Origin of the sequence: Rubrivirga marina (genome assembly GCF_002283365.1) — a bacterium.
Taxonomy (GTDB): domain Bacteria; phylum Bacteroidota; class Rhodothermia; order Rhodothermales; family Rubricoccaceae; genus Rubrivirga; species Rubrivirga marina.
Window position 1 is genome coordinate 487,125 of sequence record NZ_MQWD01000001.1, and the last position, 114,002, is coordinate 601,126.

Annotated in this window: 90 protein-coding genes, 1 tRNA gene and 2 pseudogenes (2 of these 93 cut by a window edge); 27 read left to right on the top strand and 66 right to left on the bottom strand. The window is 73.4% G+C overall.

Annotated features, from left to right (window positions below):
* Positions 1–2,148 carry the 5' portion of a class I SAM-dependent DNA methyltransferase gene (locus BSZ37_RS01960; protein ID WP_095508927.1) on the bottom strand. Its footprint begins 1,257 nt before the window's first position, so only the first 2,148 of its 3,405 coding nucleotides appear in the window; it begins with the start codon at positions 2,146–2,148; its stop codon lies off the left edge, out of view.
* A 226-nt stretch (positions 2,149–2,374) separates the two neighbouring features.
* On the opposite strand from BSZ37_RS01960, the gene BSZ37_RS01965 reads away from it, so the two are divergent.
* Entirely contained in the window at positions 2,375–3,298 is a 924-nt protein-coding gene (locus BSZ37_RS01965; protein WP_095508928.1) for a hypothetical protein, read from the top strand.
* A gap of 159 nt (positions 3,299–3,457) precedes the next feature.
* On the opposite strand, the gene BSZ37_RS01970 is transcribed toward BSZ37_RS01965, so the two are convergent.
* Together BSZ37_RS01970 and BSZ37_RS01975 are read right to left on the bottom strand one after the other, a co-directional pair.
* Positions 3,458–3,808: a hypothetical protein gene (locus tag BSZ37_RS01970; protein WP_095508929.1), complete on the bottom strand. Its 351-nt coding sequence runs from the start codon at positions 3,806–3,808 to the stop codon at positions 3,458–3,460.
* Between the two features lie 56 nt (positions 3,809–3,864).
* Positions 3,865–4,107, bottom strand: coding sequence for a hypothetical protein (locus BSZ37_RS01975; RefSeq protein WP_095508930.1), 243 nt, complete (start codon positions 4,105–4,107; stop codon positions 3,865–3,867).
* A 155-nt stretch (positions 4,108–4,262) separates the two neighbouring features.
* On the opposite strand from BSZ37_RS01975, the gene BSZ37_RS01980 reads away from it, so the two are divergent.
* Complete coding sequence (locus tag BSZ37_RS01980) at positions 4,263–4,466, top strand: hypothetical protein (RefSeq protein WP_095508931.1); 204 nt, start codon at positions 4,263–4,265, stop codon at positions 4,464–4,466.
* 81 nt (positions 4,467–4,547) lie between these two features.
* Here the strand turns inward: BSZ37_RS01980 and BSZ37_RS01985 are convergent, their stop codons facing one another.
* Positions 4,548–4,892 carry a hypothetical protein gene (locus tag BSZ37_RS01985; protein ID WP_095508932.1) on the bottom strand — a complete coding sequence of 115 codons (345 nt, stop codon included), beginning with the start codon at positions 4,890–4,892 and terminating at the stop codon, positions 4,548–4,550.
* A gap of 510 nt (positions 4,893–5,402) precedes the next feature.
* On the opposite strand from BSZ37_RS01985, the gene BSZ37_RS01990 reads away from it, so the two are divergent.
* Positions 5,403–7,415 (top strand): hypothetical protein, encoded by a 2,013-nt coding sequence (locus BSZ37_RS01990; RefSeq protein WP_095508933.1) that lies wholly within the window; start codon positions 5,403–5,405, stop codon positions 7,413–7,415.
* Positions 7,416–7,549: 134 nt separating this feature from the next.
* Here BSZ37_RS01990 and BSZ37_RS01995 read toward each other — a convergent pair whose 3' ends face one another.
* The 6 genes from BSZ37_RS01995 to BSZ37_RS02020 all read right to left on the bottom strand — a co-directional run bounded on the left by BSZ37_RS01995 (position 7,550) and on the right by BSZ37_RS02020 (position 15,637).
* Positions 7,550–9,937: a hypothetical protein gene (locus BSZ37_RS01995; RefSeq protein ID WP_095508934.1), complete on the bottom strand. Its 2,388-nt coding sequence runs from the start codon at positions 9,935–9,937 to the stop codon at positions 7,550–7,552.
* A gap of 280 nt (positions 9,938–10,217) precedes the next feature.
* On the bottom strand, positions 10,218–10,718 hold the full coding sequence (locus tag BSZ37_RS02000; RefSeq protein WP_095508935.1) for a LexA family protein: 501 nt from the start codon (positions 10,716–10,718) through the stop codon (positions 10,218–10,220).
* 412 nt (positions 10,719–11,130) lie between these two features.
* The gene (locus BSZ37_RS02005; RefSeq protein ID WP_095508936.1) at positions 11,131–13,635 is read right to left on the bottom strand and encodes a heavy metal translocating P-type ATPase; all 2,505 of its coding nucleotides are present in this window, start codon (positions 13,633–13,635) and stop codon (positions 11,131–11,133) included.
* A complete protein-coding gene (locus tag BSZ37_RS02010) occupies positions 13,628–14,284 on the bottom strand; it encodes a class I SAM-dependent methyltransferase (RefSeq protein ID WP_095508937.1) in 657 nt (218 codons plus the stop codon). The genes BSZ37_RS02005 and BSZ37_RS02010 overlap by 8 nt, the downstream gene beginning before the upstream one ends.
* Positions 14,285–14,659, bottom strand: a complete 375-nt coding sequence (locus BSZ37_RS02015; protein ID WP_095508938.1) for an ArsR/SmtB family transcription factor — start codon at positions 14,657–14,659, stop codon at positions 14,285–14,287.
* 63 nt (positions 14,660–14,722) lie between these two features.
* Positions 14,723–15,637, bottom strand: a complete 915-nt coding sequence (locus BSZ37_RS02020; RefSeq protein WP_095508939.1) for a cation diffusion facilitator family transporter — start codon at positions 15,635–15,637, stop codon at positions 14,723–14,725.
* A 158-nt stretch (positions 15,638–15,795) separates the two neighbouring features.
* Here BSZ37_RS02020 and trxA point away from each other — a divergent pair, with 158 nt between their 5' ends.
* Positions 15,796–16,122, top strand: coding sequence for a thioredoxin (gene trxA, locus BSZ37_RS02025; protein ID WP_095508940.1), 327 nt, complete (start codon positions 15,796–15,798; stop codon positions 16,120–16,122).
* Positions 16,123–16,249: 127 nt separating this feature from the next.
* Here trxA and tssA read toward each other — a convergent pair whose 3' ends face one another.
* From tssA to BSZ37_RS02075, 10 genes are all read right to left on the bottom strand, one after another.
* On the bottom strand, positions 16,250–17,866 hold the full coding sequence (gene tssA, locus BSZ37_RS02030; protein WP_095508941.1) for a type VI secretion system protein TssA: 1,617 nt from the start codon (positions 17,864–17,866) through the stop codon (positions 16,250–16,252).
* Positions 17,867–17,877: 11 nt separating this feature from the next.
* Positions 17,878–18,807 (bottom strand): type VI secretion system-associated protein TagF, encoded by a 930-nt coding sequence (gene tagF / locus BSZ37_RS02035; protein ID WP_095508942.1) that lies wholly within the window; start codon positions 18,805–18,807, stop codon positions 17,878–17,880.
* Between the two features lie 107 nt (positions 18,808–18,914).
* Positions 18,915–22,433, bottom strand: coding sequence for a type VI secretion system membrane subunit TssM (tssM, locus tag BSZ37_RS02040; protein WP_095508943.1), 3,519 nt, complete (start codon positions 22,431–22,433; stop codon positions 18,915–18,917).
* A gap of 12 nt (positions 22,434–22,445) precedes the next feature.
* Complete coding sequence (gene icmH, locus BSZ37_RS02045) at positions 22,446–23,999, bottom strand: type IVB secretion system protein IcmH/DotU (protein ID WP_095508944.1); 1,554 nt, start codon at positions 23,997–23,999, stop codon at positions 22,446–22,448.
* Between the two features lie 10 nt (positions 24,000–24,009).
* The gene (gene tssK, locus BSZ37_RS02050) at positions 24,010–25,425 is read right to left on the bottom strand and encodes a type VI secretion system baseplate subunit TssK (protein WP_095508945.1); all 1,416 of its coding nucleotides are present in this window, start codon (positions 25,423–25,425) and stop codon (positions 24,010–24,012) included.
* 42 nt (positions 25,426–25,467) lie between these two features.
* Positions 25,468–27,024 carry an exo-alpha-sialidase gene (locus BSZ37_RS02055; RefSeq protein ID WP_095508946.1) on the bottom strand — a complete coding sequence of 519 codons (1,557 nt, stop codon included), beginning with the start codon at positions 27,022–27,024 and terminating at the stop codon, positions 25,468–25,470.
* A 17-nt stretch (positions 27,025–27,041) separates the two neighbouring features.
* Positions 27,042–27,545: a type VI secretion system lipoprotein TssJ gene (tssJ, locus tag BSZ37_RS02060; protein WP_095508947.1), complete on the bottom strand. Its 504-nt coding sequence runs from the start codon at positions 27,543–27,545 to the stop codon at positions 27,042–27,044.
* Entirely contained in the window at positions 27,542–28,876 is a 1,335-nt protein-coding gene (locus BSZ37_RS02065; protein WP_095508948.1) for an FHA domain-containing protein, read from the bottom strand. The genes tssJ and BSZ37_RS02065 overlap by 4 nt, the downstream gene beginning before the upstream one ends.
* 52 nt (positions 28,877–28,928) lie before the next feature.
* Entirely contained in the window at positions 28,929–29,909 is a 981-nt protein-coding gene (locus BSZ37_RS02070; RefSeq protein ID WP_095508949.1) for a serine/threonine-protein kinase, read from the bottom strand.
* 3 nt (positions 29,910–29,912) lie between these two features.
* Positions 29,913–30,575 carry an ECF-type sigma factor gene (locus BSZ37_RS02075; protein ID WP_179299430.1) on the bottom strand — a complete coding sequence of 221 codons (663 nt, stop codon included), beginning with the start codon at positions 30,573–30,575 and terminating at the stop codon, positions 29,913–29,915.
* A gap of 242 nt (positions 30,576–30,817) precedes the next feature.
* Between BSZ37_RS02075 and BSZ37_RS02080 the strand changes: the two genes are divergently transcribed.
* Positions 30,818–31,510 (top strand): LmeA family phospholipid-binding protein, encoded by a 693-nt coding sequence (locus BSZ37_RS02080; protein WP_095508951.1) that lies wholly within the window; start codon positions 30,818–30,820, stop codon positions 31,508–31,510.
* On the opposite strand, the gene BSZ37_RS02085 is transcribed toward BSZ37_RS02080, so the two are convergent.
* The 3 genes from BSZ37_RS02085 to BSZ37_RS02095 form a co-directional block, all read right to left on the bottom strand.
* A complete protein-coding gene (locus tag BSZ37_RS02085; RefSeq protein ID WP_095508952.1) occupies positions 31,491–32,378 on the bottom strand; it encodes a formimidoylglutamase in 888 nt (295 codons plus the stop codon). The two genes, BSZ37_RS02080 and BSZ37_RS02085, sit on opposite strands and share 20 nt — an antisense overlap.
* A 209-nt stretch (positions 32,379–32,587) precedes the next feature.
* Positions 32,588–33,811: an imidazolonepropionase gene (gene hutI / locus BSZ37_RS02090; RefSeq protein WP_179299431.1), complete on the bottom strand. Its 1,224-nt coding sequence runs from the start codon at positions 33,809–33,811 to the stop codon at positions 32,588–32,590.
* On the bottom strand, positions 33,808–34,518 hold the full coding sequence (locus BSZ37_RS02095; protein WP_095508954.1) for a hypothetical protein: 711 nt from the start codon (positions 34,516–34,518) through the stop codon (positions 33,808–33,810). The genes hutI and BSZ37_RS02095 overlap by 4 nt, the downstream gene beginning before the upstream one ends.
* A 47-nt stretch (positions 34,519–34,565) precedes the next feature.
* Between BSZ37_RS02095 and BSZ37_RS02100 the strand changes: the two genes are divergently transcribed.
* Positions 34,566–35,156: a hypothetical protein gene (locus tag BSZ37_RS02100; RefSeq protein ID WP_095508955.1), complete on the top strand. Its 591-nt coding sequence runs from the start codon at positions 34,566–34,568 to the stop codon at positions 35,154–35,156.
* A 5-nt stretch (positions 35,157–35,161) separates the two neighbouring features.
* On the opposite strand, the gene hutH is transcribed toward BSZ37_RS02100, so the two are convergent.
* Together hutH and hutU are read right to left on the bottom strand one after the other, a co-directional pair.
* Positions 35,162–36,691 (bottom strand): histidine ammonia-lyase, encoded by a 1,530-nt coding sequence (gene hutH / locus BSZ37_RS02105; protein WP_095508956.1) that lies wholly within the window; start codon positions 36,689–36,691, stop codon positions 35,162–35,164.
* Between the two features lie 151 nt (positions 36,692–36,842).
* Entirely contained in the window at positions 36,843–38,510 is a 1,668-nt protein-coding gene (gene hutU / locus BSZ37_RS02110; protein ID WP_095508957.1) for a urocanate hydratase, read from the bottom strand.
* A 133-nt stretch (positions 38,511–38,643) separates the two neighbouring features.
* On the opposite strand from hutU, the gene BSZ37_RS02115 reads away from it, so the two are divergent.
* Together BSZ37_RS02115 and BSZ37_RS02120 are read left to right on the top strand one after the other, a co-directional pair.
* Positions 38,644–39,087 carry an Lrp/AsnC family transcriptional regulator gene (locus BSZ37_RS02115; RefSeq protein ID WP_095508958.1) on the top strand — a complete coding sequence of 148 codons (444 nt, stop codon included), beginning with the start codon at positions 38,644–38,646 and terminating at the stop codon, positions 39,085–39,087.
* A gap of 109 nt (positions 39,088–39,196) precedes the next feature.
* A complete protein-coding gene (locus BSZ37_RS02120) occupies positions 39,197–39,598 on the top strand; it encodes a hypothetical protein (RefSeq protein ID WP_095508959.1) in 402 nt (133 codons plus the stop codon).
* A 23-nt stretch (positions 39,599–39,621) separates the two neighbouring features.
* On the opposite strand, the gene BSZ37_RS02125 is transcribed toward BSZ37_RS02120, so the two are convergent.
* Complete coding sequence (locus BSZ37_RS02125) at positions 39,622–42,447, bottom strand: phosphoenolpyruvate carboxylase (RefSeq protein ID WP_095508960.1); 2,826 nt, start codon at positions 42,445–42,447, stop codon at positions 39,622–39,624.
* 162 nt (positions 42,448–42,609) lie between these two features.
* Between BSZ37_RS02125 and BSZ37_RS02130 the strand changes: the two genes are divergently transcribed.
* Together BSZ37_RS02130 and BSZ37_RS02135 are read left to right on the top strand one after the other, a co-directional pair.
* Positions 42,610–43,143, top strand: coding sequence for a hypothetical protein (locus BSZ37_RS02130; RefSeq protein WP_095508961.1), 534 nt, complete (start codon positions 42,610–42,612; stop codon positions 43,141–43,143).
* Between the two features lie 137 nt (positions 43,144–43,280).
* Complete coding sequence (locus BSZ37_RS02135) at positions 43,281–43,484, top strand: DUF819 family protein (protein WP_095508962.1); 204 nt, start codon at positions 43,281–43,283, stop codon at positions 43,482–43,484.
* On the opposite strand, the gene BSZ37_RS02140 is transcribed toward BSZ37_RS02135, so the two are convergent.
* The 4 genes from BSZ37_RS02140 to BSZ37_RS02155 form a co-directional block, all read right to left on the bottom strand.
* Complete coding sequence (locus tag BSZ37_RS02140; RefSeq protein WP_143537533.1) at positions 43,481–44,557, bottom strand: glycosyltransferase; 1,077 nt, start codon at positions 44,555–44,557, stop codon at positions 43,481–43,483. The two genes, BSZ37_RS02135 and BSZ37_RS02140, sit on opposite strands and share 4 nt — an antisense overlap.
* A gap of 430 nt (positions 44,558–44,987) precedes the next feature.
* Positions 44,988–45,323 carry a DUF971 domain-containing protein gene (locus BSZ37_RS02145; RefSeq protein WP_179299433.1) on the bottom strand — a complete coding sequence of 112 codons (336 nt, stop codon included), beginning with the start codon at positions 45,321–45,323 and terminating at the stop codon, positions 44,988–44,990.
* A gap of 72 nt (positions 45,324–45,395) precedes the next feature.
* Complete coding sequence (locus tag BSZ37_RS02150) at positions 45,396–46,229, bottom strand: SDR family oxidoreductase (RefSeq protein WP_095508965.1); 834 nt, start codon at positions 46,227–46,229, stop codon at positions 45,396–45,398.
* A gap of 92 nt (positions 46,230–46,321) precedes the next feature.
* Complete coding sequence (locus BSZ37_RS02155; protein WP_218830365.1) at positions 46,322–47,482, bottom strand: aminotransferase class V-fold PLP-dependent enzyme; 1,161 nt, start codon at positions 47,480–47,482, stop codon at positions 46,322–46,324.
* Positions 47,483–47,603: 121 nt separating this feature from the next.
* On the opposite strand from BSZ37_RS02155, the gene BSZ37_RS02160 reads away from it, so the two are divergent.
* Positions 47,604–48,212: a pyridoxamine 5'-phosphate oxidase family protein gene (locus BSZ37_RS02160; protein ID WP_179299434.1), complete on the top strand. Its 609-nt coding sequence runs from the start codon at positions 47,604–47,606 to the stop codon at positions 48,210–48,212.
* Positions 48,209–49,369 carry an MFS transporter gene (locus BSZ37_RS02165; protein WP_179299435.1) on the top strand — a complete coding sequence of 387 codons (1,161 nt, stop codon included), beginning with the start codon at positions 48,209–48,211 and terminating at the stop codon, positions 49,367–49,369. Before BSZ37_RS02160 ends, BSZ37_RS02165 begins: the two co-directional genes overlap by 4 nt.
* A 7-nt stretch (positions 49,370–49,376) precedes the next feature.
* On the opposite strand, the gene BSZ37_RS02170 is transcribed toward BSZ37_RS02165, so the two are convergent.
* From BSZ37_RS02170 to BSZ37_RS02195, 6 genes are all read right to left on the bottom strand, one after another.
* The gene (locus BSZ37_RS02170) at positions 49,377–49,847 is read right to left on the bottom strand and encodes a hypothetical protein (RefSeq protein ID WP_095508968.1); all 471 of its coding nucleotides are present in this window, start codon (positions 49,845–49,847) and stop codon (positions 49,377–49,379) included.
* Between the two features lie 104 nt (positions 49,848–49,951).
* Positions 49,952–51,997 carry a TonB-dependent receptor domain-containing protein gene (locus BSZ37_RS02175; RefSeq protein ID WP_095508969.1) on the bottom strand — a complete coding sequence of 682 codons (2,046 nt, stop codon included), beginning with the start codon at positions 51,995–51,997 and terminating at the stop codon, positions 49,952–49,954.
* Between the two features lie 49 nt (positions 51,998–52,046).
* A complete protein-coding gene (locus BSZ37_RS02180; protein ID WP_095508970.1) occupies positions 52,047–53,204 on the bottom strand; it encodes a PQQ-dependent sugar dehydrogenase in 1,158 nt (385 codons plus the stop codon).
* 72 nt (positions 53,205–53,276) lie between these two features.
* Positions 53,277–54,434, bottom strand: a complete 1,158-nt coding sequence (locus BSZ37_RS02185; protein WP_095508971.1) for a PQQ-dependent sugar dehydrogenase — start codon at positions 54,432–54,434, stop codon at positions 53,277–53,279.
* A 134-nt stretch (positions 54,435–54,568) separates the two neighbouring features.
* On the bottom strand, positions 54,569–55,498 hold the full coding sequence (locus BSZ37_RS02190; RefSeq protein ID WP_095508972.1) for a haloalkane dehalogenase: 930 nt from the start codon (positions 55,496–55,498) through the stop codon (positions 54,569–54,571).
* A complete protein-coding gene (locus BSZ37_RS02195; RefSeq protein ID WP_095508973.1) occupies positions 55,491–55,856 on the bottom strand; it encodes a DUF4260 domain-containing protein in 366 nt (121 codons plus the stop codon). Before BSZ37_RS02195 ends, BSZ37_RS02190 begins: the two co-directional genes overlap by 8 nt.
* A gap of 71 nt (positions 55,857–55,927) precedes the next feature.
* On the opposite strand from BSZ37_RS02195, the gene BSZ37_RS02200 reads away from it, so the two are divergent.
* Both BSZ37_RS02200 and BSZ37_RS02205 read left to right on the top strand, forming a co-directional pair.
* Positions 55,928–57,757 carry an ABC1 kinase family protein gene (locus BSZ37_RS02200; RefSeq protein WP_095508974.1) on the top strand — a complete coding sequence of 610 codons (1,830 nt, stop codon included), beginning with the start codon at positions 55,928–55,930 and terminating at the stop codon, positions 57,755–57,757.
* A 75-nt stretch (positions 57,758–57,832) separates the two neighbouring features.
* Positions 57,833–59,134: a serine hydrolase domain-containing protein gene (locus BSZ37_RS02205; RefSeq protein ID WP_179299436.1), complete on the top strand. Its 1,302-nt coding sequence runs from the start codon at positions 57,833–57,835 to the stop codon at positions 59,132–59,134.
* A 45-nt stretch (positions 59,135–59,179) separates the two neighbouring features.
* On the opposite strand, the gene BSZ37_RS02210 is transcribed toward BSZ37_RS02205, so the two are convergent.
* The gene (locus BSZ37_RS02210; RefSeq protein ID WP_095508976.1) at positions 59,180–59,803 is read right to left on the bottom strand and encodes an inorganic pyrophosphatase; all 624 of its coding nucleotides are present in this window, start codon (positions 59,801–59,803) and stop codon (positions 59,180–59,182) included.
* Between the two features lie 224 nt (positions 59,804–60,027).
* On the opposite strand from BSZ37_RS02210, the gene BSZ37_RS02215 reads away from it, so the two are divergent.
* Both BSZ37_RS02215 and BSZ37_RS02220 read left to right on the top strand, forming a co-directional pair.
* Positions 60,028–60,915 (top strand): alpha/beta fold hydrolase, encoded by an 888-nt coding sequence (locus tag BSZ37_RS02215; protein ID WP_095508977.1) that lies wholly within the window; start codon positions 60,028–60,030, stop codon positions 60,913–60,915.
* A 150-nt stretch (positions 60,916–61,065) separates the two neighbouring features.
* Positions 61,066–62,121 carry a hypothetical protein gene (locus tag BSZ37_RS02220; protein WP_095508978.1) on the top strand — a complete coding sequence of 352 codons (1,056 nt, stop codon included), beginning with the start codon at positions 61,066–61,068 and terminating at the stop codon, positions 62,119–62,121.
* A 234-nt stretch (positions 62,122–62,355) separates the two neighbouring features.
* Here BSZ37_RS02220 and BSZ37_RS02225 read toward each other — a convergent pair whose 3' ends face one another.
* The 4 genes from BSZ37_RS02225 to BSZ37_RS02240 are packed head-to-tail and all read right to left on the bottom strand — an operon-like array spanning position 62,356 to position 66,633.
* Entirely contained in the window at positions 62,356–63,174 is an 819-nt protein-coding gene (locus BSZ37_RS02225; protein WP_143537534.1) for an Fpg/Nei family DNA glycosylase, read from the bottom strand.
* Complete coding sequence (locus BSZ37_RS02230; RefSeq protein WP_095508979.1) at positions 63,167–63,742, bottom strand: DUF421 domain-containing protein; 576 nt, start codon at positions 63,740–63,742, stop codon at positions 63,167–63,169. The genes BSZ37_RS02225 and BSZ37_RS02230 overlap by 8 nt, the downstream gene beginning before the upstream one ends.
* A 57-nt stretch (positions 63,743–63,799) precedes the next feature.
* Positions 63,800–64,918, bottom strand: a complete 1,119-nt coding sequence (locus BSZ37_RS02235; protein ID WP_095508980.1) for a DHH family phosphoesterase — start codon at positions 64,916–64,918, stop codon at positions 63,800–63,802.
* Positions 64,915–66,633 carry an ATP-dependent DNA ligase gene (locus tag BSZ37_RS02240; RefSeq protein ID WP_179299437.1) on the bottom strand — a complete coding sequence of 573 codons (1,719 nt, stop codon included), beginning with the start codon at positions 66,631–66,633 and terminating at the stop codon, positions 64,915–64,917. The genes BSZ37_RS02235 and BSZ37_RS02240 overlap by 4 nt, the downstream gene beginning before the upstream one ends.
* A 172-nt stretch (positions 66,634–66,805) precedes the next feature.
* On the opposite strand from BSZ37_RS02240, the gene BSZ37_RS02245 reads away from it, so the two are divergent.
* On the top strand, positions 66,806–67,177 hold the full coding sequence (locus BSZ37_RS02245) for a hypothetical protein (RefSeq protein WP_095508982.1): 372 nt from the start codon (positions 66,806–66,808) through the stop codon (positions 67,175–67,177).
* On the top strand, positions 67,174–68,385 hold the full coding sequence (locus BSZ37_RS02250; RefSeq protein ID WP_095508983.1) for a hypothetical protein: 1,212 nt from the start codon (positions 67,174–67,176) through the stop codon (positions 68,383–68,385). Before BSZ37_RS02245 ends, BSZ37_RS02250 begins: the two co-directional genes overlap by 4 nt.
* A gap of 60 nt (positions 68,386–68,445) precedes the next feature.
* Here BSZ37_RS02250 and BSZ37_RS02255 read toward each other — a convergent pair whose 3' ends face one another.
* Positions 68,446–69,441: a DNA-formamidopyrimidine glycosylase family protein gene (locus BSZ37_RS02255; RefSeq protein WP_179299438.1), complete on the bottom strand. Its 996-nt coding sequence runs from the start codon at positions 69,439–69,441 to the stop codon at positions 68,446–68,448.
* A gap of 121 nt (positions 69,442–69,562) precedes the next feature.
* Here BSZ37_RS02255 and BSZ37_RS02260 point away from each other — a divergent pair, with 121 nt between their 5' ends.
* From BSZ37_RS02260 to BSZ37_RS21775, 3 genes are all read left to right on the top strand, one after another.
* Entirely contained in the window at positions 69,563–70,333 is a 771-nt protein-coding gene (locus BSZ37_RS02260; protein WP_179299439.1) for a DJ-1/PfpI family protein, read from the top strand.
* A complete protein-coding gene (locus tag BSZ37_RS02265) occupies positions 70,333–71,064 on the top strand; it encodes an amidohydrolase family protein (RefSeq protein WP_095508986.1) in 732 nt (243 codons plus the stop codon). The genes BSZ37_RS02260 and BSZ37_RS02265 overlap by 1 nt, the downstream gene beginning before the upstream one ends.
* 325 nt (positions 71,065–71,389) lie before the next feature.
* Complete coding sequence (locus BSZ37_RS21775) at positions 71,390–71,554, top strand: hypothetical protein (protein WP_179299440.1); 165 nt, start codon at positions 71,390–71,392, stop codon at positions 71,552–71,554.
* Between the two features lie 36 nt (positions 71,555–71,590).
* Here BSZ37_RS21775 and BSZ37_RS02270 read toward each other — a convergent pair whose 3' ends face one another.
* Positions 71,591–72,286 carry a carboxylesterase family protein gene (locus BSZ37_RS02270; RefSeq protein ID WP_218830366.1) on the bottom strand — a complete coding sequence of 232 codons (696 nt, stop codon included), beginning with the start codon at positions 72,284–72,286 and terminating at the stop codon, positions 71,591–71,593.
* A 96-nt stretch (positions 72,287–72,382) separates the two neighbouring features.
* Here BSZ37_RS02270 and BSZ37_RS02275 point away from each other — a divergent pair, with 96 nt between their 5' ends.
* Positions 72,383–73,132 (top strand): MerR family transcriptional regulator, encoded by a 750-nt coding sequence (locus BSZ37_RS02275; protein WP_179299441.1) that lies wholly within the window; start codon positions 72,383–72,385, stop codon positions 73,130–73,132.
* A 22-nt stretch (positions 73,133–73,154) separates the two neighbouring features.
* Here the strand turns inward: BSZ37_RS02275 and BSZ37_RS22755 are convergent.
* Both BSZ37_RS22755 and BSZ37_RS21780 read right to left on the bottom strand, forming a co-directional pair.
* A pseudogene (locus BSZ37_RS22755) lies at positions 73,155–73,640 on the bottom strand (P-loop NTPase family protein); the annotation flags it as partial.
* Positions 73,641–73,647: 7 nt separating this feature from the next.
* Complete coding sequence (locus tag BSZ37_RS21780; protein ID WP_179299442.1) at positions 73,648–74,319, bottom strand: hypothetical protein; 672 nt, start codon at positions 74,317–74,319, stop codon at positions 73,648–73,650.
* Between the two features lie 102 nt (positions 74,320–74,421).
* On the opposite strand from BSZ37_RS21780, the gene BSZ37_RS21785 reads away from it, so the two are divergent.
* A complete protein-coding gene (locus BSZ37_RS21785) occupies positions 74,422–75,345 on the top strand; it encodes a diacylglycerol/lipid kinase family protein (protein ID WP_179299443.1) in 924 nt (307 codons plus the stop codon).
* A 224-nt stretch (positions 75,346–75,569) separates the two neighbouring features.
* On the opposite strand, the gene BSZ37_RS02290 is transcribed toward BSZ37_RS21785, so the two are convergent.
* The 4 genes from BSZ37_RS02290 to BSZ37_RS02305 form a co-directional block, all read right to left on the bottom strand.
* On the bottom strand, positions 75,570–76,541 hold the full coding sequence (locus BSZ37_RS02290; RefSeq protein ID WP_218830367.1) for an RsmB/NOP family class I SAM-dependent RNA methyltransferase: 972 nt from the start codon (positions 76,539–76,541) through the stop codon (positions 75,570–75,572).
* Positions 76,542–76,724: 183 nt separating this feature from the next.
* Complete coding sequence (locus BSZ37_RS02295; protein ID WP_095508990.1) at positions 76,725–77,402, bottom strand: endonuclease V; 678 nt, start codon at positions 77,400–77,402, stop codon at positions 76,725–76,727.
* A 75-nt stretch (positions 77,403–77,477) separates the two neighbouring features.
* The gene (locus tag BSZ37_RS02300) at positions 77,478–79,385 is read right to left on the bottom strand and encodes a mechanosensitive ion channel family protein (protein ID WP_095508991.1); all 1,908 of its coding nucleotides are present in this window, start codon (positions 79,383–79,385) and stop codon (positions 77,478–77,480) included.
* 43 nt (positions 79,386–79,428) lie between these two features.
* Positions 79,429–79,788 (bottom strand): hypothetical protein, encoded by a 360-nt coding sequence (locus tag BSZ37_RS02305; RefSeq protein WP_095508992.1) that lies wholly within the window; start codon positions 79,786–79,788, stop codon positions 79,429–79,431.
* Between the two features lie 415 nt (positions 79,789–80,203).
* On the opposite strand from BSZ37_RS02305, the gene BSZ37_RS02310 reads away from it, so the two are divergent.
* A tRNA-Val gene (locus tag BSZ37_RS02310) sits at positions 80,204–80,277 on the top strand.
* Between the two features lie 430 nt (positions 80,278–80,707).
* Here the strand turns inward: BSZ37_RS02310 and BSZ37_RS02315 are convergent.
* The 12 genes from BSZ37_RS02315 to BSZ37_RS02370 all read right to left on the bottom strand — a co-directional run bounded on the left by BSZ37_RS02315 (position 80,708) and on the right by BSZ37_RS02370 (position 102,057).
* Positions 80,708–81,481: a DeoR/GlpR family DNA-binding transcription regulator gene (locus tag BSZ37_RS02315; RefSeq protein WP_095508993.1), complete on the bottom strand. Its 774-nt coding sequence runs from the start codon at positions 81,479–81,481 to the stop codon at positions 80,708–80,710.
* A gap of 90 nt (positions 81,482–81,571) precedes the next feature.
* A complete protein-coding gene (locus tag BSZ37_RS02320; protein WP_095508994.1) occupies positions 81,572–82,279 on the bottom strand; it encodes an MIP/aquaporin family protein in 708 nt (235 codons plus the stop codon).
* 24 nt (positions 82,280–82,303) lie between these two features.
* Complete coding sequence (gene pgtP / locus BSZ37_RS02325) at positions 82,304–83,623, bottom strand: MFS transporter (RefSeq protein ID WP_095508995.1); 1,320 nt, start codon at positions 83,621–83,623, stop codon at positions 82,304–82,306.
* 18 nt (positions 83,624–83,641) lie between these two features.
* A complete protein-coding gene (locus BSZ37_RS22610) occupies positions 83,642–85,294 on the bottom strand; it encodes a sialate O-acetylesterase (RefSeq protein WP_179299444.1) in 1,653 nt (550 codons plus the stop codon).
* 5 nt (positions 85,295–85,299) lie between these two features.
* Entirely contained in the window at positions 85,300–86,907 is a 1,608-nt protein-coding gene (locus BSZ37_RS02335; RefSeq protein ID WP_095508996.1) for a glycerol-3-phosphate dehydrogenase/oxidase, read from the bottom strand.
* Positions 86,907–88,406, bottom strand: coding sequence for a glycerol kinase GlpK (glpK, locus tag BSZ37_RS02340; RefSeq protein ID WP_095508997.1), 1,500 nt, complete (start codon positions 88,404–88,406; stop codon positions 86,907–86,909). Before glpK ends, BSZ37_RS02335 begins: the two co-directional genes overlap by 1 nt.
* 10 nt (positions 88,407–88,416) lie before the next feature.
* The gene (locus tag BSZ37_RS02345; RefSeq protein ID WP_095508998.1) at positions 88,417–89,919 is read right to left on the bottom strand and encodes a hypothetical protein; all 1,503 of its coding nucleotides are present in this window, start codon (positions 89,917–89,919) and stop codon (positions 88,417–88,419) included.
* A 30-nt stretch (positions 89,920–89,949) separates the two neighbouring features.
* On the bottom strand, positions 89,950–91,917 hold the full coding sequence (locus BSZ37_RS02350) for a LamG-like jellyroll fold domain-containing protein (protein ID WP_095508999.1): 1,968 nt from the start codon (positions 91,915–91,917) through the stop codon (positions 89,950–89,952).
* Between the two features lie 77 nt (positions 91,918–91,994).
* Complete coding sequence (locus tag BSZ37_RS02355; RefSeq protein WP_095509000.1) at positions 91,995–94,973, bottom strand: lamin tail domain-containing protein; 2,979 nt, start codon at positions 94,971–94,973, stop codon at positions 91,995–91,997.
* Positions 94,974–95,011: 38 nt separating this feature from the next.
* Entirely contained in the window at positions 95,012–96,076 is a 1,065-nt protein-coding gene (locus BSZ37_RS02360) for a PorV/PorQ family protein (protein ID WP_095509001.1), read from the bottom strand.
* Positions 96,077–96,083: 7 nt separating this feature from the next.
* Positions 96,084–99,278: a fibronectin type III domain-containing protein gene (locus BSZ37_RS02365; RefSeq protein ID WP_095509002.1), complete on the bottom strand. Its 3,195-nt coding sequence runs from the start codon at positions 99,276–99,278 to the stop codon at positions 96,084–96,086.
* 52 nt (positions 99,279–99,330) lie between these two features.
* On the bottom strand, positions 99,331–102,057 hold the full coding sequence (locus BSZ37_RS02370) for a TonB-dependent receptor (RefSeq protein ID WP_095509003.1): 2,727 nt from the start codon (positions 102,055–102,057) through the stop codon (positions 99,331–99,333).
* A gap of 261 nt (positions 102,058–102,318) precedes the next feature.
* Here BSZ37_RS02370 and BSZ37_RS02375 point away from each other — a divergent pair.
* From BSZ37_RS02375 to BSZ37_RS02385, 3 genes and pseudogenes are all read left to right on the top strand, one after another.
* Positions 102,319–102,894 (top strand): annotated as a pseudogene (locus BSZ37_RS02375) (TRAP transporter large permease subunit); the annotation flags it as partial.
* A 157-nt stretch (positions 102,895–103,051) separates the two neighbouring features.
* Positions 103,052–103,897, top strand: a complete 846-nt coding sequence (locus BSZ37_RS02380; RefSeq protein ID WP_218830369.1) for an SDR family oxidoreductase — start codon at positions 103,052–103,054, stop codon at positions 103,895–103,897.
* A gap of 2 nt (positions 103,898–103,899) precedes the next feature.
* Positions 103,900–105,021 carry a mannonate dehydratase gene (locus BSZ37_RS02385; protein WP_095509004.1) on the top strand — a complete coding sequence of 374 codons (1,122 nt, stop codon included), beginning with the start codon at positions 103,900–103,902 and terminating at the stop codon, positions 105,019–105,021.
* Between the two features lie 84 nt (positions 105,022–105,105).
* On the opposite strand, the gene BSZ37_RS02390 is transcribed toward BSZ37_RS02385, so the two are convergent.
* The 5 genes in view from BSZ37_RS02390 to BSZ37_RS02410 are tightly spaced (at most 7 nt apart) and all read right to left on the bottom strand, a layout consistent with a single transcriptional unit that may run on beyond the window.
* Positions 105,106–106,707, bottom strand: coding sequence for an alpha-amylase family glycosyl hydrolase (locus tag BSZ37_RS02390; RefSeq protein ID WP_095509005.1), 1,602 nt, complete (start codon positions 106,705–106,707; stop codon positions 105,106–105,108).
* A gap of 4 nt (positions 106,708–106,711) precedes the next feature.
* Positions 106,712–109,789, bottom strand: coding sequence for a LamG-like jellyroll fold domain-containing protein (locus BSZ37_RS02395; RefSeq protein ID WP_095509006.1), 3,078 nt, complete (start codon positions 109,787–109,789; stop codon positions 106,712–106,714).
* Between the two features lie 2 nt (positions 109,790–109,791).
* Complete coding sequence (locus tag BSZ37_RS02400) at positions 109,792–111,978, bottom strand: glycoside hydrolase family 130 protein (protein ID WP_095509007.1); 2,187 nt, start codon at positions 111,976–111,978, stop codon at positions 109,792–109,794.
* Between the two features lie 7 nt (positions 111,979–111,985).
* Positions 111,986–113,437 carry a hypothetical protein gene (locus tag BSZ37_RS02405; protein ID WP_095509008.1) on the bottom strand — a complete coding sequence of 484 codons (1,452 nt, stop codon included), beginning with the start codon at positions 113,435–113,437 and terminating at the stop codon, positions 111,986–111,988.
* A 2-nt stretch (positions 113,438–113,439) separates the two neighbouring features.
* On the bottom strand, positions 113,440–114,002 hold the 3' portion of the coding sequence (locus tag BSZ37_RS02410) for a carbohydrate ABC transporter permease (RefSeq protein WP_095509009.1). 259 nt of this gene lie beyond the right edge of the window; 563 of the gene's 822 nt are visible here — the last part of the coding sequence; its start codon lies beyond the right edge, outside the window; the stop codon is at positions 113,440–113,442.

A 114,002-nucleotide genomic window follows, 5' to 3' on the forward strand; every position in this document is an offset into this window, starting at 1 on the left:
GTCCGCGTTGATCGAGCCGACGTAGTCGGTCAGGTCCACCTCAGCGATCCCGTCGCCGTCGTCGTCGCGCTCGTGCGTCACGACCGCGAGCCGGCCAGCGTCCGGGGGGAAGTCGTCAGCCCGAACGCCCGTCGTCATGGCGACGCGCACGTCGGCGGCGTCCGCCGAGTCCACCCATGGGTGATCTGGGATGGCAAACGCAAGAGCGAGCGAGGGGACCTCGCCTCCGCCTGTGAACAGCCCGTCGGCGCCGGGTCGATCCGCAACCGGCTCGCCGTCTAACTGTCGGTCAATCACCCGCCGGTTGAACGTCTGGGGCAGCGAGTTCGTCGTGACGAGCCCGAAGCGCTGGACCTCGCCTCGGCGCACGGCCTCGGCCGAGCGGTGCCACCAGTAGAGCACGAAGTCGGCTGAGCCCGGGACGGCGGGGTACGCCTTCGCCAGCGCGTCGAGGTAGCCCTGTCCGAGCGCGGTCCGCATTGGCTCGCCCTTCCCTAGAAACGGCGGGTTGCCGACGATGAACTCGGCGTCGGGCCACGGGGCCGGCTCGCCCGCCTCAGTCAGGACGGCGTCCCGGTGCTCGACCTGGCCGTACCCCTCCAGCACCGGCTCGGGGAGCGGCTGGCTCCCCCCGTACCGGCGCCTATGCCACTGGAGGTACCCGATCCACAGGACGAGGTCGGCGATGGCCGCCGCCCGCGCGTTGAGCTCGATCCCCCGCATCTGGCGCGGCGTCACGCCGAACCCCTCGCCGACGGCCTCGCCGACGAGCCCCTCGGCCGCCCGCCGGGCCTCGTCCTCCAGCGCCTTGAGCCCGGCGAACGTGACGTAGAGGAAGTTGCCGGACCCGCACGCCGGGTCGAGCACGCGGACCGACGCTAGGCGCGTGAGGAACCCCGCGAGGACGGCCCGCGCCTCGTTCCGGAGCCGGGTCCGTTGCCCGCCCGACGCGTCCTCGGCCCGCTCGATGAGCTGGGTCGCCGCCGCCCGAGCCCCGTCCCACTCCTCCCGGAGCGGCTCCAGCACGGTCGGCCCGACGAGCCGCTCGACGTAGGCCCGCGGCGTGAAGTGGGCCCCGAGCGCGTGGCGCTCCGCCGGGTCGAGCGCGCGCTCGATGAGCGTCCCGAAGATCGACGGCTCGACCTCGGCCCAGTCCGACCGGGAGGCGTCGAGGAGCGCGGCCCGCTGGTCCTCGGTGAGCCGGGGCGTCCGGGTGTCCTTGAAGAGGAGCCCGTTGAACCGCCGGACGTGCTCGCGGACCTCGCCGACGTACCCGCCCTCGTCCATCGTCCGGAAGAAGTGGGCCAGCGCGTGGGGGAGGTGGTCGAGGTCGTCGGCGTACGCCTCGAGGAGCCGGCGGAACGCGCCCTCGGGGATGAGCCCGGCGTCCTCGGCGAACATCGAGAAGAGGCACCGCGAGAGGAAGGAGGCCACGGCCTCGGCGTCCATCGGCGCCCCGTCCGCGTCGGTCGCCCCGTCGAGCGACGTCGCCAGCGTGGCGAGCTCGTCGGCGAGCTCGACCGTCACGCGGGCCTGGCGCCGGGCCGGGTCGAGTGAGAGCGGGTCCTCGAAGACGGCCGCCAGCGTCGCCCGCGTCTCCGGGTCCGCCAGGTCGCCTAAGCGGACCCGGTTCCGCTCGGCGTCCGGGAACGGGCGGTAGAGCCTGCCGGACCCGGAGAAGTCGGCGTAGAGGTCGAGGCAGAACCCGACGTCGCACACGACGACGAACGGGGGCGGGGGCTCGGCGGCCTCCAGGTTCCGGGCGTACCCCTCGGCCTGGTTCCGCGCGGCCTGCATCGTGGCCTCCCACGCCCGCGTCCCTCGGCGCCCGTGGCCCTGCCTCAGCTTCCGACCGCCCTCGGTCCGCTTGGCGTCGGCCCCCTGCTTCGTCTCCAGCACGAAGGCCCCGCGCTTGTAGAGGTCGACGAACCCCTTGGACTGGCGGCCGTCGCGGAACGTGAGCGGGCGCTCGTAAACGTAGGCGTCGGCCCGCGTGTCGCCCGTCGCGTAGTGCGGGCGCTCGACGCCAAGGACGTCCGCCAGCCCGTTCAAGAACGTCTGGGCGTTCGCGCGCTCGGCCCCGCCGGACGCGGCGGCGTCGCGGAGGAATTCGTCGAGGTCGATGCGGGGCTCGTAGACGTCGGGCACGGGGTCGGATGTGTGGGGATCGGGCTGGGGATGTTACCAGCGGGACGACACGTAGGCCGCCGAGCCCCCTGCTCCGTACGGACCCAGTCCGGGTGGACAGTGCCCGTCGCGGGATCGCGCTCGGTACTCCGTGGAGGTGGCCTGACTTTGTGACTTTGGACCCCGCGCCCTTTATTGGCTGCGGGCCCTGTCCCGATCCCGACGCCTTCCCCTAGCCCGAAGAGCGATGGACACAACCCTCTCCGATCCCATAGACGGCCCGTTCGACTCGATCCGAGAGCACGTCGAACGGCTCCATCGGGTGGTGAAGGGGCTCGACGCCGCGAGAGTCCGGTTCCTTGACGCGACGCGTGACTTCGAGGTCGCCCCGCTCCGGGCCCGGGCGATCGAGAAGCTCAGGGCGTACGACGACCCGGCAGCGGAGAAGGCCCGCCGGACCGTCGAGGCCGCGAGGGAGGCCCGCCACCGCATCGGGGCCCGACTCGGCGCCGACGCCCACATGTCGTCGGTCGTCTCCCACCTCGCTCTGGGGACCCACCTGCTCCTCAGCGGGCTCCAGGGCCGCGCCGTCGCGGTCGCGGTCCGCGGGGGGACCGACGGGCTCCGCGAGATCGAGGACAAGCTCGTGGCCCTCATGGGGCTCGCCCCCCGACCGCCGTCCGACCCGCTCCCCCACGGCGACCCGGCCGAGTTCCGCGGGCTCCTCCTCCTCGCCGAGGACGTCGTCCGGTACTCCGCGATCGCCGTCGACTCGGCGACCCTCGCTCTGTCCGACTACGCCGGGGCCCTCAGTGCCTACGTCGGCGAGCCCCCGCCCGGTCGCGTGGAGACGGTGGCCCGGATCGCGAGGGAGGCGGCGCTCGAACAGGCCGGGGGGCTGATGAGCGAGCAGGCCCTCCAAGCGGCCCTCCGCGCGCTCTCCCTCGCGGCCCCCCTCGTGGCCGTCGTCCTAGAGGCCCTGACGCTCGGGCTGGCGATCAAGGAGCGCGTCGAGGACGAGGCGGCCGAGCGGGCCGTGACCCGGAACCCCGACGACGAGCTCTCCGACCTCCTCGACGCCCTCGGCGAGAGCGAGGCGCGGCTGGACGACGCCGAGCGGTTCGCTCGGACGACGACGGAGGAGGTCCTGGCCATCGTGCGGGGGGTGTAGGACGCCCCGGTGCCGGACCCTCCCGTCCGACGACGCCGGGAGGACCGGCGCGGAGCGGACCCCACGGGTCCAGGTGACGAGGGGGAAATCCCGCGCGGCCGCGCACCGTCCGGGCGGGGGAAGGCGCCCTCCCCGACTGACCGGGGAGGACTGAGCGGCTCATGCGGCGCGCCGGTCCGGCTCGGCGGGGGCGGACCGCGTGACGACGACGTACCCGGTGGCCCGGACGCACGCGGCGACCCCGGCCTTCTCCTCGTACGTCTTGAGCGCCTTGAGCTCGCCCGCGAGCCGGTCGACGGCCGGGCCGTACTCGTAGGTGCGGCGCGTGCGGACGGCGAGCGTGTGGCCGAGCACGTCGGCCGTCGCCCGGTCCTCGTCGAGGAGGGCCGAGTAGATGGTCGGTTCGAGCGCTCGGATCTCGGCGTCGAGCCGCTGGCGCTCGGCCTTGAGGTCGAGGTAGCGGGCGAGGTCGGCGGGGTCGTCGAGCGTGCGGAGGGTGTCGTAGGGCATCGGTCGGGGGGTCAGGGGGGAGCGGGCCCGGGACCAAGGCCCCGGGCCGGACGCCGCTAGGCGTAGAGCGCGACGAGGGCGGGGTCCTCGCAGTCGAAGAAGAGGGCCTCGTACCGGGCGCACTGGACCTCGAACTCGATGGCCGTCTCGATGTCGTCGATGAGGTCGGGCGTGCAGGCGACCGGGGCCCCGGTCGGCGTCTTGACCCCCTCGACCTCGTAGCGGCCGGGCTCGACGCGGGCCGTCACGGCGAGCGTGCCGTGGAGCGGTGAGGGGATGTGGATGGTGATCTGGAACATGGCTCTGTGCGGGATGCCCCTGGCGGGGCGGTGAGAGGGAGGGCGTTGCTGCGCCCGTCGGACATCTCAATTGTACATACTTTTCTGCCCAATGTCAAGAAAAAACTACTCACGCCCCCGCTTTGGTTTACCTTCCGACGACGCCCCCCGGACCCATGACCGCCCGCGAGTTCTCCGACCTCTTCAAGCCGTACCTCCCCGTCCGGACCGTGGCCAAGGCGGCCGGGTTCAAGGAGTCCACGTGGTACACGACGACGACGCGGGGGCGCGAGCTCACGCCCGACGAGGTCAAGCGCCTGCGGGGGGCCGTCGAGGCCCACGCTGCCGAGATCGCTCGGCTCGCCGGGGGCCTCGGATAGAGGAGCCCCCGGCGCGCAGCAACACGCCGGGGGCCGCACAGAGCCGACGGCGGCGCGGGGCCGCCGTCGCTCCGAGCCGTGCTATGCCTCCGCCTCCGGGCCCGTTCCTCCGCCGGTCGGGACGGGGACGGCCCCGGCGAACCCGAGCCGCCGTGCGCCCTCGGCGTAGATCGCCCAGAGGAAGGGGGCCCGGGAGGGCTCGACGCCGTGGAGGGCCCGGAGGACCTCGGCGGCCACGTCGGCGGCGGGCTCGCCCGCGGCCCACGCGGGGACGACGAGGTACGCCTCGACCTCGGCCGCGGCGGCCTCGACGGTCCGGGCCGGCGCCACGGCCCGCCGGCCGTTCGCCTCGCGGACGGCGTCGAGGACGGCCTCCGTCGTCGGGGCGACGGTGCCGCAATCGGGGCGAGGCGGGGGGCGGTCCATGGCGGACGCTACGCCCGGGGCCGTGACGGGTGCCGGGTCGTTCCCACCGCGCGAACGCCGGAGGCCCTGTGCCCGGCCGAGGGGGAGTACCCCGTCGGTACCAGGTGGAGGAAGAGAGGGCGACCCGCGTAAAAAAATCCTGGGGCACCCAGGACTCCAGGCCCTCGGGACGCCACTCAACCACGGTCGGCGGACCACTCAACCGCGACCGACGGACCGTTCAACCCGGAGGAACCCTTCCCCCCCTTAAAAGCAGGGCCCTGGGGTATCCGTCGGCCGTTTCGCCCCGTGCCACCGGGCGGACCCCGGAGCGAGTCGGACCCGACGGCCCCCGTCCCGCTCAGGCGAAGGCGCCGCCGCGCGACTCGCGGGCCCGGCGGCCGCCAGGTTCAGGTCCTGCGCGAGGAGAGGCCGCAGTCGATTTCACGGCTCGAATCGTGCTCGGGGGCTTGACTGTGGAGGATGGGAGCCGGATCATCGGCGCACGTCCCCCCCGTACGAACCTGCCGCATGAGCGGCGCTACCGTGCGGATCATTAAGGCGGGAAAAGGAACCCTGCACGTCGACGCTGAATCGGGGGACGCGACGCTCGTCCTCCCCTTGGAGTTCGACCTCGAACCGAACGAGAGCCCGACGCTCTACGGCGCCTCGCTCCACTACGTGTCCCTGGGGCGGGAACGGGTCGGCGAGGGCGAGGAGGTCGGTCTCGTACCGGTCCGCCCGAACGACCCCGACACGTTCCCGATCAGGCTGAGGGGGGACGACGACGTCCCTGACAAAGTCCAGTTCGTGGTCAAGTTCGAGGCCCCCGACCTCCCCGAGGTAAGTGGGAAGAGGCCGGGCGAGCTCGTCTTGGACCTGAGTGTCCGGGGGAAGCACGTGCTCCCCGTCCGGGTCCGGTTCCAGTGGAGCCCGGCGCGTGCCTTGTCACAGAGAGGCTCCGACGTCGTCGTCGTGGAGGTGGGGCGGGGCCGGCAACCCCGCGAGCTCCGTACGAACTTCGGGGCCCTCCTCCTCCTCTTCGCCGCCGTGTTCGCGTGGAACGCGACCTACAACGACGGGGTGAGGGGCGGGTGGACTTCGCCCGTCCTCGTCGCCAGCGCGGCTTCGTTCGCCCTCGGGTTCTTCGGGCTCCAGATCGTCGCCCTGGCCGGGTGGTTCCGCACCCTCTCGGGCATCATCGCCGTCTGGCGGTACCCCGAGCTCTACTTGGAGCCGGCCACGGTGACCATCCTCGGGGCGAAGGCGACGGCGCCGATCCTGGCCACCCTCGGCCTCGCCCTCGCGGCGGTCGGGTGGTCCGGCCGTGCCGTCGTGCTGCCCGACCCGGGGGACGGGTACGCGTGGGTCTACGACGACGATCGGAACCACGAGGTCCGGCCCGGAGACAAGATCCCCCTTCGGGAGGCCAAGCGGGTCGTTCTGACCTGGGAAGACTCCTCGCGAGTGGCCCGGAGGATCCAACTAGCGAGGGCCCGCACGGCGGTCGATTGGTCGGAGTGGTTCGGGAGCCTCGCGCCTCGGCTGGCCGTCGACTACGACACGTTCAGCGTGGTCTACAGCGAGGGCGTCAGCCTCAGTAGGACCGGGGACTGCGACCCCGAGAGGGACGAGGAGGGGAGCTACCGGGGGGAGTTCACGGTCGAGGACGACCTCGCCTCCCCATGCGTGAACTGGATCCGCCCGCAGGTCGTCGCGGTTCTCAAGGGGGCCAGGCGAGCGCCAGGGGACGACCTGACGGTCGAGGGGACGGGCCGTACGCTGGCCGACCTCACCGAGGTCAGCGTGAGGAGGACTCGGGACCTCGATTCGGGCGCGATCGCGGACCGGTTCGGGTCCGAGTGGGACGCCGAGCTGACCCGCCACACGGCGTACGACCTCCTGCGGTCGCTCGACCTCGACGCCCTCATCGCCCCGGCCGCGCGGGAGATGGTGGACCGGAGAGAGCGGATCCTCAGGCGCGACTTCATGGAGTCGTACGGGCGCCGGGCCGAGGTGGTCGAGACGGGGGGGATTGAAGAGCGAATCCAGAGCCTCGTGTTTCTCCGGGCCCTCGCCCGGCTCAGCGCCCGGACGGGGTCGAGCGCGCTGCGGGACGACGACCTCCGCCGGGTCCGAGACGACTTCGAGGCGTACTACGCCGTCCCACGTGGGACGACGGACGTCGTCGGGAGCCGGGACGTCTTCCGGGCATACGTCCAGTTCCTCATGGAACTGGAGCGGCGCCACCTCGCCTCGCCGTACGTCGACTCCCTCGGGATGGCCGTCGAGGGAGTCGCCAGGGGACTGGGGGACATATACGAGCTCTACCTGGAGGAGGCGCTGGCCTTCGACCTGCTCTACGGAGAGAGCGGGGGGCAGGACCGGTGCGCCAGGCGCCGCGAGTTCCTTCTGCGGAGCTTCCAGGCCCAGGTCGACCGGAATCCGGCCGGAGTTCGGGCCTACGTCGATTCCCTTATGCGGCACGAGCGACGACTCCGAGGAGACGGGCCGGTGCGGGAGTTCGTCGGCCGACTCGCTTGAGGGGGCCCCGCCGGGCTACACGGACACGACATCGGGGACGGGAGGCTCCGGCTTGGCAGTGATCGTAGTGGACCACGGAGAGGCCGCGAGAGGCCAGCCAGTTCCTCGCCGCCAATACTCGCACATCGCGTTAGCTAGAAGTAGGGGTCAGGGGCAAGGCGAAGCGTCCGGACGTGGGTCTCCATGGGGAGGGCGTCGCGAACGACCTGAATTGATCCGGCCTCCTGGTCATCGGTCCAAGTCTCTGCCGGAGCGGCGAGCACGATCTCATCGGCAGCGACGGCGGCAGCGACGGTGGCGAGCGTTGCGAGTTGGCGATCGTCGAACCCGGACGCCGAGGACTTGACTTCGCCTACGACGAGACGGCCGTCGAGTAGGATGCATACGTCGAGGTCCGTAAAGGGAGCGGCGTCGTAGCCTTCGCGCAGATCGAGTGGTGGCCACACCCGAGCGTGGGTACGAGCATCCCTCGCGAGCGCGTAGGCGGTGTCGATGAGGGGGAGCACGGCGTCGTCGGCGATGGCCGAGCGGACGAGCCCGTTGAGCTGGTAGAACCAGCCTGGGTCGGCAGGGAGCGCGAAGGGGCGGAGGCACTCCGGGCACCGGACGGTCCGCGCGAGGTCGTCGACGGGGTGCCACCGGGAGAGGCTGCACGACGGGCACCGGAGGTCGGTCCCCTGGAGGAACACGCCCTGCTCGACCAGCCACTCGAAGTCTGGCCAGCCTTCCTCCTCGAACGACGGACGCTGGTCCCTGGGCACGTCGGGATAAGCCTCCCTGACCGCCCGGTGGTACGCGGCCTTTACGTCGTGCTTGCGGACGGTGTCCCCCGCGCGCCGCATGGTGCGGTTGAGCTTCGAAGCGAGTTCTGTGGCTAGGCTCTCGGCCGTCCGGTCGCCGCGCTCGTCCAGGAGGCGTCGCGCGATGGCGACCTGGGCCTCCCGGGAGGCGACGGGGTCGCCCGCCGCTCGGAGCAACTGCTTTCGCCAGAACGAGCTGCCGAGGACCTGTCCGGCCTTGTAGATGCCCCCGAAGAGGTCGACGGCCGCCTGAAACCGCCGCCCCTGCTCCGAGGCTGCGACGTGGCCGATACGGGGCGTCGGGGCGTCCTGTGCTTCCTCCGTCGTGAGGAGGGCGTTGGCGACGGCCCATGGGTCGGGGACTCGAAGCGTAACAGTGGGGTGGTCGACGGTCGCGCTGACGGAAGGAAGCCCACCGTTCACGACCCTCCACGCTCGTGGCCACGCCCCCTGCTGGAGGAACGGGTGGACGAGTGCGGGGCGTCTGGGGAGACGCCAGCGAGGGGAGACGTTGACGGATCGGGCAGGCGTCGTGTCGTCGACGAGGTCGAGGTCCACCATCCATCCGCCGTCGCCGTCGGAGGCCACCACGACCGGGGGCGTGACCGGAGAGGCGGTGGCCTCGGCGTTGGTGACGACGGCGGTGGCCGACGTCGAGAGGAGGGGGAGGCGCTCCCTGAAGGGGCGGTGCCCGGTCCGCGACGGCTCCCCGGAGAATGGGAGCGACGCAGGGTCGAAGGATTCAGTGGAGACGGACCCGATTGTGCCGAGGGCCTCGGAGAGCGCGTCGAGGCGGTCGACCGCGACGGTGGCGCTTTCGATCACCAAGCCGTGGGGTCCCTGGGAGGACCGCCCCATCTGGTCCCTGGCCCACAAGCGGAGCGCGTCGAGGAACGCGGCGTCGTTGGCGAGCGAGGTGGGGAGCCACAGGACCCGGCCGCGGGGGTGCGACGTGACGGACCGGTTCCACGCCCGCAGCGCGTCGGAGACCGAGTCGCCCACGACGACGGCGTGGGCGGGAGTGGGGAGGTAGCCGGGGGCGAATGGGGTCGGGGCGTACTCCCTGCACAAGAACCGGTAGTGGAGACACCGGACGTCGGTGAGCTCGGCGAGGACAGCGGCCTCCGATTTCTCGTTGAGGAGGATCTCACGGGTGGGCAGGCTCTTGAGCTCGTGCGCGAGGGGCCACGAGGCCCGGGGGTAGCCGAAGTTGCGCTGGACGAACCGTCGGGCGGGGAACGTCGGCGCGGGGCGCCCACCGAGGTACTGCTCTTCGAACCACACGAGCGGCGTGTCCGACGAGAAGAAATGGGCTTGGCGCTGGTGGTGGCGGAAGACGCCCGTCGATGCGAGGGGCCGGATTGGCCAGCCGGTTCGGACGAGGGGGTGGCTGTCGGCGGGGTCGACGGGCCGGACTTCCAGGTGGGCGGGCCCGATCTCGACCTCGATCCTCCGCTTGAGGTCGTCCGACAAGTCGAAGGCAGCCGTGACCACGTCGGGGTCGGTGAGCGAGAGGAGGCGCCAGTAGTCGTCGGAGATCGTCTCGCCGTCGGTGGGGATGATGGGCCAGAAGCCGCCGCCCCACGCGCCCTGGCAGGTCTCGATGAGTGCGTCGAAGGCGTCGGCCGGAAGAGTGTCTGGGGCTACGAGGAAGGCCGCGCGGAGGGGGCGCGTTCGGGTCTCTAGGCGGAGAGTCGGGGACGGATAGGAAGATTTCTGCATCGGGTTTGACCGCCAGGGGTGGCAATGTTGTACGAACGACGCGCCTCCGGACCATTAGCGCGACTTTCCCCCTCTCCCCGGTGAGCCTACCCACATGCCGTGCTCGCCACCTACCGACTCTGAAACTGGTCCTCTTCCAAAGGGTAGCGGGCAGGCCGGTGCAGAGACTCGCAGTAACCTGTTGGCTCCGAGGGCCGACGTTAGGCCTAACCTCTCGTACACCAGGGTTTGCGAGACAGCCTGTTCGGCCTCTCCGCTGTCAGGCACGCTCAATCAGGGATCAAGCGGCCACGCGCCGGAGGCCCTTCCCATTTGGCAGGTGGAACCCGACGTGGCTCGTCACGACGCCCCACACGACGAGGTCCTGCCCGTCGAGGAGCTCGATCGGCTCGTGGTCCGGGTTCGCAGCCAGCAGAACCACCCTCTCTCCCCGCCGGACGTACCGCTTAACGGTCAGCTCGCCGTCGACGGCGGCCACGACGACCATCCCCGACTCGGGCTCGATGGCACGGTCGACGACCAGCACGTCGCCGTCGCGGATCCCCTCGTCCCGCATCGACCACCCCTCGGCCCGGCAGAAGAACACGCTCGGGGACGAGGCCCCAAGGAGGTCGCGGAGGTCGAGCTCGCCCTCGGCGTAGTCGTCGGCCGGGGACGGGAAGCCCGCGGCGACGTCCGAGGCGAAGAACGGGAGCCACGGGCCGGGCGGGAGGTCGGCCGCCGTCCCGATGACGGTGACGCGGCCGGACGTAGCCGGCGGGGGTGTGAGCGCGAGGGGCATGAGTAGGGGGATGAGTCCGCCCTGACGGCCCTACGCGGTCCACGGCGCCCCCTGAGCTCGTCCGCCCCCCTCACCTGTGGGGTCCCCCTTCCCAGGAGTTCCCCTCCCCTGGAGCACTGCCCCGTTTCCGTCAGGCGTCGACGCCCGGTCCCCGTGACGAAGCCAGGAGGGAGCACCTCGAAGTTCTTGACCGACCTCAATCAACTGTAGCCAGGCTGGTTTCCGCATTCTACCGTTCCAAGGGCTGGGGCAGGCAGACCTTTCACCCTGCCGTTACCCCGGATCCACAAATCGGCCTTTGGACACCCATTTTTACCGATTTTGAGGGGAGCGCTGTGCCCCCACTCCGGGCACAGGACGGCGGACCCGTCCACCTCGGCGAGGCGACCGCCGAGCGCGGGGTGAGGGAGCGTCAGCCCCGGTAGGCCAGCAGGCGGAGCGCGTTGCCCACCACGACGAGCGTGCTCCCCTCGTGGAGCGCGACGGCCGGCCCGATCCCCAACCCGAAGATCGTCGCCGGGACGAGGAAGGCGACCATCCCGAGGCTCAGCCAGAGGTTCTGGCGGATGATCCGGCGGGTCTTCCGGCTGAGTCCGACGGCGAACGGGAGCTTGCTCAGGTCGTCGGCCATGAGCGCGACGTCGGCCGTTTCGAGGGCCACGTCCGAGCCGGCCGCGCCCATCGCGATGCCGACGGTCGCGTTCGCCAGCGCCGGCGCGTCGTTGACGCCGTCGCCGACCATCGCCACCTCGCCGCGCTGGCGGAGCGCCTTGACGGCCGCCACCTTGTCGTCCGGTAGGAGGTCGCCGCGGGCCTCGTCGATGCCGACCTCGCGGGCCACGGCGTCGGCCACGGCCTGGGCGTCGCCCGAGAGCATGACGGTCGTCTCGATGCCGAGCGCGCGGAGCCGGCGGAGCACGTCGCGGGCCGCCTCGCGCGGCGTGTCCATCAGCCCGACGACGCCGAGCACGCGGTCGCCGCGCTTGACGAGCATCGTCGAGCGGCCATCGGCCTTGAGTTGGCGGTCGCGGTCGAGGAGCGCGTCGGGAGCGGGCGCCCCGCCGTCGAGCGTGAGGAGCGCCGGCTTGCCCACGACGACCGGTTCGCCACCGAGGGTGGCGCGGACGCCGTGGCCCGTCACGCTCTCCAGGTTCTCGGCTGCGGCCCCGCCCGCGCGGTCGCCGAGGTCGCGGACGACGGCCCGTGCGAGCGGGTGCTCGCTGAGGCGCTCGACGGCGACGACGGTCTCGACCAGCTCCGCCTCGGTCGCTCCGTCGGCCGGGACGACGTCGGTCACGCGCGGCTCGCCCTCGGTCAGCGTCCCGGTCTTGTCGAACGCGATGGCCGTCAGCCCGCCGAGCGCCTCGAGCGGGCCGCCCCCTTTGACGAGGACGCCGCTCCGCCCGGCCTGCGCCACGCCCGACAGGACGGCCGACGGCGTGGCGATGGCGAGCGCGCACGGAGACGCCGCCACAAGCACGGCCATCGCGCGGTAGAACGACTCGGCGAACGTCTCGTCCACGACGACCCACGCGAACAGGAGGGCGACGACGAGGGCGAGCACGGCCGGCACGAAGACCGTCTCGAACCGGTCGGTGAACCGCTGCGTCGGGCTCCGCTCCGTCTCCGCCTGGGCCACCATCTGGACCACCCGCGCGAGCGTCGTCTCGCCGGCCGGCCGCGTCACGACCACGTCGAGCGCGCCGGCCCCGTTGAGCGTCCCGGCGAACACGCGGTGCGCAGCGTCGACGTCCTCGGGCGCGGCCACTGCGGCGTCGAGGTCGTCGGCGGGCCGCTTGTCGACGGGCACGCTCTCCCCCGTCACCGGCGCCTGGTCGACGGCGCTCGTCCCCTTGGCCACGATGCCGTCCGCCGCGATCCGCTCGTCGGGACGGACGACGACGGTGTCGCCGACGCGGAGCTCTTCGACCGGTACCTCGCGCTCCTCGCCGTCGCGGCGGACACGGGCCGTCGCCGGGGCCAGATCGGCCAGCGCTTCGATGGCGCGGCGTGCGCGCCCCATCGCATAGCCCTCGAGCGCGTGGCCGATCGAGAACAGCGCCAAGAGCAGCCCTCCCTCGAACCATTCGCCGAGCGCTGCCGCGCCGGCCGCGGCCACGATCATCAGGAAGTCGATCTCGAACCGCCCGGCCCGGATCGAACCCCACGCCTCGCGGACGGTGAACCACCCGCCGAAGACGTACGCGCCGATGAAGAGGGCCAGCGGAATCGACTCGGCGACGCCGGTGAACGTCGCCAGTCCCCACCCGACGGCGACGCAGACGCCCGCGAGGATCGCGAAGATCAGCTCCGTCCGCTCGCCGAAGACGCCGCCGTGCGTGTGACCGTGAGCGCCCGGCGCGTGGTCATGCCCCGCGTGGCCGTCGGCTCCGCCCGCCTCGGCGCTGTGCTCGGCGTGATCGTGGCCCGCGGGGTCGTGCGTCGCCGTCGTGACCTCAGGGGGCGCGTCCCCCCGGACGGTCACACCGAGGCCGGCGAGGGCGCGGCGGAGGTCGGCCTCCGTCGTCGCCTCCCGGTCGAACTCGATGCGGAGGGGGCCCGTCGCGTTGGCCTCGGCCTCGACGACGCCGGGCGTCTTCTGCAACCGCGCGGCGACGGTCCGCGCGCGGCGTTGGTGGCCAAGCCCGTCGACGGGCCAGAGGACGTGGCCGTAGCGCTCGGTGAGGTGCGCGCCGGCCCGCTCGGCAGCGCGGCGGAGGCGCGGGAGCGCGACGGCGCCGGGGTCGTAGTGGAGGCAGAGCCGGGCCGGCTGGCCGTCCTCGGCCGGCAGCACGTGCGCCCGCTCGACGCCCGACGTCGCGGCCATCGCGTCGGTCAACCGTGCCACGCAGGCGTCGCGGGCGTCCGGCGCGTCGGGCAGGAGCACGGCGAGATCGAGGCGGAGGGGCTCAGGCATCGGTCGGGTCGGGGGCGGACGGCGGCTTGCGGGCGAGCGCGGCCTCGAACAGCCCGCCGAAGAGGACCGGCTCGCGGCGCTCCAGCACCAGCCCGGCGCCCTCGAGGAGCGGGCCGAGTTGGCGCGTCAGGTCGGTGGCGACGACGCGGGCGGCCGCGCTCGCGGCGCGGCGGCGGAGCGACGGGCGTGCGCCGTCCGGCAGGAACTTGTCGAACACGGCCACGCGCCCGCCGGGCCGGAGCACGCGCGCGGCCTCCCGGATGGCCGCATCGGGATCGGGGACGACGGCCAGCAGCAGGTGGAGCAACACGACGTCGAACGAGCCGTCCGGCAGGTCGAGCCGGTGGGCGTCGAGGTCTCCCACCTCGGCGTCGAGGCGGAGGGCCTCGGCGCGAGCGCGCGCCGCCCGGACCATCCCCGGCGCCACGTCCCCCGCGACGACGGCGACACCGGCCGGCAGGTGCTCGAAGTCGAAGCCGGTCCCGCACCCCGGGATCAGGACGCGCTCGCCGGGCCGGAGGTCGGCCAGCGCCAGCGACCGGCGGCGCCCGACGTCGAGACGCCGGACGACCGGGTCGTAGACGGGCGCGTAGAGCGTGTAGCGGATCCGGTCCCAGGTGGACCGGCGAGCGGGGGGCGGCACGGGCATCTACTCGCCGGCCTCGGCGACGTGCTCGGCGGCCACGTCGAGGAGCGCCCCGACGTGGGCGTCGTCGAGCCGGTGGTACACCACGCGCCCGTCACGGTCGCTGGCGACGAGGCGGAGCGCGCGGAGGCCCCGGAGCTGGTGGCTCACGGCCGACTCCGTGACGCCGAGCGTCGCGGCGAGGTCGCACGTGCAGAGCGGGCCGCCCTGCAGCGCGGCGAGGAGCCGGAGCCGCGTCGGATCGCCCAGCGCGGCGAAGAGGGCGCGGGCGCCGTCGAGCGCGCCGGCCCGCTCCGTGAGGCGCGCACGGGCGGCTTCGACGGCGTCCGGGTGGACGCGCCGGACGTCGCAGGCGAGAGCGCTTGATGTTTGAGCCATCACTCAAACGTACGACCGGGCCGAGCGCTCGTTCCGCCGAGCGCCGGGCCGAGGCGGGCGGGGTCAGGTAAACGTGTGGGGCACGTCGGAGCCCAGGGTGACGACGCCGCCGTGGCCCTTCCCCTTGTGCTCGGGCTCGACGTGGATCGTGACGCTTGACTCCGGCACGGCCGCGTGGACCGCCGTCTCCAGCCGGTCGCAGAGCGCGTGCGACTCGGCGACCGTCGCCTCGCCACGGACCACGAGGTGGAACTCGACGAACGTGTGCCGCCCGGCGTGGCGGGCCCGGAGCGCGTGGACCTCGAGCGCGTCGCCCATGTGCGCTCGGATCGCCTCGTGGACGGCCTCCATCTCGGCCGGCGGCACGGCCTCGTCCATCAGCCCGGCGACGGACTCCCGCAGGAGCCGGACGCCCACGACGACGACGTTGACGGCCACCGCGACCGCCAGGAGCGGGTCGAGGATCCACCACCCGGTGAGCGCCGCCAGCCCGATCCCGACCAGCACGCCGACCGTCGTGACGACGTCGGCCCAGAGGTGGCGGCCGTCGGCTTCGAGGGCGGGGGAGCGGTGCCGCCGGCCGGTCCGCACGAGGACGGCGGCCCAGGCCCCGTTGATCGCCGTCGCCGCGACCGAGACGGCGAGGCCGACCCCGAGCCCGTCGAGCGCGACCGGGTCTTCAAAGCGCCCCCACGCCGCGCGCACGATCTCGACGGCGGCCCACACGATGAGTGCGCCCTCGACGACGGCCGCGAGGTACTCGGCCTTGGTGTGGCCGTACGGGTGGTTCTCGTCCGGGGGCCGCGCCGCGACCCGCACCGCCACCAGCGCCACGCCCGCCGCCGCCACGTTGACGACCGACTCGAGCGCGTCGGAGTAGAGCGACACCGACCCCGTCAGCCAGTACGCGAGGCCCTTCAGCGCGAGCACGGCGAGCCCGACGGCGACGCTGACGCGGGCGACGGTGGTAGGGCGCATGGATGGGAGACCGGATCGGGCGGGGCGGCCTCCTCCTACGGTCGCGCGCGCCATCCGCTCCACGCCCCCCTCCGCCTCGACGCCGCGGTGGACCGGGCGGACGGCGGGAACGCGCGCCCGCCGTCCGGTAGTTGGACCTAGACACCGCCCCTGGCCCCATGCCCGACGCCGCGCCCCCTGACCGATTCCAGACGGAGGTCCTCGACAAGAGCCACGAGAAACCCGTCCTCGTCGACTTCTGGGCGCCGTGGTGCGGCCCGTGCCGCGTGCTCGGCCCGACGATCGAGACGCTGGCGAAGGAGAGCGGCGGGCGGTGGCGGCTCGTCAAGATCAACACCGACGCGCACCCGGCGCTCGCCCAGCGGTTCGGCATCCGCGGGATTCCGGCCGTCAAGCTGTTCGTCGACGGCACCGTCGCGGCCGAGTTCACGGGCGCCCTCCCCGAGCCGCAGCTCCGCCAGTGGCTCGCGGCGAACGTGCCGTAGGTCCCCAGCTCGGCGGGCTCGGGCTGGTGCGGATGCTCGCTCGGCGGTTGACGCGCGGTGCGCCCGGGCCGGAGGGCGCCGCGGCCGGAGCCTGTCCACCTCGGCGATCTCACCGAGGCGGCCGGGGTCAGGGCTTCGGCGGCGGCGTGCTCCGCATGGCGAGGGCCGGATCGAGGCGGGCCAGTCGAGCGAACGCCTCGTCGGCGCGGTCCGTCAGATCGGTCTTGCGCTGGGGGGTGCCGGCGGTGTTGCGGAGCGCGGTGCACGCCGTGTGGAGCAGGCGGAGCGCGGAGGCCGCCGCGTCGGCGTCCCACACGTCGAGCCGGTGGGCGCGGACGGCCTCGTCGGCGTCATCCAACAGCGCGAGGGCCACGTCGGGGCGGCCGGCGCCGAGGCACATCTCGGCCGCGGCGACGCCCCGCTCGAACCGGTCGCGCGGGTTGCCCGCGCCAACCATGAGCGCGGCCACGGCGCCCGGCACGTCGCCACCGGAGGCCGTCTCGCGGGCCTCGCGGATCGCGTCGGCGCTGGCGCTGTCGGCGCCCCCTCCTCCCCCGCCGCCAGCGCCCGGCGCAGCGATCTCTTGGAGCCACGCGACCGTCAGCGGGTCGGCGAACGGCGTGCCGTCGAGAAACGTCACCGTCGTGAGCGACGGGACGCGGCGGACGAGCGACGCCGTCGCGTCGACGACCGTGGCGTGGGCCGCGGCGGCGGGGGCGCCGAGCGCCTTGAGCGCGCCGGCCACGAGCCGCTGGAGGTCGAGCCAGAAGTGGAACGGGCTCTGCTGGAACGACGCCTCGGCCTCGCGCACGAGCACGGCGTGGTTGCCGGCCGTCAGCATCCCCGCGAGCGCGTCGCGGCGGGGCTTCGGCGGCGGCGGGATCTTGCCCGTCGGCGGCGCCCCTGGGATCGCGTTCCACCGGACGGCGCGGACGAGCCCGAACGCGACGGCGTCGTAGGGATCCTCGTCGCGGAAGAACTGGGCCACCTTCATCACCACGATCCCGGCCTCCTTGGCCGTCGAGAACGAGGCGTCCCCTCCCCCGCCCGACGGCGCGGCCGAGGCGGAGGGAGCCGGCGTGCTCGGCGCGCTGGCGGTCGGGGTGGGCTCAGCGGCGGCAGGAGCGTCCACCTCGGGGGCCGGCGGGACCTCCTCGGGCGGCGGCTCGGGCTTGGGCAGGCGGCGGAGCTGCTCGCGGATCTCGCGGAGGACGCCACTGAAGGCCGGCGCGTCCTCGCCCATGGCCTCCGTCACGAACTCCTGGAGCGCGGAGGTCTCCGCCTCGGCGTGTTCGAGCGACTCCCGGTCCTCCGGCTCGGCGCGGTTGTTCTGGATCCACGCGCTCGTCCGCTCGGCGACGAACTGGAGGGCGGCTTGGCGCCCGCGCATCCGGCGGACCGGCGGGAACGCGTCGTCCCAGAACCCCTCCGTCACGGCGCGCGTGGCCGCCAGCCCCTCCGCGATCCCGGAGTAGCCGGCCGTCCGCGTGAGGCCGAGGACGAGGTAGCCGGCGACCGCGAGGTCCTTCGAGCGCTCCGAGAGGATCTTGGTCGAGAGGTCGACGATCGCGCTGAAGTCGACCTCGCCTGTGGCCGCGCCGAGCTCGTCGACCTCGGCCTTGAGCGTGAGGAAGTCGTCCTCGTACTTCATGTCCTCGCCAGCCGGGTTGTCGCCGGGGATCGGCGCGCGGATGGCCTCCAGGCGGGGCGTCGTCAGGGGCTCGAGGGTCTCGTCGTCGGCCATAAAAACGGGAGTCAGCGGATCGTGTGGAGGCGAGCGAGGACGTCGGCGACGGAGGCGTCGGGGTCGCGGAGGAGGCGCCGGAACGCGGGCGGGAGTTGGGTCGCAGCCCGACGGGCCGCCTCGGCGGCGCCGCGGTCCACGTGGGCGACGCGGTCCGGATCCGCGCGTCCGCCGAGGAGGGCGCGGAGGGTCGACGCGGGCGGCGTGGTAAAGAAGACGTAGAGGGCGTAGGGCGGCCCCTCGGCCCAGAGGATCGTCAGGCCGGAGCCGACGGTCGAGAGGAGGTACCAGCAGACGGCGAGCCAGACGGCCACGGCGTCGCGGCTGCGGAAGTCGGGCGCGGGCGGTGGGAGGGGGAAGCGGAGGCCGTACGGCGGCGGCGCGGGCGGCGCCTTGGCCAGCCGGTGGAACACGACCGCCGCACCGGACGCACCCGACCCGCCCCAGATCCGGTGCCAGAGGTCGTGGGCCTGGAGCCGCGCGATCGCCCGGACGTGCGTGTCGACCTCGGCCGACCGGCCCTCGGTCGACGCGAGCTCCGGGAGGTGCCCGAGGCGGTCCTCGACGTCCTCAAGCGGCGCGCCGCGGAGGGCGCCTTCCACGAGCCAGGCCGCGGCGTCGAACAAGGGCCCCCAGCGGAGCGGCCACGACGCGGCCGCGCCCTGGTCGAGCCCGTCGCGCAGGACCGTCCGCCCGGCCACGAGCGGGTACGCGCGGCCGACCTTGTCGCGGCTCAGGCGCACGGCGCCGACAATGGCGTGCGGACCGGGCGGGGCGTAGACCATCCGGTACAGCGGCCCCCGCGTGGTCCGCGCACCCGACTGGAGCGCCCGCTGCACGAGGTCGTCGAAGGCGTCGATCGCCGGGCCGGACGGGCCGCGGCGGACGAAGTCGGCGCGCGCGGGGAGCTTGCCGAAGAGGACGGGGCCCGTGTCGGTCATCCCAGCGTGGCGCCGAGGCGGGCGCTCCCGCCTCGGTCGGCTGGCGGGGCACCTCGCAGGGCGTCCCGACCGCGAGAGGCCCGCGTGCGAGCGGCGGGGCGGCGCATCTAGTTGGCCGTCCGCGGCAGCGAGAAGCGGAGGAACGAGGCGGGGTTGGCGAGCGGCGTCGCCTCGGTCGTCGTCCGCATCTCGTACTGCGCCGTGACGGAATGCGGGCCGTCCCGGAAGGTCCACGTCACGTCGTAGAGCGTCCCGCCGCGGGGGCGGACCGTCGCGTCCTGGAACAGCCGGAAGACGGCCCAGTCGCCCTCGTACTCCGTCGCGAGGGGTCCGAGCTGGCGCTGGACCGTGACGAACGCGCCTGGCGTGCCGGGCCAGCGGAAGTCGGTCCACCGCGTGCTCCCGAGCCGGTACACGCTGTTCGAGCCGTGGATGCCGACGGCGACGGCGTCGACGGCGAGCGCGCGCTGGGCGGCGTCGGACGAGTAGGTCGGGAGGTCGGGGCGGAGGCGGAACGTGAGGTCGCCGGAGAAGAGGGCGCGGCCGATCTCCTGGCCCCGCGCGACGGCGCGGCGGAGCGCGGGCGACCCGCCCCCGTCGCCGAGCGCCTCGGCGAGCGTCGCCAGTTCGCCGCCGGCGGGGTCGAAGAAGGCGCGCGCGTCGTCGATGGCCGCGTCGCGCGACGAGCTCGGGTCGAACGGGTAGCGCCCGGCGATCCGGCCGTAGGCCTCCAGGGCGACCGAGAGCGCCTCGGCCGCAGCCTCCTCGGCGGCGCCGGACGCGGCCTCGGCCGCCTCCGTCGCGGCCGACGTCACGGCGAGGGTGGTCGTGATGTCGAGCGGCTCGAAAAAGAGGTTCGAGCGCGTCTGGCGGTCCATGCCGCGCGTGCCCTGCTCGATCTCGTCCTTCGTCACGGCCAGAAGGTCGGCGGCCATGGCACGGTCGCCGGCGGCGCCGAGGATCCGGCGGCCGAACTGGGCGAGCGCCTCGAGGGCCGCATAGAGCCCCTCGTCGGCCTCGCCGGCCGGGAGGCCGGCCGCGTTGAGCCGGTGGATGCCCGCGAACGCCTCGGCGATAGGGTTGGGCGAGGCCGTCGTGTCCGCCTCGGCGTTGTCGCCGAGGCCGACGGCCGCGGCGGCGCGGTCCATGAACCCACGCGAGCGCGGCGCCGTGTCTTCCGCCGGCAGCGTCGTCTGCTCCGACACGACGGCCAGCAGCCAGCCGATGGGCGAGTCCGTCGCCGAGCCGAGGATCGCCAGCCGCTCCTCAGCCGCGGCGCCCGAGACCTCCTTGTAGTGGACCGAGTGGAGGAAGCGCGTCCAAGCGTTGACGTAGTCGGACTGGTAGCGCGTCATGAGCGCGTCGTACACCACGTCCGGGTCGCGGAGCTCGGGCGGGAGGTCCTCGGCGGTCCGCCCCAGCACCCAGTACTCGCCGGCCGGGTTGTCGGAGGCCTGCTGGAAGCGGCTCTTCACGACGCGGTCCCAGCCGTCACGCGTAAAAAAACCCGGCACGATCCCCGCCGGAGCGAACAGCGGGAGGTGCTCGGGCTTGACGGCGTCGGCGAGCCCGAGGGGGGGCAACCTGGCCAGGGCCTCTCGCCGGATCCGTTCGTACAACCCATCGAGGGTCGGCGGGATGTCGACCACGGCGATGGCCGCGTTGATGAGCGAGCGATCGGCGTCGAACGGCTCGACGAGCCCGGCCGCCAGCCCGTCCACGAAGGCGTCGGTCTGGCGGACCACGAGGCCGGCCATCTCGTCGTTGTCGCCAGCGGCGTCGGCGAGCGCGTTGCGGGGCGCGATCTCGGCGAGGCGCGTCTTGAGCGCGTCGCGGAAGTACTCGCTGCTGCGGAGCGAGTCGGCGTGGGTCGTCAGGAGGAGGTACGCCTCGAGGTCGTTCTCGATGTCGACGCGGCGGGCGGCCTGCTGAGCGGCGAGCGTCTCGCCCGGCGTGTCGAGCGTGTCGGCCTCGTCGAACCGCCGCGACCGTTCCAGCGACGCTCGAAGCTGGCGCATCGCGTAGACGGCCACGAGGTCGCGGACCTCGCCGTAGTACACGCGCGACGCCGGCTCACGGACCGTGTCGCCCCGGTCGAGCCCGAGGCGGAGCGCCCGGCTCAGCGGGCGAGGCGAGTTCAGCCGCACGACCTCCTCGCGCAGCCGCTCCAGCCGGTTCACGTCGGAGTACCGCGCGCCCTCGACGCGGAACGAGGCGCCCGTCGCCTCCTCGGCCCGGTCCATGACGCGCTTGAGGTCGAGGCTGCTCCGGGCGCCCGCGAAGCCGAGCAGGATCGCCACGAGGGCCGCCGTGCCGAGCGCCGCGAGCCCGGTCCGCGTCATGGCCCGCCACGTGGCCCCGGCCGCCCGCTTCGTCCGCCGCGCGACGTAGCGGTCGGGGAAGACGACGTCGGTGAAGACGTCCTTGAGGAAGTAGCTCTTCGGCGTCTCCGGCGGGCGCGGCGGCGGCGGCGTGCTGAGGCCGAACTGCTTCGCCAGCGCGCCGATCACGCGGTCGATGGGGGCGCCCTCCTGCGTGCCGCTCGTGAAGTAGAACCCGCGGAAGAGCGGGCCGTCGGCGAGCGGGGTCGGGGCGAAGACGCGCGCCGAGAACCGGGCCAGCCGGTCGCGGAGCGCGCCGAACTCGAGCGGGAAGTCGTAGATCCGCTGGCGCTCCTCGCGGCGGAGGTTCCGCGAGAGCCGCTGCATCCGGACCGGCCGGAGCGCCTTCATCAGCCCGTCGAACTCGCGCTCGACGACCTCGTCCGGCGCCGCCGTCGAGTACGGCTCGACGGTCGCGCCCCAGACCTGCTCGCGGTCCTCGCGGTCGAGCTCGCCGAAGGTCTCGACGAAGCCCGGCACGAGGTCGGTCTTGGTCACGACGAGGTAGACCGGCAGTCGGAGCCCGAGCTGCGCCACGAGTTCGTCGACGCGGCGGCGGACGTTGTCGGCGTGGTCCTCCAGCTCGCGCTCGTCGCCCAGCAAATCCTGCGCGCTGATGCCGACGAGGACGCCGTTGATGGGCCGGTCGGGCCGGCTCTCCTTGAGCGCGTCGAGGAAGGCGTTCCACTCCTCGCGGTCCTCGTCCTCGGTCGTGTAGCGGCCGGCGGTGTCGAGGAGGATGGCCTCGTCGGTGAAGAACCAGTCGCAGTTCCGCGTGCCGCCGACGCCGCGGACGCGCTCGGCGCCGGCCGGGAAGCGGAGGCCGCTCTCAAGGAGCGCCGTCGTCTTGCCCGCGCCGGGCGGGCCGACGAAGAGGTACCACGGCAGCGCGTAGAGCGCCTTCTTGCCGCGACCGAACCGGCTCGACCCGCCGAGGCTCGACGCCTTGAGCTGTTCGACGGCCCGGTCGAACGACTCCTGCATCCGCTGGATCTCGGCCTTCCGGTCGGGCGCCATCTGCGCGGCCTCCCGCGCGGACTGCTCCTTCAGGGCGTCCTCGATGTTGCCGCCCGACCGCCGCGCCTTCATCGCCGAGGCGGCCAGGGTCCCGACGGCGGCCACCAGCAGCCCGATCACGATGAGCAGCAGCGTCGTCATCGGGACGCCGTAGCGGAGCAGCATCAGGAACGTGCCGCTGATGCCGACCGCGCCGAGAAGCGAGAAAATGATCTTGCGAGGCGACATGCCAGTCTGGGGCTACTCCGCCGAGGCGGCGGTGAGGGCGCGGAGGTCGTCGGCCGTGTCGTTGGCGGCGCCCGACAGCGAGAAGCTGAGGCCGAGGTAGAGGAGCGCGACGAGGACGGCGGCGCCGACCCAGAGGGCCCATGTCGGGAGGCCGTCCTTCTCCGCCTCGGCGGGCACCTCGCGGGACCGGCCGCGCGGCGACAGAGCGCCGGGCGCGCCGTAGGCCCGCTCCAGCCGACCGTGGAGGTCCTCGACCAGCCGCCGCAGCACCTCGCGCCCATGGATCGCGTAGCGGCCCTTGAAGCCGAGTGCGAGGCAGAGGTAATACACCTCGAGGACGCCGGTCCGCGTGGCGCCCTCGTCGAGGAGGCGCTTGAGCCGGTCGAAAAAGCGCTCGCCCGCGTCGTAGCGGTCGTAGTGCGTGAGTTGGAGCGGCTGGGACGACCACGCGTCGTGGCCCGGCCAGTCCGTCGCGAGGATGGCCTCGTCGAGGAACGCCACGAGGCAGAACGTGGCCTCCTCGATGTCCTCCTCCGGCACGTTGTAGGAGCGGGCCGTCCGGGCGGACTCCGCGAGAAGCCGCTCGATCCGCTGGCGGAGCGCCTGCCCATCGCCGAGGCGCTGGGCCGCGCGGATCTGGAGGACGAGCGAGAACACGGGCGTGAACGCGCCCGCCAGCGTCCGCTCAGTCCCGAACGACTCGGGCAGTTCCATCTCGTCCCCGCCCGCGTACGGCGTTCCGTGGAACGACGAGTCGTCGTATCCCCCCCCCCCACCGCCACCAGCGCTTTTGAGGGAAGCGAACGGGTCGCTGGTCTCCGTCGACGGGCGGGCGGCGAAGGGGTCCTCGCGGTCGCGGGGCTGCGGCGCGGGCGCCTTTGGAGCCGGTGCGAACGGGTCGGCCGCGCCGAGCTCGAACGGATCGTCCTTCGGCTCCGGCTTCGGGGGCGCCTTCGCCTCGGGCGGAGGGCCCGCCGAGAAGGGGTCGGGAGTCGAGGGCGGCGACGGCGCGAACGGGTCCGGCGATCCGCCGGGGCGCGGGGCGAACGGGTCGTCGCCGGTCTCGGGCGCCCGGAACGGGTCCGGGTCCGGCGTCGGCGCGGCCGTCGGCGGCGGCGCGAAGGGATCGCCCCCCGAGACGAGGTCGGCCGCCTCGGGCGGCGCGGCGAACGGGTCATCGGCGGGTGGACCGTCCGAGGAGGGGCCCGACCCGAAGTCGATCGGCGGCCCGAACAGGTCGGTCGCGTCTCCGCCCGACTTGTTTTCCAAAGCCGACGGTTTCGACGGCGGCGGGGCGAAGGGGTCGGGGGACCCGCTCGGGCGTGGGGCGAACGGGTCGTCGGCGGGAACCGTCGACGGCTCGGGAGCGAACGGGTCGGCGTCCGGCGCGAACGGGTCCTTCGAGGTGGGCGCGGGCCGGGACGGGGCGAACGGGTCCGCCGACGGCTCGCCCGAGGCGGGCGGGTCCGGGGCGAACGGGTCGGGCTCGTCGGCGTCGGGCGGTGGGCTCCCGTAGGGGCGGTAGATCCGCGTCGCGTCGTCGTCGGGGCGGGGGTCGTCGGCCATGGGTGAGGGGTCAGCCCGGCGTCGGCGCGAGCAACTCGTACTCGGCGTCGGCGAACTCGATCGGGGTGAAGAGGGCGACGGCACCGGCGTCGCGGATGGCGTCCCAGAAGGGACCGCTCCGGCGCGGCACGAAGTAGGCGGCGCGGGGGTCGACCGGGAGGCCCGAGGGCGGCGTCGGCGCGGCCTGGAGCGGGAGCGCGAGCGTGGCCGACCGGATGACGGCCTCGATCGTGTCGGGCGAGGCCACGCGGAGCATCTGCGGGAGCTGCTGGCGGAGGTGCTCCGGGCTCACGCCGTCGCGTCGGACGGCGAGCACGAGCGCGGCGGCGTCCATGACCTCCGGCGCCAGCTCGGCGTGGAACAGGTTGGCGCGGCGGCGCACGAGCGGGACGCGCGTGTAGTTCTGCTTCGGCGCCCGCCCGCCGAGCAACTGGTCGATGGCCGCGGCGAGGTCGCGGAACGGCCCGGTCGGGTCGGCGTGGTCGTACGTCGGGAGGTCGCTCGGGGAGGGCCCGGCGTCGGGGACGGCGGCCCAGAGGCGGCCCGCGAGGCCGGCCATCTCGCCGAACACGGCGCACGGGTGGGCCTCCGTCCGGCGCAGGTGGTCCAGCCTCGGCGTGTACTCGGCGGTGGCCGCGAGGAGCGCCTGCGCCGTCACGTCGGCCGGCGAGATCTCGCGCTGGTTCCGGACGGCCTGCCAGCGGCGGCCGAACTCGCCGGCCCGCGCCGCCAGCCGCTCGGTCGTCCGGCGGACGAGCGCGTCGAGCGCGCCAGTCGCGCCCGTCTGCACCGACGGCGCGATGAAGGACGGGTCGGCGGCGAAGCTCCCGTCGGGGTCGCGCGTGACCTCGGCGATGGGGAGCGTCACGTAGTCCTCGCGCGGCTCGCCGTCGAACAGGATCCGCGCGTTGAGCCGGCCGACTTGCACGTCGCGCTCGTCGGCGCCCGTCGTGTCATCGGGGACCGCGACGGTCTCGGCGATGAACCGCGTCTCGCGCCGCGCGGCAGCGCCCTCGAGCAGCACGTTCGACCCGCCCACGCGGACCGACGGCACCGCCAAGTAGACCCGCACGCGGTCGGCCGTCGGGCCCAGCCCGTCGCGGACGTCGCGGGTGGCGGGGACGGGGCCGTCCTGGGGAAACCGGAACGGGAGCCCGTCGGGCATCACGCCGCGCGCGGCGCCGAGCGCGAACTCGCCGTTGGCGAGCCGGTCGGCGTCGATCTCGAGGTGCGCGAGGCCCCAACCGTAGCGCGCGGCGGCGTCGACGCGGGCGTCGAGGTCGGCGCGGACGGCGCGGTCCCACTGCTGGAGATGGTGGGGGTCGAGGGTCATGCCCTCGTACCAGACGACTCGACGGCGGTCCGACACGGGCGGGGTCAGGGGAGATGGATTCCGGCGCGGCACGTGCGCGCGCCGCCTCCCCATCAAATACTGAGAACCGACGGGCGGAGCGTCATCCGCCCTCGGCTACCGAACGACCGTTAGCCGCGCGCTGACCTCGCCCGCCTCGGACGCCGCGCGGACCGTGTAGACCCCGGCCGGCCACCCGCTCCCGTCGACCGCGACCCGCTGGCCGTCCCGCGCCGCGCCGTCCCACACGACGGCCACTTCGCGGCCCAGCACGTCTAAGACCGTTACTCGCACGGCGACCGGCCCCGCCTCGGCCACGGTCACGACGACCTCGGCCCGGCCCCGCGACGGGTTCGGACGGACCGACAGCCCGAGGCCCGACGGCGCCCCCGGACCCGCCTCCGAGGCCACCGCCCACGCCGGGCACGTCGTCCGCCACACCCCGTTGTCCGTCCCCGCCCAGACCCGGCCGTCGCGGTCCACGCGGAGGTGCTTCGGCCCCCACCCCGGCCACGCCCCGCCCGGGCACGCCCGCTCGCACGCCCCGGCCGGCGGCCGCGCCCCGAGCCACGGCGCCTCCGGCCCCAGCGCCGACCACGTCCGCCCCCCGTCGCCCGACCACACGACCGTCCCGACGTACCGTTGAGGCGGCGTTCCATTCTGGACCAGCCCGACGACGAGCGACCCGTCCCCGAGCGCGACCATCTCCGGCTCCCCGCTGTTCCGGTCCAGCCCGTTCTCGCCGTACACGAACCGGTGCCGCTCCGCCCACGTCGCCCCGCCGTCGTCGGAGGCCAGGACCACGTTGTACGCCCGGTCCTCGAAGTAGAAGTCCCGGGCGAGGACGTACACGGTCCCCCCGTACGGGTGGGCCCCGTCCGGGACGAGGACGAGGTCGTGGCCCACCCACCGGAACTCCTGGTAGAGCGACGTGGCCTCCCACACGTGGCCCCCGTCGTCGGACGTGAGCACCCCGCTCCCGACGCCGAGCACGAGCCGGCCCTCGGGGAGCATCGGCGACGGCGGGAGCTCGACGAGGTCCCGGCGCCGGACGTACTCGGGGGCCGACCGCTGCTCGACGGCCCGCCACGTGGCCCCCTCGTCGTCGCTTCGGCAGAGGTAGGCGAGGAGCCAGAGCGCCCGCTCGCGGCCCGGCCCGTACGTCCGGACGATCCGGTCGTCCACCGAGTCCCCCCGGCACGCCTCGGTCTCGACGTCGGCCCACGTCTGCCCCCCGTCGGTCGACCGGGTCAGCGACCCCCCGCCCGACCCCTCCACGGCGATCACGAGCCCGCCCGGGGCCGCGTAGATCCCGTACGGCGCCTCGCGCTCCTCGGCGTAGGCCCAGGCCGAGTCGGGCGGGACGGCCGGACTCGGGGCGCCGTCGTGGAGCCGGGCGAGCCCGAACGAGACCGGGTACGGGTACTCCCCGCCGGGGTAGAGGTACGGGGGCGGGTAGTAGAGCGTGGCGTAGACCGCGTCGGCGAGGCCGAACGGCCGGCCGTCGGCGGGGTCGAGGAGGGCGAGGGCCGCGACCCGGGCGCTGTCGGCCCCGACGAACTCCCACGCGACGTCGGGCGGCTCGGGCACGGCGGGCGGGGCCTGGGCGCGCCCGGCCGCCGCCCCGAGCGCGAGCGCGGCGGCGAGGAGGCCGAGGCGGAGGGAGCCGGGCACCGGGCGACCGCCCGCCCTTACTCCGACGTCACGACGATCCCGCCCTCCGTCACGGTCACGCGCACGGCCCGGCCGCGGACGCGCGACGCCGGCAACACGGCCCGCCAGCCGTCGCCCTCGGGCGTCCGGAGGTCGGCGGCGACGCCGAGGAACGCGGCCCCGTCGAGCGTCACCTCCTCGAGCGAGTCGGTGCTCCCCGGGCGGACCGTCGCGTCGCGGACGGGCCCGCCGAGGTCGGCGCCGAGCGCGCCCTCGGGGTCCTCCCAAAAGACCTGGACCGGCGTGGCGAGGAATGTGGCGTCGCTCACGAGCGGGTAGAGGTACACGCGCGCCGCGTTGCCGCCCGCGTTCATGTCGGCCGCGCCGACGAGCGTCATCGAGGTCGGGCCGGGCGGGAGCGGCGGCGGCTCGTCCGGGCCGGCGGCGACCGGGGCCGCCTCGGTGTCGCCCCCGCCGAGGCCGAGGAGGCTGCACCCGCCGAGGGCGAACGCGAGGGCGACGAGGAGCGAGAAGCGGATCATGAGTCGGAGGCGGCAGCGGCGCGGGCGTGCGCCAGGGTGTCGAGGTAGGCCCGCGAGAAGATCGGGCGGTAGACGCGACGCTCGGCGGCGGCGAAGTCCTCGCCCCGCATCATCTCGCACCGCTGGCGGACGAGGTCGAGGAGCGCGCGCTCGCGGGCGCCTGGCATCGGCCCGGCCTTGACCTGGTCGCCGATCCGGTCGGGGTCGAGCCCGTTGACGAGGACGGCGGCGCCCTCGCGGGCCGCCGCGCGGTAGCCCTCCAGCAGGCTCTGGTGGTGCTGGAGGACCGCCTCGGTGGCGTCGACGAGGAGGTCGAGGCGCTGGGCCCGGAGCGCCGGGTCGTCGGTCATGAGGTGCCGGAGGAGCGCGCCCTCGTCGGCGTCGAAGAGGAACGCGGTCTCGGGGGCGTGGATGATGGTGTGCCCCAGGAACTCGTGCCGGAACTTCCCGGGCATGCTGATGAGCCGGACCACGACGCCCGCCAGCGCCCGGTGGAGGTCGTCGGGGCCCGCCGGCGTGGCGGCAAGCGGTGAGGCAGCGGGCGGCGGGCTGGCGGCCGGCGGCGAGGCGAACGGATCGTCCCCGGCCGGCGCGGCGAACGGGTCGGCCGACGCGTCGCCCCCTTCGCCGAGCGGCGGCCCGAACAGGTCGTCGAGATCGCCGTCCCCGTCGGCGTCGACCGGCGGGCCGAACAGGTCGTCGAGGGCCTCCGGTGGCGTCGTGGTCGGCACGACGGGCGGCTCGTCCGACGGGTCTCCCGAGGCGGGCGGGGCCGGGTCGGGCTCGGCGAGCGCGGCGTCGGGGTCGACGAGCGGGACGATCCCGCGGAGGTCAGCCTCCGGCCCGAGCGCGTCGCGGAGGGCCATCCGGAGCGCGTCGGCGCGGTCGCGGTAGTCGACCTGCTGGAACGCCTGACGGAGGCCGCCGAGGGCGACCGCCACCGCCTCGGCCGGGTCGACGAGCGGGTTGGCGAAGGCGGCGCCGAAGACGGTCCGGTCGAGGTCGTCGGCCACGAGGACGTCGCGGTCGAGCTCGACGGTCACCTGGAACGGACCGAGCTGGATCTGGTCGCCGTCGCGGACGGCTCGGGGCTCGGTCCCCACGCGCTCGCCGTTGAGGAACGTGTGGTTCTTGCTGCCGAGGTCGGCGATCCGGATGGCGTCGCCCTCGACGCGGAGCGCGGCGTGCTGCTTGCTCACGACGCGGTCGGGGTCGTCGAGCGGGAGGTCGCAGGTGCCGGCTCGGCCCATCACGATCGTCTCTTGGTCCAGCACGTACGTCCGCGGCTCCCCCCCGCGCTCGGTGTGGACGACGATCAGCTTGACTCTCATGGGTAGGCGCGACGGCGGAACGCGACGGGAGGGCGGGTCCGGACGTCTCGGCTCAGGCGAGGCGGGTCCCGTCCATGACCGCGTCGAACACGTCGTCGAGGGCCTGCGCGAGCGCGCCGGCCGTCGGGAAGCGCCGTGCCGGGTCGGTCTGGAGGGCCGTCCGGAGGAGGCCCCCAACGTAACGCCCCAACGGGACGCCGGACGGCGCCCGCGCGTCGTCTGGCAGTTCGATCGTCACGTCACCCTCGCCGCCCGCGGCCCACGGGAGGTGCCGCCGCCGGCCCTCCAGCACCTCGCGGATCACGAGGCCGAGCGCGTACACGTCGGCCTCGCGCCCGACGTCACCGCCGAGGATCTGCTCGGGCGCCGCGAACTCGGGCGTGAGGCCCAGGCGCCGGGCCGCCCCGTCGGGCGTCGGGTGGCGGAGGTCGCGGGCCAGCCCGAGGTCGAGCACGGCCACGGTCCCGTCCGCGCGGACGAGCAGGTGGTCGGGCTTGAGGTCGCCGTGAACGACGTCTTCCAGGTGGATCCCCTCGACGGTCTGGCACACGCGCCACAGGAGGAGCAGGCGCTCCCACGCGTTCCGGCTCCGGGCGTACGCACTCAGCCGCTGCCCCTCGATCCGCTCGAGCGCGATGTAGGGGCGCCCATCGTCGTGCGTCCCGGCGTCGAGCAGGCGGGCGAGACCGGGCGCGCGGAGCCGGCCAAGGAGGCCCGCCTCGTGCGAAAACAAAGACTCGGTGGCAGCGCCGAGCCGCTTCGCCAACTTCACTGCCGCACGCTCCGACCCGGCCGGCGCCGGACGGACGGCCTCGTAGACGGTGCTCAGCCCGCCCTGCCCGATCCGCTCGCCCAGCTCCCAGTCACCGACCCGCTCCGGCGCCTCCGGCCCCACGGGGTCGGCGAGGCGGAGCGGGCCGTCCATGAGCCGGTCGAACAGGGCCTCGGCCGCGGCCGCCTCGGGCGGCGGCTTGTCGGAGTCGGGGGCCGGGGCGCCGCCGCTCCCGGCCGGAGCCGTGGGGCGCGACGGCATGGCTCAGGCCTCGGCGATCTCGGCGTCGGCCGACAGCTCGCGGTAGAGCCACACCCGGACCTCCCGCCAGCACCGCGTGACGGTGGCCGGCGAGAGCCCCAGCGTGGCCGCCGTCTCGTCGACGGTGAGCCCGGCGAAGAACCGGCACTCGACGACGCGCGCGCCGCGCTCGTCGACCTTCTCGAGCCGCTCGAGCGCCTCGCCGATCCCGGCGATCTCGAAGGCCTCGTCGTCGGTCACGACCACGGCGGAGGTCTCGTCGAGCGGCAGCGGGCGCTGGCCGCCGCCGCGCTTCTGCGCGCACCGAGCCTCGGCGTACGTCAGGAGCACCTGGCGCATGGCCCGCGAGAGCGTCATCATGAAGTGCGACCGGCTCCGGAAGTTCATCGACGACTGCGCCAGCTTGAGGTACGCCTCGTGGACGAGCGCCGTCGTGCACATCGACGGCGTGCCGAAGTAACGGAATCGGTGGGCCGCCGCCATCCGGCGGAGCTGTTCGTAGATCCGGGCGCCGCGCTCCGGCGCGTCGTCGCGGTGGCCGAGCACGCCGAGGAGGAGGGCGACGTCGCCGTCGAGCGCCGCGTCGTCGACACCCGGCTCGGCGGGCGGATCGAGGCGTTTGAAGGAGCCGGCCTTCGGGGCCGGGGGCGGGAGCGTGGCAGGCATGAGATGGTGGCCAGGGGGCGCCGTGCGGGCCGGCGCGGCAGGGAAGGCGTCGAGACGATCGAAGAGGCCACGCACCGCTGCATCTCCCGGGCCTGATCGAACGCAGGGGCCAGGATAGGCGGGCGGTGCCGAACGGCAATGGGCCATCCAGCCCAAATCCAAGGCGGCCCCTCAGACGTACTACCGCATTCGCCCCCCGCAGGGTGTCATGTGATCCTAACGCCTTCGACCGAACCCACCTCATGCGTACCCTCCCCCTTTTCATCACGTTAGCCACCCTCTCGCTCACCGGCTGCGACGTCTCCGGGCGCGTCGAGGCCGAGATCGAAGCGGCGCTTCCGGCGGCCCTCGGCCCGGCCGCCCGCTACGACGCCGAGGTCGAGGGCCTCGCCCTCCGCGACGCCTCGGCCGAGACGGTCCGCGTCGTCGGCGAGCGCGTGGCGCGGGAGGACGCGCCGGTCATCGACCGGCTCGACGTCGAGCTCCGGGGCGTCACGTTCGACCGGTCGGAACGGCGGCTCACCCGGGTCGACGGCGCCCGGGCCACGGCCCGCCTCCTCCCGGCCGACCTCGCGGCCTACCTCGGCACCCAGCGTGGCATCGCCGACGCCGACGTGGTCCTCGCGGCGCCGGACCGGGCGTCCATCCGCGTGCGCGGCGAGTTCGAGGGCCTGCGGATCCCCGTCGGCGCCGAGGTCCGCGGGCGGCTGGCAGCGTCCGACGGGCGCGTCCGCCTCGACGTGGAGTCGGTGCGGGCCGCGGGCATCGGGCTGGGCGGCACGATCGCCCGGCGCGTGGACCAGCAGATCAACCCGGTCGTGGACCTGACCGACGAGGACCTGGAGCTCCGCGTGACAGACGTCCGCGTCGAGGGCGGCGCGCTCGTGGTCGAGGCCACGGGCGACCTCACCGGCCTCAGCCTGCGTCGGCGCTAAACCGCTCCGCCAGCCCGCGGAGGACGTGCCACACGGTGAGCGCGGCCAGGACGGCCGTCCGCCCGTCGGGGTCGTGGAGCGGGTTGAGTTCGACGACGTCCACCGACCGGACGTGCGGGCTCCGGCCGCACGCCTCGGCCGCCGCCAGCCACACGCCCACGGGCAGCCCACCGACGCCCGGCGCGCTCACGCCCGGCGCGGCGTCGACGGCGTCGAGGTCAAACGAGGCGAGCGCCGGCCCGTCGAGCGCGGCCACCTCCGCCTCAGCGCGCGCGGCGTCGAGGTCGTCGGCCCAGACGACGCGGTCGGGCACGGCGGCGTGCGCCGCGTCGACGCGCCACGGGTGGAGCCCGGCGACGGTGTAGCCGGCGCACAGGCCGGACGGGTGGTCGAGCATCTGCCGGAACGGCGAGCCCGAGTGGGCCTTCCCGTCTCTGAGCGGCCGCACGTCGGCGTGGGCGTCCCAGTTGAGCGCGCGGACGCGCTGGCCGGCCGCGACGTAGCCGAGGAAGTGGCCGAACGCCGTCTCGTGCCCGCCTCCCAGGATCACCGGGACCACGCCCGCCGCCAGCAACTCGCCCACGGCCTCCCCGAGGCGGGCCTGATCGGCCTCGACGTCGCCCGTCGCGGCCACGTCGCCGAGGTCGGCGGCGTGCTCCAGGAGGCAGACGAACGGCGCGGGGTCCCGGGCGTCGGGCGTCATCTTGACCAGCGCCTCGCGGATCGCCGCCGGGCCCTGCGCGGCGCCGAGGCGCCCGCCGTTGCGCCGGACGCCCTCGTCGGACGGGAAGCCGAGAATCGCGACGCGCGTGTCGTCGGCGAGGGCGGAGTCGCGGAGCCAGTCGCCGAGGCGGGGGTCGTCAGACATCGAGGGATCGGGCGAGGTCAGATCCGGTGAGTGGCAAGGTCTCCCGGTGTCATCCTGAGCGAGCGGAGCGAGTCGAAGGATCTCTGGCGAGCACGGCGTTCGGTCGACGCTCTCGTCGCCAGTTTGAGACCGAGCCGCACCAGAGCCCCTTCGACGTCGGGCTTCGCCTCCCGCTCAGGATGACGCTCCTCCACCCACAGCGGATCCTCCTACTTCGGCATCCACGCCCACACGGTCTCCCCGCCGACGACGGTCCGCACCGCCGGCTCGGCGCGCCAACCGGCGAGCCACGTCGCCAGCGACGGCGCGTCGAAGACGGCGAGGTCGGCCGGGGCGCCGGGGACGAGCGAGCCCGTGCCGTCGTCGAGGCGGAGGGCGCGGGCGGCCTCGGCGGTGGCCCCGCGGAGGGCCTCCTCGGGCGTCATCTGCTGGCGGGTGCAAGCGAGCCAGAGCGCGAGGCCGAGGCTGCTCGACGGCGCCGAGCCCGGGTTGAAGTCGGTCGCCACGGCCACGTGGGCGCCGGCGTCGAGGAGCCGCCGCGCCGGGAGCGGCTCCTGGCCCAGCACGAGCGTCGCGATTGGCAGGCTGACCGCGACCACCCCCGCCTCGGCGAGTCGCCGGACGCCCTCGTCGGACACGCACTCGAGATGATCCGCCGACGCCGCGCCGACCTCGGCCGCCAGCGCCGCCCCGCCCGTGTCGGTGAGCTGGTCGGCGTGGAGCTTGGCGCCGAGGCCGTGCTCTGCTCCGGCCTCGAACACCGCCCGCGCCTCGTCGGCGGTGAACGCGCTGTCCTCCACGAACACGTCGACGAACGCCGCGAGGCGCTCGGCGGCGACGGCCGGGATGATCTCCTCGCAGATCAGGCGGACGTACGCGTCGCGGTCGTCGGCGTACTCGGGCGGGACGATGTGGGCCGCCAGCAGCGTCGACACGATCCGTTGTGGGCCAGCCGCATCCAGCTGTCGGTAGAGGCGGAGGACGCGGAGTTCGTCGTCGAGTGTCAGCCCGTAGCCGGTCTTGGCCTCGACGGTCGTAACGCCCTGGCGGAGCATGGCGCCGAGGCGGGCGCGGGCGGACTCCGCCAGTTCGTCGTCGCTCGCGGCCCGCGTCGACCGGACCGATTTCTGGATCCCGCCGCCGCGCCTCGCGATCTCGAGGTACGACGTGCCTTTCAGCCGCTCCACGAACTCGTCCGCGCGGTCGCCGGCGTGGGCGAGGTGCGTGTGGCAGTCGACGAGCCCCGGCACCACGAGCCGCCCGCCGGCCGACTGGCGCTCCGCCTCGGCGTAGTCGTCGGGGAGGTCGGAGGCGGGGCCGGCCCAGACGATCCGGCCCGCGTCCCAGACGAGCGCGGCGTCGTCGACGAGGCCGGCGTCGGTGCTGGCGGACGGGCACGTGGCGAGTTGGCCGATGTCGGTGAGAACGGTCACGGGGCGGGGCAGGCGATGGGCGTCTCCGGGTTCACGGCGAGGACTTCCAGCGCGACGGCCTCGCGGGCCTCAAACTCGGCGACGTACTGGCCGAGGTGGCCGTACACCTCGCCCGGGCGGACGTCGCCGGTGAGCGTGGCGGCATAGACCACCCGAAGCCCCCGGCCTTCGTCGCCCGTCGTGTGCGCCTCCTGGAGCGCGAACATCCGGTCCGCAACGGCTTCGCTCGGCGTGAGCCACCACCGCTCGTCCGACCCGTCGCACGGACGGAAGGCCGACGTCTCGAAGCCCGTCTCGACGATCCCGCGAACCGTTCCCGTCTCGACCTCCGCGCGGGCGAGGAGGTGATCCGCCCCCGCGCACGGCCGGATGCCGCCCTCGACCGCGTCACCTACCACGCGGACCCGGTCGCCCGGCGCCAGGTCGGAGACGAGGCTGAGGCCGGCCGCCTCGCAGAGGTTCATCCGGGCGGCGACGAAGATCGTCTGTCGCGGGCCGCGGTCGGTCTCGACCTCGATGCGCGCGTCGCCGTCGGCCGCCATCGGGCTGAGGTCGACGGAGAGCACGGTGCCCGCCAGCCGCGTGGCGTCGGAGGGCGGGGCCTCGTCGGCCTCCGCCGGCGGGGCCGACTCGTCGACGGGCGGGTCGGGCGGGGGTGTGCGAGAGGCACAGCCGACGAGGAGCATCAGGGCGAGGAGGCGGGTCATAGGCGGGCCGGTGGGTCGGGGTAAACTCGTTCGTCTCCTACGCCGCCATGTCCGACCGCCGCGTCCCCGTCGCCGCCATCCTGCTCGAAGCCGCGTTCGTCGTGCTCGGCGTGTTCCTCGCACTCGTCGCCAACGACTGGCGGAGCGAGCGCGACGCCCAGGACCGGGCCGCCCGCGCCCGCGTCGGGCTGATCGACGAGGTCCGGCACAACCGGGAGGCGTTCCAGGAGTCGCTCGCCTACCACAGCGCCGTCCTCGACTCGCTCGGGACCCGGGCGCAGCGGGGCGCCCCGCCCCCGACGCCCGGCCTGTTCCCCCAGGGGTTCATCAACCCCGCCACCGCGCGGTCGACGGCGTGGGACGCGGCGACGGCCACCGACGCGCTCGCGGCGATGGACTACGGCGACGTCCTGACCTTCTCCCAGCTCTACGCCGCCCAGCAGCGCTACGGGCTCGTCGTCCAGGAGGCGGGCGGGGTGATCTACCAGGCCCTGTTCGACATCGGCGCGCGGGGCGTCGCGGCCAACGCGGGCAACCTCGCGAGCATGATCGGCTCGTTTCAGTACCTCGAGGCCGAGATGGTCGCCGAGTACGACGCCGCGCTCGACGCCCTCGGCGCGGACGATCCGGGGCGCTGAGCCGCTCACGGCAGCGGCCCCACTTCGGCCTCGGCCGCCTCGACGAGCCTCCCGAGGCGGACGAGGTCGGCGGCGGCCTCAAGGTCGGGCTCGAACGCCGTGTCGTCGGTGCGGAACGGGACGCGCGCACGGATCGCGGCGTGGGCGGCCTCGACGCCGCGCCCAGCTCGAAGTGGACGCCGCAGGTCGAGCGCCTGCGCCGCGCACAGCGCCTCGACGGCCAGCACGCGCTCCGCATTCTCGACGATCCGCAGCGCCTTCCGCGCACCCCACGCGCCCATCGACACGTGGTCCTCCTGCCCGCGGCTCGACGGGATCGAGTCCACCGACGCCGGGTGCGCGAGCGTCTTGTTCTCACTGACGAGCGACGCTGCCACATACTGCGGGATCATGAAGCCGGACTGGAGGCCGGACCGCTCCACCAGGAACGGAGGGAGCCCGTCACCACCATCCACCAGCAGGTACGTCCGGCGCTCGGAGATCGACGCCCACTCGGCGACCGCGACCGAGGCCGTGTCCATCGCGATCGCCAGCGGCTGCCCGTGGAAGTTGCCCGCCGAGACGACGTCGGGCTGGCCGTCCCGGTCGAACACGAGCGGGTTGTCCGTCACGGCGTTCAGCTCGCGCTCGACGACGTCGGCGACGTACGCCAGCGCGTCGCGGCTGGCGCCGTGGACCTGCGGCACGCAGCGGATCGAGTACGGGTCCTGCACCCGGTCGCAGTCGGCGTGGCTGGGTCCGATCTCGGAGCCCTCGAGGAGCCGCCGCACCGCCTCCGCCGACTGGGCGTGGCCCGGGTGGCGGCGGACCTCCGCGACGCGCGCGTCGAACGGCCGCGCCGAGCCGAACCGGGCCTCCAGCGTCAGCGAAGCGACGACGTCGGCCGTCGTCGCGAGGCGTCGGGCGCGGGTCACGACCTCGACGGCGTGGGCCAGCATGAACTGCGTGCCGTTGATGAGCGCGAGCCCGTCCTTGGCGCCGGGCGCCACCGGCGCCACGCCCGCCTCGGCGAGCGCGCGGGCCGCCTCGACCGGGCCCTCGGTGCCCCACACCTTGCCTTCGCCGAGCAGCACGAGCGCGAGGTGCGAGAGCGGCGCGAGGTCGCCCGAGGCGCCGAGGCTCCCCTGCTCCGGCACGACCGGGATGAGGTCGTGCTCCAGCAGATCCAGCAGCCCGCGGACGACGTCCGGCGACACGCCGGACACACCGAGCCCGAGCGCGTGCGCCTTCAGCGCCACCATCCGCCGCGTGATCGCCTTCGGCACCGGCGCCCCGACCCCACACGCGTGCGACCGCAGCAGGTTGACCTGGAGCTGCGCCGTGTCCGCCGGCCCGATCCGCTCCGACTTCAGCGCGCCGAAGCCGGTGTTGAGGCCGTAGTGCGCGCGGCCGTCGGCGAGCGCGGCCTCGACGAGCGCGCGGCTCCGCGCGACGCGGCCGTCCGGCCGGCGGAGGTCGTCGGCGAGCGACGCGAGCGACGCGTCGAGATCGGCGTCGAGCGTGTCGAGGCGGAGGGTCTGGATCGTGTCGGTCATCGGTTGGGAAGCATCAGTCTGGCGTGGCCTCCAGTACGGAGTCCCCCCTCCTCCGATGAGGAGGGGGACAGGGGGGGTCCGTCGCGGCGGCCCCCTTCCGCCTCGGCGCCGAGGCGGGCGCGGCCGGGCCGGGCGCACCGCCGGTGCGCCCCTACGGGGACGGCACGCTCGGCAGGTCGACGCCGCGCTCGGCGGCCGTCTCGATCGCCGTCTCGTAGCCCGCGTCGGCGTGGCGCATGACGCCCGTGCCGGGGTCGGCCGTGAGGACGCGCTGGAGGCGCCGGCCGCCGGACTCGGTCCCGTCGGCGACGCAGACCATCCCCGAGTGCATCGAGTACCCGATCCCGACGCCGCCGCCGTGGTGGAGGCTCACCCACGAGGCTCCGCACGCCGTGTTCAGCATGGCGTTGAGGAGCGGCCAGTCGCCGATCGCGTCCGACCCGTCCTTCATCCCCTCGGTCTCGCGGTTCGGGGAGGCGACCGAGCCCGTGTCCAGGTGATCGCGGCCGATCACGAGCGGCGCGCTCACCCGGCCCTTCTCGACGAGCCAGTTGAACCGCTCACCGGCCTCGGCGCGCTCGCCGTACTCGAGCCAGCAGATCCGCGCCGGGAGGCCTTGGAAGTGGACCTTCTCGCGCGCCATCGTGATCCAGCGGCGGAGGTGCTCCTTCTCGGGGAAGAGGTCGAGGATCGCGTCGTCTGTGACCGCGATGTCGGCGGGGTCGCCGGAGAGTGCGGCCCAGCGGAACGGGCCGGAGCCCTTGCAGAAGAGCGGGCGGATGTACTCGGGCACGAAGCCCGGGATCTCGAACGCGTCGGCCCGGCCACGGCGGTCGGCGACCTGCCCGCGGAGGTTGTTGCCGTAGTCGAAGGCGACGGCGCCCGCCCTCTGGAGCGCGAGGAGCGCGTCGACGTGGGCCTCCATGCTGTCGAGCACGGCGTCCTCGTACGCCACCGGATCCGCCTCCCGAAACGCCGCGGCCTCGTCGAGGCCGGTGCCCGCCGGGACGTAACCCACGCGGAGGTCGTGCGCCGAGGTCTGGTCCGTGACCACGTCGACCTCGGTGCCGCGGCGGACCAGCTCGGGCAGGACCTCGGCCGCGTTTCCGACGAGCCCGACCGACAGCGCCTCGCCCTTGGCCCTCGCGCCCTCGACCCAGCCGAGCGCCTCGTCGAGGTCGTGCGAGAGGCGGTCGCAGTAGCCCTGCTCCACGCGGCGCCGGATCCGGGCCTCGTCCACGTCGACGCCGAGGAAGGCGGCCCCGTTCATCGTCGCCGCGAGCGGCTGGGCGCCGCCCATGCCGCCGAGGCCGGCCGTCACGACCAGCCGGCCGCTCAGGTCACCGCCGAAGTGCTGCCGGGCACAGGCCGCGAACGTCTCGAACGTCCCCTGCAGGATCCCCTGCGTGCCGATGTAGATCCAGCTTCCGGCCGTCATCTGGCCGTACATCGTCAGGCCCTCAGCCTCGAGCTGGCGGAAGGTGTCCCAGTTGGCCCAGCGCGGGACGAGCCATGAGTTGGCGATCAGCACGCGCGGCGCCTCGTCGTGCGTCCGGAACACGCCGACGGGCTTGCCCGACTGGACGAGCAGCGTCTCGTCGTCTTTCAGCCGCTTCAGCGTGTCCACGATCGTGTGGAACGACGGCCAGTCGCGGGCGGCCTTCCCGGACCCGCCGTAGACGACGAGGTCCTCGGGCCGCTCGGCGACCTCGGGGTCGAGGTTGTTCATGAGCATCCGCATCGCGGCCTCCTGGTGCCAGCCGCGGCAGCTCAGATCGCTCCCGCGCGGCGCGCGGACGGTCGGGACGGTCTCGGTCATGGGCGGCGAGTCGGGGTTCGCATCCAGGGTAGAGCGGTCGGCCCCGGGGCCGACAGAGGGATTCGAAGGTTCTGGACCCGATCCGCCGTCGATCCGTCGGAGACATCCCCCAATCCCGCGCCAACCCTCCGGCATGGACCCCATCGACCATCGGATCCTCGACGAGCTTCAGCGCGACGCGCGGCTCACCTTCGCCGAGCTGGGTCGCCGCGTCGGCCTCTCGCCGCCAGCCGTCTCCGAGCGCGTCGCCCGCCTCGAAGCCGACGGCGTGATCACGGGCTACCACGCCGCGCTCGACCTCGCCCGCCTCGGGCGCCCCGTGCAAGCGGTGCTCCACCTCCAGGTCGACCGCGCGCGCTACGGGCGGGCGCTCGAGAAAGTCCAGGAGCTCGACGAGGTCCTCGTTTGCTACCGCACGACCGGGAGCTCGTCACTGCTTATGATCGTGGCCGTCCCCTCGATGGAGGCGATGGAGGTCCTCATCGACAAGCTGCTCCCACTGGGGGAGCCGGTCACGCAGATGATCCTCTCGACGCCCATCGCGCGGCGGCCCGTGACGCCGACGTGCCGTTCGTGACGGCCTCGCGGGGACTGGTGCATAAAGACGGGCGGAGCCCTCCATGAAGGGGAAGCGGCGCCCGGGGAGGGCGCTCTAGTTTCCCTTCCCTTCCCCGATCCTCCTCCGGATGCCGTACGACGTCACGATTCTGCCGGATTCCCGCACCGGGCTCGCCGTCGGCACGGGAGACGTGACCGGGACGGACCTGGCCCACGCCTGCGGGGCGATCGTCCACCACGCGCTGTGGGAGAACGGCTTCAACGAAGTATGGGACCTCTCGGCCGCCGTCCAGGTCGACGTCACGCCGGAGGAGCTCGAGCGGCTCGTCGAGGTCGCCTACGAGCACGCCGACGAACTCGGCCAGAACCGCGTCGCGTTCGTCTCGACGCGCGACGCCGTGGCCGTGCTGATCCGGCTGTTCGAGCGGCGGACGGCCGACCTCGGCCGGACGTACCGGGTCGTCCGCACGCGCGCCGAGGCGGCCGAGTGGCTCGGCGTCGCGCTCCCCCCCGACGGCAGGGCCGGCTAAGGCCACGACGACGCCGAGGCCGGCTACCCCGTCGACTGCATCGCGGCAGCGATGGCGTTGACCGACAGGAGGAGCGCCCGGCGGAGCGCGTCGTCGCCCTCGGCGCCGGCGCGCCAGCGGCGCATGAGGTCGAGCTGGACGAGGTTGAGCACGTCGGTCGCCGGGTTCCGGTAGCGGATCGTGGCGGCGATGGCGCGCGTCGGGTCCAGCAGCTCGTCGCGGCGGGCGACGCGGAGGAGCGCGGTCTCGGCCCGCGAGAACTCGGTCTCCACGGCCTCGAACGGCGCGCGACTCGCGCCCGACGCCTCGGCGAGCCGGCTGTAGCGGCGCCCGACGACGAGCCGCGCGCGGGCCATCTCGCGGAGCGCGTTGCCGGTGATGGCCTGGAAAAAGGGCCACTCGTCCTGGAGGGCGCGCAGGAGCTCGAGGTCGTCGCCGGTGATGGCCTCCGCCAGCGCCGCGCCGACGCCGTACCAGCCGGGCGCCGTGAACCGCGGCTGCGTCCATGAGAAGACCCACGGGATGGCCCGGAGCCCGTCGAAGTCGAGCTCCCCGACGCCCTTCCGCGAGATCGGCCGGGAGGCGATGGAGAGCCCGGCGATGTGGGCGATGGGCGTGGCGCTCGCGTACCACGGCCAGAAGTCGTCGGCGTCGATGAGGGCGCGGTAGGCGTCCATCGAGCGGTCGGCGAGGCGCTCCATGAGCGCGTGGGCGTCGTCGGAGGGCGCGGCGGCCGTGGCCGCCTCGGCGTCGAGGCGGGCCTGCTCGGCGTCGGCGAGGGCGCCGAGTTGGGCGTGGACGATCTGCTCGAGGTGCCGCCGCGCGATGCCGGGCAGCGCGTAGCGGAACGAGATGACCTCGCCCTGCTCCGTGAACCGGATCCGCCCCGTCTGCGCGACCGGCGGCATGGCGCGGATGGCCTGGCCCGCGCGGCCTCCGCCCCGCCCCACGGTCCCGCCGCGGCCGTGGAAAAAGCGGAGGTCGACGCCGTGCCGGCGGCACGTCTCGGCGATGGCGCCCTGCGCCTTGTGGAGCGACCAGTTGGCCTGCCAGTAACCGCCGTCCTTGTTCGAGTCGGAGTAGCCGAGCATGACCTCCTGCATCCCGCCCCGCGCCTTCAGGTGCTCGGCGTAGACCTCGTTCTCGAACAGGGCCGACAGAAGCGCCGGACCCGCCTCGAGGTCGGCGATCGTTTCGAGCAGCGGGACCGCGTCGATGGGGCTCTCCACTCGCCCGTCGGCGTGCCGCCGCCACAGCCCGACTTCCTTCGCCAGCAGGAGCACTTCGAGCACGTCGCTGACGGCGTCCGTCATCGACACGATGTACGAGCCGATGGACGCGGGCTCGTCTTCGATGGCGCGCTTGGCGACGCGGAGCGCGCTGAGGATCCGGTCGGTGGTCTCGCCGACCTCGCCACCGAGGCGGATGAACGGCCGCGGGTTCTTCAGTTCGCGGGTCAGAAGCTCCAGCCGCTCGTCTTCCCCGAGGCGGGCATAGTCGGCCTCGACGTCGGCGCGCGCGAGGAGGTCGGCGACGGCCTCCTCGTGGAGGCGCGAGTGCTGGCGGAGGTCGAGGGCGGCGAGGTGGAACCCGAACGTGGCGGCGCGGACGCGGGCGTCGGCCAGCGGCCCGGACTCGGCGAGCGGGGCCAGCCCGGCCTGCCGGAGCGCGTCGGCGATGAGGTCGAGGTCGGCGCGGAAGGCGGCGCCGTCGTAGGCCGGCGCGACGCCGGGGCCCCGCGTCTGGCCGGAGTCGCCGTCGGGGAGCGTCTCGATGAGGCGGTCGAGCTTCGAGGCCATCTGCATGACCTTGAGCCGGACCGGCTCGCGCGCGTTCTGGCGCCACCGCCGCTCGGGCAGCCGGACCGTCTCCCGGTCGGCCTCGACCGAGTCCCACAGCTCGGGCGGGAACTCGACCTGGTGGTCGCTCACGGAGAGGTCGCGGCGGAGGACGTCGAGGCCGCGGCGGTGGAGGCGGAGCGCGTCCTCGCGGTGCGCGCGGAGCGTCCACTCCGTGACCTCGGCCGTCACGTTCGGGTTGCCGTCGCGGTCGCCGCCGATCCACGACCGGTACTTCAGGAACGCGAGCGGCTCGCCGGGCGACTCGCCGTAGGTCTCGCGAAAGGCCCGCCGGAGGTCGGCGTGGATCTTCGGGACGACGTCCCAGATGCTCGTCGCCACGAAGTAGAGCCCGTGGCGGACCTCGTCCTGGACGGTCACGGCGGCCGGGCGAACCTCGTCGGTAGCGAGGAGCAGGCGGAGCCGGTCGAGCGCCTCCTCCTCGGCCTCGGCGGCCTCGGCCGGCGTGAGCGGGGCCTGGCCCGTGAGCCGGTCGAGCGCCTCGGCGGCCTCCTGCTGGTGGAGCAACACGCTCCGGCGGCGGGCCTCCGTCGGGTGCGCCGTCAGCGTCGGCTGGATGTCAAGCGTGGCGACCAACTGGCGGGCCTCCTCCGCGGACCGGCCGTCCTGCCTGAGCACGGCGACGGCCTCCTGGATCGACTCCCCACGCGGCCGCTCGGCCGAGGCGCCCATCTCGCGCTCGCGGTTGACGCGGACGATCTCGATCTGCTCGGCCTTGTTGACGAGGTGGAAGTAAGCCGTCAGCGTTCGGAGCACGGCCGCCAGCGTGTCGACGGACGCACCCTCGATGTCGTCGGCGAGGGCGTCGAAGGCGGCGGGGCCGTCGCCGCGGACGCGGGCGAGCCAGCCGGCGGCGAGGTCGGTCGGGCCGTCGCCGTAGCGCTCGCGGGCGACCTGGAGCACGAGCCGCTCGACGAGGGCGACGCGGCGGGCGTGGACGTCGGTGAGGCCGGCGGCGGTGGCGGCGTCGAGGGCGGCGGGGTCGGGCACGGGACGGGCGGAAGAGATGGGCCTCCAAAGTACCCGGCGGCCCCACCGGCGGTCCCCTCGATCCACGGAAGCGCTTCGTTCCCAGCGGCTCGGCCCACCTCGACGGCAGCGGGGGAACGCTTGCGCCTCCCCAAGGGCAGCGCCCGTCTTTAGCCTCCGACCATGCGCCCTCTCCTACTCGCCCTCCTCTGCGCTGCGGCGCATGCACAGCCCGCCGTCGACGTGTCCACCGCCGGGGGCGTCGTCGTGACGGAGTACGACGCCGCGAGCGTTCCGTCTACCGTCGCTGGGATCGGGGCGGTCGCCGCGACGATCGCGCCCGGTCTGCCACGCGGGCTCCGCGGTGTAGCGACGCTCGCGTTCGGGCCGGGCACCGGACGCTTCGACCACGGGAGGCTGGCGGCGATCGGGTTGAGCGTCGAGGCGCCGCTCAGCGGCGGACGAAACGGTGCGTACGTCGCCCTCGGCGGCGCCTGGCTCGACTTCGACAACTACGACCCATCGGGGTGCCATCCCGACGAGGGGTGCCTGTACGAGAGCATCTCCATCCAGCCCCACGTGGGGCTGGCCGTGACGGGCGGCCTCGGCGCCCGCGTCCCCCTCGGCCGGTTCTACGTCGAGCCGGCGCTCTCCGCGACGGTCTGGGACGACGTGCTGGTCGGCGCCCGGCTCGGCCTCGGCTGGCGGCTCCGGTAGACCGGCTCGCCCCGCCTCGGCGCCGAGGCGGCCGGGGTCCGTACCCTCCGGCCGGTCCACCCGCACGTTCAGGCTCACCGACAGCCTCTTCGTCGCCGCCGCGCTGTGCACGATCGTCGCCCTCAGGGAGCGGCTCCATGCCCGAGGCGCCCGTGCCCGTCCACGACGACGCGTTCTCGATCCTCGACCCGCCCGCCATCTTCCGGCTGCTCCTTGGCGCCGGCCTCCGCACCGTGGCGAAGGCGGGGCCGGCCACCCTCATCGGCTCGCTCGGGACGGCGCTCGGAACGTTCGTCGGGGTCTGGGTGGCCGGCGTGGTGCTCTCGGCCCTTCTCGGCTAGGCCGCCACGGCGGCGGGCACACGAGCAACGGGAGCCGGCACGACTCGAACGGCCCGCGATGGCACCTCGACCTCGAGCAGCCGTTCCCAGTCCGCGACCACGCGACTCGTGCGGAGGAACAGCGGGCACATGACCGGCGGGCGGCCCTCCTCCCACCACCGCGCCAGACGCCGTGCGGCGGCCGTCGGGTCGCGCGCATCGACGAGCTGCCCCTGCGCGCCCGGCGACTCGGCGAGCGCCTCGCGGACGGCGGCGTGCGCGTGCGCGAGGACAGGCGTCCCGACCGCGTTGGCCTCGGCAAACAGCCGGCCGGAAATGACCTCGGCGCCGGCCTGCGGCTGGAACACGGCGAACGCCTCGCGGACGTGCCGCATCACCTCGCGGTGTGGGAGCGGACCGAGCGGGACCACGCCCGGAGACAGCCCTCCCTCCATCCGCCCCTCGCCCACGACGTACAGCCGCACGCCCGGTCGCGCGGTGCGGACATGCGCGAACGCCGCCAGGACCTCGCCGAGCCCACCTCCAAGATTCGCGACGGCGACCAGCTTCGTTCTGTCGGGCACCGTCCCGTCCGGCTCGGCCGTGTCGTCTACGGGGTCGTGGATGCGGGCCGTCCGTGCCCAGCCGTCGGCCCCGTCGAGGAGGTCGCGGACGGCGGCGCGGTGGGCATCGGAGACGCAGACGACGGTCGCGTCGGCCTCGGCGGCGGTCGAGCCGAGCGAGCGGCGACGGCGGCCGGGCACGTCGCGGAGCCACAGCGCCAACCGGGCCTCGGGGAACTGGCGGCGGACGCGCGGGAGCACCTTGTGCTGCTCCACCACGACGACCGCGTCGGCCGACGGGAGGTGGCTCCAGGAGCCGTAGAACGCGAACGGGACGTAGGCCACGCCGCCCGGCGACCGCGACGGCCACGACCGGTGGCACTGGGCCACCGTCACGCGGTGGCCCCGCTGCGCCAACCCTTCCGCCACGCGGACGACGCTGGTCGGCGTCGCGCCGGCGGCCCGGTCGTAGAGCGTGCGCGGCTGGTAGGGGTGCGAGGTCGTCGGGTCGATAAAGAGGAGGCGCGTCACGGGTCGGGAGGCGTCCGCCCGCCAGCGATCGCCCTGGGGCGTCGGGTCGGCGGAGCGGGAGGGGTCCGAGACGGGGCCGGGGCCATACGGCCCGTCGTCGGTGGAGGGATCGGAGGAGGCGCATGTCTGCTCGGGCGCCGTCGAGGATGGATACCAAGCCGGAAGCGCTTCCGATCCCAGTCGTTCCCTGAACCCGCCGTTCCCGAAACGGGACTCAGGCCTCCCCCCAAACGCCTCCCGTCGCTGCCGCCCGTGGACCCAAACGCCCGCTCCGCCTTACCACCGAGGCGCGCCGGCGGCGTGACTGCAGGGCCACGTGCCGCGGTCGCGCTCGGACAGATCGCGGCATGCTGTGGTCTGTCCCGCCGGTGCGCGCTGGCCCCCTCCGCCTCGGCGCCGAGGCGGAACGAGCCAGCCGAGGCGGAGCGAGTCAGTCCCGGCGGACGTCGTCGTACTGGCGGAGCGTTTCCCAGCGAAAGAGGCCCGATCCGTGGCCGTCGCCCCACACGATCTGGAGCGCGTAGTGGCCGGCCGGGCGAAGCTCCTTGACCTCGTACGTCATCAGCGACGGGAGGTCGAACACGATGGGGTCGACGGGATCGGCCATGTTCGCGTGGCCGCCGCGGCATTCGGCGCACGGGCAGGCCCGCCGGAGGCCCTCGTATGAGTAGTCGGAGACCCGCCCGTCGGCCCACTCGACGGTGAGCGTCTGGTCGTCCGCGTTCGATTCCAGGCGGACAGGGCGGGTCTGGAGGTCAGCGTTCACAGGTCGGCGTTCAGGGTGGCAGGTCGGGCCCGTGGCAGCCAACTCCGAGCGGAGGGCTCCCGGCCCTGAACTCTACAAGAACAGGTCCGGCATGAACTCGGTCGCGCCGGGCGTCACGGCGTACTCCGAGAGGTCGGTCTTCCCAGCTCTCGCCAGCACCTCGTCGTCGATGAAGAAGTGGCCGGTCGTCGTGCTCGGCTGCGTGAGGACCCAGTGCGCGGCGTCGGCCATGATCTCGGGCGTCCGGCTCATGTTCATCATGGCGTCGCCGCCGAGGGCGTACTTGACGGCCGCCGTGGCGATCGTCGTCCGCGGCCAGAGCGCGTTCGCGGCGATCCCGTCGTCCTGGAACTCCTCGCCCCAGCCGAGGACGCACATCGACATGCCGTACTTCGAGATGGTGTACGCCACGTGCGGACCGAACCACTTGGGGTCGAGGTTGAGCGGTGGGCTGAGCACGAGGACGTGCGGGTTTCGCCCCGCCTTCGCGCTCGCCTTGAGGTGCGGTAGCGCGGCCTGCGTCGTGCAGAACGTGGCCCGCGTGTTGACCTGCTGCATGAGGTCGAACCGCTTCATCGGCGTGTTCTCGGTGTCGGCCAGCAGGATCGCGCTCGCGTTGTTGACGACGATGTCGATCCCGCCGAACCGCTCGGCCGTCTCGGCGACGGCCTCCGCCACACGATCCTCGTCGCGGGCGTCGACCTGGAGCGCCAACGCGTGCCCCCCCGCCGCCTCGATCTCCTCGGCGACCGTGTGGATCGTGCCGGGCAGCTTGGGGTGCGGCTCGGCCGTCTTGGCCGCGATGGCGACGTGGGCGCCGTCGCGGGCCGCCCGGAGCGCGATGGCCCGGCCGATGCCGCGGCTGCCGCCGGTGAGGAAGATCGTTTTGCCGGAGAGGGACGCCATGCGGGTGCGGGAGAGGGACGGGACGGTGGGACGACGGCGCCCGCGCCGGGGTCCAGCCCCGCCCGCCTCGGGGCTGAGGGGCGCGGGGCCGCCTACGAGCGCGCGGCGCCGAGGGCGGCGAGGAGGGCGTCGGCGTCCGCCTCGGTGTTGTAGACGTGGGGCGAGACGCGGACCGAGCCGCCGCGGATCGACACCGACACGTTCCGCGCGCCCAGCGCCTCCGCGAGCGCGTCGAGGCGGACGGACTCGGGCGGGCGGAGGCCGAACAGGTGGCCGGCCCGCTCGTCGGCCTCGGCGGCGGCGTAGCCGAGGGCGCGGGCGCCGTCGACGACCCGCTCCGCCAGCCCGGCACACGTGGCCTGGACCGCCTCGGGCGTCCACTCGAGGACCTGCTCGATGCCGGCCGCCAGCATCGGGAGGAGGATCGGGTTCGACCGCTCGCCGACGTCGAAGCGGACGGCGCCGGGCGCGTACGCGTCCTCGTAGCTCGTGAGCCCGGCGAACTCGTCGCTGCCGGCCCGGCCGATCCAGTTTTCTTCCAGCGGCCGCCCCTCGCGGAAGCGCTCGCCGAGCCACAGCGCGCCCATCCCGTACGGCCCGAGCAGCCACTTGTAGCCGGCCGCCGCGAGCGCGTCCGGCCGCGCCCGCTCGACCGAGAACGGGAGCGCCCCCACCGACTGCGTCCCGTCGACCACGAACGCCGCGCCGACGGCGCGACACTGCTCGCCCACGGCTTCGAGATCGAAGACGGTCCCGTCGGCCCAGTGGACGTTGGGGACGGCCACGAGCGCGGCGTCGGCGTCGATGGCGTCGAGAAGGCGTGCGTTCCAGTCGGCGCCCCGCCCCGGCGTGCCGAGCGGGGCCGGCGGCTCGACCGTCCGGATCGTGGCGCCAGCGTCGTCCGCCAGCCGGCGCCACGGGTAGACGTGGCTCGGGAACTGCTCGGCCACGACCACGATCGTCTGCCCCCGCTCCACGTCGAGGTTCTTGGCCACCGTCGCCATGGCGTACGAGACGGCCGGGACGAGCGCGACGTGCTTCGGCTGCCCGCCCACGAGCTGCGCGAACAGCTGGCGGACGCGGTCGGCCGACGTGAAAAAGTCCGCCGGGCCGAAGTCGGTGGGCACGCGCTTGAGGCGGACGCCCTCGACCCCGGCCGCCTCGACGCTCTTGAGCAGCGGGCTCATGTAGGCCGCGTTGAGGTAGTGGAGGCCGTCGGGGAGCGAGAAGCGGCCTTTCTGGGAGGGGAGCACGGGGCGACAGGAGAGAAGGGGGATGCAACCGCGGGTGCCGATCCGTAAGGGCGACTCGGCGAGCCGCCCCAATCTGGCGCACGGCCCCAGTCTAGCTTCCCGCCGCACTCGCCGCTCGCCCGTGGCCGCCCCCCGACACGCCTCCGCCCTCGCCCGCGCGGCCCGCCAGCCGGCCGCCGACCTCCGCCGCCGAGACCGCGGCGCGCCCGACGACGCCTGGATCCGCGAGCGCCTCCGGGCCGCCGCCGTCGGCACGCTCGCGACCGTGCGCGACGGGCAGCCGTTCCTCAACGCGAACCTGTTCGCCTACGAAGAGGCCGTCGACGGGCTCGGCACGATCTGGCTCCACACCGCCCACGTCGGGCGGACGGCCGCCAACGTCGCGCTCGGCGCCCCGGCCCCGGTCTGCTTCTCCGTCTTCGAGATGGGCCGGATGTTGCCCGCGAGCCGCGCGCTCGAGTTCTCGGTCGAGTACGCCGGCGTCGTCGCGTTCGGGTCGGGGCTCGTGGTGGAGGACGCCGCGGCGCAGCGCCACGGGCTGGCCCTCATCATGGCGAAGTACGCCGCGCATCTTCAGCCCGAGACCGATTACGAGCCGCCGACGGACGCCGACCTCGCGCGGACCTCGGTCTTCCGGGTCGAGATCGAGTCGTGGTCGGGCAAGACGAAGGCCGCGCCGGACGACGTCCCGGGCGCCTACCGGTGGCCCGCGACGGGCGCGCCCACGTGACGCTCCCCGCCTTTCTACGGACGCCCCGGCTCCGCTCGGCGGCGCTGCCGTTCGCCGCCAACGGGATTCTCTATGGCACGTGGGCCTCGCGCATCCCCGAGATCCAGACGCGCACGGGGCTGAGCGAGGGGACGCTCGGGCTGGCGCTTCTCGGGCTGGCCGTCGGGCTCGTCGTGTCGGCCGCGGCGGCCGGGCCGCTCGTGGCGCGACTCGGGGCGCACCGCGTGACGCTCGTCGCCCTCGCCCTGTTCGCGCTCGCCGTGGTCGGGCCGGGACTCGCCGTCGGGCTCGGGTCGCTGGCCGCCGTCCTCGTCGGGCTCGGCCTCACGAGCGGGCTCCTCGACGTGTCGATGAACGCGTGGGCGGCCGAGGTCGAGGCGGCCGACGGGACGACGATCCTCGGCGCGTGCCACGGGTCGTTCAGCCTCGGCGGGATGGTGGGCGCCGGCCTCGGCGGGGCCGCCGCCGCGCTCGGCGTGCCGCTCGCGCTCCACTTCGGCGCGTGCGGCCTTGCGTTCGCGGGCGCCGCGCTCGCCCAGGGCCTCGGCGTCCGCGCCCCCGCCGGCGCCGCGCCCGAGGCGGACGGAGACACGCCGGCCGTGGCCCTCCCGACCGGGCCGGTGGCCGGGCTCGCCGCGCTCGCGTTCTGCGGGCTCATCGTCGAGGGCGCCATGGCCGACTGGGGCGCCGTGTTCCTCCGCGAGGTGCTGGCGGCGTCCGAGGCCGTCGCCGCGCTCGGGTTCGCGGCGTTCTCGGCGTGCATGGCCGCCGCGCGCTTCGGGTCGGACGTCGCGACGGCCCGCGTGGGCGACGCGCGGCTGGTCCGCCTCGGCGCCGCGCTGGGCGCGGTCGGGCTGGCGGTGTGCATCGTCGCGCCCGCCGTGCCGCTGGCCGTCGTCGGGTTCGGCCTCGTGGGCCTCGGGTTCGCGGCCGTCGTCCCGGCCCTGTTCCGGGCGGCGTCGCGGGCGCCGCTGCCGCCGGGCGTCGGGATCGCGGCCGTGGCGGGCGCGGGCTACCTCGGCTTCCTCGCCGGCCCGCCCGTGATCGGCTTCGTCGCCGAGGCGTCCGGGCTCCGGACGTCGTTCGCCCTTCTCGTCGCGCTGGCCGGGATCGTCGCCGCCGGGTCCGGCGCGGCGTTCCGCCGCGTGCGGGCGTAGCGGTCGCCTACCACTCGTCGGCGCCCGTCAGCTCAGCCTCGACGCCGTCGGCCGTCGTCATCACGAGGGCGACCGTGTCGAGGAGGACCCGGTCCGAGGCGTCGGCCGGGACCGTGGTCGAGAACATGACGCGGTTGTCCGTCAGCGACCAGCTCCCGACGACGTAGCCCGCGTTGTTCCGGAGGAGCTGCTCCGCCCACCCGCCGGAGAGCGCCTGGCCCTCCTCCATCCCCGCCGCGTACGAGAACACCCGGCGGACGTCCAGAGAGCCGGCCGTGTCCGTCCGCGGCGAGATCCACACGAGTTGGGAGCGCTCGCCTGGGAGCGTGAAGAGGATGCGGTAGTCGCCGTTCGACTCGGCCGAGTAGCTGATGTTGTTCTGGGAGAGCGCCTGTTCGACGCGGGCGTCCGTGGGCGCGTCCTGCGCGAGGGCGGGGGCAGCGAGGAGGACGAGGGCGAGGGGCGCGAAGCGAACCATGGAGTCAGGAGTCGGGGTCGTCCCAACATCGCACACACCGCCCGTAGGCGGGGCGCTCGCCCCCGTTCGCGCCGTCCAGACCGGTCCCGGGGGGTCCGCATCCCCTAGTCGAACGCGACCGACAGCCCGGCCGCGAGGTGCCGCCCGGGCGCCGGCTCCACGAACCGCCCGCCGAACGCGTTGACGACCACCGATCCCGCGTACTGCGCGTCGCCGACGTTGCGGACGGTCACGAACGGCGTCGCCCGCACCCCGCCAACGGCCAGCCCGGCGAGAGCCGCGCGGAGGTGGACGACGGCGTACGCGTCGGTCTCGAGCTCGCCCGCGCTGTCGGCCGCGTACGCGTCGGCGGCCTCGCCGTCGATGCCGAGCGCGAGCGGCAGCGGCCCGCCCGTGGTCCACGTCGCGGTCCACGTCGCGAGGTGGGGCGGGAAGCCGGGGACCCGGTTGCCCTCGGGCGTCTCACTGCCGGCGGGCCCGTCGAGGAACGTCCCGCGCGCGACGGTCACAGCGACAGCCGCGTCCAGCGTTCCGCCTCTGAGACGGAGGCCGTCGGCACGGAGGCCCGCCTCGGCGCCCGCGTGGCGGGCCTCGCCCTCGTTGCGGTAGACCGTCACGTCGGCGACCTCGGTGGGCAGGAGGAGGTCGCGGGCCCACGCCACGAAGGCCGCCGCGTCGAGGCCGAGCGCGCCGCCCGCGACCGGCCACGCCGCCCGCGCGCCGACCTCGCCGCCCCACGTCCGCTCCGGCCGGAGGTCGGGGTTGAAGCCTGGCGCCCCGTCGGGCCGGTTGCCCAGCTCCGTCGTCGTCGGCGCGTCGAGGGCGCCGGCGGCGTTGGCGTAGAGCGTCGCCGCGCCGCCGCCCACGCGCGTGTTGTACGCGAGGCCGACGGACGGGCTGACGGCCCCGAGCGTCCGCGACTGGGAGGGCGCGCCGGCGGGCTCGGCCGCGTACTCCAAGAGATCCGCGCGCGCGGCGGCCGACACCGTCAGCGGGCCGAGGGGCACGCCGAGGCGGGCGAACACGGCGACGGAGCGGACGGTCTCGGTCTGGTCGGTCAGGACGGCGGCGCCCGGCTGGCCACCGTCGTTGTCGCGCTCCAGCCGGTCGTCGCGCTGCGCCTCGGCCTCCACGCCGACGCCCCACGCGACGCGTTCGCCCCCTTCGACCACGGCGCGGATCCCGCCGGAGAGCCGGTCGAGCGTGATGTAGCGCGGGATGATCGGGTTGTCGAGCGTCCGCGCGCCGCCGGTCGCGGTCACGCGGAGGCGCGCGTCCCCGAGCGGCTGCCCGAACGAGAGCGCGACATGGCCCTGCGTGAGCCGCTTCCGCGCGTCCTGCGAGATCGACTCGGGCCGGACCTGGCGCGGGTCCTCGGCCGCCTGCGCCGACGTGATCCCGCCCGGCGACTCGGCCCGCGGGAGGTACGCCCCGAGGCCGACGACGCCGACCGTCTTCCCGCCGCCCAGGTCGGCCGAGCCCGAGAATCCACCCCGGTACGCCTCGACGGCGCTCTGCTGGCGGAAGCCGTCCTGCGTCAACGCCGAGCCCCAGGCCGTGAGGCGCCGGCCGGCACCGAGGGCAGGCCGGGCGACGGCCTCGGCCTTGGCCAACCCGTACGCCCCGCCGAGCGCCCGGACGCGCCCGCCGCCGGGGGCGCCCGCCTCGGTCGAGAGCGAGAGCACCCCGGCCGACCCGCTCCCCCAGAACGTCGAGGCGGGCCCCCGCAGGACCTCGACGCGCTCGATCAGTCCGGCCTCGATCACGTTCAGCTGGGTCTGGCCGTCGGCGAGCGTGAGCGGGACGCCGTCGAGGAGCACGTGCGTCCCGCGGACGCCGAACGCCGCTCGCCACCCGAGCCCGCGGACGAGCACGCGCTCGCCCGTCGACGGGTTGCCGCGGTCGGAGATCCACAGCCCCGGGAGGCCGCGGCCGACGGCGTCGAGCGCCGTGGCCGGGTCCGTGGCCCGTTCCGCCTCGGTCCGCTCACGAACCGCGAGGGCGAGGGGCGCGCGGGCCGGGACGAGCGTGAACGGCGACGCCGTCACCTCGACGGCGCCGAGGTCGCGGACCGCCGTCGTGTCCGGCTGGGCGTCGACGGAGACGGCGGAGAGCGCCGCCAGCGCGGCGGCGAGAACGAGGCGATGCATGACGGGTCGGGGGGACTCTGTGGGGCGGACCCGTTCGGCGCGCGGGGCGCTACTCGGCGGGGAGCGGGGCGAGGCGCCAGACGGCCCCGTTTCCGTCGTCGGTGAGGACGTAGACCGCGCCGTCGGGGCCCTGCTCCACGTCGCGGATCCGCACGCCGAGTTCGACGGTCTCCTCGTGCGTGACCATGTCGCCGTCGAGCTCGAGGCGGACGATGCCCTGGCGGCCGAGGCTGCCCAGCATCAGGCTGCCGGTCCACGCGGGGATCGTGCTGGAGGTGTAGAACAGCATCCCCGACGGCGAGATCACCGGCGACCAGTCGCGGACGGCGACCGTCAGGTCGGGCCGCGTCGAGGGGTCGGGGATTGAGGCGCCGCTGTACTCGGAGCCGGAGCTCACGAGCGGCCAGCCGTAGTTGGCGCCGCGCTCGATGAGGTTGAGCTCGTCGCCGCCGCGCGGGCCGAACTCGGCCTCCCAGATCTCGCCCGTCGTCGGGTGCACCGCGAGGCTCTGCGCGTTGCGGATGCCGTAGGCCCAGATCTCAGGCTCGGCGCCGTCCTGGCCCACGAACGGGTTGTCGTCGGGGACCGAGCCGTCCCGGTTGAGGCGGACGATCGTGCCGACCGTGTTGCCGAGGTCCTGAGCCGGGTCCTCCTGCCCGCGATCCCCCGAAGACACGAGCAGCATCCCGTCGGGCGCGAACGCGATGCGCGACCCGAAGTGCCGGCCGCCGCGCTCGAACGGCGCCTGCACCCACAGGTCCTCGAAGCCGACCAGCGCGCCGCCGTCGAGCCGGCCCCGTCCGACCGCCGTCGCCGCCCCACCGCTTGGCCCGGGCTTGGCGTAGGTCAGATACACGAGTTGGTTCGTCTCGAAGTCGGGGTCGAGGGCCACGTCGAGCAGCCCGCCCTGCCCGTCGTCGGCGACCTCGGGCGTGCCGGCGACCACGTCGAGCGTCCCGTCGCCCAGGAGATGGAGGCGGCCGGCCCGCTCGGTCACGAGGGCCCGGCCGTCGGGGAGGAACGCGATCCCCCACGGGTGGTCGAGCCCCGACGCGACCTCGTAGACGCCGAGCGTCCCCGCTTCGGTCTCGACCGTCGTCTCGGGGTCCGCCGAAGCGGCCGCCGAGGCGGGCGGGGCCGGCTCCGGTTGGGCGCACGCGCCGACGGTCACGAACAGGGCGGCGGCGAGGAGAAGGACGCGGGGCATCACGACAAGGGGGAGCGGGCGCACGAGACCGCGCGGCCGGCGCCTCTGTTCCGACAGAGATCCGCCGCGGGGCTAGTTCGAGCCGTCCGGCGGCGACGTCTCGATGGCGCGGAGGACGAGGACCCGGCCCTCCGGATTCGGCTCGTCGGTGAGGAGGTAGAGCCGGCCGTCCGGCCCCTGCTCGACCTCCCGGATCCGCGGGCCGATCGGGAGCATCTCCTGGCCCGTCACCGCGCCGTCCTCGAGCGTCATCCGGACGAGGCTCCGGTAGACGAGGCTCCCGACCAGGAAGCTCCCCTGCCAGCCCGGGACCTCGGCGCCCGTGTAGTGGGCCATCCCCGACGGCGCGATCGACGCCGTCCAGACGGCGACGGCGTCCTCGAACTCCGGCCGCGTGGGCGGGTCGGGGATGAGCTCGCCGTCGTAGTCCATGCCCCAGCTCACGACCGGCCAGCCGTAGTTGGCGCCGCGCTCGACGCGGTTGAACTCGTCGCCGCCGAGTGGCCCCATCTCAGCCACGTAGAGGTCGCCGGTGATCTTGTCGAAGGCGGCCGCCTGGATGTTGCGGTGGCCATAGCTCCAGATCTCGGGGCCGGCGCCGTCCTGCCCCACGAACGGGTTGTCGTCCGGAACCGAACCGTCCCGGTTGATCCGTACGACGGTGCCGAGGTGGTTCGAGAGATCCTGGGCCGGGTCGAACTGGAACCGCTCGCCGGTCGCGAGGAATAGGTGGCCGTCGGGCCCGAACGCGATCCGGCTCCCGAAGTGGGCGCCGCCCGACATGTAGGGCACGGACGTGAAGAGGGGCTCGAACCCCTCGATCCGGTCGTCGACGAACCGGCCGCGGCCGAGGGCCGACGCGGCGCCCTCACCGTCCGGGTTCGGGCGGGCGTAGGAGAGGTAGACGAAGCCGTTGTCCTCGAAGTCCGGGTCGAGCGCGACGTCGAGCAGGCCGCCCTGCCCACGGGCCCACACCTCGGGGACGCCCTCGACCGGGCCCGAGACGCCGCCGTCGGGCGTCACGATGCGGAGGTGGCCCGGCCGCTCGGTCACGAGCATCCGGCCGTCGGGGAGGAACGTCATCCCCCAGGGCCGGTCGAGCCCGTCGGCGACGGGGTAGACGCCGACGGGGCCCGCGGCGGAGAGGAACGAGGCGATCTGGTTGGGCGGCGGCTGGGCGCTGGCGGGCGCCGCGAACGCGACGGCGGCGAGGAGGAGCAGGAGGCGCATGGGGAGTCGGGAGAGGTGCCCCGGGCCCACCGGTCGGCGCCGCCCCCCGTTCCGCCCCCCCGCGGGGTCAGGGCGTTCCCCGATCTCCTCCCCCCTCCGCCTCGGTGCCGAGGCGGGGCGGGCCGGCGGCGCTGCTAGGCGGACGACGCCGCGTCCATGAACGCGACCACGTGATCGGCGATCTCGGCCCCGCTCGCGTCCTGCAGAAAGTGGCCGCCGCGCACGAACGTCGGCGCCGCGGCGGTCGGGACGAGGCGCTCGAACGTTTTCCAGGCGCCGCCCAGGATCGGGTCGGACGCGGACCAGACGAGGAGGCACGGCTTGTCCCACATCGCCAGCGCCGCGCGGGCCCGCACCATCACCTCGGCGACCGGGTCGGACGGGTCGCTCGGGACGAGGAGCGGCCACGTCGCCGCGCCCGCCTTGTGCCGCGCCGACGGGAACGGTGCCGTGTAGCCCTGGACGAACGGCGCCTGCCGCGCCGGCAGCGCGATCCGCATCAGCGCGCCGATGGGGAGGTGCCGGCCCAGGACCCGCACGCTCGCCTTCCACACCTTGAACCCAAGCGTCGGCCGCTCGCGGCCGGTCGGGAGGAACGTGTTCATCACCACGAGCCGGGCGATCCGGTCCGGGACGTCGAGCGCGGCCGCCGGCAGGCCCATCAGCCCGCCCCAGTCCTGGACCACGAGCGTCACGTTCCGCAGGTCGAGCTGGCGGACGACGTCGAGGAGCGCGGCCCGGAACAACTCGTAGGTGTAGGCGCTCGTCCGCGTCGGCTTGTCGCTCCGCCCGAAGCCCGGGAAGTCGAACGCGACGGCGCGGTGGCCGGCCGCCACGACCGGCGGAATCATCCGGCGGTAGAGGTAGCTCCACGACGGCTCGCCGTGGAGCATCAGCACGGTCTCGGCCGCGCCGCGCGGCCCCTCGTCCACAACGTGGAGGCGGAGCGGGCCGTCGAGGCCGGGCAGGTCGGCCCAGAGGTACTGCGGCGCGAAGGGCCACTCGGGCAGCCCGTCGAAGCGGGCGTCGGGCGTGCGGACGACGTTCGGGGGGAGGTCAGGCACGGCGGGCGGGGCCGATGGGGCCGAGGTGCGTCTGGTGAAACCCGTCGGGGAGCTTCAGGCCGTAGCCGAGTGCGCGGTCGAGCCCGATGTGCGCGGCCCAGACGAGCGCGACGGGCAGGCCGAGGGCCCACCCCGCGCTGTACGCGACGGCGGCCAGCAGGGTAGGCACGGCGTACGTGTGGGCCGCGTTGTACATCGCGGCGCCGACGTGCGGTCCGCGGAGGTAGCCGACCGCCGAGAGATCGGGCGCGAAGAGGAGCCCCACGAAGAGCCACCACGAGGCGCCCGTCAGCGCGTAGCCCCAGACGGCGACGGCGAGGGCCGCCAGCCCTTCGAGGCGGAGGAGAGTCCGGGTCATCCCGGAGACTACGGCGAGCCACCCCGGGCCTCGCAGGACACAAACGCCATCGTCGCACCGTACGCACCCCGATGCTCCCCGAGACCGCGCCTGCTCCGCCTGCCCCCGCCTCGGCCCCGAGGCGGGCGGACCCGCCCGAGGCCCCTGCGGTCATCGAGGTCGCGCGGCCGGCGCGGCGGCGGTTCCGGCTCGCGCGGGCCTACGCGGCGGCGCTCCGCGTGGCCGCGAGCTACCTGTGGTTCGAGGTCTGGGCCCGGCTCCGCGGGCCGCGCTGGCGGGCGCGGCGGGCGCCCGCGCTCCACGCCCGCAACGGGCGCCGCGTGCGGCGGGCCATCCTCCGGCTGCGGGGCCTGTTCATCAAGGCCGGCCAGCTGGCGAGCGTCCTCACGACGCTCCTCCCCGAGCCGTTCCGCGTGGAGTTGGAGGGGCTCCAGGACCGCGTGCCGGCGAGCCCGCCCGAGGCCGCCCGCGCCCGGATCGAGGCCGAGCTGGGCGCCCTGCCCGAGGCGCTCTTCGCCACGTTCGACGCGCTGCCCGTCGCGAGCGCCTCGCTCGCGCAGGTCCACCGCGCGACGCTCCTGACAGCGCCCGACTCCGCCCGCCTCGACGCCGAGGGGGGGCCACCCGGCGGCGACGGCGCGGCCGGCGCCCTCCGCACGGTCGCCGTGAAGGTCCAGCACGCCGACATCGACGCCATCGCGCGGCTCGACCTCAGCGCCATCGAGACCATCCTCCGGGCCGTCGGGCGCGTGTTCGGGATTCGCGGGCTGCGCGAGCAGTTCCGCGAGATCGAGGACGTCATCTTGGGCGAGCTCGACTTCGAGCGCGAGGCCGCCAGCGCCGCCGAGATCGGGCGGAATCTGGGCCGCGGCGTCTCGGTCCCGGCCGTCGTCCCCGAACGCTCGACGCGGCGCGTCCTGACGACCGACTACGTGGACGGGATCAAGGCCGGCGACCTCGGGGCGCTCGACGCGGCGGGCGTGGACCGGCCGGCGCTCGCCGAGCGGATCCTCGACACGTACGGCGCGATGATCTTCCGTGACGGGCTCTACCACGCCGACCCGCACCCGGGCAACCTCCTCGTCCGCCCGGACCCGGCGCAGCCCGACGGGTTCGAGCTCGTGTTCCTCGACTTCGGGGCCGTCGCCCGGCTGACGCCCGAGATGCGGACGGGTCTGGCCGAGATGGTCGCCGGCGTCCTCGCCCGCGACGCCACGCGCGTCACGGCCGCCCTCGACACGATGGGGTTCACGGCCGACGGCGGCTCGCTGGAGGCGAACGCGGCCGTCCGCCAGCTCATCGAGGGCGTCCACGAGCGGATGCTCCGCGGGGCCGACCCGATGGCGTGGCGCCTCGGCGACCTCACGCTCGACATGGCGCTCCAGCACAAGATGGACGCGTTCGACGAGATGGCCGACCTCGGCGTCTCCGTGACCGACCTCGCCAGCGCCTTCCGCGTCCCGCGCGACTGGATCCTGCTGGAGCGGACGGCGCTCCTGCTCATCGGCCTGTGCGCCGCGCTCGACCCGAACGTCAACCCGCTCCGGGTGCTGGAGCCGCACATCCGGCCGCTCACGCGCGAGGCCGTGCCCGAGATCGGGCGGGCGCTCTGGGCCGAGGTCCAGTCGGCCGGTCGGATCCTGCTCGGCCTCCCGGCCCGGGCCGACCGGGTCCTCGCCGAGGCCGAGGCGGGCTCGCTCACCGTCCGCGACCCCGCAGCCGTGGCGGCGACCGAGCGGCTGGCGCGGTCGGTCCGCGGGCTGGCGTCGGCCGTCGGCGCCGTCGGGACGGGCGGGATCGCCTACGCGGCCTACGCGGGCGGCGACGGCGGGATCGCGCTCGCGCTGGCCGCCGTCGCGGCGCTCTTCGGGATCGGGTCGCTCCGGGCGGGACGGCGGTGAGATCCCGTGACGATTCGTGACGGTCGCCCCCCCAGCGGCCCGATAGGTTCGCCCCGACCGCCGCCCCGACCCGCCGTGCTTCGTCCCCTCCTCGCCGCCATTCTCCTCGCAACCGCCGCCCACGCACAGACCGACGTCCGCGCTGAGCGGGTCGCCCGGCTCGACTCGGCGCTGGCGGCTCTCCACACCGACGGCCTCTTCAGCGGCACCCTCGCCATCTCCGACGCCAGCGGGGAGATCGTCTACCGCTACGCTGCCGGCACGCACGCGGGCGAGCCGGTCACGACCGCGACGCCGCTCTACGTCGCGTCGGTCTCCAAGATGATGACGGCCGCGGCCGCCCTGTCGCTCGTCGCCGACGGCCGGATCGGGCTGGACGACCCCGTCGCCCGGCACCTCGACGCGTGGCCCTACCCCGAGGTCACGGTCCGCCACCTTCTCGACCAGACGGCCGGCCTCCACTTCCTGACGACGATCACCGCGCACGCCGACACCACGCGGCCCGTGACGTCGGCGATGGCGCGGGCCCTCCTCGCCGAGCACCGGCCGGGCCTCGCCTTCGCGCCCGGGAGCGCGTTCGCGTACGACAACGCGAACTACGCGGCGCTCGCCTGGCTTCTCGGCGCCGTCACCGGGCAGCCGCACGGCGAGGTCCTCCGGGAGCGGGTCTTCGAGCCGGCCGGGATGACGGACGCGTTCGTCGGACCGTCGGGCGAGGTCCCATGGATTGCGTGGGCCGGCGGCGACGGCGACGCCGTCCACGCGTCGGTCGAGCACCTCCTCGCCTTCGACGACGCGTTCTGGACGGGGCGGATCGTGCCCGACTCGCTCGTCCGCGCCGCCCTCACCCCGCCGACGTTGGCAGACGGCGGGGCCAGCCGCTACGTGTTCGGCCGGTTCGTCCAGGACGAGCCGTGGCCCCTCGTGGGGCATTGGGGGGAGGGCGACGAGGTCAAGACCGGCCTCTGGCGCGAGCGCGCGGAGGGCGGCCTGCCGGGGACGACGTACGCCATCGAGGCCACGGACGACGGCGTCCACCGGACGCCGGTCCTCGGCGCGGTCCTCTCGATCTGGAAAGGCGAGCCGTTCGAGTTCCCCCAGCCCCGCCCCGTCGCCGACGTCCCCGACGCGGTCCTCGCCCGTCACGTCGGCGACTACAGCTCGAACTTCGGCCTCCTCCACATCACCCTCGAAGGCGGCCAGCTCCACCTGGAACCCGAAGGGGCCGGCGGGTCCGAGCCGCTCATCGCCGCGTCGGAGACCGTGTTCTACTTCGGTGGGCAGGACCTCACATGGGAGTTCGTCGTCGAGGACGGGCGGACGGTCGGGCTCCAGCTCCAGGGCCAGCCCGAGACGTACGGGGCGCGCGTCGAGTAGGCCCGCCTCGGCGCCGAGGCGGGCGGGGCCAGCCCGTGACCGCCTTCACCCCGGCCCCTCGAACTCGTCGGCGTAGTCGGCCCGGGCGGCCTCGACGACCTCGAAGGCGTGCTCGCGGCCGTAGGTCCGAGCGATCGACGCGTCGGACTTGCTGCCGGGGACCAGCTTGTAGGTCGAGAAGTAGTGCGTGAGCCGCTCGACGAGCTTGTCGGGGAGCTGGTCGAGGTCCTCGACGTCGCCCCAGAACAGGTCGCCCTGGAGGACGGCCACGATCTTGTCGTCGGCCTCGCCGTTGTCGATCATCTGGAGCCCGCCGACGACGCGGGCGGCCAGCGTGATGTCGCCGCGGTCGATCTGGCGCTCGGAGATGACGCAGACGTCGAGCGGGTCGCCGTCGCCGCGCTCGGCCTCGGGGCCGGAGAGGGCCGCCACGCGGTCGGCGCAGTACGTCCGTGGGACGAACCCGTAGAGCGTCGGCGGGTGCGACGACGACCGCTGCGGCCGGTCGACGCGCGTGTAGCCGGTGACCTTGTCGAGCTCGTACTTGACCGCGTCGAACGGCGTGATCTCCACGTAGGCCGTGACGACGCGCGGCGCGTCGGGGCCTGCGTCGAGGCCGTGCCACGGGTGCGGGCGCCAGCGGAAGAACGGGGACGGGAAGGCGGGCATCGGGCCGGGCGAGGAAGGGCCAGGGGGACGCCCGCCGACCGTCCGGGTTGCGCGTTCGCACGGGCTTCCCGGAGCGCCGACGGCGGAAGACCGGAAGCCGACCCGGATGGAGTAAGCGTCGTCCTGAACTGCGGATGATGATTGCAAAAACCGCCAATCTGACACGGAGTGGCCGGTTGACACCCTAAGCGCCTTCGCTCCCCTCCCCCTCTTCTTTCCCTCTCATGCCGCACATCACCACCACCTCCGCCCAGCCCACCGCCGAGCTGTTCTACCAGGACAACAACCCCGAGGGCACGGCCGGGACGGTCGTCCTCATCCACGGCTGGCCGCTCAGCCAGTTCATGTTCGAGCCCCAGGTCTGGGCGCTCACCGAGGCCGGCTACCGCGTGGTCGCCTACGACCGCCGCGGGTTCGGGTCCTCCGCGTTCGTCCAGGGCGGCTACGACTACGACACGTTCGCGGCCGACCTCAAGGACCTCCTCGAGACGCTCGACCTGACGGACGTCGACCTCGTCGGCTTCTCGATGGGCGGCGGCGAGCTCGGGCGCTACGTCGGGCGCTACGGGACCGACCGCGTCCGGAGCCTCACGTTCATGAGCTCCGTCTTCCCGTACATGCTCAAGACCGACGACAACCCGAACGGCGTCCCGAAGAGCACCTTCGAGGACATGAAGGCCGGCATCAAGGACGACCGCCCGGCGTTCATGGAGAGCTTCGGCAAGCAGTTCGTCAACTACGACAAGCTCTCGGACCGCGTCTCGGAGCCGCTCCTCCACTTCCACTGGGGCATCGCGACCGGCGCCCAGCCGAAGGCGATCGTCGACTGCGTCGACGCGTTCGGCATGACCGACCTCCGCCCCGACGCGGCCAAGATCGACGTGCCGGCCCTCTTCATCCACGGCGACGACGACCAGATCGTCCCGTTCGAGACGTCGGCCCAGACCGGCAGCGAGCTCGTCGCGGGCAGCCGCGTGCTCACGGTCGAGGGCGGCCCGCACGGGCTGAACCTCACGCACACCGACGAGGTCAACGAGGCGCTCCTGAGCTTCCTCAAGGACCCGCAGAACGCGACGGTCGGCGAGCCGGCCCGCCAGCTCGAGACCGCCTAGCGCGGCCCCGACGGCGTTCGGCCGTCCGCAGCCCTGCCACACCGCCCGCCTCGGCCCCGCGCCCGAGGCGGGCGGTCTGCGTTCGTGGCGGGAGCGTGACCCCGAGCGCACGACGGCACCGGAGGAAGGGGCGGACCTTCTCGACCCGCTATGCGCACCCCCGTCCTCGCCCTCCTCGTCGCCTTGCTCGCCCCGCCCGCCGACGCCCAGCTCGGCCGGGTGCTCGACCGTGCCAAAGAGACCGTCGAGGACGCCGTCCGCGACCGCGCGCCGGAGCCCCCCCCACAGGAGGCCGCGGACCCACGGCCGGTCACGGCCCAGCCCGCCGCGTCGGCCGCCGCGGACCGGGCCCCACGCACGGGCCCGGCCCCCGCGGCCGACGCCTACGACCTCCTGTTCCACGCCGCCCCCAGGGCCGAGACGGGCGTCGCGGGGGGCACGGGGCCGTTCGCCGTCCTCTTCCCGACCGACGGGACGTACGAGCTCGCCGTCGTCGATGCCTCCGGGGCCACCGTCGCGTCCACCTCGGACACCGTGACCCCCATCGACCGGCTCCCCACCTTCGCCGTGCTCCGCTACCTCCTGTTGGACTACGAGCCGGCCCCCGGGGACTATGAGCTGGTCCTCCGGCTCGACGGCGCCCCCCTCACCGCGATTCCCTACACCCTCTCGCGGATCGAGGGCGACGACCCGTTCAACCCGACGACGACGTGGCAGGTCGACGGGCCGTGGGCCACGTACGGCGTGCTCCGAGCCCCGACGGGCGACGCCGACGGCGACGTCGAGCTGACCTACTGGGTCCGGTCGGGCGAGGTGAGCGGCGACCGCGTGAAGGTCCGGCCGGTCCTCTTCCGGGACGGCCAGCGCGTGAGCGCGTACGAGGACGGGTCGACGGTGTTCGCGTCGCATCAGGGCTGGACCGCCCACCGGACGGCCATCAACGTCGACAACGGCGGGCGGCGGGGCAACCTCCGGCGCGACGCGCTCGTGGACGGGGACTACCGGATCGAGGTCGGCGAGGAAGGCCGGTCCCCGATCCGCGTGTTCCACTTTTCCGTCTCGGGCGGCCAGTTCGTGCCCCACGCGCGGAGCGCGCTCGAGTACGAGCCCCGCGCAGGCTTCCTGACCCCGCGCTCCGTCGCGGACGAGGCGTACGGCCGGAACCGGTTCTCGATGGTCGACCAAGTCTGGATGGTCTCGGAGTAGCGTCGGCGCCCTCGCCCGACCGGGCGGGCGCCGTCCGGCAACTCCGGCGGGCGGCCCGTGTCTCGGGGGCGCCCCGCCTCCCGAACCATGACGCTCGCCCTCGTCGCCTTCCTCCTCGTCGTCCTCGCCGCCGCGAGCACGGTCGCCCTCGGCGAGCGCCGCGCACCGCGCCGGCCCCTGCGCTGGCAGCGCGGGCTCCGGTAGCCCGCTCCCTCCGCCTCGGCACCGAGGCGGTCAGTGCTGGCAGGTCGGGCAGAGGTACGTCGCCCGGTCGTACGGCGGGAGGCGGACGAGCTCGATCGGCGTGCCGCAGACGAGACACGGCTTCCCCTTCCGCTGGTAGACCCACCGGTCATGCCCCTGCTCGCGGAGCTCGGGTGGCGTCGTCTTCGTGCGGCCGTACCGCGTCGTGCCGTCCCACATCATTGGGTGGACGGCGTCCCACAGCGCGTCGAGCTCGGCGTCGGTGACCTCCGCGGCCGGCCGGCGCGGGTCGACGCCGGCCAGGAAGAGCCCCTCGCTCGCGTAGATGTTGCCGACGCCGGCCACCACGCGCTGGTCGAGGACCACGGGCTTGATCGGGTCGTCGCCGCGGGCGCGGATCCGGCGGGCGGCCTCAGCCCGGTCGAACGTGCCGCCGGGCGTGTGGTCGGGGAGCGGTGCCATCACGTCCGGGCCGAGGCTGGTGAGCCGCTCATGCTCGGCCAGTTCCTCCGGTGTCAGCAGCTCAACGGTCGGGCCGTGGTAGAAGACGGCCTCGTGCGCGGCGGTCTGGAGCCAGAGGCGGACGTGCTTCTCCTCTTTCCTCAGGTCGAGGGGCCGCTCGCCGACCTGCCACGAGCCGTACTGCGCGCCGTGGCAGTGGAGCGTCTCGCCCCCCGAGAGCGGGAGGAGCAGGTGCTTCCCGTGCGTCCGCGGCTCCTGGAGGTGCTGGCCGACGAGGCCGGCGGGCCGGTCGCCCCACCGCTTCGGCATCTGGACGTGCGTGAGCGGCGCGCCGACGAGCGGCGCCAGCCGCCGCGCCCAGCGGATGACGGCGTGGCCCTCAGCCATCCGTGCCCCCCTCATAGTCGTCCTCGCCGAGGTCCACGCGGTCGGCGTCGCGGACGCCGCGGAGCAGGCACGGGTGGAGGTCGACGCGGTCGGGCTGGCCGTGGAGGACCGAGATGTCGCCGGTCGTCTCGAGCACGACGGCCCGCACCTCCTGGGGGTCGAGCACGTTGGCCTCGCGGAGCTTGGCCCACAGATCGCTCTCCGTCACGCGCGTCCGGCTCAGGTTGTCGTAGAGGATCCGGTCGCCGGCCATCAGCACGATCGGCTCGTTGTCGACGATGTGCTCCGCCCACGACGTGTGCTTCCGGAGCGCCGCGATCACGAGCTGGACGCCGAACAGGCTCGCGAGGGCGACCGACGCTTGGAGGAGCGGCGGGCTCGGCGTGATGATCGTCGAGGCCAGGACCGAGCCCACGGCGACCGTCATGGCGAAGTCGAAGCTCGACATCTTCGAGAAGCTTCGGAGCCCGACGACGCGGATGAGCGCGATGAGGACCACGTAGAGGCCGAGCGTCGAGAGGACGACGGCGACGAGCGCGGTGGGCGAGGCGGTGAACCAGTCGGACATGGGCGGGGGGCCGGGGGTGAGGGCGCCCGCCTCGATCCCGAGGCGGAGACACCGGGCCTACACCGGCACGTGGGCCTCGGGTCCGAAGCCGAGCGCGTCGAGGACGCCGTTGAACACGTCCGGCGGGAGGTGGCCGCCGCTCGCTTGGTCGTGGCCGTGCCCCCACCGCCCGTTCCACCCCGGGGTGTCGATGGACTGGTACAGGACGGGCAGGCGGACGTCCCGGCGCGACGTCCGCGTCGAGAAGGCCACGATCCCGTCGAGGTAGCCGACGTTGGCGCAGATCACGGGGTAGCCCTTGAGCCGCCCGCGCCACTGCTGCGCGATGAGCGGGTGGACCTGCGCCGGCGAGTCGATCGTGACGAGGGCGAAGCGGAGCCCGTCGGGCGCGACGCCGGCCGGCACCGTCGCGTCGCGCTCCGAGAACACGGGCGCGGCCTTGCGGGCCTCCGCCAGCTCCGCCTTGACCGCCTCGCGTGCCTGGCGGAGCCGGTCCACGGGCGGCGCCTCGGACTGGGCGAGGGCCTTCGAGTCGTCGAAGCGCATCAGCGCATCGAGCGCCGTCTGCGCGTCGAACGTCGGCGCCCGGCGGGCCGCGTTGACGAGCGCGACGGTCTCCTTCAGCCACTTGGCCGTCCGCGCCTTCTTGACGGCGGGCAGCCTCGGCCACGGCGCCTTCTCGCCGAGATCCGAGATCACGCCGACGGCCGCGATCCAGTCGAGGTCGTCCACCTCGGCCTCTCCCGCGAGGAGGTCATACGCCAGCCACGCGCTGCACGGGATCGGCTCCCACTCGTAGCCGCTGACGACGAACGCGCCCTCCGGCGCTCCGCTCGGCCGGTGGTGGTCGACGTACAGCACCGGGACGCCGCTCTCCTCCAGCGTCCCGCGCGCGTTCACGCCGAGGTCGGTCACGAGGAGCGCGTCGGGCGCGAGGGCCGCCAGCCGCTCCCGGGCGCCGTCCGAAAATGCCGACTCGTCGCGGCCCGACGGCACGACGACGACCTCGCCCAGCGTCTCCCCGAGGCGGAGCAGCCCGCGGCCGAAGAGCGCGCCCGCCGCCAGCCCATCGGCGTCGAAGTGGCAGAGCACGACGACGCGGCCCGCCTCGGGGATCGCGTCGAGCCAGTCGCGGAAGGTGGCGCGGGCTTCGGCCAGGTGGGCGGCGTACGTCATGCGTCTCCCGCCAGCGCCGCGACGGTCGCGAGCGTGTCGATCTCGGCGGCCGGCTTGTCCTCCCGCAGGCGGACGATTCGAGGGAAGCGGAGGGCGTAGCCGCTCTTGTGCCGCTTCGACACCTGGACGTTGTCGAACGCGACCTCGACCACGACCTCGGGCTCGACCGTCCGCACCTTCCCGTGGGCGAACGTCTGGAGCGTGTGCTCCTCAAACCACTCGGTGAGGGCCGCCAGCTCGGCGTCGGTGAGGCCGGAGTACGCCTTCCCGACGTTGAGGAGCGTGCCGTCGGATTCGCTTGCGCGGACGGCGAACGTGAAGTCGGACAGGAGCTTCCGGCGCCCGCCGTGCCCGCGCTCGACGGCCGTCACGACGACGTCGAGCGTGGCGAGGGCCTTCTTGATCTTGAGCCAGTCGCGCCCTCGCCGGCCCGGTTTGTAGGGCGAGTCGAGCGCCTTTACCATCAGCCCCTCGTTGCCGCGCGCGCGGGCCGCGTCGAAGAGGGCGTCGAGCGTGTCGAGGTCGTGGACCTCGGCGACGACGCTGCGGCGGAGCGGGCCGGTCCAGTCGAACCGGTCGAGGAGGGCTTGGCGCTCGCGGAAGGACGCGTCGAGCGTCGGCTCGCCGTCGATGGCGAGGACGTCGTAGGCGACGAACGCGACGGGCACGTCGCGCTGGAGCTCTTCGGACGCCGTCTTCCGCCCGAGCCGCTTCTGGAGCGCCTGGAACGGGACGACCTCGCCCTGGGGCCCGAGCGGCACGATCTCGCCGTCGAGGATCACGCCCCGGGGCGCCGCCTCCGCGAACGCCGCCAGCGGACGGACGAGGTCGGGGAAGGCGCGCTCGATCGCGTCGAGCGTCCGCGAGAAGAGCGCCACGCGGGCGCCCGCCTCGGGCACGCCGTGGAGGTCCTCGTCGCCGGGGTCGGCCGCGACGTGGGCCTGCGCGCGGATCCCGTCGAACTTGTCCTCGACGGCGACCGGCGGCGGGACCTGTCGGGCGACCTCCTCGGCCAACGTCCGCTCGCCCTTGGCCTCGGCCGGCGAGGCCAGCATGAACGTGATCGGGTGGAACAACGTCAGGTGCGCCTCCGCCAGCCGGTCGCGCCGCGCGAGCACGGCCGCCTCGCCGACATCGCCCGTCAGCATCACGGCCCGGCGGACGGTCGCCCCCTTCCGACCGTACAGCCTGGACAGCGCCGACACGACGCCGCCCTCGCCCATCCCGATCCGCAACTCCCCCGCGAGAAGCTTGACGAGGAACCGGGCCTCCTCCGGCGTCACGCGCGCCAGCATCCCCGCGATAAGCGCCGTCTTGGCGGTCGAGCCGCTCGTCTCAGCGACCTGCTCGAAGAAGCCCTCGGCCTCCTCGATCGTCAGATCGGATTCGACGGGGGGCACCAGGGCCTCGATCGCACCGGCGGTCACGTCGCCGGGATCCCCGAGGCGGACGAGCGCGGCGCGGAGGTCGTCCTCCTCCGCACCCGTCGCCGCCATCGTCGCCCGGAGGAGCGCGGCGAACCCGACGCTCACGGTCCGCTGGTCCGACAGTGAGAACACGCGGCCGGCGGCCCAGCGCGCGGCACGGCGGAGGTCGGCGTCGTCCAGCTCTGCGAACAGCACGCCGAGACGGTCGGCCTTGTCGTGGCGTCCCGAGAGCGCGGCCACGTCGGCGAGCGCGAGAGCGAGGGCGGCGAAGGAAGCGGAGTCCGTCATGTTGGGAGCGTCGGGGCCGGGGCCACCGAGGGAGCCGAGTGGACTGGCCGCGGGCCGGAGAAGGTTCCGTCCTCCTCCCGACCCCGGGGACTCCCGAGTCCGAATCCTGCTCTCGCATGACTCGAGATCCATGGGGCCGATGTAGCCTGCGGACCTCCCCTACAAATCTCCCATGTCCGAGACCCTTCGTCACATTTACCGCCTCCACCCGGGCCGGCAGGCGCGGCTCCAGATGGAGATCGGGTCGGGTGCCCTCTCGCACACCCGCGTCGTCATCACGAGCGAGGTCGACGAGCGGCCGCCCCGCGTGGAGGACGTCGTGGGCGACGTGGACCTCGACCTCGGCCCGGCCCCCGAGGCCCACGGCCTCCGCGTCCGCTGCACGACGTCGCTCCACCACACGCATCCGGAAGCCCGGAACCGGATCGATTACACGCTCCACGGCGGGCTCCACCCCTGGACCGGGGCCATCAAGGAGGACCCGCCGGATCCGTCGGTGGACATCTTTTTCGCCGAGTTCGTCCTCGTCCTCCCCCTCCCATGACTCCGTCGCCCCGCTGGCTCCACCCCGCGGCTCTCGCCGTCACCCTCCTCACGGCGGCGGCCCCCCACGCGCAGGTCGGCGGTGCCGACACCACCGTCACTCTCTCCTCGCTCCGGCCTCCAGACGCCCCGGGGTTCGTCTTGCTCGGGGGCTCGCCGAGCGCCGTCGAACGGCCGGGCACTCCGCGGGCGCTCGCCCTCTCGGCCGTTACGCGGGCCACGGAGGGCGACCTGTTCGACCAGTTCGCGGTGCAGGTCGCGCCGTTCTGGCTGAACGGATACCGCGGGCTGAGCTACGAGACGTACGCGAAGGCCCCGCGCCCCGACGAAGCGTTCCGTCGAACGCTCGCTTTCTCGGCCATGACGGACCGCCTGGACGTCGGCCTCGCCGAGCCCGTCCCGGCCGTCGCCCTCGGCGTCAGGTTCTCGCTGGCGACCGGGCGCATCGACACGACGTCCACCGAGTACCGCCAGCAACTCCGGGCCGCCCGGCAGATCCTCGCCACGCTCGCGGCCGACGCGGACTCGCTCCGCCGAGCGGCCGAGGCGGCAGACTCGCTGTACCAGTACCTCGTCACCGCCCAGCGCTCGATTCCGTTCGGGGGCGACGAGTGGTCGGCCCTTGAGGCGCTCCGCGGACGCCGCTCGGACGAGCTCGTCGCGCAGATCGACCTCGACAAGACGCTCAAGCTGGCGGAGGCCACAGAGACCATCGGGACGCTCCCGGAGCGGCGCGTCGGATGGGTGTGGGACGTGGCCGGCGGAGGCGCCGTCGTCTTCCCCGACGACGAGTTCGACGCGATGGAGGTCTACCGGCTCGGTGTCTGGACCACCGCCGGCTACGAGCGGCAGGGCGGTGCCGTCCTCGGCGTGGCCCGTCTCCTCGACGAGGACGGCCTGGCCGGCAGCGATGCTGGCCTCTCGCTCGACGTCGGTGGCCGGCTGGCGTTCGACGCCCCCGGCGGGCGGCTCTCCGCCTCGTTGGAGGGCGTCTACCGGGCGGGCCTGAGCGCCGACCTCGGCGACCGGTACCGCGTCTCGGGGCTGGTCGAGTACATGGCGGGGTCGGGCGAGACGGTCGCGCTCACGTTGGGCCGCGACTTCGAGGGCGCGCCGACGGGAAACGTGTTGGCCCTCCTCCGGCTCGTCACCGACATCGGCGGGGACGTCCGCGCGCCGATCCGGACGTTCTCGGACGCGAGCCGCTGAGCGGCCGTCGGCCTCATCCGCCCGGGAGCCCGGCGCCCCCCGAGGCGTCCTACCCGCCGGTCACCGGTCCTCCGGGTCCCGCTCGTCATCGGGCGAGGCCCACTCGGAGTCGGGCGGTCGGCGGTCCTTGTGCGGGCGGGCCGGCTTGGGCTCGACCGAGACCGGCTGGCAGGTCGGGCAGAAGTAGATGATCCGCTTCTTCTCGACCGTCTCGCCGCTCTCGTCGTCAACCCATTCGCGCGTGAGCTGGTGCTCCTGGCGAACGTAGTCGTCGCAGGTGAGGCACGGGAGGTTGGTCCGCCGGAAGACCCAGTGGCGCGTGTTCCAGGCGTGGGCGTGGGGCGAGTAGCGGAGGTCGCGGTCGGCCGCCATCTTCGCCTGCACGGCCTCGGGGACGGTCCGCCCACTCTGCGCGTACGCCATCTGGCTCAGGCGCGGGACCGTCTCGGCGAGGCACCCGCGCTCGGCCCCGTCGAGCTCGCCGACCAGCCGCCACGGGTCCATCCGGCAGGCGTAGAGGATCTCCGCCCGGAGGTAGTTGCCGATGCCGGCGGCCACGGTCTGGTCGAGGAGCGCCGCGCCGACGGTCCGGTCGGGCTCCTGATCCAGCCGGCCGAGGAACGCGTCGGCGTCGAACGGCTCGTCGAGGACGTCGGGGCCGAGGCGGGAGAGGGCGGGGATGCCCGCGTACGGGTCGCCCTGGCCGACGTCGAACTTCGGCGCCGAGTAGAGGAGGGCCGCCGCGTCGTCGGTCACGATCCGGGCCCGCTCGCGCCGGTCCTTCGTCACCACCTCCTCGGCGTCGGGCGCGACCACGTGCCACCGGCCCCACATGAGGTAGTGCGAGTGGAAGAAGAGGTCGCCCTCGACCTGCCCCACGAGGTGCTTGCCGTGGGCCCAGACGCGCTCGACGCGCTTTCCCTCGAACGCGCCCTCGTGCTCGGCTAGCCACTCGCGCGCCGCCGTCGTCCGCGCCTCGAAGGTGCGGATGGTGTGGCCGGCGAGGGCGTCGTCGAGGAGGTCCGCGGAACGCTGGACCTCAGGACCTTCAGGCATGGGGGGACCGTCGCAGTTCGTCCGCGTATGGCTCGAATCGCATAGGGTTCTGCCGAAGGGATCGGTTGGGGGTCCGCCCGATGGGGCGGGTAGCTTCCCCCTCACGCCGATCCCCCACGCCATGCGTCTGGTCGCCCTCGCTCTCGCCGGTACGCTCGCGGCCTGCCAGGCCCCGCCCACGGGAACGAGCGCCGAGGCTCGGTCTGTCGAGGCACGGATCGCGGAGGTCGAGCGGAAGGGGGGGACCGTCCGCCTCGCGGCGTTCGTCGCCATCGACGGCGTGTTCAACAGCGAGCTCATGGCGCCCTACGACGTGCTCCACCACACGCGCTTCCGCGACGAGGCGGACTACGTCGAGCCCGTCGTCGTGTCGCCCGACGGCGGCCCGGTGACGACGTTCGAAGGCCTCACGGTCGCGGCGCACTACAGCTTCGACGCAGCACCTCCGGCCGACATCCTCGTGATCCCGAGCGCCGACGGGAGCATGAGCGCGGACCTCGAAGACGGCGCCTACCTCGGCTACATCGCCCGCACGGCCGAGGCCGCCGAGTGGGTGATCACGGTGTGCGACGGCGCGTTCCCACTCGCGGCGACCGGCATGCTCGACGGGCGCGTGGCGACCACCTTCCCCGCCGACCGGGCCGCCCTCGCCGATCGCTTTCCCGCCGTCGACGTCCGCGACGACGTGCGGCTGGTGGTCGACGGGAAGTACATCACCTCTGTGGGCGGCGCGATGAGCTACGAGCCGGCGTTCTGGCTGGTGGAGCACCTGTGGGGCCCGGAGCGAGTGGCCGGGAACGCCGAGGGCCTGGTCTGGCCGTGGGACCCGGCGGCGCTCCCCCACCTCGTCGTCGACCGCGACTCGGCCCGCCTCGGCGCCGAGGCGGAGTGATGCGGGTCTTCGACGCCCACCTCCACGTCGTCGACCCGCGCTTCCCGCTCGTCGCCAACGACGGGTTCGTGCCGGAGCCGTTCACCGTCGAGGACTACTGCCGGCGCGTGGCCGGGCTCGGCGTGACGGGCGGGGCCGTCGTCTCCGGGTCGTTCCAGGCGTTCGACACGGCGTACCTCGACGCCGCGCTCCCCACGCTTGGACCGTCGTTCGTCGGCGTCGTCCACCTGCCGCCCGACGTCGCCGACGCCGAGGTGCTCCGGCTCGACGCGCTCGGCGTCCGGGCCGTCCGGTTCGCGCTCCGGCGCGGCGCGGCGCTCGACGTGGCGCTCGCGCGGCGCGTGTGGGACCTCGCCGGCTGGCACGCCGAGCTCTACGTCGACGCCCGCGACCTCCCGGACCTCCCGCTCGCGGATCTCCCGCGCGTCGTGATCGACCACCTCGGGCTGTCGGTGGACGGTTTCCCACAGCTCGTCCACGCCGTGGACAACGGCGCGTTCGTGAAAGCGACGGGCTTCGGTCGGCTCGCCTTCGACCCGGCCGACGCGCTCCGCACGTTGGTCGCCGCGAACCCCGAGGCCGTCGTGTTCGGCACGGACCTGCCGTCGACGCGAGCCCCCCGCCCGTTCCGCGACGCCGACCTCCAGATCGTCCGCGACACGCTCGACGCCGGCGACGCCGACGCCGTGCTCTACCGGAATGCCGCCGCGTTGTATCGTCCAGGGAATTAAGCGATCGTCCGGTTGCGACGATCCCTGCCGAGTCCCACACCCCCGGACGGATGCCCCAGTCGCAGACTCCCGTCACACCGGTCCGCTGGCCGGTCGCCCCGACGCCCTCCTTCGCGGGCTGGACGCCTCCGCCCGCGCAGGCTCCGGCGAAGCCCGCAAAAGCCGCCAAGCCGGCCTCGACGACGCGCCCGCGGACCTGAGCGGCCGGCGGCAGGGAAGCGCCCCGGCGCTCGAGTGGGGTCGCTCCCCATGCCGGTTCCGGGGGCTTCGGCGGCACGTCGGCGGAGGCGAGCGGTTCACACTCTGCCCAGACGACCGAACCGCCATGAGCCTCGCCACTCGCTCCGCCGACGACTCACTCCCCATCACGGCCGACCGCTGGCCGGTCTCGCCGACGCCCGACTTCGCCGGTTGGACGCCCCCGCCCGCACCGGGCCCGGCGGACGACAAGGACTCCGCCACCGAACCCTCCGGCGAGGCCGACGAGTAGCCGGGCGCGCCCGCCTCGGCGTCGAGGCGGGCCGGGTCAGTCGCCGAGGAGGTGGCTGAGGAGCCACTCGTAGAGCTCCGGGTTGGCGTACGTCTCGGTCCACGAATCGTGGCCGGCGTCAGGGTAGACCGTGAACCGGACGTCACCGCCCGCATTCCGCAGCGCGCGGACCATCCCGACCGACATCTCGATGGGCACGACGGGGTCCATCGCCCCGTGGAACGCCCACACGGGCACGTCGCGCGCCGCATCGAGGCCGAGCGGGAGGCCGCCGCCGCAGATCGGGACGGCCGCCGCGAACCGATCCGGCATCTTCTGGATCGCCTCCCACGTGCCGAAGCCGCCCATCGACAGGCCCGTGAGGTACACGCGGGCCGGGTCGATGCGGTACGTCGCGAGGGCGTCGTCGAGCACCGCCGCGACGCGGCCGGCGGTCCACCGCTGGCCCGTCGGCACCTGCGGCGACACGATGACGAACGGGAGGTCGCGCCCCATCCGGCGCTCCTTGACCGGGCCGTGGACGGTGACGGCCTCAAGGCTGTCGCCGCGCTCGCCGGCACCGTGGAGGAACAGGAGGAGCGGCCACGCGCGATCGGGCTCGGCGTCGTAGCCCGTGGGGAGCGAGACGTGGGCCGTGCCGGAAGCGGTGTCGGTCCAGCCGCCGTCGTAGTCGAGCGTGGTCTGGGCGTGGGCGGCAATTGCCATGAGGAGGGCGGCGAGGACGAAACGCATGGAGCGGAGTGCGGAGAGACGATGAAGGTACGCGGCGGCCCTTGCGCCTCACGCGGCGTGAGGTCCGTACGCTCCGGTCCGCACCCCACAGAGCCCATGTCCGAGATCGTCCTCCGCGTCGGCGAGCTGGCGGAGCAGGCGGGCGTCACCGTCCGCGCGCTCCACCACTACGAGGCCGTCGGCCTCCTCACGCCGGCGCGCACCGACGCCGGCCACCGGCGCTACGGCGTTCGCGAGGTCGAGCGGCTCCAGCAGATCACGTCGTTGCGGGCCCTCGGCCTTGGCCTCGACCAGGTCCGCGAGGCGCTCGACGCGCCCGACTTCGACCCGGTCGCAGTCGTGGACCGCCAGCGGGCCGCGCTCGACGCCGAGGCCGCCCGCCTCGGGGCCCTCGCCGACCGTCTCGACGCCCTCGGGAGACTCCTCCACCAACGCGCCTCCACCGGTGCGCCCGTCGACCCCGACGCGTTCCTCACCCTCACCCGGACCATGACCGATATCGAACGACACTACACGCCCGAGCAGCTGCAACACCTCGCCGACCGCAGCGAGGCCCTCGGCGAAGACACGATCCGCGCCGTCGAGGCCGAATGGCCGCGCCTCTTCGAGGCGGTCGGCGCCGAGATGGATGCCGGAACTGACCCCGCCGACTCGCGCGTCCAGACGCTCGTGGATCGCTGGGACGAGCTCGTGGGGATGTTCACCGGCGGCGACCCCGGCATCCGGCAGTCCCTCGGGAATGCCGTCGAGGCCGACCGCGACGGGGCGTCGCAGATGATGGGCCTCGACCCGGACCGCAAGCAGGCGCTCTTCGCCTACGCACAGAAGGCCCGCGACGCGCGCTAACCGACCGGGGGAGGCTCGACAGGAACTCCCGGACCTCCCGCCGCGACCGGAGCCGGACCACGCGGACGCCGGCCGCCGCGTCGAGCCGCCGCAGGATGCCCGGGCGACGCGTCGCCGGGTACCGCCAGATCCACCGGACGAATTCCCACGAGAGCCGCTCCGGACAACCCCCGGCCACGTCAGGCCGCGCCCGACCGGCATAGCGCAGCCGTCGCCGAACCACCCGCCCCAGGCACAACACCCGCGGGAGGTCGAGAAACACGACGGTGTCCGCCGCCTCGAGGCGACGCTCGAGCGTGCCGCCGTAGTTGCCATCGATCACCCACGCGTCGGCCGTGACGAGACGCTCGACGGTCGGCACCCACTCGCGGAGTGGCGTCGCCTCCCACCCCGGCCGCCAGTACAGCCGGTCGAGGTGGGCCACGGGGAGCCCGAGGCGGGCGCCGAGCGCGCGGGCCAGCGTCGACTTGCCCGCGCCTCCCGACCCGATGACGAGCACGCGGCGCATCGGCCGGCTACGCGGCGCGGCGAAGCGCGTTGCGCTCGGTCGGGCGGCGTGCGTCCGCGATCGCGAGAAGCCGGTCGAACTGGGCCTCCGAAATCTCCGGCGGCGTCCGCGTGTTGGGGACCGTGCCGAAGAGCGCGAGCAGGTCGTCCTGGAGGATCGGCGGCGGGTCGACCAGGTCGAGCACGCGCGTCTCGCAGGCGAGGACCACGCCGCAGTCGGCGGCGCGCTCGACGCAGACGGCGTCCCAATCGCCGTCGTGGACCTTCCCGTGGTGGAGCGTGAGCGGGACCGGCAGCGGCGGGTTTCCGGCGACGACGAGGTTGCCGGGCGGACGCATTCTTCGGGCCGCGTACAACGCGGCGGCTTCGGCGTGCGTCTCGAACCGCTCGGCCACCTCCAGCACGGCTACGAGCCGCCAGTGGGCCGGCCGTCCCGGCACGCCACCCCACTTGCCCTTGGTCGTCGTGAATACGACCGTGTCGCCCACGTGGAGGCGCGGCACGAACCCGCGGCCGCGGCTGGACGACGTGAGCGCCGGGAGGGGGTGCTCGAAGTCGGGCTCGCGGCGGCTCATGCCGTTCGCGTACGGCGGCAGCGCGTAGGCCTCGACCGCACGGCGCCCGCCGAGCGTCTTGACGAGCGGCCAGTAGGAACACAGGTAGAAGCGTCCGTCGGTCATGGCCCAAGGATCGGGCCCCGCGTCGCCACCGTCGCGTCACTGCCCAGTCGATGGCACCGTCGGGGGCGGCCGGCGTACTGGCCTGTCCCTGGCCCCCCTCCCATGCTCGTCCTCTACAACTCGAACGCCGGCAGCGCTGCCGAGGCCGACATCGAGGCCCTCCGTTCGGTCCCGGGCGTCGACCTCGTGGACTGCGAGGACCCCGACGACACCATCGACGCGGCGGCCGAGGCGGCCCACTCCGGCATCGACCTCGTGGTGGCCGCCGGCGGCGACGGGACGGTCCACCTCGTGGCGAACGGGCTCATGCGCGCCGGCCCGACCGCCGACACGCGCCCGGCGCTCGGCGTCCTCCCGCTCGGCACCGGCAACGACCTCGCCCGGACGCTCGCGCTCCCGCTCAAGGTCTCGCCCATCGAGGCGCTCGACGCGCTCCGCCACGCCGAGCGCCGCTGCCTCGACCTCATCCGCGTCTCGCACGACGGCGACGACGACCACACCGACTACGCCATCAACGTCTGCGCCGGCGGGTTCTCGGGGGCCGTCGACGAGGTCCTGACGTCGGAGCTGAAGGCGACGTGGGGGCCGCTGGCCTACCTCGTCGGGGCGGTCAAGGCCATGCCGGACCTCGACGCCTACGACACGCAGTTCGCCTGGGACGGCGGGCCGGCCGAGCGGATCGCGGCCTACAACGTGGTCGTGGCGAACGCGCGGACGGCCGGCGGCGGCAAGCCTGTCGCGCCCCGGGCCAACCCCGAAGACGGGCTCCTCGACGTCGTGGTGGTGCGGGCGCAGGCCGACATCGCCCGCCTCGCGGCCCGCGTCCTCGCCGGCGACTACCTCGACGACGAGGACATCGTGTTCAACCGGGTCTCCGAGCTCTACGTCGAATCGACGCCCGGCATGTGGTTCAACGTCGACGGCGAGCTCCGGACCAACGTGCCGGTCACGTTCAAGGCCGTGCCCCAGGCGCTCCGCGTGTGCGTCGGGCCCAAGTATGTGAGAGACGTGGAGGTGCCGTCTTGAGGAGCGAGCGGAGCGGAAACCCACGCACGCGGTAGGCTCACGCGTAACACGCCACGACGTCCCCTCCGGCTCCCACGCGCAGGCCATCGGCCCGCCGGTCGCGCCCGGGTGGATCGGCGCCCCGTGCGGCGTGGCCGTCGAGGCCGATCCGTTCGCCGCCGGGCGTGCCCATCGACACGCCGAGGCTGGGCGGGCCGGCCTCGGCATCGCCGCGGGGCGGCTCGCTACTTGCTGTCGACGGTGCTCCCGCGCTTGGCGATCTTGGCGACGTAGAACCCCTCGAACACGTCGTTCGGGAGCACGCGCCGCGTCAGCTCGAGGGCTTGCGGGAAGTCTCGGCCCTGCCACGACGTGAGCCCGGCCGTGACCTGCTCGGCCACCGGCCCGGACGTCGGGAGCCCCGCGTCGACGATCTCGATCTTGTCGCCGAACGTGTTCAGCATCTTGGCGACGACGGCCTCGTTCTCCTCGGGCGCGAAGGTGCACGTCGAGTAGAGGAGCGTGCCGCCCGGCTTGAGCGCCTGGATGCCGGCCCAGAGGAGCTTGACCTGCTTCGACCGCATCTCGCGGATCTTGCGCGGGCTCCAGTACTCCGTCGTCTCCGGCTCGTGCGTCCGGAAGCGGCCCTCCGTCGAGCACGGCGCGTCGACGAGGACGCGGTCGAACGACTCGGGCTCGCGGCGCCAGTAGACGGCCCCGTTGCCCATCCACGGGAGGACGTTGGTCGCGCCCTGGCGGTAGACGTTGGCCTTCAGCTTGTAGAACCGCGGCCGGGCCTTCTCGACGGCCGTGACCTCGCCCTCCTTGCCGACCATCATCGAGAGCTGGCCGGTCTTGGAGCCCGGCGCGGCGCAGAGGTCGAGCACGCGGTCGCCGACGCGCGGGGCGAGGGCGATCGGCGCGAGCTGCGACGAGACGTTCTGGATGTAGATGTGGCCGTCGGCGTAGGGCCGGGAGGCCAGCAGCGCCGGGCGTCCGTCGGCCGGGACGACATACGCGCCGGGGACGCCCTCGACGGCCGCCATCGGCACGTCCTCGTCCTCCAGCACGGAGAGCACTTCGTCCTCGTCCCGCAGCATCGTGTTGACGTGGAAGCCGGTCGCGGGCGGCTCTTCGAACGAGGCGAGGACGGCCTCGAACCGGCCTTCGGGGACGATCTCGCGGAGGCGGTCGACGAACGGATCGGGGAGCGGCACGAGCAGAGCGGGCGGATGGGAATCGTAGTCTCCCAGAATCGCCGCCCTTCGGGCCGGAAACCGGGAAAACGAGAAGGAGACGTCCGGCTCGTTCCGCTCGTTCAGGAGGACCGAGCGAGACCGCCGCGGGACCGGGCCCGCCCGCCTCGGCGCCGAGGCGGGGACACTCGCGGGGACCTCGGGCTACAGCTCGCCGCGGTAGCTCAGGCGGTGGGCGAGGTGCGTCGGCTGCGGGAGCTTGTACTTGACCGCCAGCCGGAGCGCCAGCCGGCCGGCGTCGCGGAGCGTGACCCGGTGGCCGACCGACACGTAGACCGGCTTCACGCGCTCCCGCGTCCGCAGCGCCACGCCCACCGTCTCTCCCTTGTGGACGAGCGGCGCCCCGCTCCCCTTCGCCTCGCCCAGCTCGCCCTCGACGCGGCCGACCAGGATCGACTTCGCCACGCCGAGCGCGGGCGCGTCCAGCAACACGCCGAGGTGGCACGCCAGCCCGAACCGCCGCGGGTGCGCGCGGCCCTGCGCGTCGAGCATGTAGACGTCGGGCAGCGCGCGGAGCTGCTCCAGCGCCGGCAGGATCGCCGGGACCTCGCGGAAGCTCAGGAGCCCCGGCACGTACGGGAACGGCGTCGGGCCCTCCCAGATCGCCTGGTCCACGACGGCCTTCGCGCGGACGTCGTAGACCACGACGGCCGCCCGGACGCGGTCGTCGCGGACGCTCACGTCGAGCCCGGCGACCGTCCGCACGGCGTCGAAGTCGAGCGGTGCCTCGCGGACGAGCGGCGCCAGCTCGCGCTGGATCGCGACGGCTTCGGTCGGCGAGACGTCCCAGGCGTGGGCGTGGTGAAGGTCGAGAGTGGGCACGGCGATCGGGGCGAGAGCGTCCGCCTCGGCGTCGAGGCGGGCGGACTCGGAACGGGCGACGGCCGCTCGGGTGCCCTACTCGGCCTTGCCCCCGTCCGTGCCGCCCGTCAGGAACCGCGGGAGCTCGACGCCGGGGACCTCGGGGGGCGGATCGGGGTCGGGGGCCGCGTCGGCGCCGTCGGTGTCCGAGACGGGCGCGGTCGCGGCGAGGCGGCCGGCCACGTCGTGGAGCGCGTCGACGTCGGGGACCGTGGAGGGCCCCTCGCGGTACGCCCCGTAGGTCGGGCTGAGGATCTCGATCTCGGCCTCGGCGAACCGGTCCTGGATGTGCTGGTGCATGTCGCTGTACAGCCGCGCCATCCGCGTGACCTCCTTCGTGTAGGCGTTGAGCTGGTAGGCCACGGAGAAGTCGCCGAGCCCGGTCTGGAGCACGAACGGCGGCGGCTCGGCCTCGATGCCCGGCGTGTCGCGGGCCGCCTGCGTGAGCAGCTGGTGGACCGTCGGCCACGGCACGTCGTAGCCGATCGTGACCTCCGTGTGGAGGATCACGCCGCTCCCGTCGCGCGCCATCGCCGAATAGTTGACGATGTGGTTCGAGAGAACGTTGGCGTTGGGGACGGAGATGTCCTCGTTCTTCGTCGTCCGGATCCGCGTGACGAGGAAGCTCTTCTCGACCACGTCGCCGAACGCCTCCCCGATCCGGACGCGGTCGCCGATCCGGAACGCCCGCGTGTACGTCAGCACGATCCCCGCGACCATGTTCGAGATCGCCGTCGACGAGCCCAGCGAGATGAGGAGCCCAAAAAAGACCGTCAGGCCCTGGAAGCCGCGGTTGCTGGCGATCGGTGTGTACGGGTAGATGAGCATGATGCCCATCACGATCAGGATGAACTTGACGATCTTCCGCGTCGGGTCGGCCAGCTCGGCGTGGAACCCCGTCAGTTCGGCCTCGCCGCTGGCGACGCGGGCGAAGAGGTAGTCCGAGATCTGGACCGTCCACCGGATCACGACGACGATCACGAGGATCGCGATGACGTTGTCGATCGACGAGACGAGGACGGCGCCGAGCTGTCGGAGCGGCGTGAGCGCGGCGTCGAGGAGCCCCTCGCCCCACTGCTGCGTCCACGCGAACTGGCTGAAGGCGAACGTCAGGAACGTGTAGACGAGGACGAGCGAGAGCGACAGGCGGAACAGCCCGACCAGCACGCGCCCGAACCGTGAGACCTGGTCCCGCCCGACGACCTCGAGCGTCCCGATCTTGAGCCCGCGGAGGTACTGCCGCCGCATCGCGGCCGTCCGCTGGTCGAGCCAGGCGAACAACCGGCTCAGCAGCCGGAGCGCGACGACGAGCACGGCGAGCGCGATGAGCGAATACGCGAGGCCCCAGAGGACACCCCGGAACGTGGCCTGCTCGCGGTACCGCGCGACGGCCTCGACGATCCGCTCGCGGTACTGCGTCGCAGCGATTGGCCGGCGGAGCCCGAGGGCCTGGGCGTCGTCGTCGGTGACGGTCATCACGATGACGTCGCCGACCTGGAGCGTCGTGAGCGTGTTGCCGTCGACGATGCGGAGCGCCTCGGGGTCGATCTCGCGGCTCTGGGCGAGGTCGCCGAGGCGGGCCGAGAGCCGCGCGGCCCGCTCCTGCGGCCCGAAGTCGCCGAGGCCGCCGTAGATCTGGAAGAGCGTCCTCCCGAGGAGCGTCACGTCCACGCCGTCTCCCAGCGCGTCGGCGACGCTCGCGGTCGTGTCGGAAAGGGCGGCGACGGCGGCCGAGTCGAGTTCGGCGGCGGCGGAGTCGGAGAGCGTCTCGACGGCCGCCCCGCCGACCGTGTCGACCACGGCGGAGTCGGCGACCAGCGCCGAATCGGTGGCGAGCGAGTCGGCGGCCACGGCCGACGTGTCGGCCGACGTGTCGGCCGGCTGGGACGCAGCGACGGGCGCCGCGAGAAGCGCGATCAGGACGAGGCGGAGGACGAGCGGCACGGCGGTGACGTGGGGCAGTCCCCTACGATACCGCCAACCGTGGTCAGCCCGTAGCGCACCACACGAGCCCGACCGGGACCCCGTCTGCGAGGTCGGCGCCGGCGGCCCGGAACGCCGCCGCGTCCGGCACCCCCTCCTCGACCCACGCGTTCTCGACGCCGTCGCAGGCGAGGGCGAGCATGACGCGCTGAGCCGCCGTGAGCGACCGCTCGCGGAGGTGGTGCCGCTGTCCCGGCTCGCCGCTGTCGCGAACCGTCACGAGCACCCACGAACCCCGGCCCGCACCCGCCGGGCGGAGCGCGTCGACCAGGAACCGAGTCTCGTCGCCGAGCGGGACGAACGAGCAGGGCGACGTCGCGTAGGCGCCGGAGACCGTCCCGGCGTCGTCGATGGCGCGGGCCACAGCGTCCGCCCCTCCACTGGGGCGGGGGGGCGACGCGAAAGGAGACTGGACGCTCAGGGCGAGCATAGGGCGGGGTCCGGGGGGTGCCGCCGAGGCTCCAAAGCATGTGCCAGCCCCACGCCTCATCCTCCGATGGGTCCCTCCGGCAGAGCGGGGGCGATGGCATAACGGGTTTCGGTGCTGGGTTTGTCACGGGAGCCCCCCCTCGCCGTGGCCAGTGAACGCCGACGGGGCTCGCTCGCTCGCTCGCCATGAGGTGGGCGAGGATGCCCGCCCCCGTTCCGGATTCGTAATCCGCCGCCCAGGTGTGCAGAACCTTCCGTTCGCCTTCACACGGTCCGCGCCCGCGCACCTTGCTCGGCGTCGGCGACGCGCGGTATGTTGGGCGCCCTCCCGACGGCCGCATGCCGTGCGAGGGCTCTTAGCTCAGTTGGTTAGAGCGCATCGTTGACATCGATGAGGTCACTGGTTCGAATCCAGTAGAGCCCACCCACCCTCCCCGCAAGTCGTTGCGGCGAGGGCCTTTCGCTTTTCAGGGGTAACCACAACACAGGTACCACGGTCGCGAGGCCCGCCCCTCATGACCTCGTCTGCTCACTCTGTGGTGGTGGCTTCGGAGCCCGCCCCATTCAGCGATCGCGACACCCCGCCTTCCCAAATCGCCGGGGGGACCGCGTATCAGAGTAGGGTTTCAGATCGGAGTCCCCCCCCGCCCTGGCCCGGAGTGCTCGATGACCGGAGTGACGACAGTCCTCACCTCGCTGCCCACCAGGACGAGCTTGGCCGTGCTCGCAATGTCCTCGGCTCCCAGCGGCTCGAGGGCCTCCTTTGGAAAGTCCTTGAGGTTGAACGTGAGGCCAATCTCGGCGCCCGCCGTGTAGTCGCGCCCCCGCTGGCGACCGTCGCCGGCGAGACGCCATTAGACGACGGTGACGGTGATGCCGGACTCCTCCATCTGGGAGACCATGCCGGCCGGGATCGCCTCGCTCGTGATCACCTGGTGGACCTGCTCGGTGCCGCACATCCGGCCGAAGCTGCGGAGTCCGAACTTCGAGGCGTCCGCCACGACGATGACCTGCTCGGCCGCCTCGATCATGCGCGTGTTGAGGTGCGCCTCCAACGCGCTCGACGTCGTCAGGCCATACTGCAGGTCGAACCCGTCGACCCCGAGGAACAGCTTGCGGCACGAGAACTGGCCGAGCACCATCTCCGCGATCGGGCCCGCCACCGAGGTCGAGGTGTGACGAACGACTCCGCCGAGCATGTGGACTTCGATGCCAGGGACGCCGGTCAGCTCTAGGGCCACGTTCATCGCGTTCGTGACGACGCTCAACCCTACCCGGTCCCTGAGCCGGCCGAGTTGGGCGGCCACCTGACGCACGGTCGTCCCCGAGGCGAGGATGACGCGGTCGTGGTCGTCGATGAGCGCCGCTGCCGCCGCGCCGATCTTCCGCTTCTCCTCGGCGTGCTGCTCCGCCTTCTCCGCAACCGGCCGGTCCCGGACGATGAGGCTCCGCGTCGTCGCGCCCCCGTGCGTCCGCTGGAGGAGGTTCTGCTCTTCGAGGAAGCTCAGGTCACGCCGGACCGTCACGTCCGACACGTCGAGGACCTCACTGAGCCCGGACACCGTCACGAACCCCTGGTCTTTTAGCGTCTGAAGAATGTGGTTGTGCCGTTCAGCCGGGAGTTGCATGTTGCGGTATGATGTGACCACCTCGTACGGACCCCGCGGGTCCCGTAGGTACGTGTCTCGAAACGGGTTCCGCGCAGCGCCGTTCCGGCCCTAACCGAGCAGCAGGTACAGCAGGCCAGCCAGCCCACCGCCGATCAACGGGCCGAGAATCGGGACGGCGCTGTAGCCCCAGTCGCTCGGCCCCTTGCCCGGAATCGGGAGCAGGGCGTGCACGATCCGTGGCCCCAGGTCACGAGCCGGATTGATGGCGTAGCCTGTGGTCCCGCCGAGGGCGAGACCGATCACGAGTACGACGAGGGCGACCGGCAGCGCGTCGAGCGCGCCCAGGCCCACCTCGGGCGCCGCGAGGAACAGGACGGCGAAGACGAGAACGAACGTCCCGATGACCTCGGAGGCCAGGTTGTCGGGCACCGAACGGATGGCCGGACCGGTCGCGAAGACGGCCAGCTTGGCGCCGGGGTCGTCGGTCTCGGCGAAGTGGAGCCGGTAGTGGACCCACACGAGCGCCGCGCCGAGCATCGCCCCGAGGAGCTGCGCCAGGAGGTACATCGGCACCAGCGCCCACTCGAACTTGCCGGCCACCGCCAGCCCGACCGTCACGGCCGGGTTGAGGTGCGCCCCGCTGGCGGCGGCGACGGTGAACACGGCCACGAACACGGCCATCGCCCACCCGAGCGTGATGACGATCCAGCCGCTGGCCTCGCCCTTCGTGCCGCGGAGCACGACGTTGGCGACGACGCCGTCGCCCAGGAGGAGGAGCAGGGCCGTCCCGATGAGTTCGCCGAGGAAGGGGGTCATGGCGCTGGGGGAGGGAGGGGAGGGTCAGCCGCGGGGGCGGAGCCGGACGGTGAAGGCGAGGAGGAGGATGCCGATGAGCGTCGCGCCCAAGATGGAGTACAGCGCGGCGTCCCACGAGTGGTACTCGGCGAGGTACCCGATCCCCTTGCCCTGGATCATCCGGCCGATGTAGCCGAAGAGCCCGACGAACCCGGCCGCTGTGCCGACGGCCTTCTTCGAGGTGAAGTCGAGGGCGGCCACGCCGAGCAACATGACGGGCGGGTAGATGAAGAAGCCGATCACCGCCAGGAGCGCCATGTCGATCCACAGCGCGCCCTCCGGCACCAACATGATCCCGGCAAAGGCGAGGAAGACGGGGATCATGCACAGGAAGCTGACCAGCCCGCGCCGGCCGCCGAGGCGGTCGGACACCCAGCCCATCAGGATCGTGCTGGCGATCCCCGAGAACTCGAGGACGAAGATGCCGAACCCGCCGCCCTCGACGCTGGCCCCCTTCACCTCGGCGAGGTACGTCGGCCCCCAGTCGAGCATGCTGTAGCGGGCCACGTACACGAACAGGTTGGCGATGGCGACGAGCCAGATGAGCGGGTTCGTGAGGACGTAGTCGACGAACAGCTCGCGGAAACTGAGCTCCCGTTCGTGGTCTTCCTTCTCATCCGGCGGGAAGTCGTCCTTGTACTCCTCGATGGGCGGCAGGCCCTCCGACTGGGGCGTGTCGCGGAGCCGCCAGAACAGGTACACGGCGCCGACGAGCGCCAGCACGCCGGGCACAAAGAACGCGTACTGCCAGCCCCCAAACGTCGTGATGCTGTAGGCCGCGATCAGGCCGATGAGGCCGCCGCCGATGTTGTGGGCCACGTTCCACACGCCGAACACCGAGCCCCGCTCGCGCACGCTGTACCAGTGGCCGAGCGACCGGCCGCACGGCGGCCACCCCATCCCCTGCACGAACCCGTTGAGGGTCCACAGCAGGAGGTGGACCGAGTACGAGTCCACCCAACCGAAGGCGAAGTTGCAGACGGCGCTCAGCAAGAGCCCCGCCGGCATGAAGTAGCGCGGGTTGCTCCGGTCGGAGAGCGACCCCATCAGGAACTTGCCCAGGCCGTAGGCGATCGCCGTGACGGCGAAGATGTTGCCGATGTCGTCCTTCGAGTACAGCAGCGCCTCCCCCATCGTGTCCGCCGCCACCGCGAGGTTGTTGCGGACGAGGTAGAAGGTGGCGTACCCGATGAAGGTGGCCTCCAGGATCTGCCATCGCATCTTGGGATACTTCCGCTGGACCTCGTCCTCGGGGAGGCGAGGCGCGGGGGGCGCGGGGGCGAACAGCGTGCGGAGCGAGGGCATGAGACGGGCGTGCGGGGGCTAGCGGCCGACGGCGGCGAGCGCGCGGTCCGGGTAGTCGGAGATGAGGCCGTCGACGCCGAGGTCGACGAGCGCGCGCATGGCGGCCTCGTCGTTGACCGTCCACGGGATGACCTGGACGCCCCGCCGGTGGGCCTCCGCCACGAGCGCCGCGTCGACGAGGCGCTGGTGCGGGCTGTAGATGTCCGGCGTGAAGCTGAGCCGGTCGAGGTTCGCCGCCAGCCCGTCGTCGTTGTCGACGAGGAGGGCCATCGTGACCGTCGGGTCGATGGCGTGCGTGGCCTCGAGGGCGCGCGGGTCGAACGACTGGACGGTCGTCCGGCCGAGCACGCCGTGGCCCGCGAGCACGTCGTAGAGCGCGCGGGCGTAGGCCGGCGGGCGCGGCGTGAACACGCTGTCGCGGGCCGGGCTCGACTTGATCTCGATGTTGTAGCGGACCGGCCCGAGCGCGTCCGGGCGCGGGTGCGCCTCGGCCAGGTCGAGGACTTGGGACAGGAGCGGCTTGACGGTCGGCATCGCCTCCTGGTCGGGGAAGCGCGGGTTGCCCCGGCGGCCGCAGTCGAACTGCGCGATCTCGGCGTACGTCATGTGTCCGAGGCTGTAGGCGTCCTCCTCGTGCTCCGGGATCGCCGTGCCGTCCGGCCGCGAACAGATCTCGGCGTTGAACCACGGCTCGTGCGAGAGGAGCACCTGGCCGTCGGCCGAGACGGCCACGTCCATCTCCAGCGTCGTCACGCCGAGGTCGAGGGCGCGTTGCATCGCCGGGAGGCTGTTCTCGGGGAGCAGGCCCCGCGCGCCGCGGTGCCCCTGAACGTCGAGGCCGGGCGCCGGGCCGAGGAGGCCGGCCATGGCCGCCGCGAACCGGCCGCCGATGGCCCGGTAGCTCGGCGCGTCGTAGTGGACCCGGTCGACCAGCGACAGGTCATCGGTCGTGATCATCCGGACGTGCGGGAGGTCGACGCTGGCCTGCTGGGCCTGGACCGTCTCCCAGTTCACGTAGCGGTCGGGCGCCGTGTGCGGCCCGATCTGCGCGAACACGACGGGCAAGCGCGGCTGGCCGAGGTCGCGCCGGAGGTCGTGGACGTAGCGCGTAAAGTGGCGGGCCCAGGTGTCGGGGCGGAGCGGGAATCCGTGGAGCGTCTCGCGGTCGTTCGTGTCGCTCTCGCCCTGGAAAAAGAGGACGCCGGCGACCCGGCCCATCGGCTCGGCGGCGCGGACGCGCTTGAGGCACGAGCCGTAGAGCGAGGCGTCGTCGACGCTGGTGTGCCACTCCTCGATGATGGTGGCGCCCTTGGCGCACGGGATCAGCCCGATGACGAGGCCCGGGTAGCGGGCCTTGAGCGAGTCGGCGAAGGCGCGCGACGGGCCGAAGCCGGCGGCCGCGTCCAGCGAGACGGCGTCGACCTGGCCCTCCGGCGAGTCGACCGGCTCGACGGCGGCCCGCCAGCGGCCGTCGTTGCCGAAGACGTAGACCGACGGGTCGATGGCCTGGGTCTCGGGCAGCGGCGCGCGGCCCGACATGTTCGACTGGCCGGCGAGCACGAACAGCGCCAGCCGCCCGACGTGCGCCGAGTCGACGCCGACGGCGGGCTGGGCCGCGACGGGCGCGAGGCCGGCGGCGGCGAGGAGGAGGAGGAGACGGAGGCGGACCATGGAGGTCAGGCAGCGATGGGTTCGGTGGTGGAGGGCACGTCACCGACGACATAGCCGCGGGCGATCTCGACGAAGGCCTCGACCTGGCCGGCCTCCCACTCTTTGTCATGGCCGAGCTCGGCGGCCAGGAGCGCCGCGACCTCCGGAGCGGCCTCGATGCTGGCGCGCGCGTCGAGCAGGAGCGCCCGTGTGCGGCGGGCCAGCACGTCGTCAACGGTCCGCGCCAGCTCGTGGCGGGCCGCCCACGTCACCATGGCCCGGCAGTAGGGGAGGCCGGGGTGGAGGGGCTCGACGCCGCCGGGCATCTCGTCCGCCAACTGCCGGAGCGCGGGCGCGTCGTCCCCGTAGACGGTGAGGGCGGGGTCAGTGGGCGGGCCGCTGAGCCAGCCGTGGAGCCGGCGGTGCATCGTGACCGCCGGCCGCCGCTCCAGCCCGGCCGTCTTGGCCGCGGCGTCGACGGCGTCCTCGCCCATCTTCCGATACGTCGTCCACTTGCCGCCGGCGATCGTCACGAGGCCGGAGTCCGAGACGGTCAGCCAGTGGTCGCGCGAGATCGAGGCGGTCCGCTTCCCGCCGCCCTCGCTGACGAGCGGGCGGAGGCCGGCGAACGTGCTGAGCACGTCGGCCTCGGTGGGCTGGCGGGTGAGGTAGCGGCCGGCGTGCTCGAGGAGGAACGCGACCTCGTCGTCGAGCGGCACCGGCTCGAGGTCGATCCGATCGACCGGCGTGTCCGTCGTCCCCACGACCACGCGGCCGTGCCACGGGACGGCGAACAGGACGCGGCCGTCGTCGGTGTGCGGGAGCATCAGCGCCGAGTCGCCCGGCAGGAAGTCGCGGTCGAGCACGAGGTGGACCCCCTGGCTCGGCCGGATCACCGGCGCGGCGGCCGGGTCGTCCATGCGTCGGACCCCGTCCGTGAACACGCCCGTCGCGTTGACCACGACGCGCGCGAGGACCTCGTGCGCGTCCCCCGTCTCCATGTCCTCCGCCACGACGCCCCGCACCTTCCCCTCCTGCTTCATCAGGCGCGTGACGCGCATGTAGTTGAGCGGCACCCCGCCGAGATCGGCCACGGTCTGCGCGAGGTTGACCGCGAGGCGGCTGTCGTCGAACTGGCCGTCGTGGTAGAGCACGCCGCCCCGGAGCCCGTCGGGGTTGACGGTCGGGAGGTGGGCCAGCGTCTCGGCCGCCGAGAGCAGGCGCGACCGGCCGAACCCGAGCTTGCCGGCCAGCCAGTCGTAGAGCTTCAGCCCGACCCCGTAGTAGGCCCGCTCCCAGCGCTTGTAGCACGGGACCACGAACGGCTGGTCGTGAACGAGGTGCGGGGCGTTGCGGATAAGGTGGCCGCGCTCGCGGAGCGCGTCGAGCACGAGCCGGACATCGCCCTGCTGGAGGTACCGCACGCCGCCGTGGACGAGCTTCGTCGACCGGCTCGAGGTGCCCTTCCCGAAGTCGCTCGCTTCGAGGAGCAGGGTCGAGTAGCCGCGCGCCGCGGCGTCGACGGCCGTCCCGAGGCCGGTGGCCCCGCCGCCGACGACGACGACGTCCCAGTAGCCGGGGGTCTCCCGGAGCCGGTCGAGGAGCGCGGGGCGTGTCGGGGGGTCGAGGGGCATCACGCGGAGTCGGCTGTCGCCCAGCCCCGGGCGCGGTCGAGCGCGCGGGTCCAGGCGTCGGTGAGGGCGGCGCGCTGGTCCTCGCCCATGGCCGGCTCGAAGCGGCGGTCCACCTGCCACTGGGCGGCGATCTCGCCCAGCCCGTCCCAGAACCCGACGGCGAGGCCGGCGAGGTAGGCCGCGCCGAGCGCCGTCGTCTCGGTCACCGTCGGGCGGACGACCGGCACGCCCAGGAGGTCGGCCTGGAACTGCATGAGGAGGTCGTTGGCCGTGGCGCCCCCATCGACGCGGAGCTCCGCCAGCTCGAGGCCGGCGTCCGACGTCATGGCGCGGAGCACGTCGGCCGTCTGGTAGGCGATGCTCTCGAGGGCCGCGCGGGCGATGTGCCCGGCCGTGCTTCCGCGCGTGAGGCCCACCATCGTGCCGCGCGCGTACGGATCCCAGTGCGGCGCGCCGAGCCCGGTGAACGCCGGCACGAGGTACACGCCGCCGTTGTCGTCCACGCGGCTCGCGAGGTTCTCGACCTCGGCCGACGAGCGGATGATGCCGAGCCCATCGCGGAGCCACTGGACGACCGCGCCGGCCACGAAGATGCTCCCCTCCAGCGCGTACTCGAGCCGGCCGTCCCGCTTCCAGGCGACCGTGCTGACGAGGTTGTTCTGCGACGCCACGGGCGTGCCGCCCGTGTTCATCAGCATGAAGCAGCCCGTGCCGTAGGTGTTCTTGACCATGCCCGGCTCGGTGCAGACCTGCCCGAAGAGCGCGGCCTGCTGGTCGCCGCCGATGCCCGCGATCGGGATCTTGTGGGCGAGCACCGTCCCGGCCGTCTCGGCGTAGACCTCGCTGGAGGCGCAGATCTCGGGGAGCATCGAGCGCGGGACGTCGAAGATCTCCAGCAGGTCGTCGTCCCAGTCGCCGGTGTGGAGGTTGCAGAGGAGCGTCCGGCTCGCGTTCGTCGCGTCGGTGACGTGGCGGGCGCCGTCGGTCATCTTCCAGACGAGCCAGCTGTCGACGGTCCCGAAGGCGAGGTGGCCCGCCTCGGCCGCCTCGCGGGCCCCGTCGACGTGGTCGAGGACCCAGCGGATCTTGGTGGCCGAGAAGTAGGCGTCGAGGACGAGGCCCGTCTTCTCGCGGAGCGTGCCCTCGTGGCCGGCCTCGCGGAGCCGGTCGCAGAAGCCGGCCGTCCGGCGGTCCTGCCAGACGATGGCGTTGTGGACCGGCTGGCCCGTCCGGCGGTCCCAGACGATGGTCGTCTCGCGCTGGTTGGTGATGCCGATGGCGGCGACGTCGGCGCCCGAGATGCCGGCGCGGGTCAGGACCTCGGCGGCCATGCCGGCCTGGGTCGACCAGATCTCGTTCGGGTCGTGCTCGACCCACCCGGGCTGCGGGAAGTGCTGCGTGAACTCGCGCTGGGCGACGCCACAGACCGTCCCGGCGTGGTCGAAGAGCAGGGCGCGAGAACTCGTCGTCCCCTGATCGAGAGCGAGGATGTACGGCATGGCCGGGGGCTTACCAGGCGGGGTCAGCGATGGGATAGAGCGGCCGGCCGGTGTGGGCCTTGTAGAGCATGACGGGCAGGCCGGGCGTCACCACGTCGTCGGGCACGGCCGCCGCCAGCGCCTCGGCGTCGACCGCCACGGGGTAGCGCTCGCGGAGCGCGGCGACGACGCGGGGGAGCGAGCCGCGGGCCTTCGCCCGACGGGCGTCGGCGCGGACTTCGGCTGCGAGGGCCTCCGAGCCCAGGCCGAGGCCGTCGTAGTAGGCCTCGTGGCGCTGGCGGTACGCGGCGACGTCGGCGTCGCTGACGGTCGTCGTGTCGGCGACGTAGTCCACCATGGCCTGGTAGACCCACTTGTCGCGCCAGCGCCGGAGGTCGGCCGCCACCTCGGGCATCTCGTCCCAGCCCTGCGCGCGGGCCTGCCGCGTGAACGCCTCGTCGCGCAGCGTCAGGCCAACGGCGTCGTAGAGGCTGCCCTGGAACGCGTCGCGGCTGTCGGTCGAGAGCGGGTATCGCCGCGACGGGTACCGGCGGAGGAGGTCGCCCGCCGTGAGCTCGCCGTCGACCGTGGTCGCCACGACGTCGCCGAGGCGGGCGCGGACGGCGTCGGCCGCGGGGCTCGGGTCGGTGGCGAGGGCCGAGGCGAGCGAGAGCGGCGGCGCGGCGAGCGTGGGCACCCACTCCCAGAGCGCGTCGGTGAGGGCCCGGAAGGCGCCCCCCTTGAGGGTGAGGCCCACCGGCTCCATGCGGCCCGTGACGTACTCGCGGGCGAGCGCCTTGGCCCGCTGCTGCTCGAGCGTCTGCCGGGCGCGGGTGCGCGCCTCGGCGTCGAGGCCGACCGGCTCGCGCTGCACGTCGGCGACCTCCACCACGAGGTACTGCCCGCCGGCCGCGATCGGCGCCGACGGCGTGCCCACCGGCAGGTCGCGGATGGCGTCGAGGACCGGCGCCGGCAGCTCGGCCGGGCTCAGGAACGGCGTCACGAAGTCCTCGGGCTGGAGCTCGACGTCCGCACGGGCGGCCAGCTGGCGGGCGAGCGCGGCGTCGAAGCCCTCCGCCTCGGCCGTCGCGCGGACCGACCGGGCCTCGTCCAGCGTCCCCGCCGGGATGTAGCGGAGGCGGACGCGGACGGCGTCCTCCTGAAGCACCTGCTGAACTTCGGCGTCGCTCACCGACACCCGGCGGTTGACCTCCCGCTCGAACACCTGCTCCACGAGCAGCTCGTCTTCGAGGTCGGCGAGCTGACCCCGGACGGCGGCCGTCGTGTCGAGGCGGAGCCGGTAGCCCTCCTGCGCGAGGAGCGCCTCGGCGACCATGTGGTCGAGGTAGGCCCGGCGCGGGTCCGGCCCCCGTTTGAGATGCGGGAAGCCCAGTTCGAAGCTCCGCGCGAAGTCCGCCGCGAGGATCGCCTCCTCCCCCACCGTCGCCACGACAAGCGCGTCGGGCGACGGATCGGGTGCCCCACACGCGGCGGCCCAGACCGTGGCGGCCAGCACCGCGAGCCGGGCACCCATCGGGAAGCGGGGCCTGCGGTCCGCCACCACCTACCGGGCCCGGGTGATCGGCCGCGCCACGCGGCCCTCCTCGGTCTCCACCACCACGACGTAGACCCCCGCGGCGTGCGCCGTCGAGTCCCACACGACGTCGGTCGATCCGGCCGGAGCCGGGCCGTCGAACAGCGTGGCGACCTCGCGGCCCAGCACGTCCTGGACACGGAGCCGAACGGTCCCCGCGCGGGCGAGGTCAAGGGTCAGCGTGGTCCGCCCACGAAACGGGTTGGGCGCCGCGCCGAGGCGGACCCGCCCGCCCGCCGGTTCGTCGGCGCGTCGGGTCCCGAACGAAACGCCCAGGACGGCCTCCGATGGGAGGCTGTAGACGAAGGGGTAGAAGACCGGCCACGCGCTGCTGCTCCGCTGGTAGTAGTCGGCGCCGGACTCCGAGTTGGTCCAGAGCGTGCCGTCGGGGAAGAACGAGAGGTCCTCGATCCCGTACGGGACCGTGATCGTGCTGTCGATCTCGGGCTCGGACCACCGCTGGAGCGCCTCCCGCCGGACGCGGAGGATCTCGGCCTCGCCCCGGCTCTGGCTCCGGTTCCGCGAGAAGAAGACGTAGGTCTGCCCCTCCACGTCGAACAGGTCCACGCCCTGCACGCTTCGCGGGAGCGCGTAGATGGCCGGATCGCCCCCGCTCGGGCGGCCGTCGGCGCCCAGCGGGTAGCCGTAGAGGTACGGCGCCTCCGTGCCCGACGGGCGCCAATCGCCGACCCACAACGTGTCGCGGAAGGCCGAGACGAACGAGGCCCGGCCGTACACCGAGATCGTCCCCGTCGGGTCCGCCGCGAGGTCGACGTAGGGCGACGCCTCCGGGTCGTACGGCGGCAGCGGGTACCGCTCCAGCGTGCTCGACGACGACACGTAGATCGCCCCGTCGACGTAGGCGATGCCACCGGCGTGGGAGAATTCGAGCTCGCCCATGAGCCGGAACGTCCGGCGGACGTGGCCCGTCTCGGCGTCCATCTCGACCACCATCGACCGCCGCTGGCCCGTGATCCCACTCCGGGTCAGGTGGTAGTACGAGAGGTAGACGAGCGACGCCTCGTCCGAGACGTGGGTGGCCGTCCCCTGCGGGACGAACTCGTCGTTGACGTACGGCACGTAGAACCGGTGGCGCACCGTGGACTGGTTGTCCCGGATCCGCTGGTCCATCGGCATCAGCCCCTCCGACAGCGGGTAGTCGTGGTAGTCCGGCAGCCCGAGGTAGGGACCGCCGTCGAACGGGACCGACGAGGTGAGGTACGCCTCGTCGGCGACGTAGTCGCGGACCGTCGCGGCGAGGAGCTGGCCGCTCAGGCGGCCCGTCATCGTGTAGCTCTCCGGCGTCCCGGCCGCCTCGGTGCCAACGAAGAAGGGGCGGGAGATCGGGAAGGGCGACGGGATGGCCATCGCCTGCGACTGCGAGCCCGCTGCCACGCCATCGACGTACAGGCCGAGGGACAGCGTCTGGGTCCCGATGTCGAACCCGACCGTCGCGGCCACCCAGACCGGCGCCCCCGGAGCCACGTCCGCGGAGGCGTCGAGGCGGAGGGTCTGGCCGGCCGCGCGGACCTCGAAGAACGGCCGCGCGTCGTCGAGACCGAGCGTGAACGTGCCCTCGCCCGAGATCTGGTTCGAGACGAGGACGGTCCGGCCGGTGGTGGCGGTCAGGACCACCCACGCCTCCGCCGTCAGACGGGGGCCGAACGGCTGCGACAGGGTCTCGGCGACGTCGCTTCGGAGCGTCGAGCCCGGGGCTTCGAACTCGGCCGCCAGGGGGGCCTGGAGGCCCCAGCCCCCCGGCCCGCGGGCCGGGAGGTCGCGGGCCGCGAGGTACGGGCCCTCCTCGATCCCGCTGGCGACGACGTCCGTCGAGAGCGCCGCGCGCCCCGGCAGGTACCGGAACACGATGTCCGCCGCTCGCGAGCCCGGCGAGGCCAGGAGCACGGCGAGAGTGAGAAGCGCCAGGCGGACAGTCATCGATCGGTGGGAGAAGCGAAGACGCCGACGGCCGGCCGTCCCTGGCCGCCGGCGTCACGAGCGTCGGCCGCGAGGGCCTACCGCACGATCACCATCTGCTGGACGAGGCGCACGTCGCCCGTCTGCAGCACGTAGAAGTAGACGCCGCTGGCGAAGGCGCTGCCGTCGAGCCGGAGCGTGTGCGTGCCGGCCGGGACGTCGCCATCGACGAGGGTGGCGACACGCTGCCCGAGCACGTTGTACATGTGCATCTGGACGTCGGCCGTGTGCGGCGCGTTGAACCGGATCGTGGTCTCGCCCCCGAACGGGTTCGGGAAGTTCTGGTCGAGCGAGAACTCCGGCCCGTGCTCGCCGTCGTGCTCGACGTCCGTGATGAGCTCGATGTCGACCCACTGCGGCGCGGACTCGGGGTCCGGGTTCCCCTCGGCGTCGAACCCACCGAGCGTGCCGGTGAACCCGTTGCCGGTGGCGTCGGCCGCCACGGTGCCCGAGCCCTCGTCGAAGTGCCAGAGCGCGATCGTGAACGGGTCCGGCTCGAACGGCGCCGTCGGCAGCTCGAAGTCCGCCTGGTAACGGTCGACGGCCGAGAAGCGGACCTCGTCGATGGTCCCGCGGAAGCTCTCGTAGCGGCTGTTCCAGAGGTCCTCGTTGCCGCCGCCGATGGCGATCTGCTGGGTCCCGCCGGCGAGCGGCATCGTCGAGTCGACCTCGTCGACGAGCTTGCCGTCGAGGAACAGGCGCATCTTGCCCTCGGTCGTGTTCCACGTGGCGGCGAGGTGGTACCACCGCGGGTAGAACGTCTCGTTGAGGTCCTCGCTCGTGAACGTGCTCACGGTCTCGGTGCCGTCCTGCATGAAGAAGTCGATCCGCCCCTCGCCGCGCGGGAAGCCGATGCCGAGGTCTCCGGCGTTGTTGCCGCTGAGGTTCTTCGTGAACAGGTAGGTCCAGTCCGGCGGGTGCGTGTTCGCGGTGAGCACGGAGTCGGGCTTGAACCACATCTCGATGGTGCCGCGGTTGAGCGTCGGCGGGAGGAGCGTGGCGGCGTCGCGGATCTCGACGCGGTCGCGCTCGAAGGCCAGGAAGTGGAGGGCGTCGCCGGTGCCCCACGGGTGGGCGACGTCGACGAAGTCGCCGATCCGGCTGAGGCCGTTGGTCGTCTGGGCCGGCGAGTAGGGCAGTTCCGAGACGTCGGCGTGGACGGCGAAGGGGTCGAGGACGACCGTGTTGCCGTCGGCGTCGCGCGTGATGGAGCTGCCGGTCATGTGGGCCGAAGCGGCCGTGCTCTGGGGGAACTCCCAGGAGGCGCCGGTCGGCTCCGTGCCCGCCTCGAACCCGTAGGCGACGAAGGCGTCGTAGGCGTCGTCCGGCGAGCGGAGGACGGCGACGTCGCCCGAGGCGGCCAGCCCGTCCCCGAGCGTGCCCGAGGCGGCGAAGGCGCGGGTCATCGTCGCGTCGGCGTTGTAGCCCGGCACGTTCGAGACGTCGCCGCCGCCGAAGACGGCCACGAAGCTCAGCGGGGCCAGCGAGTAGCCGTCGGGGAACGTGAACGTCGTCCCGCTGGCGTCGCCGACGGAGAAGCCGGAGAGGTCGACCGGCATCACGTCGCTCGTGTTGACGAGCTCGATGAACTGGTCCTCCAGGGCGTCGACGGTGCCGTCGCCGTTGGCGTCGGTCGTGGCGTCGGCGAACACCTCGTTGATGACGACGGTGATCGGGGGCTGCGGCGGGGGCAGCATGGTGCCGCCGCCGATCGTCGTGCCCGGCGAGAACGCGGCGTCGCTCACCGTGAGGTGCTGGACGAAGGGGTCGGCGGTGTTCGTGTTGCCGTCCGGGAACCGCGTGACCGAGTTGTCCCCGCCCGCGTTGGCGACCGTGTTGATCTCGAACTCGAAGGTGGTCCCGGCGGGGTAGCTGCCCTCGGCCGGGCCGCCGGAGCCGGAGAGCGTCCCGTAGGCGAAGTACGTGTCGTTCGACCCGTCGTCGGAGAGCAGCAGGATGATGTCGCCGCCGTTGGCGAACCCGTTCCCGATCGTCCCGAGGTGGGTGCTGTCGGCGATGAAGGCGCGCGTCTGGAGCGGGTCGGCGTCGTAGCCCGGCACGTTCGAGACGTCGCCGCCGCCGAAGACCGTGACGATGGCGCGCGACGGGAGGACGTAGCCCTGCGGGAACGTGAACGTCACGCTGTTCTCGTCGTCGCCGAGCGTCCAGCCCGAGAGGTCGACGGGGTCGTCGCTCACGTTCGCCAGCTCGATGAACTCGTCGGCCGACGAGCTCCGCTCGCCGTCGCCGTTGGCGTCGCCCTCGATGACGTCGGGCGTCGAGGTGTCGTCCGTGGGCGGGTCGGCCAGGACCTCGTTGATGACGATGGTCGGCGGCGGGGAGACGCGGGTGGCCTGGAGGTCGCCGTCGAGCGTCGTGCCCGGCGAGAAGGGCGTCGTGCGGACGTCCGTGTGCTTGACCCACGGGTCGGCCGCGTAGACGTCGCCGTCCGGGCTCCGCGTCACCGCGACGTCCTCGGCCGCGGCGACGGCCACGTCGATGGCGTACTCGAACGTGACGTCGGCGAGCTCGCCGCCCGTCGGGGCGCCCTCGCCGGCGCGCGAGCCGTAGCTCACGTAGGTGTCGGCGCTGCCGTCCGGCGACAGGAGCACGATCGTCTCGCCGCCGTTGGCCAGCCCGTTCCCGACGCTGTCCCCCGGCGCGAACACGCGCGTCCGCGTCGGGTCGGCATCGTAGCCGGGCACGTTCGAGACGTCGCCGCCGCCGAAGACCACCACGAACTCGAGCGGTGCCAGCTGGTAGCCGTCGGGGAACGTGAAGTTGACCCGCTCGTCGTCGCCGAGGCGCCAGCCCGTCAGGTCCAGCGTGTCCCGGCCGACGTTGAGGAGCTCGACGAACTCGTCGTCCTGCGCGGACCGCTCGCCGTCGCTGTTGGCGTCGCCGGTGGCCACGTCGGACCCGGGGTCGGCCAGGAACTCGTTGATGATGAGCGACTGGCTATGAGCGCTGGACGCACTCACGACCAGCGCGAGGAGGAGGAGGTACCACTTGTGCATGGCTCAGGGGTGTTCGCGAGAAGGGGACGAGTCGAGAGTCAGCGGCTGATGCTGACGGTAAAGCGGTGGGTATCGTTGAGGACGCCCCACTGGGCGTAGGCGTAGTCGGCCGAGAGGCGGATCCCGCCGACCACCCGCCGCTGGACGCCGGCCCCGAGGGAGAACCGGCCCGTGCGGTCCTCCTGGAACAGCGCCAGCGCGCCGCCCCGGAGCGAGAGCGTGTCCCAGAAGGTGTATTCGGCCCCGACGTTGACCGCCTCGCTGTTGTCGGAGGGGTGGAGCAGGTCGGTGGCCAGGACCACCTTGTGCATGTCGCCAAAGGACTGCTCGTAGCCCACGCCGAAGCGGAAGTAGAGCGGGAGGCTGTAGGCGTCGGTGTCGAGCCGGACGTTGAGCTGGTCGTTGCTCGCGTTGCCCGGGTCGTCGTCGTAGGGCCGGAGGAGGTCGCGGCCGTCGAGCTGGAGGTCGCCGCCGAAGTTGCTGATGCTCGCGGCGAGGTTGAGGCCGGGAAGCTTGGTCCGGTAGCGGATCCCCATGTCGACGGCAAACGACGAGGCGGTCTCGTTCCAGAGGCGCTCGTGGACGTACTTGCCCGTGAGCCCGGCCGAGAACCGGTCCGTGAGCGCGACGCCGTAGGTCAGGCCCAGCGCGAGGTCCGAGGCGCTGTAGAACTCGCCGGTGCCCTCGGGCTGCCCGACCGTCCGCACCGGGCTCTCGTCGACCATCTGGAAGCTGAGGACGCTCAGGCCGACCGCCGAGCCGGCGGAGACCGGGAGGACGGCGGCCACGTAGTCGAGCTGCGTGTCCGCCAGCCAGTCGGTGTGGTCGAAGGCGACGTGGGCCGTCCCGCCCATCCGCGCCACCGCGGCGGGGTTCCAGAACAGGGCCGTGGCGTCGTCGGCGACGACGGTCCCGGCGTTGCCCATCGCCTGCACCCGCGCGCCGACGCCGATCTGGAGGAACGCGGCCGCGCTGGTGCCCGCGTTCGTCACGCCGTCGACGTAGCCGGGCGGCTCGTCCACTTCCTGGCCCGAGGCCGGCGCGGTCGCGAGGACCACCGCCAGGGCGCAGAGCGCCAGCCGTCGCAGGGGGGGGTGCGTCATGTCGAGCCTACTTGATGAGGGTGAACTTGCCGATGTGCTCCCCGATGCCCGGGGCCTCGACGTGGTAGATGTAGACCCCGAAGGAGACGCTCAGCCCGTCCTTCGAGACGAGGTCCCAGCTCTCGCTCCCGTCCTGGAGCATCGAGTCGTGCTCGAGCGTCTGCACGAGCACACCGGCCATGTTGTAGATGCGGATCGTGCACTGCGGCGGCAGGTTCACGAAGTCGATCCGCCGCTCGCCCCGGCCGGACGCGTTGAACAGCGGGCGCTCCCACGACGCGTTTGTCACGTAGGGGTCCGGGACGACGTAGATCCCCTCGAGGCCGGTGGTCGCCGCGGCCGCGTCGAACTGCGAGGCCGTCGTCGAGAACGTGACCTGGTCGAGCGACGAGAACGGCTTCGTCACCGTGAGCCGGAAGACGTCGCCCGCCTCGGGGACCCGAACCGTCCCCCCGCCCGACGTGCCGAAGGTGAACTCCCACCCGAGGTCGTACTGGAAGCCCTGCGGGTCGACCACCAGCGTCAGCACGTCGCCCGGGGTGATCCGCCCGTCGGCGGGCGGCACCTCCTCGAGGAAGAAGTCGTACCGGCGCCCGGTCGTCGTGCCGACGACCTCGAAGTCGACCGGCGTCCCCTCCTCGAACACGAACTGCGTGTACGTGGTGTCGACGCCCATCTCGCCGACCCGGATCTCGATGTCGTCGGGGATCGGGACGGCCCGGTTCGACTCGGGGAGCCCGACGTTCGCCGCGAGGGTCGCGTCGCCCTCGGTCCACTCCGCCGTGAGGGGGGCCGGCTCGGCCGGCGAGCTGACGTGGAAGACCATCCCGTCGATGAGCTGGCGCGCCAGGCTGAGGCTGTCGAACGGCGCCTCGTAGACCACGCGGCCCGAGGTGGTCTCCTCGATCCGGACCCCCTGCGTGAGCCGCGCCGAGGTGGTGTCCGAGAACGTGATCCGGTACCGGCTGCCGTCCGCGAGCTGGTCGGGGACGACGACGTCGACCGCGACGCGGCCCGTCGACGGCCCGGCCTGCTCGATGTCGCCCTCGATGTCGCCCGCGACGTAGCCCGCGGCCGGCGCGTTGGGCACCACCGACGCCGTGTTCGTGTCGAGGAAGACGACGTTCCCGATCAGGTCGGTCTGGATGATCTTCGAGCTCTCGCTGGGCGCGATCGGGACCAGCTGGTCGCGCTCCGAGATGCCGCGCTCGAAGAAGTCGTCGTCGTAGCCCGTGTCGTAGGACACGATGGCGTAGTAGTAGCGGCGGCCGTTGTCGAGCCCCTTGTCGACGTAGAAGTACTGGAGGCCGCTGTCGCTTCCCGTGTTGTAGACCGCCCCGGTCTCGCCGATCTGGATCGGGTGGGGCCCCTCGAGGCCGTCGGCCCGGTCGAACTGCGCGATCGGCTCCCAGAGGATCGGGTTGCCGTAGGCGTCCGTGATCGTCTTGATGGAGTTGAACGACGGGTCCGTGGATCGGTAGACGAGGTAGCCCTCGAAGTCGCGGCCGTAGATCGGGTCGCGAGAGAGCTCCGCCGCGTCGTCCCACCGGAGCGTGACCTGGCCGTTGCCCGGGATCGCGGTCAGCTCGGGCTTGTTGGGCGGCTTGGCGAAGGAGTAGTCGGCGTCGTAGATCCGCTGCATCGTCCGCTTGTTGCGGATGATGTCGTCGTAGTCGCGGCCGAACACCGTCGCGATGGCGAACTTCCGCGTCTCGCCGATGGGCAGCGAGAAGTAGCCGGAGCCGTAGATGAAGGCCACGTTCGAGGGCGTCTCGCCGCCGAACCGGCCGGGCTCCATCTCGCTCCACGTCCGGGCGTCGTCGGAGACGTTGCCGGCCGGCCGGAGGAGGAAGCTCGTGAGCCCGATCTGGTCGGACTCGTTGTTGTCGGTCTGGCCGAAGTTGGGCTCGCCCTGGTCGGGCCGGCCGTTGTCCTCGGTGCCGTCGGAGTCGGGGCCGGGGTAGTTCTCGTCCTGCGGACCGACACCGTCCGAGCCGACGTCGTCGATCAGGAGCTCGTCGCCGTCGCGGACGGCGTTGCCGTTGGCGTCGGCGAAGGCGACCCAGTCGAGGTCCTCGTCGCCCGTCCACCACTCGCCGGCGACGTAGGCCGGGAGCGACTCGAGCGGGCCCGAGGCGGCCTCGAAGGCCTCGAGGTCGTAGGTCGAGGTGACGTAGGATCGGATGGCGCTCTGGCCGGCGATCCAGGAGCCACGCTCGTTGTCCTGGGTCTCGTCCGTGATCCCGTTCTCGTCGTTGTCGACGTTGTCGAGCGGCTCGCCGGGGCTCTCGAGGAACGCGAACCCGAAGTAGCCGACGCCCGGGCGGCCCCGGTTGTCGAGCCCGTCGCGGTCCCACATGTAGGTGATGTCGTCCTCGCGCTGGAAGTCGGCGAGGTCGTCGACGGAGTCGCCCTCGCCGCCGATGGCGGGGTCGACGTACATCCCGAACACGACCTTGTCGAGATCCTTGTCGGAGACGTTCCGGATGTCGTAGCGGACGATGAGGATGTCCTCGGCCTGGACGTTGACCCACTGGTAGCCACGCACGGCGACCTCGAGGCCGAGGCCGCGGAGGTCGGTCGAGTCCTGGGCGCTCCCCGTGAACGGGTAGTACTCGTACTCGTCGTTGTTGCGGTCGTCCATGACGTAGTAGCTCTCCTGGTCGGCCCGCGTGTAGGCGCCGAACTCGCCGTTCCAGCGCCCGTCGCGCTCGCCCGCGTTCCCCGGGTAGTCGTGGGGCCAGCGGTCGGGCCACGTGTTGTCCATGTGGCTCATGGCGGGGTAGCCGAGGTTGTTCGCGGCCCCCGGGTTGAAGTAGCCGGCCAGCGGCTCCCAGCCGTAGGTGTGCGTCCCGTCCGGGCTGATGTCGAAGGACCCGGGGTTCGTGTAGTTCTCCGACACGATCCGCACCGTGCTCCCGGTCGCGTCGACGACCTCGGCCCCGGCCATCATCACGAACTCGAATCCGTACCACGTGCCGGACCCCTTGGGCCACTCCATCTTGGGCGGCTCGGTCCGCGAGCCGAGGTTGCCGAAGTTGGCGAACCGGGTGTAGACGAGGTTGCCGTCGTGGATCCCCGTGCGGCGGAACTCGCGGCCCGCCTCGGGGCGGCGCTGCGCGCTGGCGGGCAGGGCCGCCAGCAGGGAGCCGGCGCACACGCACAGGACGAGGCGGGACAGGAGACGGGAGGACGTCGGCATCAACGGTGTCGGTGCGGACCCAGGGGGACCGTGCGGGTGGGGCTCGGGCCGATCAGAAGGACAGGGTCATCCCCGCCACGACGCGGCGGGGGGCCTGGAAGAAGTCCGGGCGGCGGTCGATCTCGTCGACCGAGAAGTTGGGGTTCTGGAGCAGGACCTCCGTCTCGCCCAGCGTCCGGTACGGGTGGAAGGGGTTGCCCGTGCTGCTGTAGACCGACTGCGCGTTGAGCCGGTCGAGCAGGTTGTAGCCCCGCGCGAAGAACCGGACGCCCTGGCCGGCGATCTGGACCGTCTTGGCGAAGTTGAGGTCGAGCGTGAACGTGACCGGCTCGCGCTCGCTGTTCTGGAACTGGCGGCTGAGCTGGCTGCCCGGGTTCGAGGGCGTGTACGGCTGGCCCGTGTGGAAGCGGCCGATGAGGCTGAGCGTCCAGTCGCGCGGGTCGCCCAGGATGACGGTCCCGTTGAGCGAGTGGCGCTGGTCCCAGTCGAGCGGGAGCACCTGCTTCTCGGGCTCGATCGGCGGCTGCGTCTGGTTGTTGAAGAAGACGGAGTTCGGGTCCGAGGCGTTGCCGCGCGCGACCTGGTACGTGTAGTCGACGGTGAACCCGAAGCGGTCTTGGAACTGGCGGATCAGCGAGAGCGTGACGCCCTTGGTGTTGCCGTAGTCGCGGTTCACGTAGCGCGCGTAGACCTTCGTGTCGCGCGTCGTGATGATCTCCTGGCCGAGGAGGTTGCGGATGTCCTTGTAGTAGACCGTGAGCTCGACCTTCCAGTCGGCCGTGACGCCCTGCTGGAGCCCGATCTCATAGGCGACGGTCCGCTCGGGCTTGAGGTTGGCGTTGCCCATGATGGTCTCGAGATCGCCGAGTTCGACCTCGAACTCCGAGTTGTCGAAGATGTACGAGAAGCGGGGGACCTGGAAAAAGTGGCCGTACGAGACGTGGAGGACGCCGCTGTCGGAGACCGGGAACGCGAGCCCGAGCCGCGGGCTGAGCTGGGCGCTCGTCTCGGCCGGTACGGTCTCGGTGTCGAGGCGGATGCCGTCGTCGGGGTCCGTCGTGGCCTCGAGGTCGGCCGGGACGTCGGCGTTCGGGTTCCAGTAGTCGAAACGAATCCCGGCGTTGAGGACGATCTCGTCGATCTCGAGCTTGTCCTGGAGGTAGGCCGCGAGCGAGAAGGGCCGCTGCGTGTAGGCGTTGTTCAGGGCCGTGTTGACGTCCGGCACGCGGAGCTCGGGGTCCTCGTAGACCGGCCCGTCCGAGACGGTCTGCCGCTCGTCCAGGCTCACGCGGTGGAACTGGGCCTCGACGCCGGTCTGGATCAGGTTCGTCCGGTTCACCTGGCTCGTGAAGTCGACCTTGCCCAGCATCGTCGCCTGCGACGAGCGGGAGTACCCGTTGCTCGTCCCGCCGAAGGCGAAGCCGTTCGCGGAGTAGGGCGACCCCTGGAAGAGCGCGTCGAGCGGGTTGTCGGAGAGGTAGCTCGACCGGACGTTCGTCTGGTACGACGCCCCCACCCGGTAGAACGTGGTCGGCGAGAGGACGTGCGTGCCCGAGAGGATGTGGTTGACGCCGGACTCGTAGATGGTCGGCTGGCCGTCCGGGGCGTAGCGCCGGCTGTCCTGGTAGCTCCGCCGCTCCTCGTCGGTCACGAACACCGAGTAGCCCAGCTGGAACCCGTTGAACGGCTGGAGCGAGAGGTTGCCGTGGAGCGAGAGCTTCGTGCTCGGGTTCATCGGCACGAACGCGCCGTCGCCCGTCATCAGCGAGTCCGGGATGGCGATGCCGATGAGGTTCTCGGAGTCGCTCGCGTTCTGCTGCGCCGCCTGGATGTACCGCTGGATCGGGACGGTGTCCTCGACTCGGACACGACGCTGGCCGTAGAGCCAGCCGTCCGTCGAGTAATACCGGCCGCTGACGAGGAACGAGCTCGACGGGAGGAAGCGGAGCGGGCCGTTTAGGTTGAGCTCGGCGTTGACCTGATCCACGCTCGGCTGGCCGACCCCCATGTACAGGTCGTCGCGCCCGGTCGCGTAGCTCCCCAAGAATCCCGAAGCGCTTCCGGAATACGAGCTAAGGTTGCCCGCCCGGGTCACCACGTTGATCACCCCAGACTGAGCCTGCCCGTACTCCGCGTTGAAGGTGCCCGAGATGACCTGGAGCTCCTGGATCCAGCTGTTCTCGATCTCGACTTTGCTCCCGCCGCGGAACTGGTCCGAGACCGGGATGCCGTCGACGAGGTACGCCACCTCGCCCGCGCGGCCGCCTCGGAGGTGGAGCCGCCCTCCGGCGTCGTACGCGACGCCGGCCTGTAGCTGGAGCAGGTCTCCGACCTCCTGGACCGGCAGGCTCTCGATCTGCTCGGCGTTGACGTACGAGGCCGACGTGGTCCGGTCCGTCTCAATCAGGTCCCGTCGGGCCTGGACGATCACCTCCTCGCCCTCGTAGACCTCCTCTTCGAGCTCGAAGTCCAGGGTCGTCGTCCGGTCGGACTCGACGAGCACGCCCTCGACCCGCACGGTCTTGTACCCGACCATCGACGCCACGACCGTGTACGTCCCCGGCCGGACGTTCAGGATCGTGTAGACCCCGTCCATGTCGGCCGACGCCCCCATGGTCGTGTCCTCGAGGCGGACGGTCGCGGCTGGGAAGGCCTCACCGGTCGCGGCGTCCGTGATCCGTCCGGTGATCTTGCCGGGAGCGAGCGACTCGAGCGGAGTCGCGCTCGCGACGGACGGAAGCGCGACCCACAGGGCGCAGAGGATAAACAGGGGCCTCATGTGCGATCAGGGAGACAGCCCCGTCCCGAGAAGTCGCATCCCCTCCGAGAGAAACGGTGCGAGCTTAGAGGGGGCGTAGAGAGGGCGATAGGCTGGCCGCCAGGCAGGAAGTGATCACAAGCATACGTCAAACAGTCACGCTCGGTCAAGAACGATCACGATTCGATCATCTGGCTGCCGCCCTGGTACGCCTCCCCGCCTTGGCTCACGCCTTTGGCAGACCACATAACGCCGCCCTCTGTTCTCGCCTCCGCGAAGCGGATCCGGACGGGCCGAGCGGCGAGGCCTTCGTCCGCCGTCCTCGTGGGTGGGTTCGTACCGCTCCTGGTGCTCGGCGTCCGCGTCGCGTTCGCGATCGGGCTGGCGACCGTCGCCACGATGATGCTCTCGATCGGGCCGACCGTCGCGCTCACGACAGTCGCTCAGCGGATGGCGACGGGGCTCGACAGCTTCACACTGCTCGCGATCCCGTGCCTCATCCTGGCCGGCCACCCCATGAACCGCAGCGGCATCGCCTGCCGGCTGATCGACCTCGCGAGGTCCTTCCTCGGCCCGCTGCCGGGCGGCCTCGCCTTCGTCAACGTGCTCGCCTCGATGCTCTTCGGGGCCATCTCGGGGAGCGCCGTCGCCGCCAGCGCCATCGGCGCGACCGTCGGCCCGCGGATGGTGGACGAGGCCTACGACCGCGACTTCGCCGCCGCCGTCAACATCACGGCGGCGACGACGGGGCTCGTGATTCCGCCGTCGAACGTGCTCATCGTGTACTCCCTCGCGGGCGGTGGGGCCTCCATCGCCGCGCTGTTCCTGGCCGGCTACCTCCCGGGCCTCCTGACGGGCTTCCTGCCGACGGGGACGTGGTCGCCCGTCGGGGAGGTCGAGCGCGTGGTGCGCCCGCTCCTCCCCCCGTTCGTAGCCATGCTGATCGCGCTGGCCCTCGTCGCCGCCTTCCCGGGGCTGTCGCTCTGGCTCCCCTCCCTCTTCGGCTACTAGCGCTTTGATTCCCTCCGACACCGAGTCCCAGACCGACTCCTCGACCGACTTCCGCCTCGACGGCCACGTCGTCGTCGTCACCGGCGGCTACGGCGTCCTCGGCTCCGCCATGGCGCGGGGGCTGATGGACGCCGGCGCCTCCGTCGCCCTCCTCGGCCGGAGCCCCGACAAGGCCGAGGCCGCCGCCGACGCGCTCGACGGGGGCGAGCGGGCCCTCGGCGTCGCCGCCGACGTCCTCGACGCCGATGGGCTCGCCGACGCCCGCGAGGCCGTCCTCGACCGGTTCGGCCGCCTCGACGCGCTCGTGAACGCGGCCGGCGGGAACGTCTCCGGCGCGACGCTCCAGCCCGGCGAGAGCCCGTTCGGCCTCGACCCCGCCGCGTGGCGCGCCGTCGTCGACCTCAACCTCCACGGGACAATCCTCCCGACCCAGGTCTTCGGCCCGGCTCTCGCCGACGCCGAGGCGGGCGCGGTCGTCAACGTCTCGTCGATGGCGGCGTCGCGCGTGATCTCGCGCGTGGCCGGCTACTCCGTCGCCAAGGCCGGCGTCGACCACTTCACACGGTGGATGGCCGTCGAGTTGGCGAAGCAGACCGAGGGCCGCGTCCGTGTCAACGCCGTCGCGCCGGGGTTCTTCGTGGCGGAGCAGAACCGCGACCTCCTCCTCAACGGCGACGGCTCGCTGACGGAGCGGGGGTCCGACATCGTCGCGCACACGCCCGTCGGCCGGTTCGGCGAGCCCGCCGAGGTCGCGGGGCCCGTCGTCTTCCTGTGCTCGCCCGCCGCCCGGTTCGTGACCGGCGTCGTCCTCCCCGTCGACGGGGGGTTCTCGGCCTACGCGGGGTTCTAGCGATGGTCCTCTCCTTCCGCTGGTACGGCCCGTCCGACCCCGTCACGCTCGGCGACGTCCGCCAGATCCCGGGCGTCCGCGGCGTCGTCAGCGCGCTCCACGACGTCCCGCCGGGCGAGGCGTGGGCGCCCGACGCCGTCCAGACGCTCCGCCAGCGCGTCGAGGACGCCGGCCTCGCGCTGAGCTGCATCGAGTCGATCCCGGTGCCGGAGGGGATCAAGCTGGGGACCGACGACCGCGAGCGCCTCGTCGACGACTGGTGCCGGTCCGTCGAGGCCGTCGGCGCGGCGTTCCGTGACGGAGCGCGCGTCCCGGTCGTGTGCTACAACTTCATGCCCGTGTTCGACTGGACGCGGACGAGTCTGGGCCGCCCGCTCGCAGACGGATCCGAGGCGCTCGCGTACGTCGAGGGCGAGCTCTCGGCCGTCGAGGAAGCGCTCGCGAGCGGCGGGCTCCCCGGCTGGATGGACGCGCACGGCCCGGACGACCTCCGCCGGCTGTTCGCGGCCTACGCCGAAGTCGACACCGAGCGGATGTGGGACCACCTCGGGTGGTTCCTGGAGCGGGCCGTGCCCGTCGCCGAGGCGGCCGGCGTGAGGCTCGCGATCCACCCCGACGACCCGCCGTGGCCGCTGTTCGGCCTCCCGCGCGTCGTGACGAGCGCCGAGGCGCTCGGCCGCGTGTGCGACCTCGTCGACTCGCCGGCGAACGGGGTCACGTTCTGCACGGGCTCGCTCGGGGCCGACCCGGCCCAGGTCCGCGGGCTCCCGGACGCGGCGGCCCGGCTGGCGGAGCGGGGGCGGCTCCACTTCGCCCACCTCCGCAACGTGGCCCACCTCGGGGACCCGGCCGACCAGGCCACCGAGGCGGAGGGACCCGGCCGCGACTTTACCGAGACGGCCCACCCGCCCCGCCGCTGGGCGGCCGAGGGCGGCGACGTCGACCTCGGCGCCGTGGTCCGCGCGCTCGTGGACGCCGGGTTCGACGGACCGCTCCGGCCCGACCACGGGCGCCAGATCTGGTCCGAGCGAGACAACGACGCCGTCCGGCCCGGGTACGGGCTGTTCGACCGGGCCCTAGGCGCGGCCTACCTCCTCGGCCTCTGGGAGGCCCACGCCCGATGACCGACGCCATCCCCCCGCGCCGGCGTGGTCCGCAGGATCGAGCGGGACCGGCTCGAGACCCCAGGTCCCCCTAGGCACCGGTCCCTAGGGCGCTCCCTCGACGACCAGCCCTTCCCAGGGCCGCAGGCCGCCGTTCCTACTCGGCACCGGGTGCGTCGAGAGGATCCGCCGATCGCTCGTGAACGGCATTGGGGCGTCACCCAGGTTGAGGACCACAACCACGCGGTCCGTACCGGACTGCCGCTCGAAGGCGAACACCGACGCGGGCGTTTCGCCCAGGGCCGTGTAGCGTCCTGCGTAGAGCGCCGGGCGGCGACGGCGGAGCGCGAGGAGCGACCGGTAGAGTGAAAGGAGCGATTCCGGATCGTCGCGCTGGACGGAGACGTTGAGCCGCTCGGCCTCGGCGTGGAGGGGCAGCCACAACGTATCGGGCGGCGCGGTCGAGAATCCGGCCGAGGGCGAAGCGTCCCAGGCCATCGGCGTCCGCCCGCTGTCCCGCCCGAGGGCCGGGATCCCGGAGCGGAGGCCCATCGGGTCCCGAATCCGATCGGCGGGGACGGCGACGTCGGGGACGCCGAGTTCGTCGCCGTAGTAGAGCGTCGGCGTGCCCCGGAGGGTGAGGAGCAGGAGCGCGGCGAGGCGGGCCCGCTCCGGCCCGAGGCGGGTCGCGAGGCGGCGCTCGTCGTGGTTGCCGAGGACGTAGTTGGGCCACGCGCCCTCGGGGACCGCGGCCTCGACCGCCTCGACGTGCCGGCGGAGCCCGTCGGCCGACCACTCCACGTCGAGCAGGCCGAAGTTGAGCGGCATGTGGATCTCGTCGAGGTCGGGGCCGCCGTAGTAGGCCGCCCACCGGTCGAGCGCGTTCGGGAGGTGGATCTCGCCGAGCGTCACGCGCTCCCGATCGTCGAACCCGTCCACGACGGTGCGGACCTCGCGGTAGAGCGCGTGCGCGTCCGGGTGGTCCTTGTCATGGACGTGGAGTTGCGCGTCGTAGAGGCTCGCCGGCTTGTGGCCCCCGCTCGGCGCCGGGTTCGGCGGGTTGTCGCGGAGCGCGGGGTCCTTGAGCACGTGGTGCGCCACGTCGATCCGGAAGCCGTCGACCCCGCGCGCCATCCAGAACCGGAGCGTGTCGAGCATGGCCTCCCGGAGAGCCGGGCTCCGCCAGTTGAGGTCGGGCTGCTCCTTCAGGAACGAGTGGAGGTAGACCTGCCCGGTCGCCTCGTCGAGCGTCCACGCCGGCCCGCCGAAGGCGCTGAGCCAGTTGTTGGGAAGGGCGCCGTCAGGGCCGAGGTCGCGCCAGACGTACCAGTCGCGCTTGGGGCTGTCCCGCGACCGGCGGCTCTCCTCGAACCATGGATGCCGGTCCGACGAATGGTTCGGCACCCAGTCGAGGATCAGCCGGAGCCCGCGGGCATGGGCGTCGGCGACGAGCCGGTCGAACGCGTCGAGGTCGCCGAACAGCGGGTCGACGCCGCAGTAGTCGGCCACGTCGTACCCGAAGTCAGCCATGGGCGACGGGTAGAACGGGCTGAGCCAGAGGGCGTCGACGCCGAGCCAGACGAGGTAGTCGAGCCGCTGGCGGACGCCCTCGAGGTCGCCGACGCCGTCGCCGTCCGAGTCCTGGAAGGAGCGAGGGTAGACCTGGTAGATCACCCCGGTCTGCCACCACGGGCGCGCCTCGGTCACGGCCTCACCGCACGACGAGGACGCGCCGGGAGGCCGACCGCTCGCCCATCGTCGCGCGGATGACGTAGACGCCGGCCGCGCTCCGGCGCGCGCCGTCCCACACGATCTCGACGTCCCCGGCCGCGAGCGGCCCGTCGTGCACCGTCGCTACGGCGCGGCCGAGCGCGTCGTACACGACGACGCGGACGGCGCCCGCCTCGGGGACCGCAAGCCGCACGGTCGTCCGCGTCGCAGTCGGGTTGGGGCGCGGAGTACCGAGGGAGAATGTGCCGGACGCCCCCCCGCCCTCCCCCGCGGTCTCCCCCCGACTGAGGGCCTCCACCTCGGTATCCGTGAGGGCCCGGTTGTACACGCGGACGTCGTCGAGCACGCCCGCGAAGTTGTAGTCGGCCTGGCCGGGGAGCATCTGCCCGAGGAGGAGCGGGACGCCCGCCGACGGCATCCGCCCCGTGTGCGGCGCCGTCGCGACCCGCTCGCCGTCGACGTAGAGCGTCATCGCGGCCCCGTCGTAGGTGGCGGCGAGGTGGACGAACGCCTCTGGGACCACGGCGCTCGGTGCGTCGAGGTCGACGACGCCGACCTTGGTCTTGACGGTCCAGCGAGGCCGTCCCTCCGGCGTGAGCGAGAGCTTCCAGCGGTTCTGCCAGCTCCCGTGCGAGACGATGAACCGCTCGCGGTCCGGTCCGTCGTCGGGCCGCGCCCAGACGCTGACGGTCACGGCCTCGGCCATGTCGAGCGTCGGGTGGTCCGGCACGCGGACCGCGTCGTCGAGGCCGTCGAACCGGAGGGCCGTGTTGGGGGCGCCGGTGCGACCGGGGGCCGCCACGGGGCCGAGGACTTCACCGTCGTTCTCGAACGGGCTCGCGTCGTCGGCGCTGGCGTCGAGCGCGAGGTCGAGGACGAGGCGGCCGACGGTCACGGACGTCTCTCCCGAGGCGGACGCCCCGCTCGGGTCAGCCGCCGTGCACGTGATCCGGAAACGACCTGCGGCGCCGGGCGCGTGGTACGTCACCTCGGCCCCGTCGCCCTCGATCGAACCGGCCTCTGCCTCCCACGCGTACGTCAGCGCATCGCCGTCGGGGTCGCTGGCGGCGCACGCGAGCGTCGTCGATCCGTCGACGTCCGCGACGCCGGGCGACGCCGTCACGGTCACGTTCTGGGGCGCCTGGTTCGCCAGCACGCGGAGCGTGACGCTCGCCGCCGCCGTCTGCCCTGCGCCATCGGTCACGGTGCACGCCACGGGCACGTCGCCGACAGCGGCACCGGTCCACGTCGCGCGGGTGCCGTCCGAAACGAGCGTCCCCGCCTCGGCGGACCAGGCGACGGACACGGCGCCCTCGGCGTCGCCGCCGGTGCACCAGAGCGCCGTCGCCTGCCCCACCGAGAGCGTCGTGTCGGCCGCGACGAGCGCCCGGACGCGCGGCGGCCGGTCGGCCGGCACGTCCGCCCGGTGGTCCACGACGATGCCGTTGACGAGGAGGCGCCCGCCCTCCCGCGTTTCCGTTCCGTTCGCGGCCGGGAAGACGAGGACGCGCGCCTCGTCGGCCGGGACCGTCACCGAGGCGGACTGGGTGACGCCGCGGGCGAGGAAGGCGTCGGCGGCCGCGTCGTACACGTCGTACGTGCCGAACGGGAGCGGGACCGTGATCGTCGCGTCCTCGGCGGTCGGGTTGTAGACCAGATACGAGGCGTAGGACGGGGCCGCGTAGAAGTCGGTCGCGCGGAGGTCGAGGCGGAGGACCCCCGGCACCTCGGTCGAGTCGACGAGGGCCCCGAGGTACCCGACGCTCGACGAGCCGTAGAGCCCGAGGTTCGTCGGCGCCCAGCCGTTCCGCATCGCGTCGCCGGTCGCGTAGGGACTCGTGGTCCCGACGCGCTCGCGGAGCCCCTCGTAGGCCACGACGCCGAGCGGGTCGTTGGCCGCGATCCACGCCTCGTTGTCCTGGTTCTCGTCGGGGAGGAACGGGCCGTAGAACAGGCGCGAGGCGCTCGCGAGGTTCACCATCCACCGGCCGACGGCGTGGGCGAATCGGTCGTCGTAGCGCACGAGCGGGACGAGCGCCGCGGCCTGCTGGAAGCCGTTGAGCGCGAACGCGTAGTTCTCGTACCGCGCCTCGCCGACGAGCCCGCTCACCGAGCGCCCGCCCCACGTCCCGACGACCGTCCCCCAGTTGCGGAGCGGGCCGACCTCGAAGCTCCACCGGACCAGCTTCTCGACGTCGTAGCTCGTGCCCAGCTCGGCGTTCATACGGGCTGCGGCGAGAGCGCCGTAGGGCAGCTGGAGCTCGTACGACGGGTTCTGGGTCCGCCGGTCGAGGTCGTCGAGCGCCAGCTCGGCCCCGATCCGGTAGCGCTCGTCGCCCGTCTCGCGGTGGGCGTGGTAGAGGATCCAGGCGATGGCCCCGGCCGCCTCGGGCTCGTGGACGCCGGACGTGAGCGGCTGGAGCGTCGTGAGTGAGATGGCGCGGGCGTTGAACGAGGGAACCGCCCACGGCGTCGCGCTCCCGCCGAGGGCCTCGACCGCGTCGAGCCACTGCTCGGCGACGGACACGAACTGGGCGTCCGAGCCGCCGAACCCGGGGTAGAGATCGCGGAGTTGGTAGAAGAAGACGTTCGGCATCGTGTCGTACCACCAGTCCTGGCCGCTCCGCGCGGCCGGCGTGTTGAGGTAGACCCCTTCTCCCGACGCGCGGCCGAAGAACTCCTCGGCGCGGAGCACCCAGTCGGTCCCGAACTGGCTTCGCTTGCTGGCCCCGTTGAGCGTCGCGCCGACGAGGGCTGGGAGGACGTTGATCGCCTCGCCCGGTACCTCGTTGCCGCCCCCCACGTACGTCTCGATCCCGAAGGCCCCGTGCGCCGGGTAATTGACGGTCCCGTCGTAGAGCCCGACGAACGGCGCGTAGGTCCCGGGCCGCGAGGCGTCGAACACGAGCGAGTCGTAGGCCGTCGCTACGCGGCCCCAGTCGCGGAGGTGGTAGTCCGCCGGCACCGCTGGCATCTGCTCGACGCGGTCGATCACCACCTGCTGAGCGATGGCCGGTCCGGCGAGCGCCGCCAGGGCGAGGGCGAGGAGGTGGCGCATCGTTAGGCGTGCGCCTCGGCCCGCTGGCGGAGCGTGTCGACGAGGGCGCCGAGGCGGAGGCGGGCGCCGAAGATCCGGCTGTCGGCTCCGGCGTACGGCACCACGAGGTCGCCGCCGACGACGTAGTTGGCGCACGAGAACACGACGTCGTCGACCCCGAGGTCGGCGTCGCCGACGCGCTCGGCGTCGCCCTCGGGGAGCAGGAGCGGCTCGATCCGGGCGAGGACGGGGTCAGGCTCGGCGGGCGCGACGAGGGCCGCCGAGAGGTTGTAGAGGCGCCGGCCGTCGAACGAGAAGTGCCCCTGGTGGTAGACCGCCAGGAACTCGCCGTCGCCGAGCGCCACAGGCGGCCCGGCCGCGCCGACCCACGAGGTCGCCTGGTCGGCGAACCGGTACGACGAGAGGACCGCGCCGCGCGACCGCCAGGGGCCGTCGGGGTGGTCCGCCTCGGCGAGGTGCATCGTCATGGGGCGGTCCCCCTGCATCGGCCGGTGCCACAGGTACCAGCTCCCGCCGACGGGCTCGGGAAAGAGCGCCCCGTTCTTGTCGTCCGTCGCGTTCACGGCCTGCCCCAGGCCCGATCCGGGGTCGCCCTCGATCGGCCCGTGGAGGTCCCACGTCACGAAGTCCCGCGTCGTCGCGAGGCAGAGCTGGACGCGACCGGCCATCGACGGGTCAGGGAGGTCGGCGCTGGTGTAGCCGGTGTAGTGGAGGTAGTACGTGTCGCCGACGCGGGTGCAGCGGGCGTCCTCCACGCCGAGGTCGTGGAACGGCGCCTCGGGCGCGATCACGGGCTCGGCCCAGCGGCGGACGAGCCGGAGGTCGGGCGTGAGCACGGCGAGCCCGAGGGCGGAGGCGACGTGCGCGCCGTAGGCCGTCTCTCGGGGGTACGCCGAGCCCTGGGCACGGTAGAGCATCACACACGCACCGCCCGCCTCGCGGAGCGTCGCGCGGTCGGCCTCCCCCAGCGCCCACGTCTCCATGAGCGCCTCTAGCTCGTCCGCGTCGTCGACGAGGACAGCGGCCGGGTTGAGGACGACGCGGGACTCCCAGGCGTGCTCGGCGACGGGCTCGAGGACGGGGCGGCCACCGTGGAGCCGCTCGACCGGCACGGCCGACGCCCCCCCAAGGTCACGAGGCTCGTCGACGTGCCCACGGAAGTCGAGGTGGACGCGCGCGACGTGACCGTGCCCGCGCTCTTCGTGGAGGAGGGCAAGGACGTCCGCCAGCGGGGCCGTGGCCTCGCCGATGGCCGTGTCGGCGGCGCCGTAGTAGAGCCGGAGCTGGCCGTCTTCGACGACGGCGCCTTGCGGGAACACGACGTTCGGCACGTCGCCCTCGATCTCGTAGTCGTAGGTCGGCTCAAGGACGGGCCGGCGTGTCCGGGCGATCACCTGGCGCGGGTCGTCGAGGTCGAGGAGCGCGAGGCCGGCCCGGTAGACGTGGTCCGCGTCGGCGCCGTGGTAGACCACGAGCCAGCCCCCGGGCGTCTCGATGGGCGGCGGGCCGACGCCGATCTTCTTCTCCTCCCAGCGCTCCCGCGGCCGCATCACCACGTGGTCGTCGAGGCGGGCGAGGTGGGCCTCCCAAAAGGCCGCGCCGGGCTGGCGGAGTTGCTCCTCGTCCTCGAAGAAGACGACCTGCATGTCCGGCACGATCCGGTGGAACATGGCGATCCGCCCGCCGACCCGGCCGGGGAAGAGCGCCGCGTCCTTGTCGCGGACCGCCGGCCCGATCCGCCCGTGGACCTCGACCGTCTCCCAGTCGGTCGTCGAGGCCAGGCCGATCCCGACGCCGGCGTCGGCGCAGTGGGCGGGCTCGGCGAGGACGGTGTACGTGATGTAGAACCGGTCGCCGAGGCGCGTGATGCGGGCGTCCTCGACGCCGTAGCGGTCGACGTTCGAGCCCGGCGTGAGGAACGGCTCGGCGTCGAGGCGGAACGAGCCGTCGGGCTGGCGGGTCGCGAGGCCGAGGCGCGAGACGTAGTTGTCGTAGAGAAAGTCCGCCTCGGTCCGGTCCGGCGAGTCGACGGCGACGCGCGTGTAGCCGGCGGGGACGCCGCGCGCGAGCAGGCGGAGCGTGCCGTCGTCGCTGAGCGCCGCGCCGGGGTTGAACACGGCGCCGCTGGCCCAAGAGACGTCGGGCGAAGGCGCGAGGATGGGCGCTGGGCGGCGTGCGAAGAGATCCATTCGAGGGTCAGGGGGAAGGCGCGGCCGAGGCCAGGAAGCGATCGGCCTCGGGGCCGGTGAAGACGTGGGACGCGCCGGCCTCGGGGTCGAGGACGACGACGGCCAGGGCCGGGCCGGAGAAGGTCCGGGCGCGGACGGTCCGCCCGTCCCATCGGAGCGTGCGCGGCGGCTCGGGCGCGGCCCAGGCCCAGGCCGCGGCCTCGGGATGGGCCGCGACCTCGAGGAGCGCGAACTGCGCCTCGATCGTGCTCTCGGCGCCGGCGTTCGGGTTGGTCCGGTCGGGCGCCAAGATGCCGTCGTAGCCGCGGCCCGTGGCCGGGTCGGCCATCGTAACGCCGGCCGGGTTGGCGCCGTGGAACCACGAGGCGGCCAGCCCGGCCATCACGGCGTAGCGTTCGTCGCCCGTCGCCTCGAAGAGGCGGACGAGCCCGACGGCGGCCGGGCGGACGTCGTAGGCGATCTGCTCGAAGGTCTGAGCGTCGCCCGTCGCGTAGTCGAGGTTGTGGAGCCAGCCCTCCACGAGGAGCCGGGCGTAGAGGCTCTGCGCCTCGGCCTCGGCGCTCGCCAGCGCCTCCGGGCCGGCGAGCCCGAGGCGGGCCGCCTCGGCGAGCGCCTGGGTCTGGCTGTTGCCCCAACCGTGCCAGCCGCCCGTCCACGACGCGTGGCCGCCGTAGGGGAACGTGCCGAGGTCGCCGAAGCGGAGCGGCGACAGGCCCTCGGCGAAGCGGCGGACGCGCCGGGCGCCGTCGTCGGTCGGCTCCGCCTCTTGGAGGGCGACGAGGCCGAGGAGCAGCTCGCTCGTGGCGTCGGCGGCGGTGCCGGCGATCAACCACTGGGGGAACGGGCGGCCGTTCTCGTCGGCGACCGCCGGGTAGCGGGCGAGGAGCCGGTCGAGGTGGGGCTCGACGCGGCGGACAGCCGCGGCGGCGGCGGCGGCCTCGGCCGGGTCCGCCTCGGCGAGCACGCGGGCGCCCTCGCCGAGCGCCCAGACCGCGCGGGCGGTCCACCACGAGACGCTGTCGGCCACGCTGTTGGCGTGCTCCGTGTTGATCCGGAGGTCGCGGTCCCAGACGAAGTTGTAGAACAGCCCGCTCTCGGCCTGCAGGTGGCGGACGAACCGGAGCAGCTTTGCGGCCTGCCGGCGCGAGCGCTCGTCGCCCGTCCGCTCGTAGTGCCGGAGGTAGACGACGGCCGCGCGGGCCGCGTCGTCCACGCAGGCGATCCCCTCGTCGTCGTCGCCGACGAACCGCCAGTCGGGCGCCTCGGCGTAGATGTGGACCAAGCGGAGCGTGTCGCCCTCGTGGACGACGTCCTCGCCCAGGAAGTCGAGGTGGTCGAGGTTGAAGCCGACGGCGGCGAGGGGAGCGTCCGACCGAGCCGACGGCGGTCCCGAGGCGGGCGGGGCCGAGGCGCAGGCGGAGACGCTGAGGAGTGCGAGGAGGCAGAGGAGTTGGCGCATGGTCAGCCCTTGAGGCCGGTGGTGGCGAGGCTCTCGACGAACCGCCGCTGGAAGGCGGCATACGCCAGGAGGACGGGGAGCGCGAGGAGGAGCGCCGCCGCGAGCTGCGGCCCGAGCCGGCTCTCGGCCCCGCCGCCGACGGCGAACAGCGTCACCATCTGCGGCATCGTCATCATGGCCTCGTCGCGGACGACGAGGAGCGGCCACAGGACTTCGTTCCAGCTCCCGATAAAGACGATGATGCCGGCCGTCACGAGCGCGGGCACCGACAGCGGCCAGACGATCCGGAACAGGATCCGGAACTCGCCGGCCCCGTCGATCCGGGCCGCGTCGATCAAGCCCTGGGGGAGCGACAGGAAGTGCTGGCGGAGGATGAGCACGGCCGTCGCGTTCATCATGAAGGGGACGACGAGCCCGGCGTACGAGTCGGTCCACCCGAACCCGACGACGAGCGTGTAGAGCGGGATGAGGAGGACGAGGAACGGGACCATCATCGTGAACAGGATGAGCGCGAACGCCGCTTCTCGCCCGCGCCACGAGAGCCGCGAGAGGGCGTAGGCCGTGA

Excerpts from the sequence above, each read along its gene's own strand:
- BSZ37_RS01965 (WP_095508928.1), top strand. The coding sequence starts at position 2,375 with ATGGACACAACCCTCTCCGATCCCATAGACGGCCCGTTCGACTCGATC.
- BSZ37_RS01970 (WP_095508929.1), bottom strand. The coding sequence starts at position 3,808 with ATGCCCTACGACACCCTCCGCACGCTCGACGACCCCGCCGACCTCGCC.
- BSZ37_RS01975 (WP_095508930.1), bottom strand. The coding sequence starts at position 4,107 with ATGTTCCAGATCACCATCCACATCCCCTCACCGCTCCACGGCACGCTC.
- BSZ37_RS01980 (WP_095508931.1), top strand. The coding sequence starts at position 4,263 with ATGACCGCCCGCGAGTTCTCCGACCTCTTCAAGCCGTACCTCCCCGTC.
- BSZ37_RS01985 (WP_095508932.1), bottom strand. The coding sequence starts at position 4,892 with ATGGACCGCCCCCCGCCTCGCCCCGATTGCGGCACCGTCGCCCCGACG.
- BSZ37_RS01990 (WP_095508933.1), top strand. The coding sequence starts at position 5,403 with ATGAGCGGCGCTACCGTGCGGATCATTAAGGCGGGAAAAGGAACCCTG.
- BSZ37_RS01995 (WP_095508934.1), bottom strand. The coding sequence starts at position 9,937 with ATGCAGAAATCTTCCTATCCGTCCCCGACTCTCCGCCTAGAGACCCGA.
- BSZ37_RS02000 (WP_095508935.1), bottom strand. The coding sequence starts at position 10,718 with ATGCCCCTCGCGCTCACACCCCCGCCGGCTACGTCCGGCCGCGTCACC.
- BSZ37_RS02005 (WP_095508936.1), bottom strand. The coding sequence starts at position 13,635 with ATGCCTGAGCCCCTCCGCCTCGATCTCGCCGTGCTCCTGCCCGACGCG.
- BSZ37_RS02010 (WP_095508937.1), bottom strand. The coding sequence starts at position 14,284 with ATGCCCGTGCCGCCCCCCGCTCGCCGGTCCACCTGGGACCGGATCCGC.
- BSZ37_RS02015 (WP_095508938.1), bottom strand. The coding sequence starts at position 14,659 with ATGGCTCAAACATCAAGCGCTCTCGCCTGCGACGTCCGGCGCGTCCAC.
- BSZ37_RS02020 (WP_095508939.1), bottom strand. The coding sequence starts at position 15,637 with ATGCGCCCTACCACCGTCGCCCGCGTCAGCGTCGCCGTCGGGCTCGCC.
- trxA (WP_095508940.1), top strand. The coding sequence starts at position 15,796 with ATGCCCGACGCCGCGCCCCCTGACCGATTCCAGACGGAGGTCCTCGAC.
- tssA (WP_095508941.1), bottom strand. The coding sequence starts at position 17,866 with ATGGCCGACGACGAGACCCTCGAGCCCCTGACGACGCCCCGCCTGGAG.
- tagF (WP_095508942.1), bottom strand. The coding sequence starts at position 18,807 with ATGACCGACACGGGCCCCGTCCTCTTCGGCAAGCTCCCCGCGCGCGCC.
- tssM (WP_095508943.1), bottom strand. The coding sequence starts at position 22,433 with ATGTCGCCTCGCAAGATCATTTTCTCGCTTCTCGGCGCGGTCGGCATC.
- icmH (WP_095508944.1), bottom strand. The coding sequence starts at position 23,999 with ATGGCCGACGACCCCCGCCCCGACGACGACGCGACGCGGATCTACCGC.
- tssK (WP_095508945.1), bottom strand. The coding sequence starts at position 25,425 with ATGGGGAGGCGGCGCGCGCACGTGCCGCGCCGGAATCCATCTCCCCTG.
- tssJ (WP_095508947.1), bottom strand. The coding sequence starts at position 27,545 with ATGATCCGCTTCTCGCTCCTCGTCGCCCTCGCGTTCGCCCTCGGCGGG.
- BSZ37_RS02065 (WP_095508948.1), bottom strand. The coding sequence starts at position 28,876 with ATGAGAGTCAAGCTGATCGTCGTCCACACCGAGCGCGGGGGGGAGCCG.
- BSZ37_RS02070 (WP_095508949.1), bottom strand. The coding sequence starts at position 29,909 with ATGCCGTCGCGCCCCACGGCTCCGGCCGGGAGCGGCGGCGCCCCGGCC.
- BSZ37_RS02075 (WP_179299430.1), bottom strand. The coding sequence starts at position 30,575 with ATGCCTGCCACGCTCCCGCCCCCGGCCCCGAAGGCCGGCTCCTTCAAA.
- BSZ37_RS02080 (WP_095508951.1), top strand. The coding sequence starts at position 30,818 with ATGCGTACCCTCCCCCTTTTCATCACGTTAGCCACCCTCTCGCTCACC.
- BSZ37_RS02085 (WP_095508952.1), bottom strand. The coding sequence starts at position 32,378 with ATGTCTGACGACCCCCGCCTCGGCGACTGGCTCCGCGACTCCGCCCTC.
- BSZ37_RS02095 (WP_095508954.1), bottom strand. The coding sequence starts at position 34,518 with ATGACCCGCCTCCTCGCCCTGATGCTCCTCGTCGGCTGTGCCTCTCGC.
- BSZ37_RS02100 (WP_095508955.1), top strand. The coding sequence starts at position 34,566 with ATGTCCGACCGCCGCGTCCCCGTCGCCGCCATCCTGCTCGAAGCCGCG.
- hutH (WP_095508956.1), bottom strand. The coding sequence starts at position 36,691 with ATGACCGACACGATCCAGACCCTCCGCCTCGACACGCTCGACGCCGAT.
- hutU (WP_095508957.1), bottom strand. The coding sequence starts at position 38,510 with ATGACCGAGACCGTCCCGACCGTCCGCGCGCCGCGCGGGAGCGATCTG.
- BSZ37_RS02115 (WP_095508958.1), top strand. The coding sequence starts at position 38,644 with ATGGACCCCATCGACCATCGGATCCTCGACGAGCTTCAGCGCGACGCG.
- BSZ37_RS02120 (WP_095508959.1), top strand. The coding sequence starts at position 39,197 with ATGCCGTACGACGTCACGATTCTGCCGGATTCCCGCACCGGGCTCGCC.
- BSZ37_RS02130 (WP_095508961.1), top strand. The coding sequence starts at position 42,610 with ATGCGCCCTCTCCTACTCGCCCTCCTCTGCGCTGCGGCGCATGCACAG.
- BSZ37_RS02135 (WP_095508962.1), top strand. The coding sequence starts at position 43,281 with ATGCCCGAGGCGCCCGTGCCCGTCCACGACGACGCGTTCTCGATCCTC.
- BSZ37_RS02150 (WP_095508965.1), bottom strand. The coding sequence starts at position 46,229 with ATGGCGTCCCTCTCCGGCAAAACGATCTTCCTCACCGGCGGCAGCCGC.
- BSZ37_RS02170 (WP_095508968.1), bottom strand. The coding sequence starts at position 49,847 with ATGGTTCGCTTCGCGCCCCTCGCCCTCGTCCTCCTCGCTGCCCCCGCC.
- BSZ37_RS02175 (WP_095508969.1), bottom strand. The coding sequence starts at position 51,997 with ATGCATCGCCTCGTTCTCGCCGCCGCGCTGGCGGCGCTCTCCGCCGTC.
- BSZ37_RS02180 (WP_095508970.1), bottom strand. The coding sequence starts at position 53,204 with ATGCCCCGCGTCCTTCTCCTCGCCGCCGCCCTGTTCGTGACCGTCGGC.
- BSZ37_RS02185 (WP_095508971.1), bottom strand. The coding sequence starts at position 54,434 with ATGCGCCTCCTGCTCCTCCTCGCCGCCGTCGCGTTCGCGGCGCCCGCC.
- BSZ37_RS02195 (WP_095508973.1), bottom strand. The coding sequence starts at position 55,856 with ATGACCCGGACTCTCCTCCGCCTCGAAGGGCTGGCGGCCCTCGCCGTC.
- BSZ37_RS02200 (WP_095508974.1), top strand. The coding sequence starts at position 55,928 with ATGCTCCCCGAGACCGCGCCTGCTCCGCCTGCCCCCGCCTCGGCCCCG.
- BSZ37_RS02210 (WP_095508976.1), bottom strand. The coding sequence starts at position 59,803 with ATGCCCGCCTTCCCGTCCCCGTTCTTCCGCTGGCGCCCGCACCCGTGG.
- BSZ37_RS02215 (WP_095508977.1), top strand. The coding sequence starts at position 60,028 with ATGCCGCACATCACCACCACCTCCGCCCAGCCCACCGCCGAGCTGTTC.
- BSZ37_RS02220 (WP_095508978.1), top strand. The coding sequence starts at position 61,066 with ATGCGCACCCCCGTCCTCGCCCTCCTCGTCGCCTTGCTCGCCCCGCCC.
- BSZ37_RS02225 (WP_143537534.1), bottom strand. The coding sequence starts at position 63,174 with ATGGCTGAGGGCCACGCCGTCATCCGCTGGGCGCGGCGGCTGGCGCCG.
- BSZ37_RS02230 (WP_095508979.1), bottom strand. The coding sequence starts at position 63,742 with ATGTCCGACTGGTTCACCGCCTCGCCCACCGCGCTCGTCGCCGTCGTC.
- BSZ37_RS02235 (WP_095508980.1), bottom strand. The coding sequence starts at position 64,918 with ATGACGTACGCCGCCCACCTGGCCGAAGCCCGCGCCACCTTCCGCGAC.
- BSZ37_RS02240 (WP_179299437.1), bottom strand. The coding sequence starts at position 66,633 with ATGACGGACTCCGCTTCCTTCGCCGCCCTCGCTCTCGCGCTCGCCGAC.
- BSZ37_RS02245 (WP_095508982.1), top strand. The coding sequence starts at position 66,806 with ATGTCCGAGACCCTTCGTCACATTTACCGCCTCCACCCGGGCCGGCAG.
- BSZ37_RS02250 (WP_095508983.1), top strand. The coding sequence starts at position 67,174 with ATGACTCCGTCGCCCCGCTGGCTCCACCCCGCGGCTCTCGCCGTCACC.
- BSZ37_RS02255 (WP_179299438.1), bottom strand. The coding sequence starts at position 69,441 with ATGCCTGAAGGTCCTGAGGTCCAGCGTTCCGCGGACCTCCTCGACGAC.
- BSZ37_RS02260 (WP_179299439.1), top strand. The coding sequence starts at position 69,563 with ATGCGTCTGGTCGCCCTCGCTCTCGCCGGTACGCTCGCGGCCTGCCAG.
- BSZ37_RS02265 (WP_095508986.1), top strand. The coding sequence starts at position 70,333 with ATGCGGGTCTTCGACGCCCACCTCCACGTCGTCGACCCGCGCTTCCCG.
- BSZ37_RS21775 (WP_179299440.1), top strand. The coding sequence starts at position 71,390 with ATGAGCCTCGCCACTCGCTCCGCCGACGACTCACTCCCCATCACGGCC.
- BSZ37_RS02270 (WP_218830366.1), bottom strand. The coding sequence starts at position 72,286 with ATGCGTTTCGTCCTCGCCGCCCTCCTCATGGCAATTGCCGCCCACGCC.
- BSZ37_RS02275 (WP_179299441.1), top strand. The coding sequence starts at position 72,383 with ATGTCCGAGATCGTCCTCCGCGTCGGCGAGCTGGCGGAGCAGGCGGGC.
- BSZ37_RS21780 (WP_179299442.1), bottom strand. The coding sequence starts at position 74,319 with ATGACCGACGGACGCTTCTACCTGTGTTCCTACTGGCCGCTCGTCAAG.
- BSZ37_RS21785 (WP_179299443.1), top strand. The coding sequence starts at position 74,422 with ATGCTCGTCCTCTACAACTCGAACGCCGGCAGCGCTGCCGAGGCCGAC.
- BSZ37_RS02315 (WP_095508993.1), bottom strand. The coding sequence starts at position 81,481 with ATGCAACTCCCGGCTGAACGGCACAACCACATTCTTCAGACGCTAAAA.
- BSZ37_RS02320 (WP_095508994.1), bottom strand. The coding sequence starts at position 82,279 with ATGACCCCCTTCCTCGGCGAACTCATCGGGACGGCCCTGCTCCTCCTC.
- pgtP (WP_095508995.1), bottom strand. The coding sequence starts at position 83,623 with ATGCCCTCGCTCCGCACGCTGTTCGCCCCCGCGCCCCCCGCGCCTCGC.
- BSZ37_RS22610 (WP_179299444.1), bottom strand. The coding sequence starts at position 85,294 with ATGGTCCGCCTCCGTCTCCTCCTCCTCCTCGCCGCCGCCGGCCTCGCG.
- BSZ37_RS02335 (WP_095508996.1), bottom strand. The coding sequence starts at position 86,907 with ATGCCCCTCGACCCCCCGACACGCCCCGCGCTCCTCGACCGGCTCCGG.
- glpK (WP_095508997.1), bottom strand. The coding sequence starts at position 88,406 with ATGCCGTACATCCTCGCTCTCGATCAGGGGACGACGAGTTCTCGCGCC.
- BSZ37_RS02345 (WP_095508998.1), bottom strand. The coding sequence starts at position 89,919 with ATGGGTGCCCGGCTCGCGGTGCTGGCCGCCACGGTCTGGGCCGCCGCG.
- BSZ37_RS02350 (WP_095508999.1), bottom strand. The coding sequence starts at position 91,917 with ATGACTGTCCGCCTGGCGCTTCTCACTCTCGCCGTGCTCCTGGCCTCG.
- BSZ37_RS02355 (WP_095509000.1), bottom strand. The coding sequence starts at position 94,973 with ATGCACAAGTGGTACCTCCTCCTCCTCGCGCTGGTCGTGAGTGCGTCC.
- BSZ37_RS02360 (WP_095509001.1), bottom strand. The coding sequence starts at position 96,076 with ATGACGCACCCCCCCCTGCGACGGCTGGCGCTCTGCGCCCTGGCGGTG.
- BSZ37_RS02365 (WP_095509002.1), bottom strand. The coding sequence starts at position 99,278 with ATGCCGACGTCCTCCCGTCTCCTGTCCCGCCTCGTCCTGTGCGTGTGC.
- BSZ37_RS02370 (WP_095509003.1), bottom strand. The coding sequence starts at position 102,057 with ATGAGGCCCCTGTTTATCCTCTGCGCCCTGTGGGTCGCGCTTCCGTCC.
- BSZ37_RS02385 (WP_095509004.1), top strand. The coding sequence starts at position 103,900 with ATGGTCCTCTCCTTCCGCTGGTACGGCCCGTCCGACCCCGTCACGCTC.
- BSZ37_RS02395 (WP_095509006.1), bottom strand. The coding sequence starts at position 109,789 with ATGCGCCACCTCCTCGCCCTCGCCCTGGCGGCGCTCGCCGGACCGGCC.
- BSZ37_RS02400 (WP_095509007.1), bottom strand. The coding sequence starts at position 111,978 with ATGGATCTCTTCGCACGCCGCCCAGCGCCCATCCTCGCGCCTTCGCCC.
- BSZ37_RS02405 (WP_095509008.1), bottom strand. The coding sequence starts at position 113,437 with ATGCGCCAACTCCTCTGCCTCCTCGCACTCCTCAGCGTCTCCGCCTGC.